The following is a 96919-nucleotide window of genomic DNA, read 5'->3' on the forward strand; positions in this document are numbered from 1 at the left end:
ACGGGTTCGTCGATCGTCCACAGGGTCTCTGACGTGACGGTGCCGTTCTCGCCGATGACCCACGCGATGATTGGACAGCCGTGACACCGTCCGTCGAGTTCCAGCGATGCCGTATCGTCGGCTCCGCTGACCTCGCTTTCCCCGAGGATGACGTCTGCGTGTCCGAGCCACCAGACGACCCGATCGAGCGCCTCCGCTCGATGGGCCACGTCGAGTTCGAGGTCGATCGTCTCGTTCCGAGCGATCTCGATGACCTCGCCGGACGGGTCCTGATCTTCGAGACGGGGGGCGGACAATCCGTCGTCTGTCACCGTAACCGTCCACGCCGCTCGCAACGAGTCTTCGGTACCGACCGCCGCAGCGACCTCGTACGTCCCCGGTGACTCGAAGGCAGTTTGCCAGTGGTCGACCCCCCGGTGGCCGTAGTACGCGCTGTGCCAGGGTCCCATCGACCGCCCCGCGTAGTCGCCGTCGATGAACCACCGCGTTCTGCCGCCATACTCCCCGAGTGTGTCGGCTTCGACCTCGAACAACACCGTCGTATCCGGCTGGACCGCCAGTTCCTGGTCCGGACTGGTCCCGGACGAATCAAGTTCCTCGATCGCGAGCACCTCGACGGTCCGTTCGGCCGAGTCACCCGCGGCTTCGAACCGGACCGTCACCTCGTCGTCGGCTTCGAGCGGTGGCGTGTGGAAACCGAAGTGGTCGATCGTCTCCGTCTCACCAGGGTCGACCGTCGTCTCGAGGGTCGATCGCTGCTCGCCGTCGACGGAACCCTCGATCGTCGGTCGCACCGACCCGGTACTGGTATTCTCAACCTCGACAGTCACGTCGATGTGACTCCCGGAGTCGACTGGTGCGTTAGTCTCGACGATTCGTATCTCGATGGCTTCGTCCTCGTCGTCCTGCGTGAGAACGCCGTCGGCCCGCGCCCGAAGTGCGTTCGTAATCGCTGCCGTGTTGCTCGCGAGCGTTGCCGCCAGATTCCCCCCGACGGCGAGATATCCTCGTCGCCGCATGCGTTGACATACCACAGCCAGCAGTCATAATACCGCTGTCACGATCGGCCTGAATAACAGGAGTCGTTGACCGTTCACGGCCGTGAAACGAATCGATCGTTGGCAGAATTTGACGCGACGGCCGCGGTTCACTACAGCGTCCGACCCGGAGGATGGATCCATTTGCTGCGTCGGAACCAAAATAGATCCGTCGGGTGCCACGATCGGAGCGGCATAGCTGTCCAGAATTCGACAACTATCGCCGGTGGTCGGGCGCTATTCAAATATTTACTACGGATAGGATAAATCTTTTATGCTCCCTGCTCATCTCACCAGATATGAAAGCGATCGCAGTCGAACCAGGGGCCGGCGAACCCACTATCGTCGAGCGGCCTCGTCCGGAACCCGCGCCCGGAGAAGCCCTCGTCCGAACGCTCCGCGTCGGCGTCGACGGGACCGACCACGAGGTTATCGCGGGCAACCACGGGGAGGTTCCCGAGGGCGAATCGAAACTGATCCTCGGCCACGAAGCCGTCGGCGTCGTCGAGGACCCGAACGGGACAGACCTCGAAGCCGGCCAGTACGTCGTGCCGACGGTCCGGCGACCGCCGAACGGGACTAACGAGTACTTCGAGCGCGGCGAACCCGACATGGCCCCCGACGGCGAGTTCATCGAACGCGGCATCGTCGGCGGCCACGGCTTCATGTCCGAGTACTTCACCAGCCCCGCCGAGTTCCTCGTGCCGATTCCGGATGACCTCGCCGCACTCGGCTTCCTCGTCGAGCCGATCAGTATCAGCGAGAAGGCGATCGAGCACGCCGTCGCCACCCGCTCGGCCTTCCAGTGGGAACCCGAGTCCGCGATCGTTCTCGGCAACGGCTCGCTCGGACTCATCACGCTCGCGATGTTCGAGGAAGTCCTCGAGATCGATCGGAACTACTGTCTGGGCCGGCGCGACCGCCCCGACCCCTCGATCGACCTCATCGAAGGCCTCGGCGCGACGTACGTCGACTCGCGGGAAACCCCGGTCCCCGAGATTCCCGACGAGTACGAAGCCCTCGACCTCGTCTACGAGGGAACCGGCTACGCCAAACACGCCGTTCAGACTGTCGACGCGCTCGCGCCCAACGGCGTTGGCGTCCTGCTCGGCGTCCCCGAACCCTGGGAGTTCGAGTTCGACGGCGGTCGACTCCACCGCGAACTGGTCCTTCACAACAAAGCCCTAGTGGGAACAGTTAACTCTCATCGTGGGCATTTCGAAGCTGCGATCGACAGTCTCGACCAGTTGCCCGAGTGGTTCACCGACGACTTCGTTACCGGCGTCTACGGTCTCGACGAGTTCGAGGCGGCGTTCGACGAGGGCGACGACGTCGTCAAGACGGCCGTCGAGTTCGCCGCGATCTGATCGCTTGCTGCCCGAACCCCGATCGGTCGTATCACGACCGTGCGTCGCTCGACGGAGGGCGACGAGATAGAAACTATTACTACCGTCCGAGTTAGTATTTCGCACATGGGAGTCGACTACACACAGCTACACGATCCGAACGCCGAGTATACGATGCGGGATCTCTCGGCGGAGACGATGCAGGTCACGCGCGAGCGCGGGGGCGGCCGTGATGTGGAGATTACGGACGTCCAGACGACGATGGTCGACGGCAACTTCCCGTGGACCCTCGTCCGCATTTATACGGACGCCGGCATCGTCGGTACCGGCGAAGCCTACTGGGGCGCGGGCGTCCCGGAACTCACCGAGCGAATGAAACCGTTTCTGCAGGGCGAGAACCCGCTCGACATCGATCGCCTCACGGAGCACCTCGTCCAGAAGATGTCCGGGGAGGGGTCGATCGGCGGCGTCACCGTCACCGCGATCGCGGGGATCGAAGTCGCACTCCACGATCTCGCGGGCAAGATCCTCGAGGTTCCCGCCTACCAGCTTCTCGGTGGGAAGTACCGCGACGAGGTTCGCGTCTACTGTGACTGCCACACCGAAGAAGAAGCGGATCCGATCGCCTGCGCCGACGAGGCCGAACGCGTCGTCGAGGACCTGGGCTACGACGCGCTGAAGTTCGACCTCGACGTGCCGAGTGGCCACGAGAAAGACCGGGCGAACCGCCACCTTCGCGAACCCGAGATCGAGCACAAAGCATCGATCGTCGAGGCCGTCACCGAAGCCGTCGGCTCGCGAGCGGACGTCGCGTTCGACTGTCACTGGACGTTCTCGGGTGGCAGCGCGAAGCGACTCGCAAAGCGTCTCGAGGAGTACGACATCTGGTGGCTCGAAGATCCCGTCCCGCCGGAGAACCACGACGTCCAGCGCGAGGTTACCCAGTCGACCACCACGCCGATCACGGCCGGCGAAAACGTCTACCGCAAACACGGCCAGCGCCGCCTCATCGAGGAGCAGGCCGTCGACATGATCGCCCCCGACATGCCGAAAGTCGGCGGGATGCGCGAGACGCACAAGATCGCGAACCTTGCGGACATGTACTACATGCCCGTCGCGATGCACAACGTCGCCTCGCCGGTCGCGACGCTCGGAAGCGTCCACGTCGGCGCTGCTATCCCGAACTCGCTGGCCGTCGAGTACCACTCCTACGAACTCGGCTGGTGGGAGGACTTAGTCGAAGAGGACGTCATCGAGGACGGTTACATCGAAGTGCCCGAAACGCCCGGCCTCGGCGTCACGCTCGACATGGACGCCGTCGAAGAACACATGGTCGAGGGCGAAACGCTCTTCGACGAAGCGTAGCTCCCCGGAACGGCTACTGCGTCTTTTTGTTCGGCGCCACGCCTCGCGGACATAGCTTCGGCGCGCATGAACAGGTCTGTTAACACTGTACATCCGCGAGTTTACCCGCCGATTCCGGTGTGAGTTTTATCACATTCGTCGGGGTGGAATCCCCCGTGACACCAGACAGACTCACTCGTCGGCGGCTGCTCCGTGTCGCGGGCGGAACCGTCGCTGCGAGTGCGACTGGGGCCGGCACTGCCGTCTCGGATTCCGACCAGTCGGACGAACTTCGAGCGATCGACACTGCATCCCTTCAGGACGACGCCTCCGTCCAGGCCGACGACGGCGGAGCATACGCCGAAACCTACCGCGAGACGATCGATAGCGTCGTGCTCGTCTCCGTCCTCGGCGAAGGAGAGTCGGGTCCGGGGGGAATCGGCTCCGGATTCGTCATCGGTGACGGCTACGTCGTGACGAACGACCACGTCGTCCTCGACGCGACGGAGGTCGAACTGCAATTTCGCGACGAGCAGTGGCGGACGGCGTCGGTCGTCGGAACGGACGTCCATAGCGATCTGGCCGTACTGGAGGTCGACGACCTACCGGAGGACGCGAACGGACTGTCCCTTCTCGCTGCGGATCCGGTCATCGGCCAGGAAGTGCTCGCCCTCGGCAACCCGCTCGGACTCGACGCCTCCATCTCTCAGGGGATCGTCAGCGGCGTCGATCGATCGCTCCCGAGTCCGACCGGGTTCTCGATTCCGGCGGCCATCCAGACCGACGCGCCGGTCAACCCCGGCAACAGCGGTGGCCCGCTCGTGACCCTCGACGGAGACGTCCTCGGCGTCGTCTTCGCCGGCGCGGGCCAGACGATCGGCTTCGCCATCTCGGCCCTGCTGGCCGAGCGAGTCGTTCCGGCGCTCATCGACGACGGCGCGTACGACCACCCCTATCTGGGCGTCGGCGTGTTCCCGGTCGGACCACAAGTCGCCGAGGCGAACGACCTGCCCGAACCCGGCGGCGTCCTCGTCACCGAAACCGTACCGGAGTCGCCGGCGGATGACGTCCTCGAGCCAGCCGAGGAGACGGAGATCGTCGACGGCGCTCCGGTCCCGATCGATGGCGACGTGATCGTCGCGATCGACGGCGAGGAAATCCCGAACCAGGACCGACTCTCGTCGGTGCTCGCACTCGAGACCTCTCCCGGCGAGACGATCGAGGTGTCGGTCGTCCGCGACGGGGACCGCGAGACGATCGAACTGACGCTCGATTCGCGCCCGGAGATCGATCTACCGTGAGCAGGGATTCGAGGGCCGTGTGAGAGTCGTCGCCCAGGCGATACTCACTCCGGCTGTTCGAACTCTTCTTCGGCGTCTTCGAGGTCCTCGATCGCATCGTCGTCGGCTCGTGGGGCGTTCTGTTTCCCGAGGTCGTCGCCGTCGTCGACCTCGTCGGCGTCGCGATCGACGCGCTCGAGTTCGTCTTCGATCTCCGCCTCTCGTTCAGCTTCGTACTCGTCGGTTCTGGTGGTATCGTCTTCGGCCATACTTCCGGGTTCGCCTTCGAGCGGTTTGGACGCCGGGCCGTCGACTGCAACGTCGATCGAATCGGTGTCGAGCGGAGTGGTTCTGGAGCACCCAACCCGTCGGCTCCGTTCGGCGGACACGAAAGACAAATAAAAGACGCTGCGTTGTGAATAGACAGATATGGACGTTCCGTACGACCTTACCTCGTACGTCAGGGTGTTGAAGATGGCGACGACACCCACGACGAACGAGTTCCTGCAGGTGTCGAAAATCGCCGGACTGGGGATTATCCTGGTCGGGATCATCGGGTTCATCATCGGCAGCATCATGCTCTTCCTGCCCGGTGGTGGGGTCTGATGGGCATTTTCGCTGTAAAGACGACGGCGAGCCAAGAGCGGACCGTCGCCGATATGATCATCAACCGCGAGGAAAACGAGATTCACGCCGCGCTCGCTCCCGATTCGCTGACCTCGTACGTGATGGTCGAAGCGGAGGGGAACGCGGTCCTCGAACGCGTGCTCGAGGACATTCCCCACGCGCGCAGCATCGTCCCCGGCGAGTCCGACATTTCGGAAGTCGAGCACTTCCTCTCGCCCAAGCCGGACGTTGAAGGGATCGCGGAAGGTGACATCGTCGAACTCATCGCCGGCCCGTTCAAAGGCGAGAAGGCACAGGTCCAGCGCATCGACGAAGGAAAAGATCAGGTGACGGTCGAACTGTACGAGGCGACAGTTCCGATTCCAGTAACGGTTCGCGGCGATCAGATCCGCGTGCTCGACAGTGACGAACGATAGTTCGTCGAACCGTGCGAACGGCGCTCCGCGCCGTGAGCAGACAGTGACGAGCACGTTAGCGCTCGTCAAGCAGTCAGCGCGACGACGCCGCGCTGAATATAGCGACGAGCGATAATCCACCACTTCGTGGTCTGCTCCCCGTCCCGTCGCCCGCGTCGGTGTCCGGTCCCGATCGAGACGGGACTCGATAGCCCGGACGGCGACGTGAGATGGGGGAGTGGTCGGCAGATTCTGCCCCGCGGGCGGCTTTCTCTTTCGGGTTTCGAGCTTACCGTTTCAGGTTTTCGGCGATCGCCTGAAGATTCGCTTCGTTCTCGATTTCTTCGAGGAGTTGCTCGCGTTTGCGAACCGCTTCGGAGCTGGCTCCGTAGGCGCGGACGTACTCGGCGCGGCTGTGTTCGGTAAACGCGTGGCGAATCGCCAGGTAGCCGTCCGGAACGATCGTCCCACAGACTTTGCACTCGCGGCGCTCGTGTTCCGTTGCCTGATGGACGACCGCCGACTCGACGTCCTCGAAGACCGACCCGCAGCCGTCGATGCCACATTGCCAGGCCATTCTTTCGGACAATGGTCGGGCCGTCCTAATGGTCTTTTCGCAGGGTAGCTGTTTCTCGAGAGACACGTACCCATCAAGGCTTCAACGATCGGGCCCAGGGGAACAGTATGGCTGCGACTAACCGTTCGGAACTGGCGTCGTTCGACGCCGATCGCGTGCGCCAGGCGGTCCAGGAGACGGTCTCCGGACCGCTGTACTCGTTTTGCGAGTACACGACCGAGTCGTTCAGGCCGCTGTACCTCCACGATCGGACGATCGCGGCCTACGAGAGCAAAGCCGAGATGCTCGATCACTTCGAGACGATCCACACGAACGTTCACATGGACTTCATGCAGATCGAACTCTTCCGGAACACGCTCTTTCCGGACGCAGAACGCGTCGAATACAACACGACGACGATGGACGTAATAAAGATTCTCCGGTTCTACGTCGGCGACGAAGGCCTCTTTCTCGCACTCGACCCGGAGGAGCCGGTCGAACCGATCGTCGACGCGATCAAAACGACCCTCGACTGGCCGCCAAATCAGAATTCATAACTCTCCACTCGCGAAACCACTACCTACTCGTGAGCGATGGAGCGGAGTTTCGAGTCGACTGTCACGTGAAGGTACTCGACGACGCGGTCGTCGAACGCGCAAGGCGAGCCGATCTCGACGCCATCGTCTACGCGCCACACTTCACCCGACTGCCGGAGATTCAACGACAGGCGGCGGCCCACTCGACCGACGATGTACTCGTCGTCCCCGCCCGAGAGGTGTTTACAGGGTCGTGGACGGATCGCAAACACGTACTCGCACTCGGGCTCGAGGAGCCGGTCCCCGATTTCATCCCGCTCGACGCCGCAATGGCCGAGTTCGATCGGCAAGGGGCGACCGTCCTCGTCCCACACCCCGAGTTCGCGACCGTGAGTCTCACCGAAGCCGATCTTCACGAGCACGCGGACGCGATCGACGCGATCGAGATTTTTAATCCGAAACACCTGCCCTCTCACAATCGCCGCGCTCGCGACCTGGCCGAGTCGCTTTCGATCCCGCCGTTTGCCTCCTCGTACGCCCACCTTCAGAGCACGATCGGAACCGCACACACCACTCTGGAGACCGACATTCGGACCGAATCCGAACTGCTCGAGGCGGTGGCCACCGACACCGATCGGCACATCGTCCACAAAACCGGCCTTCGACGGCTTCGTGCGACGGTTGGGGAACTCGCCCACCTCGGGTATGAAAACACGTGGAAAAAGGCCGATCGGCTCTTTCTCTCCGGAATCGAACCCACGCATCCGCGCCACATCGCCTACGACGGCCGGTTCGACGACGTCGCCGTCTACTGAGTCTCGACGCGAGCGAGTCGGACCGACCGTGGGCGATCGACACGAGATTAGTTCACCGTTCCCCTTCAGCCTCCGTCTGGTTTTCCAGTGCGTCTGCGATCCGCTCGAGTTGCGTGCCGACGTAGCAAAGTGCCTGTGTCTGCATGATCGCGGGATCGTCGCTCCACTCGTTGGCGATGTACGCGGCCTGTTTGCCGGCTCGGTCGAGGCTGTTGGTATCGTTGGACATGATTTGAAAGTCGTCGCCGATCGGCAAGAGGTTCGGGGGCGCCTTTCGATCGGTGGAAACCACTGGAACCCGACACTCTACCGCTCCGACTCACCGCCGCGGACGCGCGAGAGCGTCCGCTCGACGCGGTCCCAGTGACTGCCGCGCCAGAAGTGCTGTCCGCACCGGTCGCACCGCCAGACGTCGATCGACTCGGGAGCCGGCGCGTACTCGGGCGTCGAGTCGGCGTCCGACAGCGCTTCGAGCGGACCGTTACACCGGCCACAGAACGTCAGCTCGCGTGCGAGCGTGAGATCGATCCCGGCGGCGGCGAGTTCGGCAAGTTGGGCCTCGACCTCGCGTGATTCGACCAACAGCGCGTCGTCGGCCCGCCCCACGAGTTCGACGTCCCGCGTGAGCAACGTCCGCCCCTCCTCGCGGGCGGTCGCGAGCAGGTCGTCGTCGCGCTCGAGATCGCGATCGCCGGCGTAGACCGTGTCGTGGCCGCACATCCGGAGATACGCTACGAGGCCGCCACACATTACGTCGAGGAGCAGTCGCATCGATTTTGGGTTCGAGTTCGGGCGGTGATTCGGTGATTCTGGACGGGTCAGTGCAGGAACGCTCGCAGCTCCTCGAGTTCCCAGGTGTTGATCACGTCGCCCGGTTCGGCCCAGCCGCGGCGAGCGGTGTGGACGCCCCAGCGCATGTACTCGAGCGTCGACGTTCGATGGGCGTCCGTACTGATCGCGATCGGTGCGCCGGCCTCGATCGCCGCCTGGACGGCGCTACCCCAGAGATCGAGTCGTCGGGGATTGCTGTTGACCTCGAGTGCAGTCTCGGAGTCGGCGGCGGCCTCGCCAAGCGCCGTCGCGTCGAACGTGAGTCCCGCTCGCTCGTTGAGCAGTCGCCCGCTCGGGTGACCGAGCACGTCGATCGCCGGATTTTCGATCGCGCGAACGAGACGCTCCGTGGCCCGGTCTGGGTCCTGATCGAGCGCGCTGTGGGGCGAGGCGACGATCACGTCCAGTGCGTCGATCACGTCCTCGCCGAGGTCGATCTCGCCGCCGGCGTCGACGTTCGCCTCGATACCGGCGAAGACCTGGATCTCGCTCGCGGCGTCGACCTCGCGGATCGCCTCGGCCTGTTCCAGTATCTGGCCGTCCGTCAGGCCCATGTCACCGACGACGCCCGGCCCTTCGGCGTGGTCCGCGATGGCGTAGTAGTCGTACCCGAGCGCTTGGGCTGCCTCGACCATCTCCGAGATGGTGTTGGTGCCGTCGGACCAGCCGGTGTGTGTGTGCAGGTCGCCGCGGATCTCGTCGCGCGTGAGGAGTGCCGGGAGGGTCCCGGTGGCCGCGGCGTCGATCTCGCCGCGATCCTCGCGCAGTTCGGGCGGGATCACGTCGAGACCGAGCGCGTCGTACATCCCCGCCTCGGTCTCGCCGGCGACGCGGTCGCCAACGCGCTGACCCGAATCGGGATCGTCGATACCGCTCACGTCGAACGCCCCGTACTCGTTTAGTTTCATCCCGCGATCGATCGCGTAGTTGCGCAGCCTGACGTTGTGGTCCTTGCTGCCGGTAAAGTACTGCAGGGCGGAGCCGAACTCGTCGGGTGCGACCACGCGCAAGTCGACTCGAATCTCGCCGACGCGGACGCTCGCTTTCTCCGGCCCTGACTCGATTTCGCTGTCGACCGACTCCCATCCGAGGAGGGCGTCGATCACGTCGGCGGGCGAGTCGGTGCCGACGAGGACGTCGACGTCACCGATCGTCTCCCGCCAGCGCCGAATCGAGCCGGCGACCTCGCAGCGATCGACGGTATCGATCGAGTCGAGGTATGCGAGCACGTCGTCCGCGAGGGGACGCGCCTCGCCGAGCAACTGGCGCTGGCCGACCTCGCGGGCGAACTCGATGTTCTCGCGGATGTTTTCCTCGGTTTTCGGCCCGAATCCCGTGACCGCCCGTATCTCGCCGGCCTCGGCCGCGGCTTCGAGGTCGTCTAACGTCTCGATTCCCAGTTCGCGATACAGTTTGCCCGCCGTTTTCGGACCGACGCCCTCGATCCGGGTGATGTCCGCGATGTCGATCGGTAGGTCGGCTCGCAGTTCCTCGAGTTCCTCGATCGCCCCGGTTTCGACGTACTCGACGATCTTCGAGGCGATCGCGTCCCCGACGCCGTCGATCTCCTCGATCGTCTCGTGATCGCCGGCTTCGACGGCATCCGCGATCGGGGACGGGTGGGCGCGGACGTTGTCGGCGGCCCGGCGGTAGGCGCGGGGTTTGTACTCGACCCCGTCGGCCTCGAGCAGGTCAGCGAACTCCTCGAACCGACCGGCGAGTTCGGCGTTCGTCGCCATCACCGACCCCTCCGGGACGAGCCGCCATCGTCGTCTCCGAGCGCCTTCTTCAGGAACGACATCCAGCGTTTCCGGTCGGCGGCCTGCTGGGCCATTTGTTCGCGTTCGAGGTTGGTCGGGCCGAGGCTCTCGAGAGCGTTCAGGGCGCGATCGATCCCGATGATACTCCGGGCGAGGTCGTCACCCTCACCGCGGGTGATGTCGCCCTTCTCGATGCGATCGAGTCGATCGAGGCGCTCGCGTCGCAGGTTTCGTTTGGCTTGCTCGACGCGGTCGCGCTCGCCCGGCGGAACCGTCTCGCGGCGCTTGATCTCGAAGACGAACTGCTGGAGGTCGATCGCCTCGCCCTGGACGGTGATCGTCTCCGGGATATCCGCGCCGACGGTCGCACCCTCGCGCTCGACGCGCTCGAGCAGTTGCTTGCGCTCGTACGGTTGCACGGGTCGAAGTGGGTGCCGCGGCGTAAAAAAACGTCCGTCGGACGATGGGGTTACCTGGGCTCCGCTTCTGGGGGTCGGTCTCCGGTCGCAGGGCTCTCGTCACCCCCTGCCGAAAACCCCAAATCCCTTAGCTGTGCCACACCTACCCCACCACAATGGCCAAGTGCGACGTGTGTGGGAACGAAGAAAGCATGCCGTACAACTGCCGGCATTGTGGTGGCACCTACTGCTCGGAACACCGGTTGCCGGAGAACCACGGCTGCTCCGGGCTCAACAACTGGAACGACCCGAAGGGGGTCTTCGACAGCGGCTTCGACGAGTCCGTGAGCGCTGGCGGAAGCGCGTCCAGATCGAAGGGGCTGACCGACAGGCTGCCGATCGATACCGGTCCTGGCGGCCCGCTGGGGTACTTCCGCGGGAACATGACCTACACGTTCCTCGCGCTGATGTGGATCACGTTCCTGCTGCAGTGGATGGCCCTCCTGATCGGCGGCCGGCCGCTCCACAACGCCCTCTTTACGCTCTCCTCGCAGAACGTCGAGTTCGTCTGGACGTGGGTCACCTCGGTGTTCGCCCACAGCCCGATCAATATCTTCCACATCGTGTTCAACAGCATCGTGATCTTCTTTTTCGGCCCGCTCGTCGAGCGCTACGTCGGGTCGAAGAAGTTCGCGATCCTGTTCGTCGTCAGCGGGGCGCTCGCCGGACTCAGCCAGGTCGGACTGGCCCTCATCCAGGGCGTACCCTCGAACGTACTCGGTGCTAGCGGCGCTGCCCTCGCGATCATGGGTGTACTGACGATCCTGAACCCTGGTCTCAAAGTCTACCTCTACTTCATCCTCCCCGTCCCGATCTGGCTGCTGACCGCAGGGACGGCGGTCATCAGCGTCTTCTTTATCGGCACCGGGGGCGGCGGCAGCGTCGCCCACATGGCCCACCTCGTCGGCCTCGTCATCGGACTCGCCTACGGCGAGTACGTCAAGCGGACCCAGAACGTCCGGACGCCGAACCAGTTCCAACTCGGTGGGGGGCCGGGCGGTCCCGGTGGTCCCGGACGCGGCCGGTTCTGAGCCGGTGCAGACCGGTTGCCGTCCGATCCATCGTCTCCGGACCCCGACACTGATTTTCGTTCGGTTGCTACGCTCCGCCACGATGGAGCCAGTTCGCCAGGACCTCGTCCCCGATGCCGGCCTCTCGCGCGCCGAAATGGAAGCCCTACAGCGTGAAATCGCTGAAACTGCCGTCTTTTCCGACGACGCCCCGATCGATCCGGCGCACCTCTCGAATCCCCTCGCCTCGAGTGTGAGTACAGGCGAGGCACCGATCGTCGCAGGCGTCGACCAGTCGTTTCTCCAGGACGGCGACGGCGACGAGGACCGCGCGCTCTCGGCCGTCGTCGCGATGCGAGACGGCGAGGTAATCGAGCGCCTTCACGCGGTGACGCTCCTCGAGATTCCGTACATTCCCGGCCTACTGGCCTTTCGGGAGGGGGGACCGATCGTCGCCGCGCTGGAGATGCTCTCGGTCGATCCGGATCTGCTCCTGTTCGACGGCAGCGGCCGGATTCACTTCCGGGAGGCGGGCATCGCGACGCACATGGGCGTCGTGTTCGATACGCCGTCCGTCGGGGTGGCAAAGCGCCTGCTCTGTGGCCGTCCCCGATCGAGCGTAGAGAATCTTCCGGTCAGAAAGCGAGTGGCCATCGAAGCGAACGATCGCGTCGACGCGCCCGACGGAACGCTCCTCGGCTACGCCGTCCAGACCCGCCAGTACGATTCTCCCGATCGATACATCAATCCGCTGTACGTGAGTCCGGGCCACCGGGTCGGTCCCGAGACGGCGGCGGACGTCGTCCTCGCGCTCGCGTCGTCGTACAAGCTCCCGGAACCGATCAGGCGGGCGGACAGCTACGCCGCGGAGGCAAAGCGCGAATACCAACCGTAGACGTCGTTTCTGACCGCAGCCCTCGAATTGCACTCGAATTCGTACGGCCGTATTCCCAGCCGGTGAGAGCGTGTCTCAGCCGTCAGGAATGTGGGTCGTCGTTCAAGGGTGACGCTCTCCTCGATTGACCTGTAGGAGTTGAACGACGATGTCCACCAACACCCAAAACAGACTCGAAAGTCGGTACGCGGGAATCACGCTCGAAGGCTACCCACACGCCCTGTCGGCGTGGTTCGTCGTCGCCCTGCGACTGCTGCTGGGTGGAATGATCCTGTTCGCCGGCATCGGCAAACTCACCGGCGAACCGTTCGACGCCAGCGGCTTCCTGCTCCACGGGGTCGATCCGGCGAGCCCCGTTAGCGGGCTTTACGCCGCGATGGCGAGCAACGCGATGTTACTCGAAATTATCAACGTCGTCGTGCCGGCGACGCAGGTGCTGATCGGCGTGGGCCTGATCGTCGGCGGTCTGCTTCGGCTAGCCGCACTCGGCGGTGCGCTTCAGATGATGGCGTTCTACCTCGGCGGCTGGCAGGGCGATTGGCTCGCGCTGTTCGACAGCACGCTGATCTACGCCGTCCTGTTCCTGGCCCTCGCCGCGTTCGGGGCCGGGCGCATCCTCGGCGCGGATCGCTACATCGAGCAACTCGAGGTCGGCGGCCAGAACCTGATCGATCGGTTCCCGAAACTCCGCTACGTCCTCGGGTAGCCCCCGACGATTCCCCGCGTTCCCGCGTTCTCACGCCCATTCGCGTCGTCGGCGACCACCCTGACTCGAGGCGCTTTTTTCACGTCTTCTGTCGACTGGTAGCCGCGATCCTCCGTTCGATCGTCAGCCAGCCGGACGGTCCGCGCGGAGAGACAAACCGTCGATACTTAGGTACCGCCGAACGAACCGCTCGTCCATGGCCATCGCTGAGGATACTGACGAATCGAAGCCCGACGACGGGGGTCGCACCGTCGACGCCGACCGCGGCCGGGAGACGACGGCGGACGACGACCGCTACACCCGCAAGCGGTGTGTCCTGATCACCGGCTGTTCGTCCGGCATCGGCCGTGCGACCGCCGAGGCCTTTCTCGCGAAGAACTGGCGGGTCGTCGCGACGGCCCGAAACACCGACGACATCACCGACCTCGCGGATGCGGGCTGTGAAACCCTCGAACTCGACGTGACCGACCCCGACCAGGTCGCCCGCGCGGTGGAGGAGACCGTCGACATCGGCGGCGCGATCGACTGTCTGGTCAACAACGCCGGCTACGCCCAGTTGGGTCCGATCGAGGACGTCTCGACGATCGACCTCCACCGACAGTTCGACGTCAACGTCTACGGGCCACACCGGCTGACCCGCGCCGCGCTGCCGCACATGCGCGCCCAGGGAGAAGGACGGATCGTCAACATCTCCAGTGTGAACGGTCGAATCTCGCTTCCTGGCACGGGTGCGTACGCCGGCTCGAAACACGCACTCGAGGCGATGAGCGACTCGCTGCGGGCCGAAGTCGAGGAGTTCGGTATCGACGTCGTGCTCGTCGAACCCGGTCCGGTCGAAACGGAGTTCACCGATCGCCTCGACGAGGAACTCCCGGGTACCGGCCGAACGCCGGCCTACGAGACACTGTACGAAATCATCGACGACGCCAAGCTAATCGGTGGCGGGAAGGGCGGCCCGTTCGCCTCGACGGCCGAGGACGTCGCCGCGGCGATCGTCGACGCCAGCACACGTGCGGAACCGCCGGCACGGTATCCCGTCGGCCCGCTCGCCAAATACGGCGTTTACGCCCGGTTCTTGCCCGATCGCATTCGCGACGTAGGGTATAGACTCGTCCGAAAGCTCGTCTAACGGGCGGACATGTTCGAAGCAGACGATCAACACGCAACGACGCCCGCTCACGAAACCGCACTGGCCTGTCTCGAGGCCGGCATCGAGGCGTCGGTTCCCGAGCAGGTCGTTTCCGCGACGATCGATCTCGAGGGGGACCTGCTCTCCGTACGGGAGACGACCTACGACCTCTCCGACTACGATCGCCTCCTCGTCGTCGGCGGCGGGAAAGCGACTGGCGGACTCACGGCGGCGCTCGTCGATCGCCTCGGGGACCGACTCGACGGCGGCTGTATCGTGGCGACGGACGTCGAGGGCGATCCGACGGGTGACGATGCGTTTGGGCCGATCGCCGTCCGCGAGGGTGATCACCCGACGCCGACCGAGCGGAACGTCGCGGCGACGCGAGAGATACTCGAAATTGCGGCGGAAGCTGACGAGGACGCTCTCGTGCTCGCAATCGTCACCGGCGGTGCGAGCGCGCTGCTGTGTGCGCCCGCCGACGGACTCGGTCTCGACGACCTGCGGCGGACGACCGACGCGCTGTTGGCCTCCGGTGCGTCGATCGACGAAATCAACGCCGTCCGAAAACACTGTTCTGCGGTCAAGGGCGGCCAACTCGCACGGACGGCAGCCCCCGCGACCGTCGTCACCCTCGCGATCAGTGACGTGGTGGGCGACGACCCGTCCGTGATCGGGAGCGGTCCCACGGTTCCCGACGAGAGCACCTTTGGGGACGCACTCGGCGTTGTCGATCGGTACGACCTCCGGGATGTCGTTCCCGACGCGGTCGTCGATCGACTCGAACGCGGCGTCGCAGGCGAACTCGAGGAGACGCCCGACGCGTCGGTCTCGTCGGTCGTCGAATCCGAGGCCGACTGGCACGCGCTGGCAAACGGCCGGACGGCGATCGACGCCGCCCGCGAGACGGCCCGCGAACGGGGCTACGAACCGCTCGTGGTCTCTAGCAGGCTCGGTGGTGAGGCAAGCGAGGTTGGCCGTGTCCACGCCGATGTCGCAAGCGAGATGGTAGCGACGGGCGCCCCCGTCGAGCCGCCAGCCGTCGTCCTCTCGGGCGGTGAAGTGACCGTCACCGTCGACGGCGACGGGGTCGGCGGGCCGAATCAGGAACTCGCCCTCGCGGCAGCACTCGTTCTTTCTGAGAGCGAAACCGACGCCGTCCTCGCGAGCGTCGACACCGACGGAATCGACGGCCCGACCGATGCCGCTGGCGCGATCGTCGATCGAGAGACGGTCTCGACAGACGACACCGAAGCCGTTCGCCGCGCACTCGCCGACAACGATGTGTACGCCGCGCTCGACGATCGGTCGGCGCTGCTCCGGCCCGGCTATACAGGGACGAACGTGAACGACCTTCGGGTTCTCGTCGTTCCGGCTGAGAGCTGATTCTGACGAAATCGGGCACTCAAAATCGCAATCAGCCTGGTACGATTCGGCGAGGCCCGGATACCGAGTCTCGAACACCGACGATCGGTTTTCGACAATTGTTGAAACAGGGTTTTAATATCGTCGATGAAAAAGGAGGTGTCGATGACAGTCACGACAGAGGACGACGGGAAGTTCGATGTCGACGTTCGCGTGCCGTCGGCGATCGACTCGTCACAGGGAAAACTGGTTTACCTCTCGCTTCGGGTACTGGAGGGTGGGACGGCCGACGACCTACAGCGACTGACGGCATTGTCGAAACTGAGTCTCTACAGCATTCTCCGGAACTTAGTGCAGGCGGAGCTGATCGAGAAGAACGGGTCCAAGTACCGGGTTCGCGATATCTGACGGATCGCTGATTTTGCTCGGGTTCGTCCGCGGTTGGCCGCAACTGTAGGGCCGTTTTCGCCACCGATCGTTCACAGATACGTCGAGTTCTGATGGCAGCCGCCGGAACCCACAACCCGATCGACGACCAATGTCGTCCGTGCCACTCTTACAGTTCGATACGACGTTATCGCTCTCTCCCGAGGAGAAGACGACGATCGCCGAAGAGGTGACAGAACGCTACACGACGGAAATGGCGACCAGTGCCGGTCACGTCGCAGTAACGATTCGCGATCGCGAGTCGGCCGACCTGCATCTTGGACGCGCCGTTGACGGACCGCTGGTGTTCATCGACGCCGATATCCGACAGGGACGCTCGTTCGAGCGCAAGCGAGCGTTCGCACTCACGACCATGGCATACCTCGGCAGTACGTTCGACGTTCCCGACGAGAACATGAAGATCGTCTTCACCGAGCATCCGGGCAAATCGATGATGGGAGTCGATCGCGTCGGGGGCGAATGGGAGGGCGAGTGATCCGGAACCTGCCCACTCGAATCGCCCGTCGGCGTCAGGTCACAGTGCCTGTGCCAGTACATCGGATCGGAACAATCTGATCAGTACAATAAAGCACGTCCTCGAGGAAGAACGCGACGTTCGATGGCCCAGTCGTACTGGCGAACGGTCTCTCTCGTGACGCTGTGGCAGGTTTCAGCGAGTATCTGCTACTATACCGTCTTCGCCGCGACGCCGTTCTTTCGCGCCGAGTTCGGCCTCTCGCGCTTTGCGGTTGGATTCGTCATCACGACGCTCACACTCGGCTACGCGATCTTTTTGCTCCCGCTTGGTGCGCTCACCGATCGCTTCGGTGAGCGGACAACGCTGACGATCGGACTCCTTGGGCTCTCCGGAAGCGCTATACTGGTTGCCAGTGCGCCCTCCGTCGCGGTGCTCCTGGCAGCGGTGTTCGTCCTCGGAACCTTCTACGGGACGGCCATTCCGGGGACGAACAAGGCGGTCTACGATTCGATCGCTGCGGGGCGCCAGAACCTCGCGATGGGAATCAAACAGGTCGGCGTCACCGGTGGGAGTGCGATCAGCGCTCTCCTCGTCACCGGACTGGCTGGGATCTACGTCTGGCAGGCAGGGTTCGTGGTTGCAGCCGTCGTCGGCATCCTCGTCACCATCGTCTTCGCGCTGTTCTATGCGGACTCGAGTGAACCGGGAAGCGGGTCGTACCCCGATTTCCGTCAACTGGTAGGTAATCGACCCTACCGAGTACTTGTCGCAGCAGGATTCTTTCTTGGGGCGGCACTGTTTACGACGACCGGGTACACAGTGTTGTTCGTTCAAGAGGAACTCGGGACATCTGTCGTCTTCGCTGGTGTCGTCCTCGCACTCGTCCAGCTGTTTGGGAGTGTCGGAAGAATCCTCACAGGGTGGTTGAGCGACGTACTGCCCGGCGATCCGCGGCACCGTACCGGAACAATTCTGCTCGTCCAGGCACTCGCCGGAGCCACAGTGTTTGCCGTTATTCCCACGATCTCGAGCCCGCTCGCAGCAGCTGTCGCGTTCTCCGTGCTCGGGTTTTTTGTCCTCGGCAACACCGGCGTTTACTACTCCTGTATGGCGACACTGGTCGCCAGCGAAGAGATGGGCGGGGCAACTGCCGGCGGCCAACTCGCGCTGGTCGCTGGCGCACTCGTTGCCCCGCCAGCGTTTGGCTATCTTGCAGACACCGTCGGCTACGACGCCTCGTGGTGGCTGCTCGCCGCCGGTAGCGTCTTCGCTGCAGCCCTTGTCGTGGTCGTTATCCGAATCGACGGACCGATCGACGATGTCGCGATGGGCAACTAGCACGTTACCGCAGTTGCAGAGTGCATATGCATGGTGTCACCATTATGCACAGCTGGATCGAACGACAAAACATGTACAGGGTTCTCTGTCCAATCGATACGGACGAGACGCGGGCACGCGCACAGGCCGAGACGATTCTCGGATTTCCTGGGGAATCTGAGGAGATCGCTGTTGACGTGGTCCACGTCCGCGAGGACGCCCATAGAGCAGACGTCGACTGGGCGGTAGGGGGATTCGCAGACGAGTATGCCGAGGCAATGGACGAACTGCCAGCACGATCGCTTCCGGACGCCGTCGAGCAGGTAACCGACGAACTCGAAGCGGCAGGCGTCGAGCACACAGTCTACGAGGCACAAGGCGACCCGGCAGAGGCCATCCTCACGTTTGCGGCCGATCGTGGGTGCGACATGATCGTGATCGGTGCGCGGAAGCGATCGCCGGTTGGCAAAGTTCTCTTCGGGAGCGTCGCACAGGGAGTCATCCTCGACAGTAGCCGTCCGGTAACCGTTGTCTCGGGTAACTCGGCCGAGAATTGATGATATCTGAGCCAGAGACGAGTGTGACACTCCAACGGCTTGCACGTGCATGCCACACTTCATTACATCTATTTGACATTGGTCGTATAGATGGGGTCCGATCCACACGAGGAGTCCGAAACGTACTGGCATCGACTATGGACGTACGTGTGGGCGCTCAACGATCAGACGAAGGCCTACGTAACGCTTGACGCTCCGGGAATACTCGAGGATCTGGAGACGACGACCGACGAGGAGCGTCGCCTGGTGCGGCGAGTGTTCGGTGAGGGTAGCCGTCGATCGGTCCGGGGTGATGGCGGTCGTCGGTCCGATCCCAATACTGAGTCGACTACCGGGAGTGCGAGCGAGGGAAATGGTGGCGATACTGGGGGCGGTGGTAGTAGTAACGGTGAAGGCGGTGGCAGCGGTAGCAACGGTGGAATCGGCGGTGATGGCGGTGATAGCGATCCCAGAGGTGGCGACGACGATGAGTCACCGTTCGACGTCGGGGGCAAAAGCGGCTACGGCCTCCGCAATCAAATCGGCTTCTTCCTCGGGCCGCTGTTGTTCGCGCTCATCATCCTTCCCTCGCCACCGGAGGGACTGACTCCCGAGGGACAGGCCGTCGGCGCTGTCACTGCCTGGGTCGCTATCTGGTGGATGTCCGAGGCGATTCCGATTCCGGCGACGGCACTCCTCCCGATTCCGCTCTTTCCGCTCACCGGTGCGGTCCCCGTTGCGGAGACGACACCGTCCTACGCTAACCCACTGATTTTCCTGTTCATGGGCGGATTCTTTCTCGCGATGGCGATGCAACGCTGGGGACTCCACCGACGCATCGCTTTGCGGACGATCAAGGCCGTCGGCACGGAACCCTCACGGCTCATCCTCGGATTCATGGTCGCGACGGCGTTTCTCTCGATGTGGGTCTCGAATAGCGCGACGGTGATGATGATGGTCCCGATCGCGCTTGCGGTTATCTACCAGACGGCAGATCTAGTCGAAGACGCCGGCCTCCCGATCGACACGAGCGAAGGAGAGTTTTCGTTCGGCATCGCACTCATGTTGTGTATCGCCTACGGTGCGTCCGTCGGCGGTGTCGCAACGCTCATCGGCACTCCACCGAACATCCTCTTTGCGGGACAGGCAGGCGAACTCTTCGGCGAAAATATCACATTCCTGGAATGGATGTTCTACGGCGTCCCCATCTCGGTTGTCGGCCTCGCAACCGTCTACATCTGGGTTACCCGACTCTCGGTTGCCCCGCAGTTCGACGAACTCCCGATCGGTGCCGACACGATCGAGACGGAACTCACTGACCTGGGTTCGATGAGTAAACAGGAACTCCTCGTACTCGTTGTCTTCGTCGGGATGGCCGTCTCTTGGGTCGGTGCCAGCCTGGTCGACCAGGCAGGGCTCCTCCCCGTCCCCGAGGATGTCGACTCGATAGTCGCTATCACGGGCGCAATGTTCCTCTTTACGATACCGACGACCACCGAATCGGGTGATCGTACCTTCCTCCTCAACTGGACGAGAGCCGTCGAAATCCCCTGGGGTGTCATCCTTCTCTTCGGTGGTGGGCTCGCCATTGCCGCTGGCTTCGGTGAAACCGGCCTCGCCGTCTGGATCGGCGGGCAACTCGAGGCGCTGGCGGGCGTTTCGATGGTCCTCATCTTGTTGGCGGTAGTCGCGATGACCATCTTTCTCACCGAGATCACCTCGAATACTGCGACGACGGCAATGCTCATGCCGATCCTCGCCGGCGTCGCCGTCGGTATCAGCGTCCACCCCTTTGGGCTGATGATCGCCGCAGCGACTGCCGCCTCCTTTGCGTTCATGTTACCCGTCGCGACGCCGCCGAACGCGATCGTCTTCGGCAGTGGCTACATTACCATCCCACAGATGGCGCGTGTTGGATTCGGGCTCAATGTCATCGGTATCATCCTCATTACGATCGTCGCCCTGCTGTGGCTCCCGCTGGCCTGGGGAATCGATCTCACAACGCTGCCCGCGGAGTTCGTCGAGGCGTTCACGGACTGAGAGTAGTCAAACAGTATCAGTATCTATAGTCGCCATTGAAAATCAATGCACACCCGATCGCAAGACGGCTCTGCGATCGGTGTGTAAATCGTTTCAGTTGTTACTATATTGGCCGATCGATCGTCGGTTCCGATCGTCTGACCAATCACCGTAAACAGGCCGCGACGACCTCGAGCATCCCCTCGCCGCGAACTTCGTCCGCGAACAGCGGGACGCGCCGGACGTCGGTGCCACGAAAGAGGTCCTGTGCCTCGGCGAGTGCGCTTTGCTGGACGTCCCAGCGTCGCTGGCAGAACTCGCAGTCGTCGAGGTTCGGCTGGAGAAAGTCGCCGTCGACGTCGTCGGTAACGTCCGAGAGCGGTTCCATCACGCGATTGACCACGACGGTTCCGACGGGAATGTCGAACTCCCGAAGCTGCTGGCGCAGTCGCTTCGATTCGAGGACGCTCATTTCCTCGGGAACCATGACGATCCGGAAGTCGGTGCGAGCCGGATCGCGCAGCGCCGCTCGGAGCCGTTCGATCCGCTCGCGAAGCACCTGCAGGTTCTCGAGATCCGGTTCCTCGTCGGGCGTGTCCTGTCCGCCGAACATCCCTTTCATCCCCTCGACCATCCCGCCGATTCGCTGTCGGAACTGGAGCATCCGACCCATCATCGAGTCCATCATCTCGGGAAGTTGAAGCAATCGAAGCGTATGCCCCGTCGGTGCCGTATCGATCACGACGCGATCGAACCGATCGTCGTCGAGATACTCGAGCAGGAGTTGCATCGCCGCGGCCTCGTCGGCCCCGGGCATCGCGCCGCCGAACAGGGCGTCCATGGGCGAGTCGTCGCCGAGCATCTCGCCCAGTCCGCCGAGGGCTCTCTCACCCTGGGCCGCGAACGCGGCCTTTCCCTGCTCCATCGCGTGCTCGGGATCAATCTCGGCCCCGTAGAGCGGGATGTCGTCGCGAATCCGGGCCGGTTCGGCGGGAACGTCGGTCTCGAACGTATCCGACAGCGAGTGTGCCGGGTCCGTCGAGACGACGAGCGTCCGGGTCCCGCCGCGGGCGCTATCCAGGGCCGTCGCGGCCGCCATCGTCGTCTTCCCGACGCCGCCTTTCCCGCCGTAGAGGACGTACTCGGGCCCCTCCATCGGCTCGTCCGACGGTTCGACGTCGATCGTCTCGCGCTCGTCGTCGGTCGCGACGGAATCCGTCGGCGTGACTTCGATCGTCTGTGCCCCGTCCGTCTCGCCCCCGTCGGTCTGTGACTCCGCGTGCGTCTCGTCGTCCCGGTCGACCGACTCGACGTCGATTCCACTCATACGCGCCGGTTCCCCGTCCGGACACGAGTATTCGTCGGTCCGTTCCGGCCGCTGGGTGCGCTCAATCCCGCCCAGTGCCCCCGACGGACTCCCTAGAATGAGATTATATTTCCTGTGGGATTATTATACTACCTTTCCCATTAAAGTGTTTAAGAGCTAACCTTAATTAGGAAAGCGTCGTCGTCTTCAGCTAACAGGGTCGACGCCAGGCCCCGAATCCCCCATGACCCCACAACTCACCCAGCGTCTCTCGACCGAGTCGACGACCGACCCAGAACTCGCCCCGTTCCCGTACGGCTCCGATCGCGCCGGCTTTCTGCCGACGGCGACCGCCCGCGGCGTGCTCCGATCGCGCGAGGAACCCGGCGCGATCGGCGTCGCCGGTTCGACGGACTGTCCCGCGTGTGGTGGCGAGACGATCGACGGTGCGGGCCTGTTTGCGTGTACGGATTGTGAGTGGACCGGCACGCTTCGGTAGTCACGCGAGAATCGGCACCATCGCGCGTCTCGGTGCGGTTATTCTTCTTTCGGCGTGACGCCGCGGACGGCGTCGGCTACTGCCAGACAGATCGGCACGACCCACAGCGTCGCGTAGACCGCCTGCGAAAGCGGGTTCGAGAGGAGTGAGTATCGGAGTCGGTGCCGGCGATCCCGAAACGGGACCGCCGCCCACGCGGCGCGGTATGACTGCCAGCTGTAGTACGCCCAGATCACGCCGTTGAACGCGAGGATCGGGACGAGAATCGACGGAATCGACACGTCGCCGACGCCGGTGACGACGAGCAGCGTGACGAGGAGTCCAGCGGGGATTCCGACGACGTTCGTCACCGAGAGTAGTTGCGTCAGGACGGTCGCCGACCAGAAGCGAATATGCTCGAACAGCGTCCAGCCGGACGTGAGCAGGTGCCGGTACGGTCCCCGAACCCAGCGTCGCTTCTGTCGCACCCAGACATCGAATTCGACGGGACAGAGATCCAGTACGTACCGATCGATGACCCCGACCGTGTATCCACGATGGTGTGCAGCGACGCCGAGCGCCATGTATTCGGTCACCGCATCGAGTTGCCACCGATCGAGATCGTCGAGCACGCGCGCCTCGGTAAAGTAGGCCTTGCCGAGCAACTGGTACGGCCCGCTGGTGGTCTTCGCGTAGACGATGTCCGACCAGGCGGCCATCCCCATCGACTCGAGCAGCGGGAGCAGCCCCGAATCGACGTTGCGGACGGTCTGTTTCGCCTGGACGATGTCGTGCTCTTCGAGTCCGGCGACGGCGAGTTCGAAGGTGTCGAGGGGAACCTGCGTGTCGGAGTCGAAGACCGTCACGACGTCCTCAGGCTCGAACGCGAGCGTCATGAACGCGTAGGTCAGGGCGGCCGCCTTCGTCCGCGGAACGCCGACGTCCGTAAAGATCCAGTTCCCCGACGATCGGTCCGCGGCCAGCGCGTCACGATCGACTTCGACCGGGACGACGGAGAATCCCTCCTGGCGCTCGGGCGCGACCTCGCCGACGAGTTCGGGAGCCGTCACGTCCGCTCGCTCGTAGATCAGATACACCGACATACGATCGGTAGGATAGCGCTGGGCGGCGATGTTGTCGAGGGTCGCCTCCAGCGTCCCGCGCTGTTCGCGGTAGATCGGCACGAGGACGTGAATCTGCCGCTGGCAATTGGGTGGCAGTCGCGTCGTCGTGTGTTCGGCCCGCGACGACCGACTGTCGGAACCACGTTCCTGCGTGTCCGGGGTGGGCACAGCTCCACCATCAACCCGGACTCGCGGCGGTTCCGGCACAGCCGTGGCCTCCGCTTCGTCGACGACGCGCGTGAGTGTCTCTTCGTCGACGCTGGCGGTGGGTCGGCGGACGAACAGCGTCAGGAGACTGCAGTTGACGACGAAGTAACAGACCTGCGTGAATACGAACGCAGCGACGACGAGCGAAAGCGCCATACGAACGAGTGAGCCGGTCAACCCGTATCGGTATTGTGGCCGGAGTCACCGCGAGGGAAACGACGGACGGCCGGTTCGATACGGACACGACTCTGAAAGACGGCTGTTCGCGGATATTCCGCGTTAAAACCCCATACATCGAAATACGAAGTGTATGACTTCGAAATGACAAGTACCGTTGTGAACGCCTCTCGATGGTGGATTACCCGAAGTAGGTCGCCAGTCGATCGGCCGCCTCCTCGACGCGCGGGGTGACGAGCGCGAACCGGATCCAATCGCGTCGGGAGTCACCGAACGCCTCGCCGGGCATTCCGGCGACGCCGGCTTCGTCGATTAGTTGTTCGACGTTCGTGAGCGTTCCCGGATAGTCGTCGAAGCGAGCCATGACGTAGAACGCCCCTTCGGGCGTGGTGTACGCCGCGCCCGCCGCATCGAGGGCGGCGGTAAACGTCTCGACGCGATCGGCGAGCAGGGCGCGATTTCGCTCGTAGTAGTCGGGACCGGTCTCGTAAAGCGCTTCCAACACGGCGTACTGGCTGGGGCGGCTACCGGCGACGTTGACCAGCATGTGTCTGCTCTTTGCGTTTCCGACGAGTTCCGGCGGGAAGATGGCGTAGCCGACCCGGAAACCGGTGATCGCCAGTGATTTCGAGAACGCGTTGGTGACGATCCGGTGAGCCGAGTCGAACTGCAGCGCGCTCGTGAACTGCCCCGAGAGATCGTAGTGGTCGTACACCTCGTCGCTGATCAACAGAGCATCGTTCGCCTCGGCAATCGCGACCAGTTCCTCGATTGTCGACTCGGGATACACCGCGCCCGTCGGGTTGTTCGGCGTGTTGACGACGATCGCGGCCGTCTCCTCGCTCGCGGCCGCCCGGACGTCGGCCGGGTCGAGTTGGCCCGTTTCGTCGGCCGAGACGAACGTCTGCGTGCCGCCGAGCATCGTCGTCTTGCCGGGGTAGTACGGGTACACGGGGTCGGTGAGCAGTATCTCTCGGCCCCGATCGCGCTCGAGTGCGCGGGCCATCGCGAGGTAGTTTGCCTCCCCAGCCCCGTTCGTGACGACGACCTGCTCGATGTCGACCCCGCGACGGGCGGCAATCTCCCCGCGCAACTCGCGTAGCCCCTCGCTGGGTGGGTACTGGAACCGATCGGGATCGAAGTCGGCGTAGTCGCGCAATCCGTCCCGGAGCGCTTCCGGGGGTTCCCAGTCCGGATTGCCGCTCACCATGTCGATGACGTCCCGATCCGCCCGCGCCGCGTGCTGCATCACGTGAAAGAACAGCGGCGTCTCGTACTCCATGTCCGCTACTGGGCGACCCGCCACCGTCGTTCTTTCGTCACGCGTCGGCTCTGACGTTCGCCCGTCGTGTGCCAACCGTGGCGATCTCTCGCCGGGCGTCGATCCTCACCCTTACGGTTCGACGGCCCCTCTTGGAGGACATGAACGAGCAGATCGATCGAGAGCGATCGATGGCGGTCGGGGACGCCCTCCGCGACCGCGGGGAGACGCTGGCCGTCGCCGAATCCTGTACGGGCGGGCTGATCGGGGCGGCGATCACCGCCGTACCGGGGGCGAGCGACTACTTCGATTCAGCGCTCGCGACCTACGCCTACGACGCCAAGCGCCGCCACCTCGGCGTCAGCCGCGAGGCACTGGACGAACACGGGGCCGTCTCCGAACCCGTCGCGCGAGAGATGGCCCGCGGGGTCAGAGACGTTGCGGACGTGACCTGGGGCGTCTCGACGACCGGCGTCGCCGGGCCGACCGGCGGCACCGACGAGGACCCAGTTGGAACCGTCTACATCGGCGTGGCTTACGCCGGCCCGTGGGGCACCCGGACCTCCGGAGCGACTGTCTCCCGCTACGAGTTCGACGGCGATCGAGCCGCCGTCCGAGCGAAAACCGTCGATCGGGCGCTTTCGGACCTGCTCGACGCGATCGACGATCGGCCAGAGGGCGACGATGATCGGGCGGATGCGTAAGGCCCGTCGCGCTACGTCGTGACTCCGCCAACGGGTATATTCTCGACGCGACGACAGCTCGGAGAGAAAGGTATTCGGATCTCGACTGTCAGGTACGAATCAATGAACAAGGAGGGTCACGTCCTCAATGCGGTCTTGCTGAGCCTCGGGCTGGGGTATCTCCTCGAACCGGCTGGAAACCTCCAGACGTTCGAGACGATCATCGCCATTGGGGTTCCGGTCACCCTCGGAGCGATGGTTCCCGACATCGACACGGCGTTCGGGAAGCACCGAAAGACGCTGCACAACCTGCCGCTGCTGGCTGGTTTCATCGCGTTTCCGTACTTTTTTGGGAATCTCGAGTACGTCTGGATCGGCGTCCTGACCCACTACGTCCTCGACGTTGCGGGCAGCAAACGGGGAATCGCGCTGTTCTATCCGGTGTTGAAAAAGGAGTACGGGCTTCCGATCGGCGTCGCCGTCAGCAGTTCGCGCGCGATGCTCGTGACTGTCCTCGTCACCGCGGGTGAGGTCGTCCTCGTCGCGCTGGTCGTCTTCGAGGTCCCCCAGTGGGGTTTCGAGATGGGGCGAACGGCGATCGGAATATAGCCGATCGAGTCGCCTCGGCGGCCCGATCGATCGGATTCCCGCCGATCACAGTTCGTACGCCATCATCACCTCGTCGACTGCCTCGCCGTCGATCGCGTAGTGGTTCCGGCGGATCGCCTCCGTATCCCAGCCGTGCATCGTCAGGAACTCGAGTGCGCCCTCGTTGACGATCGGAACGCTGTTGTACACCTTTCGGTAGCCGTTGGCTTCGGCCCACTCGACTCCCCGCTGGAGGAGTTTGCTCCCGATTCCGTGGCCGCGGTAGTCGCCTTTGACGCCGACGGTTTGCTGGGCGGTCCCCTGGGCGTGTTCGATCTGTGGCAGGTCGAGGTGAGTCCAGCCGACGACGTCGCCGTCGACGGTCGCAACGAAAAACATTCGGGATTTGACGGTGTTGTGCCTGTTGACCGCGTCCTCGTAGAGCAACTCCTCCGCAATCGTCTCCGCGACGACGTAGGTCTCTTCGGCGGTGACGTCCCGGATCGTTTCGATGAGGCCGTCGAAGTCCGCCTGCTGGCCCGGTCGAACGGTAAAGGAAATCCCGTCGTGGTCGTAGGTTTCGACGGCACCGAACTCGAGGGCAAGTTGCAACGTCCCGCCGTCGGCTTCCAGATAGCCGTCGGCCTGCAACGCCTCCAGATGCATCTCGAACTCCGCCGTCGGCAGTTCTACCACGTCGAGAAGTTTGTGTCGCTTGACGGTCCCGTGGCGTTCTACGTACTCGTAGATCCGCCGTCTGGCCTCCGAGGAGAACGTCGGCCGCTCGATCGCTCCCATAGGGACGGTACGCGGAGTCGGCGCTTAATCCTTGGCTATTGATACCATCCGACATATCGAAGCCACGGCGATCGCGGTCCGTGCAGTCGACGGGCCGTCTCGAAAGAAAAGAACAGCCGTCCGCTACCGATTCGGTGTCCAGTCCTCACAGGCGTCCATGTCGTCCATCGCTGACTCGTGACGCGCGCAGTAGGGAACCATCCCCGACGAGGATCGGACGTACTCGAAGTGCGTGCAGTTGCCGCAGTACCGATCGGTGGGCGCTTCCGGCGACGCTGTTGCGGGCGGATCGACGATTTCCGCGTCGCGGCCATCGCCGCCGGCAGTGCGATCGAGCGGCGACGAAATGTCCTGGGTCGACGAGCCGCCGTCGCTGGTCGCCGCGCCGGCACGGGCGGGGGTCGATCTGCTGCCGGCGGCCGACTCGCTCGGCGTCGATCCGGACGCGGCTCGGGTCGCGTCTTCGTCGAACGAGAGGGCCGCGCCGTCGTCCTCGGCGGCATTCGCGTTCGTCTGCGTTTCGACGTCGCCGTCGGGCGTTCCACTGAGGAATCCGATGCCGCCGAATCCGCCCGTCGTCTCGCTTTCGTCGACCTCGACGACGGTCTGGTTGTGCCGCGTGACGTTCATTTCGAGCATCCCGCCGGGATCGTTTCGGGTCTTGAAATTGACCACGGCGGTGAACAGACACCAGATCGCGGTCACGAGTCCGAGCAGGTAGATCGCTGAGACCTGAAGCGTCAGGTCGTCGCCGTAGCCCCGCCAGTGGTCCGGATAGGCGTACCAGAAGAGGACGACGCCGAGCAGGCAGAGGCTCGAACTGATCGCGGCGGCCGCCCGGACGCGCCGACCCGCCGGCAACACGACGAAGACGCCGACGAGGGCGACCGGGACGCCGATCCCCGCCAGCACCCCCGCGGCGCGTACGGCCGCGTAGTGGCCACCGAGAACTCCCGCGAAGAGGTCGGTCGTCGCGACCAGCACGGCAACCACCGCGAGCACCGCACCGAGGCAGACGAGGGCCGTTCCCGCGTACAGCCGTCGGAGGCTCGTCACCGTCCGTTCACTCCCGTTGTAAACCTCCGTCAGGCTAGTCATGCGAGCGTATTCACGATCATACCACTAAACGGTATGTCAGACACACGTCGTCAATCAGAGAGGATAGACGGACAAAACAGCGCGGATCGACCGATCGTCCGACTCGGCAAAACGAAAGCTTGAATCGCCACCCTCGAGAACGATCGACCATGAGCGACGAGGACGACGAGGAACCGACCGTATCACTCGGAGCACACACTCCCGTGGAGGGAGCCCCACTCGCCCGCGTCACCTCGCGTCTGAGCTGGCCGAAGGAGAAAAGCGAAGTCGATCGACTCGAAGGTGAGAGCGTGATTCGGACCCCGGACGGACCCCAGGAGCTGTCTGCCGTCCTCGAGGACGTCGACGAGACGTACTTCCAGCGCCGCCAGGAGTTCGAGGGCCACGTCCGCGAGGTCATCGGCACCGGTCCGATCCCGACCGCGGACGAGTAACGATCCGTGGCGATCGATACGGACGAGACGGGGTGGCTTCGCGCGCAGTTCGATCGGCTCACGTGGTTCCAGAAGTCGCTACTGGCCGGTGGGCTGTTGACGCTGCTGTGGATGCGGTTCGTCCCGAGCGAACTGGGCGCTCGCGCAGTGGTCGACAGCGTCCTCCTCATCGGCGGCCCGCTCGTCCTCGGTCTCACACACGGCAGACACATCGGCTGGAACGTTAATCGCGTCGCGGTCCGCAACGCCGTGTTACTCTCGATGTTCGTCCTGCCGTTTTACCTGGTCGGTTCGACCCTGCCGACCATTCGCGGATTTTACCCGATGTGGGAAACCTCGGCCGCACCCGGCGAGTTTCTGCCACACGCCGTGAAGCTGTTCGTGCTCGCGCTGGCCGCCGAAACCTACTACCGCGGTTTGCTCTGTGTCGGCGTCCGAGAGATCGGGTTCAAAGCCGTGCTCATCAGCCCCGTCGTCTACATGATCCACCACTCCTCGAAGCCGCCGATCGAGTTCTTGCTCTCGGGACCGACGGACGTCCTCTTCGGGGCGGTCGACTACGAATCGAACTCCATCCTCCCGTCGGTGATCGCCCACGGCGCGGGACTCGTTTTGTTGGACTGGCTCGTGTTGCACGACCCGCTGTTCGATCCGACGGCATTTCTGACGGCCCTCGAGTGGCTCCCGGTGCCGATATAGGAACGATCGATTCGTCGTGCGAAGGGAACCGCTTCGGGCGAGGCGCCCGACGGTGGTGCTTTTGTAACTCCCCGCCGATGTATCGCGTATGAGCCTTCCCATCGACCCGGCGACGATCGATCCCGATGAGTACGGCGAGAAACAGGCGAGCCTCGAGATGGACCACGAGGAGGCGATCGAACACGTCCGCGAGGTCTGCGAGGAAGTCGGCTTCGGCATCCCCGTCGAGTTTTCGCCGTCGGAACTGTTGAACGAGAAGGTCGACGCGGACCGCGATCCCTACTACGTGCTCGGGGCCTGCAACCCCTCCGTCGCGGATCAGGCGCTCGACGAGACCATGCGCATCGGCGGCCTCTTTCCCTGCAACGTGATCGTCTGGGAGGAGGAACCGGGCCGCCAGCGGGTCTACCACGTCTCGATCATGAAGATCGCCCGCCTGCTCGGGATGGCCCCGGACAACGACGCGTGGGCCGAGATCATTGACACGACCGGCGACCTCGTCGAAGAGACGTTCGAGAAACTCGATTCCGTCGCGGACGACGCGGCGGAGTGACCGGCCGCGATCGGTCTCGAACGCGCGTTCGACGACCGCGCCCAGTCAGCGATCGCCGCTATTTTCCTCGCCCGTCCCGGCCGTTCGCGTCTCCGCGTTCGCTCCGGGCTCGCGCGCGGCGTCGACGGTCGCCGCCGCCGCTTCCTCAGCCTCGAGTTCGTCGACGTACTGCTCGGCGTCGTACCGAACGTAGCCGGTGTAGAGCATGATGAGCCCGAAGCAGATCGCCGGGACGCCGAACAACAAAAAGAGCACGGCCATCGCCGTGACCAGTTCGCCCGGGATCAGTGCAGGAACCGGGGTGAGTTCGGACAGGGACATACGTCCGTACAGTCGCCGTTCGGTAAAAGGCGTTGTCCCCCACGGACGGTTTCGGGTCGGTTACGCCGCATTCCGATCGCGGTCAGTTCGATCGCGAAAAGGCGTCCAGACTCGTCTGGAGGCCCGCGGCGAGTTCGGATTTGCGCTGGAGTCGGGCGTAGGACACCGGCAACTGCGTCGCGATTTCGGAGACCGCGTCGTGGAACGTCTCGGCCTCGCCGTAGTGACCGTCGAAGGCGTTTCGGACGCTCTCTCTGACCTGCCAGACGCCGACCGGTGCCCAGTAGTCGTCGCTGACCTCCCGGAGCACGAGACACTTGGCCTGCCGGCCGACCGATTCGAGGTGTTCGAGCACCCCGAGTCGAGCGGCGTAGTACGCGCCCGCGGTCTCCTCGACGTAGCTCGATCGACCCTCGTACCCCTCGCTGGCGCTCTGGAGCCAGACGTCATCGTTCGGATTCGGGTTCCAGATGCTGCCCGGCGCTTTCATTTCGACGAGTTCGAACTCCCAGCGGCCGGGCGCGAGGACGACCCAGTAGCGGTTGCCCATGTACTCGCTGGCCCAGACCTGCACCTCGTCGATGCTCGGTTCGGTCCTGATCCGGCCGCGTAAGAACTGCCCGATCGTGTCGTCGACGGCCGTGATCGACCACCGGGTCGGGACGAGACGACGCTGTTTGGCCTCCCCGAGCGCGCCCGCCGAGAGGATCGAGTTGATGTCGTAGACGTCGAACCCGCGCCGGTAGAGGTAGGTCATCGCCCCCTGAGCCTGCCAGTCGTCGTCCTCCAGCGTCTTCTTGACCGGTCTGGGGACGTAGGGGTTCTCCCGTAACTCTGCGTTTCGGGCGTTCGCTCTGGGACCGCGGGGCGTGGCAACGTCCGTCCCCGCATCCAGGCCGAGATCCGGCGTGCCGTCGAGACCGATTTCTAAGTCGACGGGTCGGTCAGCAATCGCCACCTCGCGCTGGACGCCGACGAAGCCGTCCCAGGCGTCGTGGACGTTCGGCGTGAGTCGGCTCGCGATCGCCGGCGAGTCGACGTTCGCGCGCTTGCTCGAGTTCAACAGGCCGGTTCGGCGTTGGAGTACGTCCTCGATCGCATAGCCCTGCTGGTACCACGCGCCGTCGGTGACGTACTCCTCGGCGGCGTCCTCGTCGCCAACGGGTGAGAGGAGTCCGATTGGAATGTCCGGGTAGTTCGATCGCCCGACGAAGATCGAGGGGGCTGTCGAGCCGACAAGGGTGTCGCCCGAGAGCGCCCGCTCGAAGTTCTGCTCGAACGCCGAGAGGTGGTCGGTGATCGCGTAGGATTTCTCCTTTGCGAGACGCCGTCGCTCGGCTTCCTCGTCGGGTTCGAGATCCTCGATGTAGTCGTCGAGGCGCATTACGTCGATCGAGGCGGGCGGCGGCAAAGTATTTTGTCTCCCGGCGTCGGTTTCGTCTGATCGACTCGCGGGTCCGGTAGCGATGGAGCAGAAATTACGATTTCGGAAATCAGGATTTCCAAATTCGATAGTTCTATCTGGATACGGACTCACAGTGTCGTATGGTCGAATTCGTTGATCGAGACGAGGAACTCGATCGACTCACTGCGTGCTACGAGTCCGACACGGCGGAGTTCGTCGTGATTTACGGGCGGCGGCGGCTCGGAAAGAGCGAGTTAGTCCGGCAGTCTATCACGGACCGAGACGACGCAATGTACTACCAGGCGATCGAGTCGACTGCGCAGAATCAACTCGAACAGTTCGTCGACGTGGGGACGACGCAGTTCCCATCGATGCGGAACGTTCGCCGTGACTGGGAGGCGCTGCTCGAAGCGCTCGGGGAGGAAGATGCGATCGTCGTCATCGACGAGTTCCCGTTTCTTATCGAGGAAGATGAGTCACTTCCGTCTCGGATTCAACGGGTATGGGACACGCAGTTACAGGAAACGGAGATGACGCTCGTGCTCGTCGGGTCATCGATTAGCGTCATGGAAGAAAAGGTGCTATCCGGGAGTGCACCACTGTACGGCCGCCGAACGGCGACGATCGACCTAAAACCACTCTCGGCCGGTGATGCAGGTCGATTCTTCCCGGCGTATGACGCCGAGACGGCGATCGTCGCGTGGGCGGTCTACGGTGGGACGCCTCACTATCTCCAGACGATCGACCCTGGGGAGTCCCTTTCGACGAACGTCCAGCAGACGATCCTCTCCGAGCGGGGACTCCTGTATTCGGAACCGGAGTTCCTGCTCCGGACGGAACTTCGACAACCAAATACGTATTTCAGCATCCTTCGAGCGCTCGCACACGGCCGCCGAACACCCAACGAGATCGCAGGGATGGCCGGAGTGGAGTCAGGATCGCTCAGTACGTACCTGCAGAAACTCCGTCGGCTCCGTCTCGTCGAGCGTCACATTCCCGTGACGGAGTCACCGACGGCGTCGAAACGCGGCCGGTATCGCATCGCTGCGCCGTTGTTCCGGTTTTGGTTCCGGTTCGTATACGGCGCTCAAGATCGGCTTCGCATGCTCGGTGAAGATGCCTACGAGGAGGTCGTCGAACCGGAGATTGCGGACCACGTAAGCCCGTTGTTCGAACGACTCTGTCAGCGTGCGCTGCCGCAATTGGTCGATCGACGGTACACCGATGTTGGTCAGTGGTGGTTCAAAGCGCACGAACTGGACGTCGTCGGGTTGAGCGAGGAGGGACTCGTGGCCGGCGAGTGTAAATTCACGTCCCGGCCGGTGAGTGAAGGCGTCCTCTCGGATCTCGAACGGACGACGACGGAGGTACGATGGGCAAACGAACCGGCAGACGCCGAACCACTGTACGTGTTGTTCAGTCGATCCGGCTACACCGACGATCTCATATCCAGAGCCGAGGCCCGTAACGACGTTCGTCTCTACAACTTGCCTGACGTGCTTTCCGCAGTGTGACTCGTCAGGTGCGTGTCGGTCCTACTCCCCCACCCCCTCCTCGACGATCGCAATCTCACTCCCACCTTTTTTCCGTTCGGGTTCGCTCCGCTCACACCTCACGCTGCTCACGGGCACAGCCCGTTCGCATGACTCGCGGGACGTGGTCCCGCGCTCACAAAAAATCTGGACCAAAAAATCCCGCTCGCTCCCGCCGTCGCTCGCGGCTCTACTCCTCGACAGCCTCCTCGACGATCGCAATCTCACTCCCACCTTTTTTCCGTTCGGGTTCGCTCCGCTCACCACCCTGCTCACGGGCGCTGCCCGTTCGCACGATTCGCGGGACGTGGTCCCGCGCCCACGCAAAAAATCTGGACCAAAAAACCCCGCTCGCTCCCGCCGTCGCTCGCGGCTCTACTCCTCGACAGCCTCCTCGACGATCGCGATCTCCTCCTCGCTCAATCCGTACAGTTCGTAGACGATTTCGTCGATGAGCGCGTCCGTCTGCTCGATCTGGGACTCCAGTTCCTCGGCGCGCTCTTTCGTCCGGACGTAACTCGCCAGTCCGTCGCGCACGTCCTCGACGGCGGGGAGGGTCAGCTTCCGGAGTCGATCGATCGGCGAGTTCGTTTTCGTCGCCGTCTCGCGGAAGTTCGCGAAGCCGCCGGCTTCGTCGACGGCCACGGGGACGAACGCCTCGATCAGGTCCGCTTCGGTCTCCGAGAGGTCCGCAATCTGCAACGCCGGCAGCGGGTCGGTCTCGGTGTACCCCCACCGATCGGTCTCGAAGGCGTCCTCGTCTTCGGGCTTGTACCGTGCGGTAAGCCGGATTTCGACGGACGTGGGGGACTGGCGATCGATCGCGACTGTGCCGATGCGGAGGTTTGCGCGATCGGCGGCGGTGTCGGTGAGGATGGAATCGGCGGCCCCGGTTGGGGGCTGGGCGAGGCCGATGTCGGCGAGGGAGTGGCCGTCCGAGTAGGAGCCGAGGTGATCTAGAACGTTCCTATTTAGTGAGTCGAGTTTTTTAATATCCTTCTCTATTTGTGTGATACTCTGGAGTAGATCATCCCGACTGTGGAATTCAGATGGAAGTGGGAAGTTTACTGCATCTTGAATTAGGATTTTTTGAAAAGTATCTTTGTTTTCGTCCAAGAACCGTTTTCTGTGGTAGAAGGTCAGCAATTTTGAGTTTAGAAGGCCGGTTAGTGCTCGTGCTTTTTTAGAAGGACATTTATCGCTATCCGGAAGAAGAACAAACCCTACTTGAGTATGGAATAGTGTCTCGTCAGAGTATGCTGCGTAAATTCCACGACCCTCTGTTGGAACGATTTGGCGAACTACGCATCGTGGTTGTGTGAAAAATCGTTTTTCGCGTGGAGCTCCTAACCAATCGCCGTATTTTATCCACTCTCCACCTTCCCACTGTAATTGATATCTGTTAATCCCCTTTCCGGTTGTGATTCGATAGTGATCATCGGTTTCCTTTGTATTCGAATGGAAAACCCTGTTTTCAATTTGTTCTTTGTTGTGTCCCTGATGTTTATCATATGGTGTCAGACCTAAGCATGACTCAAATTTTTCTTGAATAGTTTGGCTAGATTTCTCAATCTGACTAATCACCATTCGCTCTGATTCTGAAGTGAATATGTCAAATATCAAATCATCAGTGTCTTCCCACCGGTCAATGTTGCATTTATGTCTTTCCCCGGTTTTTTCACTGATTTTCTCTATTTCTGCTTCTCGAGGAAATATGATTGCATCAGTGTATTTATCGGTATTAGTAGAACTCACTTCACTTGTCAATATAGCAGTCTCCATCGTGACATTTGAGAAAACGCCATCCGGTAGTCGAACAATTGTCTTAATATTGTGTTCTTTCAAGATATGTCTCCTGAGTTTCTCATACGAACTTTGAGTGAGATAGGAGTTTGGAGTTATAAAACCAAATTTCGATTTTTCAGCTAGTAGTTGAGTCGAGCGCTCAATAAATGCAGCATAGATATTCACTCTATTATAACTAGTCTCAAAGAATTTGAATATAACCTCAGGATCTTCTAATCCTTTAATATCGACCCAAGGCGGATTCCCGATCACCGCATCGAAGCCCGCATCCTCCCGCAGTTCGCCGTCCTCGCCGAAGAAGACCTCCGGATACTCCAGTTCCCAGTGGAAAAACGACTCCCGATCGGCCATCGCCTGGGCCGTCTGGAACCAGCCTTCCTCCCGGACGGCGGCCCACTCGGCGTCGTCGTCGACCGCCCGTGCCATACGTTCGTAGGCTCCCTCGGGAACGTCCAGATCGAAGCGTTCGGCGGTGTGGACGGTGGTGAGTTCGAACAGGCGCTGGTAGAACGGATCCTCGCGGACGGCGGTATAGAGTTCCTCCATCGACTTCACGTCGTCGAGCGTCTCGTTGTCGATCTCGAGTAACGCCTGCATCCGCTCCATGACGTGTTCGAGGGTGTCCTGGCGCACGCGCGCCAGCGCCTGCTGGAGGGTCAACTGCCCGTCGCTGGAGTCGGCCTCGCTCGACAGCACCTCGGTCACGTCCGAACCGACCAGCGAGTTGCCCGCCTTGAGGTGGTGATCCAGAAACGCCAGGGGCTGGTCCGCCGCCAGCGTCTCCAGCCACATCGACAGCTTCGCGAGTTCGACCGCCATCCCGTTCAGATCGACGCCGTAGATACACTCCTTGGCGATATCGCGGCGCACCCGCTGCTCGTCGAACGCCGTCGCCTCGTCGAGTTCCCGAACCTCGGTCATCACCCGCTCTGCCAGGTACTCCGTCGCCCGCGTCAGGAAGTGCCCGCTGCCCATCGCCGGATCGAGCAGCTTCAGATCCGTCACCCGCCTGTAGAACGCCCCCAGATACTCGTGGGTGCCGGGCTCGAATCCCTGCGCCTCCAGATCGGCGGTGATCTCCTCGACCAGCGGCCCCACCGTCTCCTCGACGATGTACGTCACGACGTAATCCGGCGTGTAGTACGCCCCCGTGGCCTTTCGTTCCCCCTCGTCGTTGACCACGTACAGCCCGCCCGCATCGACCGTCTCGACCGCCTCCGCGACCGACACCTCCGTCGCCGGCTTCCAGACCTGCCCGCCGTCCGCGGCCACCGCCGCGTACGCCTCCGGCGCGATCCGGAACTGGTGTTCGAGCAACCCCTCGTAGACGCTGCCCAGGTGGCGCGTATCCAGGTCCGCGTAATCGGCCAGCACGTACCGCCCCTCGTCGTTTTCCGTCGTCGAAATCCGGTAGATCACCTCCGCGAGATACCGGTTGCTGATCGCGTTCTCCGCTAAGAACTCGTGGCGATCGGCGTCGAACAGCCCGCCGTTGTACGGCGGAATCCCGAGGGTTTCCTCGCCCTCGTCGACCAGCCGAAACAGGTCCTCCAGCCGACTCCACATCGTCGTCGAGTACTCGCTGTAGGCGTCCGCGAAGCCGTCGTCGACCTCCCCGATCTCGTCGTGAATCTCGAGTCGCAACTCGTCTAAGCTGAAGTTCTCCTCGTACTCGTCGATCGCGTCCGCCCCGTCGGGGTGAATCAGCCCCCGAGACTCGGCGTAGAGGACGAACATCAGCCGGTAGAGCAACACCAGCGACTGCTCTTTGAGTTCCCGAAGCCCCTCCTCATCGTCGGGGTCGATCGCCAGATCGTTCGTCTCGGTGAATCCGCGACCGAGCACGCGCAGGGCCGTAAAGACGTTGTCCTGAAGGTCCTCCCCGAGTTCCTGGGCGACCGTCTCGCTTTCAGACCAGACCGCATCGAGAAACGCCGTCCCACCCGACGTGCGAAACGCGGCCGGCCGGAAGAACGCGTAGAAGTACTTGAAGGCCTCCAGATCCCCGCGTTCGAGCAGTTCCGGCAGATCGACTTCGTAGTAGGTCTGGGTCTCGTAGTCGTTCGTCCCGTAGAGCCGCCACTTCCGCCCGTTCGTGAGCACGCCCCACTGAATCGACTCCGGCGTCCGCTCGAGGTAGTGTTTGATCTGGTGGGAGGCGTTCCGGTAGGGCCGCTGCTCGCTAAAGCGCGCCGTGAAGTCCGCGTCCCACTGCTTGGCCTCGACCAGCCCCACGCCCCGGTCGAACAGGTCGGTCGTGTCCTCGGTTCGCAGGTACACCTCGGCGGCGTCCCGCCGGGCGGCCGTATCCTCGAACAGGAGCACGTCGACGTAGCCCCCACCTCCCGGCAGCGTCGTCTCGACGTTCGTCCCGAAGCCGAGCACGTCGAGCACCTCGTCGATCCAGTTGTCGATCAACGGATCTTCCTTGTAGCTCTCGACCAGCCCCGACTCGTGCTCGTACAGCGCCTGCAACTCCTCCATCGCGCCCTGGGCCGCCTCGTCGCAGCTCCACTCCTCGCGGTCTTGCACCCGCTCGTCGAGATAGTAGCCCGAAAAGAGATTCGAGTTCGTATACGGCCGATCGGAGAGCGTCGCCTGACTCATGCTATCCGCTACGTGGAATTGTCAGCCTAAGAAACCACTGGTACCCACAGCCACTGGTCATCTCTGCCACTGCCAACCCGACTGCCACCACTGTTCGCGCCGCTCGCGGGCAGAAGCCACCGTGATAGGCGATCGACTTATCCGTGTCTCTTGAGAACGTACGGACACACGTGGAGGTTCTCCCGGTTGTCATCGGCATTCTCGCCCTCGGGATCGGTGCCCAGGTGCTCGCAAAGCGACTGCAGGTGCCGAGCGTCCTCTTTCTGATCGCGATCGGCGTGCTCGTCGGTCCCGAGGGGCTGAGCTTCGTGACGATCGAGACCTTCGGGGACGGTCTCTCGACGATCGTCGGGTTGAGCGTCGCCATCATCATCTTCGACGGGGCCTTTCACCTCCGCCGAAAGAAACTTGAGCGCGCACCCCAGGCGGTTCGACGACTGACGACGGTCGGCGCTGCGATCGCCTTCCTCGGGACGGCGGCCGCGGTCCGGATCTTCCTCGGCACCGAGTGGGACATCGCGTTCCTGATCGGGGCGCTGTTGATCGCGACCGGCCCGACGGTCGTCACGCCGATTCTCGACGTCGTCACGGTTCGAGATCACGTCGAGACGGCCCTCGAAGCCGAGGGGATCATCAACGACGTGACGGCGGCCGTCCTCGCGATCGTCATCTTCGAGGTGTTCGTCGTCAGCGACACGCCGGAGCTGATTCCCGTCGGGTTCGTCCAGCGGCTGACCGCCGGCATCGGAATCGGCGTCGTCATCGCGATCGTCGTCTGGTACCTGCTCGTCAAGGTGCGAGCGCCCGCGGGCGACGCCCCGCAGATCGCGCGGCTGGTGACGCTTACCGGCGCGCTCGTCTCCTTCGGTCTCGCTGAGTCGGTGTTCCCCGAAACCGGCGTCGCCGCGGCCGCGACGACCGGTCTCGTCCTCGGCAATCTCGACCTCCCTCACCGTGAGGAGATCCTCGCGTTCAACCGCGACCTCACGCTGGTCGTCCTCTCCTTCGTGTTCATCTCGCTTGCGGCCCTGATCGATTTCGGCTCGTTGCTCGGTCTCGGTCTCGGCGGTATCGCGGTCGTCGTCGCCGTCACCCTGTTCGTCCGCCCGATTCTCGTCGCCCTCTCCGCGACCGATCGCCAGTTCAGCCGGGAGGAGCGGCTGTTTCTCTCGTTCGTCGGCCCGCGGGGGATCATCCCGGCGTCGGTCGCGACGCTGTTCGCGATCGAACTCGAGACGGCAGGCCAGTTCGAGGCCGCCCAGACCCTCGCCGGCACCGTCTTTCTCGTCATCTTCCTCACGGTCGTCATTCAGGCGGGCTTTGCCCGCCAGATCGCGGAGTACTTCGAGGTTGTTCCAATGCCATCGATCATCATCGGCGGCGGCCGGGTCGGCCGGGCGCTCGCGACACGACTGGAGAAACGCGGCGAAAACGTCATCATCGTCGACGAAAACGAGCGGACGGTCGAAAGCCTTCGACAGGACGGCTACACCGCCGTCCACGGCGACGGAACGGTGCCGGATACGCTTCGCGAGGCGGGAATCGATCGGGCCAGAATCGTCGTCGCGACGACTGCGGACGACGACACCAACCTGCTGGTCTCCCAGCTCGCCCGGACGACCTTCGACGTCGAGACGGTCGTCGCGCGGGTGAACCAACCCGGAAACGTCGACGCCTTCGAGACGCTAGACGTGCGCGCGATCGACGTCGCGAGCGCGACCGCCTGGTCGCTCGACAACGAGATCGAGCGGCCGGCACTCGCCCACTGGATGACCGAACTCGGTGAGGGCCACGACGCCCAGGAGATCAGCGTCACCGCGGCGGACCTCGTCGGCTCGAAAATCGCGGACCTGGACGCCGACATTCCGGACGGCGTTATCGTCGCCGTCATCGCCCGCAACGGGGAGACGTACGTCCCGGAAGCCGACACGACGCTCGAAGAAGACGACATGGTGACGTTTCTCGGCCGCGAGGAGGCCGTCAAGGAGGCCGTTCGTCGCTTCCACCCGCACGATTGAGACGGCGAACGCAACTCCGGGTGCAGGCGGTGCTGGCGAGAGACGGAGACGAGCGGAACATTCTAGAACGTGGTTTCAGCACCCACCGTATGCTGAAAGAGACGTGATTATGGCTACGGCGCGGGTGTGTGGCTCGCAAGCAGAGCGGTCTCGCTGGTAGGTAGAGACGAACGCGGTACGGGACCCCAACGTGGCGGAATTCGGTGTCAATCCTCGTGCTCGCTCGTGACTGGGTGCGTGAAGAAGACGGTCGCACCCTGGCCGGGTTCCGAGTCGATCCAGATCTCGCCGCCGTGGCGCTCGACGATCCGCTCGCAGAGGGCGAGTCCAATCCCCGTTCCTGGGTGCTCTTCGCGTGTATGGAGCCGTTCGAATACGTCGAAGACGCGCTCGTGGTCTTCCGGATTGATGCCGATTCCCTCGTCGGTGACCGCAACCTGCCAGTATTGTCCCTCCCGTTCGGCGGACACGGACACTCGTGGCGGTTCGTCGTCGCTGTATTCGATTGCGTTCGCGAGCAGGTTCTGGAACAGTCGTCGAAGCTGATTCGCGTCGCCACGCACTGTCGGAAGCGATCCGGTCGTGATCTCGGCGTCGCTCTCCTCGATCCGAACGTGGAGGTTGCGGAGAGCATCGTCGAGCACCGCGTCCAGGTTCACCGCCTCGAAGGGTTCGCCCCTGGTTTCGACGCGTGAATACTCCAGTAGAGCGTCGATCACCCTGCGCATTCGGTCGGCCCCGTCGACTGCGTAGTCGATAAATTCCTCGGCGTCCTGGTCGAGTTCGTCCTGATATCGGTCTTCGAGCAACTGGAGGTAGCTCGAGACCATCCGCAAGGGTTCTTGCAGGTCGTGGGAGGCCGCGTAGGCGAACTGCTCGAGCCGTTCGTTCGACTCTTCGAGTCGCCGTTGGTACTCCTTGCGCTTGGTAATATCGCGCAGTATTCCCGTGAAGTATCGCTCTCCGCGATACTCGATCTCGCTAAGCGATACGGCAAGCGAACTCTCCGTGCCGTCGGCGCGAAGCCCCGGCAGTTCGATGTAGTCCCAGTCCAGGTTGCGCTCGCCCGTCTCGAGATAGCGTTCGATCCCTTCCCGGTGTTGCTCGCCGTATTCCGCGGGCATCAGCTCCGTTACTGGGCCACCGGTTAGCTCCTCGGGGGCGTACCCGAATACGCTCTCGACTGCCGGATTGATCGATCGGATCGTACTCTCCGTGTCGATCGTCACGATCACGTCGTTGACCGATTCGGTGATCGCCCGGTACTGCTCGCGAAGCTCCGTAATGTCCTCTTCGACGATCACGACGCGATCCAGTCGGCCCGTGTCATCCTCGATCGGGGCGGCGTAGACGGAGAGCCACTGTCGATTGCCATCCGGGAGTTCGACCTGTCCGATCCAGTCGTAGACTGGCTCACCGGTCTGGACGACGCGGGCGAACGGCCGCTCATCGGCCGGGACCAGGCGGCCGTCTCGGTCGTAGAACGTTCGAATCTCCTCCATTCGACCCTGGAAGTCGATATCTCCCCGAATGGATCGCGCCCGATCGTTCATCCGTTCGATGTCGCCGTCCGCGGTTAGCACCGAGATCCCCACCGGGGCGGCCGCCATGACCTCGGTGAGCAATTCGCGCTCGCGGTTGCGTTCGTCCTCGGCTTGGCGACGCGCGACCAGTCCCCCCAGTTCCGCCGCAACGGACTTGACGAGTTCGACGAGGTGCGCGTCCTTCTTGCGGCGCTCAGCGAGATAAAATTCCAGTACAACGGCCACGTCGCCATCGGCGAGCACGGGAACGCCCAGCCCGGCTTGCAACCCCGCGTCAGCGGCCAGCGTGGTCCTCGGATACTCGCGCTCCGTCACCGAAGTGACGTCTTCGAACCACACGGGTTCGCTCGAGCCGAACGCGCGCCCCGGGATCCCTTCGCCGGGTTCGAACGTGAACTCGCGGGAGGCGTCCACGAACGTCTCGAACGCGTCGTCCTGGGCGTAGGCGGACAGTCGTTCGACGACGCCGCGTTCCGTTGGAAGCCAGGCCTGGCCGACGACCCACTCCGTGTAGTGGCAAATGTCCGCGAGTGCTGCCTGCAACCCTCCTTCGAGCGTGGCCGCTTCGGCAATCGATTGGCTGACCGAGAAGTGGAGGCTCCGTTCCTCTTCGGCCCGCCGCCGATCGGTCATGTCGCGGGTGACCTTCGCGTACCCCTCGAGAGTGCCACCGTCCTCTCGGATGGCCGTAATCGTGACGTTCGCCCAGAACTGCGACCCGTCCTTCCGGACGCGCCAGCCTTCGTCCTCGACCGATCCATGCTCGTCCGCACTGGCGAGGTTTGCCTCGGGGACTCCAGCGACGCGCTCCTCCTCGGTGTAGAACGTCGAGAAGTGCTCGCCGAGGATCTCCTCGGTCCGATAGCCTTTGATGCGCTCGGCGCCAGCGTTCCAACTGACGATGTAGCCGTCGGGGTCGAGGCGGAACACGGCGTACTCTTCGATGGCCTCCACGAGCGCGCGGAACTGATCGTCCTGATTCACCAGCGTTCACTCACCGGAAGTGTGTGATTCCTCCACCCTTCCGGTAGCGAGGAGAGGTCATCGATAGCCTCGGGTGTCATTGTTTCCCACACGCTGTAAGGGCGGAAAACTCTGACGGGAGCGGAGGGCAGCGGCGGCGAATCCGTGCTCTACGTCTTGGACGCTGACCGGCGCATATTCGTAATCTTCCACGTCGGACTGTCGAGAGCACCTGCTATCCACCGAGAGTCGCCTCACGATCGAGCGACGGGCGGCGACAGCGTCACAGGGGACATCGATCGCAAAAACGGTGTCAGAGGCACGACCCAGTCGGATGCCGGGCACGTCATCGCGCTGGGCCGTATCTCCGTCTTGGCGACCCGACATAATAGACCCATCACCGCGTTTTCCAGTCCAGAAAACACCGGCTGAAAGCGATCGAGAGTCGTCGGCTTCGACCCGCCGATCGCGGGCAGTCCCAGCCGAGTGGCGAAAGACAACCGTTAAAAACGCCGGGCGGGAAGTGGGAGATATGAGTACGACGGACGACCGAAAGACGCGTTCCTGTGTCTCCTGTGGGATCAACATCGCAGGCACGAACGCGGCTGCGTTCAAGTGTCCCGACTGTGGCGCACAGATTTACCGCTGTGCCAAGTGCCGCAAGCAGAGCAACCTCTATGAGTGTCCCGACTGCGGATTCACCGGTCCGTAAGGTGTTACAATGGGAAAAGTAGCTGCCAAAATCAAGGTCATGCCGGACAGCCCCGAGATCGATCTGGACGCGCTCCAGGAACGCCTCGAAAGCGCCCTCCCCGAGGGTGCCAAGATCAACGGCGTCGAGCGCGAGGAAGTCGCGTTCGGCCTCGTCGCACTGTACCCGACCGTCATCGTCCCCGACGGGTCGGGCGGCACCGAAACCGTCGAGGAGAACTTCACCGACGTCGACGGCGTCGAAAGCGTCGGCGTCGAGAACGTCGGCCGCATCTAACGGACGCCGTTTTCGCGTCCCACTTCTCACCGCGACCGATCGATTCGAGCCACCGGCTCGCCGAGTGGCCACGGATCGTACTGTGACGACGGAATTCGTCTCTCGACCTCTTTTTCGCTGTCGGGAGAGGCCGGCTGTTCGGCGGTCACGATATCGAACGAGGCCGTTCACTCGACCGGCGACTCACGAACGACGATCACTCGGTTCCACCACTACTCTCGGCTGCGATCGGGTCGGTCGGTGTGCCGATAGCCGCCTCGACGACCGCCGCCGGTGACGCGTCGAATCCGCCACCCTGTGCCACCGTATCCGTGCCCCCGCCACCGCCGCCGAACTGGTCGATCAGTTCCTCGAGGATTGCGGCTGCCGATCGAGAGCCGGACGCACCGACGACGACCGACGGTCGCTCGCCGTCGCGGCCGCTGACGGCGACGACGACACGCGCACCGCTGTCGACCGTATCCGAGGCGACCTGCGCTCGAACTGCCTCGTTCACCGCATCGGACGGGAGGTCGCCCACGCGCGCCGCGATCCACGTTTCACCCGCTCGATCGACCGGTTCGGCCGCCGCGAGTCTGGCCTCGACGAGCGATCGCTCCCGCTCCGCGAGCCTCGCGGCGAGATCGTCGCGTTCATCGGTGAGACGATCGAGTTCGGTCGGTACGGCGTCGATCCCGGTCCCGAGGGCCCGCTTCGCGCCGTATGCCGTCCGCTTCTCGGTCGTCCGTCGTTCGATCGCGTTCGGCCCGACGGCGAGTTCGATCCGCGTCAGGCCGTCGCCGGGATTCGATCGATCGAGCACCGTCACGGGCCCGATTTCGCGCGTGTTCCGGACGTGCGTCCCGCCGCAGGCGGCGACGTCCCACGGCTCACCGGCATTCCCTCCGACGACGGTCGTGCCGATCCCGGTCTGACGGCCACCGTTCGCGTTCTCGTCTTCGCCGCCGATCGTGACGATCCGGACGCGTTCACCGTCCGCTGGGTCGTCCTCGGTCGTGTCGTTGAACTCGATTTCGTCGCGTTCGCGTGCGTCTGCGGTCGACAATTCCCGCCACGAGACGGGACGAGACTCCCAGACGATCCGGTTGACCCGCTCGTTCAGTTCGAGCAGCGTCTCGTCGTCGATGGTAGTACTGGTTTCCAGGTCGACTCGAACCGTCTCGTCGCTGATGTCGAACCCGCCGTAGCCGAGGTCGTCGAGAAGTCGCCTGCCAGCCCCGTAGAGCACGTGACTAGCGGTATGGGCTCGCATACAGTACATCCGAAACGACCAGTCGATCGAACACAGCACTCGATGGCCGGGCCTGAACGTCGGCTCCGCGGCGAGGACGTGGATCTGCTCGCCGTCGACGTACCGGACGTCCTCGACCGTAGCGTCTCCGATCGTCCCGCGATCGGCGGGTTGGCCGCCGCTCTCGCCGTAGAAGTAGCTCGTTTCGAGCCAGACCCGTCGGCCATCGATCGCGAGAACTTCCGTCTCGAACCGCGTGGTGTACGGCTCCGCTGCCGCCCGTTGCCCACTCATCGGTCGTAGTCAGCGGGCCGCCATTAAAAATCTGCTCGCCGTTCGGTCAGTCGCGTGTCGTTACTACTCGGCCGCTACTCGGCCAGTTCGACGTCGAGTCGCTCCTCTAAGGCGTCGATCAGGCCGCCGCCGACGCCCGCCTGGGTCGCCCGCCCCTGTTCGATCGCGATCAAATCCTTTTCACGCGCACCGAGTTCGTCGGCGAGTTCCGATCGCTGGAGACCGGCCTCCTGTCGTGCTTCGACGAGCGCGTCGCCGTAATCGGAGACGAGATAGGGAAGCGGGTCGTCGTCGTAGTTCGTCCCGTCTTTCTCCCAGTGTTTGGAGTCGCCGTCCCAGACTGGGTTCGCCTTCGCGACGTTCTGAGCGGCCTTTTTTCGTCGATTGGGTTCGTCCTGAGAGCCGGTGGAACCGCCGGAACTGGCGCGTCGGTCCCGGTTTCCCTGGCCGCCGCTACGGGTCTGGCTGTCGTCGTGTGGTGCACACTGGGCACAGACCTCGAGTTCGGCACCGGCGACCGTCGCCCGTCGGAGCGAGTCGCTTTCGGCTCCGCAGAGTTCGCAGTTCGTCCCGCCGCCACCGCCGGACGAACCGGTCGAGTATTTGGCCATGTTACACTTTGGCAACTGCCACATTTTAAATCACCGCTTGCCCCGCTTCCGTGTGACCTCGCCGCAGGCATCGACCCAAAGGAAAGGGCTTTTATAATCACACTGGATACGTTCGAGTGCAGAAAGAGAACGCGAGCGTGGGTAGCCAAGCCAGGCCAACGGCGCAGCGTTGAGGGCGCTGTCCCGTAGGGGTCCGCCGGTTCAAATCCGGTCCCACGCATCGCAAGCGCGGGCAAAGCCCGCGAAACGTGAGACGGCAACGCCGTCGAGCACAACGATGCAGGTGATTTCCCTTCGCGGACATCACCCACGCACAATTCCTTCCGACGCTACTTTCATTGAGCGGCTGTACCGTGTGTCCAAGGGTCCTCCTGTCGAGGTTCCCCCTCATTACACAGTCAATAGAGAACAGTCACGGACCGCAACCGAATCACGACGAAAACGAGTTACTGCTGTGCTTTTGTCTGAGATTCGGTCGCTTCGGCGGTCGGGGCGTTGCGCTTGATGCTCTCGATGCCATCGCGAGCGCCGCTTCGCGAGGCGTATCCCTCGCTGGAATCCATAAGAATGTTGCCGTTGCGGTGACGGAGTCGCCATCGCCACTCACTGCCAGCGTCTTCGTAGAGTTCGAAGGCTGCCTGGCCGATATCGAGGGTGTCGGCTTCCGGGGCGTAGTTCCGGACACGCTCGACGGCGTCGTCGGCGTTCCCCCGTGAGTCATATCCCTCGCCGCTGTCGGCGACGATCTTGTCGTTCGTGCTCCGAAGTCGCCATCGCCACTCGTTGCCGGCATCTTCGTAGACATCGACCTCGAGGGCATCGATTCGATCGCGGAGCCGAGTGACCGCACGGCTGGCATCGTGACGTCGCGTGTAGCCCTCGCCACTGTCCGCGAGAATGTTGCCGTTGCGGTGGACGAGCCGCCATCGCCACTGGCTGGCGGCATCGGAGTAGACTTCGAATCCCGCTGGATCGAACCAGAGATAGTCAGCCGGTACAACGTACTTGCGCACATTATCGAGGGCCTTTCGAGCACCACTCTTGGAGGCGTAGCCTTCGCTGGAATCTGCGATTATATTGCCGTTGTCGTGGCGAAGCCGCCATCGATACTCGCCGCCGTTGTCCTCGTACAGTTCGAAAGTTGCTTGACTCTCGAGGGCCTCGATTTCCGTCGGTACCGCTACGATGGGATCGGCTGCATCCGCCGGTTCGGATGTTTCATCCGCGTCAGGTTCGGGCTGGATTCGAAGGACACCGGCACCGAGTGCGTTTCGCCGAACGCTTTGCATTCCCTTCTGGGCGTTATGGAGACGCGTGTACCCCTCACCGGAGGATGCAATCACGTTGCCGTTTCGATGGCGGAGTCGCCAACGGTACTCGTTTCTCCGATCCTGAAACACCTCGAATCGGCCGGCACTTTGCTTGATTTCGTCGAGTTCGGCCTGAAGCGTTTCGACCTGATCTTCGAGTGCGACTGCGCGCTCGCGCTCGTCTGCGAGCTCGGCGTCTCGTTCGGTCGCCTCCTCGCGCAGTCGTTCGGCGTCAGCCTGCTGTGTCGCGTGTTCTTCGTAGATCGGATTGGTAAGTAGCGGGACGACTGTCCCCGCAAGTGCGACGATAGCGACGCCGAGACTGTAAAGGACAACGATCCCGGTCTGACCCGAGACCGTCGACCACTGATCGGGGAAGATCGAAACGAACCAGACGACCGCGGCGAAACTGAGGAGTGCACCGAGGTATCCAATAGTGGTGCCGGCGCGTCGTAGCGGAAACCTGATAACAGCACCGAGAATCATGAACGGGAGCGCGAGTGCCGCGAACGCGTACGCCATCCCGCGTGGGACCGTTGCTGCCTCCGTCATGAAAAACAGGAGTATGCCGATGATGCCAGTGAGCGTGCCGGCGGCGAACAGCCAATAGCCGTTTACTTCATCGTTCGTTCTGGGTGTCCCGATTCGCCGCTCGTATAGATTCGATAGCGATCCCGATTGATCTGGTTCTTCCATGATTATACATGTCTTCTTTTATGTTCGGATATACGTTTGGGTCGGAGACTGTCGTTCTCGGGTTCATGATCGAACGCTGTCCCACACAGCTCCCCTCACGCCGCCGTCAGAAACCCGCCAGCCGACATGGGACAGTAATCATTTTCCTATCGCAGTCAAACGATCGGACATGGAATTCGTCTCTCGAGAACGTGTCACCGTTCTTACCGCCCTCTTGAGTGTTGTCTCACTTGTAGTGGTCTTCGCCGCGGCTGGCGGTCGCGTGCCATCGTCGACGGTGCCGGCCGCACCGCAATGGGTTCTCGATCTGATTCCACATATCAACGTATTGATCAGTGTGGCCGCGATCGGGACGATCGCGTTCGGTTGGCGAGCGATTCGACGCGGCGCGGTCGAGAAACACCGCGTTGCGATGCTCGCTTCGTTTGGCCTGTTCGCGACGTTTCTCGTGCTCTACCTGTACCGACTGATCGCGACCGGCGGCCCACAGCCGTTTCCCGGCCCCGAAACGGTCTATCAGTTCGTCTACCTGCCGGTGCTCGCGATTCACATCCTGCTGGCGGTCGTCTGCATCCCGCTTGTCTACTACGCGCTGTTGCTCGCGGCTGCGCATCCGATCGAGGAACTGCGCCGGACGAGCCACGCCCGCATCGGCCGACTCGCCGCGAGCCTGTGGCTGGTCTCGTTCTCGCTGGGGATCGTCGTGTACGTGCTATTGCACGTGGTCTACTGACCTCGAGACCCAGTGACTCGAATCTGTGTTCTGGGCGTGACAGACCACCATCAATTATACTGGTGAGAGTGAATGACCGATCATGCTCCTCCAGGCAGACCCCAAATTGCCATCGATGGCCGCCTTTCTGGTCGCGATCGGTGTCTGGGTCGTTTCGGACTGGTCGATCGCCCTTCGGTACCGGTACCGGGCCGACACGGACCAGGATCGCGACTCGAAGCGTGCGATTGGACTGGCCGTCGTCGGTGGCGTCTTCGGTGCCGCGCTGGCTGCGATGGTCGCGCCGTCGGTACGGCTGCCGTTCCCGACGATCGCGTTCTGGACGGGTCTCGCGCTGATTCTCGTCGGCGTCGGGATCCGACAGTACGCCGTGTGGACGCTGGACGACGCATTTTCGCTCGTGGTCTCGGTCGACGAGAACGACGACGTTGTCGACACGGGCCCCTACCGCTGGGTTCGCCACCCCTCCTATACGGGGGCGTTGCTCTCGCTGTTCGGTCTCGGAACCGCGATCGCCAACTGGTTGAGCGTGCTCGTGCTCCTCGTCGTCGGGCTGGGCGGCTACGGCTACCGCATTCGCGTCGAAGAGCGAGCGCTCCGCGAGACGCTCGGTGAACGGTACGTCGAGTACGAACGGCAAACGCCGTACCGTCTCGTGCCCCGACTCTGGTGACGGCCTGGAGCCGACCCGGCGGCAGTCGGGCGTGAGACGAAAAAGCGGGGTCGTCGATCGAGTAAGAGAGGAGCAGCCTGATACGTCAGAAGTAGTCCGGTGAGACGGAGTCAGTCGTCCGCCCGCATCGGCTGCCCACCGAGTTCCGGCCGACTCACGTCCCGATCGGTTTCCTCGCCCTCGATGTCGTAGGGGTACGTCCCCGTCACGCAGCCCAGACAGAGGTCGATCCGGTCCTTGCCAAGCACCTCCGCGACGGCGTCGGTCGAGAGGTAGGCCAGACTGTCGGCGTCGATCGCGTCCCGAATCTCGTCGATCGTCTTGTCCGAGGCGATTAGTTCTTCCCGGGTGGCCATGTCGATCCCCATGTAACACGGGGCGACGATCTCGGGTGCCCCGATACGGACGTGGACCTCCTCGGCACCGCAGTCTTTGAGGAGTTGGACCAGTTGGGTCGAGGTCGTCCCGCGAACGATCGAGTCGTCGATGACCGTAACGGTCTTGCCCTCGATCGTAGATTTGATCGGGTTGAGTTTGAGTCGCACTGCGCGCTCGCGTTCGTCCTGGGTGGGCATGATGAACGTCCGGCCGACGTAGCGGTTTTTCATCAGCCCTTCCGCGAACTCGACGCCGGCGTCGTCTGCGTCTCGCGGTTCGCCGTCGGCAGTAGTTTCACTCGCCGCGTCGGCGTAGCCGGAGGCAAAGGCCCGTCCCGAGTCGGGAACCGGCATGACAACGTCGGTTTCGACGCCGCTTTCCTCCCAGAGTTTGCGGCCGAGGTTTCGGCGGGCCTCGTAGACGAGCGTCTCGTCGATGACGCTGTCCGGGCGGGCGAAGTAGACGTGTTCGAAGAAACAGTGAGCCGTGTTGTCGTTGTCGATCAACTGGTAGGAATCGAATCCCGCGCCGTCGTCTTTGAGGACGACGAGCTCGCCCGGCCGAACGTCGCGGACGAGTTCGCCGTCGAGCGTGTCGATCGCCGCGGATTCGGACGCGAGGATGTAGCCGTCGTCGAGTTCACCGATACAGAGGGGGCGATTCCCCTGCGGGTCGCGGACGCCGAGGATGGTGTCGTCGTGGCTGATCGTCAGCGAATAGGAGCCGTGGATTCGCTGCATAGTGTGTTTGACGGCCCGGACGAGGTCTTCCTCGAGCAGGTTTCGCGCGAGGTCGTGAGCGATGACCTCCGTGTCGCCGTCACTGGTGAAGGCGTGACCCGCTGCTGCGAGTTCGTCCCGAATCTCGTCGGCGTTGACGAGGTTGCCGTTGTGGGAGAGCCCGAGGGACCCGCTCTTGAACGAGACGGAAAACGGCTGTGCACAGCAGGAGTCGACGGATCCGGCGGTCGGATACCGGACGTGGCCGATTCCTGCTGGCCCGTTCAACACGTCGAGGTCGCCTTCGTCGAAGACGTCGCCCACGAGCCCCATCTCGACGTGGCTGTGTTGCTGGAAGCCGTCGTGGGTGACGATGCCCGCGGATTCCTGGCCGCGGTGCTGGAGTGCATAGAGCGCGTAGTACAACGGTCGTGCCGCGTCTCGACCGTTCAGTGAGACGCCGACGACGCCGCACTTCTCGGTCATTCCTGTTCGCCGGGGAGTCTCGCCCCGCCCATCAGTCATGGTCGACCGTAGGGTACCGAGTCGATAAAAATCCCCGTGTTTGTGCCTCTCCGGCTGTCCGTCTCCCCGAATGATATGCACAAATATGCATACCCCTGCCCCGTCACTCGCTTCGATTGCGCCAGCCCGATCGATGCGTACTGTCGCGTTGGGTTTGATCCGACCACCAGCCCGATCGATGCGTGCTGTGGCGTCAAGATGGTGCTGTGGCGTCGAGTTCGAGCCGGACAGCCCTCACCCGTCCAGTGCGACGAGGTCGTCAACGTCGGGGAGGGTTGCCTCGGCGTCCGTAATCTGGGTCATCCGCTGGCTGTGCTTTTCGGCAGCGTAGCTCACCAGTTCGGCGTCATCGACGCCGAGTTCCTGGTCTTCGCCGGCGACACTCACGATCTGCTGGGTAAGCACGGCGAGTTCGCCCACGGTTTCGGTAACCAGGGCGGGGTCGACGCCCTCGTCCTCGATCAGCCCTTTGAGCTTCCACATTCCGAATCCGACGTGGCGGCCCTCGTCGCTCCGGATGCTCGAGAATCCCTCGACGAGTCCCGGCAGTCGCGGAAGCCCCTCGTACTGGCCGCTGAAGTTCGACTGGACGCCGTAGTAGCCCGTCTGGGCGAGAATCCCCTCGATCGTCATGTGATAGTGACAGTACGCGAGCGCGCGATTTTCGGGCGTATCTTCGGTAAGCAGTCGGCCCATTGCCGTCTCGTTGCGCTCGAACAGCTCCTCGTAGGCGTCGTTGAACCACCGATCTTCCCTCGGCGACGATCGATCGAGGCCGCGTCGCTCCTCTTCGGGGGTGATGACGGTCTGCCAGTAGCGATCGAAGAAGTCGGCGTGTTTGGCTTCCTCGTACAGCTGGGTCGTGAGAAACAGTTGGTCTGCGACGTCTTCGAGTACGACAGAAAGCGGCGAGAGGTCTTCGGTCACCGCCTCCTCGCCGGCACCGAACAGCGCGAGCGTCTCGCACAGTCCGGTAAAGGCGGCCGGCGGAACGCCGGCGATCGCCTCCCGATCGGGCTCGAGATCGATCTCGTGGGGATCCCAGTGGCGCTCGACCGCGTTGCGGTAGTACCGAAACGATCGCCGGTCGCGATCGAGAGCCGAACGTGTGGCGGCTGGTGGCATGTCATCGCCTTTGGAGGCCGGCGAAAAGAGCGTACCGACCGAATCCGTTGGGGCAAATGGCAGAGCGTTCAAGACGATCGCGGCGAACCAATCAGGTATGCGACTCGAGGAGTACTGGGGGGTCGGTCCGAAGACGCGAGCACGGCTGGTCGAGCAACTGGGCCGGGAGCGAGCGATCGCGGCTATCGAGAGCGGCGACGTCCGCGCTCTCTCGGATGCTGGGCTCGCTCGCGGCCGGGCTACCCGCATCCTGCGCCGGGCGACCGGCGGCGACGGGATGGATATTCTGGCGACGAGCGACGCCCGATCGGTCTACAAGGAACTGCTCGATCTGGCCGTCGCTCACGCCGTCAGCGAGCGGGCGGCCGATCGAATTCGAGTGCTCACTCCGCTTGCTAGTCGGGAGGCGATGACCGAGCGCCTCGACGACGTGATGGACGCGCGAGACGCGTGGGCGGCCCTCGACGCCCCCGATCGCGAGGCCGTCCTCGCGGCCTACGAGCGCTACGACGAGCGCGACGGCAGCGAACTCGCGGCCGTGGACGCCGCCCTCGCGCTGCTCGACGCCGAGGTCGACTCCGGCCCGTTCGCGACGATCGCAGACCTCGACAGGGATCGCCTCGCAGACGCCGCCGAAGCGCTCGCCGCACTCGACGGCGATCGCGGGCGAGTACGCGAGGGAGCCGACGAGGAACTCGATCGGCTTCGGACGGCGCTCGGAACGGTCGAGGACATGGACGCGAACGCGCTCGAATTGATCGAGGAGCTTCGTGACGAGGGCGTCCGTAACGTCGACGGCTTTCGAGACGCCTTCGAGGACCATCTGCTGGGCGAAGCCGAGGTGACGATCGATCGGGTGCGGGCGGCGATGCCGACCGACGCGGCCGACGCGACGGATTTCGTCGGCGGGACGCTACGAACGCTGCGATCGGATCTGACCGCCGCGATCGACGAGCGCGAGGAGACCGTCGCGAGCGAGTTCGAGGAGACCCTGGCCGACGCCCGCGACGCCGTCGACCAGGCCGTCGGTGCCGTCGACGACATCGCCCTCCACCTCTCGCTCGCCCGGTTTGCGATCGCCTACGACTGTACCCGGCCGGCGTTCGTCGACGGCGACGACGCGGCGGTGTCGGTCGTCGACGCGCGCAACCTCGCGCTTTCCGCCCGCGACGACGAGTCCGTCCAGGAGATCACCTACGGCCTCGGAGATCACGGCGTCACGTCGGTTCCAGGGAGCATCGAAGCCCCGCCGGGTAAGGAGCGCGTCGCGGTCCTGACCGGGGCCAACAGCGGCGGGAAGACGACGCTGCTCGAGACGCTGGCTCAGGTCGTCCTGCTCGCGACGATGGGACTCCCGGTTCCCGCGGCGCGCGCCGAGGTGACGCCCGTCGACTCGCTCGTCTTCCACCGCCGACACGCGAGTTTCAACGCCGGCGTCCTCGAGTCGACGCTGCGATCGATCGTGCCGCCGCTGTCGACGGGCGGGCGCACGCTGATGCTCGTCGACGAGTTCGAGGCGATCACGGAACCGGGAAGCGCAGCCGACCTGCTCCACGGGCTGGTTCGCCTCTCGGTCGATCGCGACGCCCTGGGCGTGTTCGTCACCCACCTCGCGGACGATCTGGAGCCGCTGCCGCCGGAGGCACGGGTCGACGGCATCTTCGCGGAGGGACTGAACCCGGATCTGGAACTCCTCGTCGACTACCAGCCGCGTTTTGACACTGTCGGTCGATCGACGCCGGAGTTCATCGTCTCGCGGCTGGTCGCGAACGCGACCGATCGAAGCGAGCGCGCGGGCTTCGAGACTCTCGCGGAGGCGGTCGGCAACGAGGTCGTCCAGCGGACGCTGGCCGACGCCCGCTGGAACGAATGAGGGCGGTCGACCGGGAACCGAGTGGCCGATATCGGATTATCGGTCGTCCTCGTCGAGCCAGTGATCCGGACGAACGTCGTCGCGTTGGTCGTCAGCCTCGCGGCCGGCTCCGTCGATCGATCCGCCGTAGCTGTAGACCGTCCCACCCCGTTCTTCACAGATCCGGGCCTCGAGATACGAGAGGGCCGCCCGTCGGGAGAGGCCGCCCATCTCGATGACGTCCCCGAGAACCGTTTTGGTCGCCCGGAACCAGGCCCGGAGTTCGCAGTCAGCCGTGCCGGGCTGGACCTCGACGATCGCACCCCGGCCGCCGTCGCGGCCGTCGCCCCACTCGAGCCAGCAGACGCGGTAGGCTGTCACCGCGTACCCGTCTTCGGGTGCGACGACGTACAGCGCCTCGTGGACGCAGGGGTCGAGGTACTGTCCGAGGATGCGATCGCGGGCGATCGCGGTGGTCAACACCTCGGCGGCGACCGCGCCGTCGGCCAGCGGCGACTGTCGATCGATCGCCGTGACGAGCGCGAGTCGATCGCCGCCCCAGTGGCTGTACCGCAGGTCGTAGAGGTGATCGGGTCGCCGGTAGGCGACGAGCGCTCTATGGCCCATCGTTCCTCCGGCCGCGTGGTCGGCGCTCGTTTCCGCGGCAGAGGCGTCGATCGCGCCCCGTTACGGCCCGAACGGTCGGTCGGCACATTGGGCGTGCTGGCCGCGGCCCCCTATTTGAACCTCCGGCCGAGGGGCGCGGATGGCCGCGGGCACAACGAGGATACGTCCGCGTTGCGTACAGTGTCAGTACTACCGATGAGTACGGGATACGATGCGATCGTCTTCGACAACGACGGCGTCCTGACGACGCCGACCGATCGCGAGGTGTTACTCCAGGCAATATCGTCGGCGTTCGAGACCGTCGGCGTTACGAATCCGCCCGACGACCACGTCGAGACCCTGCTCGGGCCGAAGGTGGACTCGCTTCGCCGGATCGCGGGCGAACACGGCGTCGAACCCGCCGACCTCTGGACCGCCCGCGAGCGCGCGGCGATCGCGGCCCAGCACGATGAACTGCGCGCCGGTCGGAAGCGCGCGTACGACGACGTGGCGTCCGTCGCCACGATCGAGACGACGACGGCGATCGTCAGCAACAACCAACACGAGACGATCCGGAACGTCCTCGACCACGTCGACCTCGAGGTGGACGTCTGGTACGGCCGCGAGCCGACGATCGCGGGGATCGAGCGCAAGAAGCCGACGCCGTACTATCTGGAGCTGGCACTCGACGAACTGAACGCGACGGAGCCGCTGTACGTGGGAGATACCTGGGTCGACGTCGCCGCGGCCGACGCGGCCGGCATCGACTCGGCGTATCTCTGGCGCGATCACGCGAGGGGGTACGAGGAGTGGACGACCGCGACGCCCGAACACGAGGTCGAGTCGCTGTCCGCGATCGCTGACCTCGTCTCTCGGTAGGGTTTCAGCCTCGTTTTCTCCGAGCAACCCAGAAATTGGCCGGTACTCCTCAGGCCAGTACGCGTCTCTCGGCACGGATCTTGAGGGCCTCGTTCATCGCCCTGAACCCGCGTTCGATATCGTCCCGATCGAACAGGACGGGAACGAGCGCCCCCCGGACGGTTTCGCGCTGGAGTAGTCGGGTCCGTTCGCCACCGTCGGTGTCGTACTCCGAGTACGACCCCCCGGCGTTGGTCGACCCAGCGCCGCCGATCGGTTCGAGGTGGAACTCGTGGTAGCCGTCGAAGACGAGCGGGACGCCCAGTCGCCCCAGCCAGACAAGACGGCGGTCCTCCTCGACGGCGATCACTTCGGGTTTGAACGTGAATCCCCGCGAGTTCGGCGGGTCGATTCGGACCCGGAGTCGTTCTCCCACCCGTGGGACGCCCTCGATCGATCGGATAAACGGGTTCCACTCGGGATAGCGATCGAACTCGAGGAGGACATCCCAGACGACCGCGGGCGGGGCGTCGATCTCCGCGAAGACTTCTACCTGGTTCATGGTAGCATGGTACATCCCGAACGGAAATGGCTGTATCGGTGGTTCGGGACGGCGTTCGAGTTGAGGCGTCGGGTACGCGACCGACCGACGAGTCGCCACCAAAACCCCCTTTATCGTCCGTCCCCGAAAGGCGACCATGACAGGCACCGGTCCACGTTCTGGGGAGACCCGCGGCCTCTCCCGTCGGACGTTCGTCCGAGCGGCCGTCGCGATCGGCGGCGCGAGCGCGCTGTCGGCGTGTCTGGGTCGCGAAGACGACGAGTTGCCACAGGCCGACCTCGCTCCGGGGGATCGTCCCGATCGCCAGCACGCCTGGAACGACGTGTTAGGGACCGACGACCACGGGAACGTCCACCCGCCGGAACACCACCTCCTGCTTGGCCTCGAGTACGTCGGCGACGGTCCCTCGGCGGACGAACGCGACCGGATCGAGAACGCCCTCGCGAGCGTCGAACGCGCCTACGAGTTCGGCAATCAGGGGCTCGTCCTCACCGTCGGCTACGGTCCGACCTACTTCGATCGGTTCGACGAGGAACTCTCCGGCTCTATCGCCCTCCCGGATCCGGAAGCGCTGTCCTCGTTCGAGGACCCCGAACTCGACGCCTTCGACGCGCTGGTCCATCTCGCGAGCGATCACGGTCACGTCGTTTTGAGCGCCGAGGAAGCGCTGACCGGCGAACTCGACGAGATCAACGGCATCGATGTCGAGGAGACGTTCGACGGGGTCTTCGGGGTGGCCGATCGTCGAACGGGATTCATCGGCGCGGGACTGCCAGCGGAGAATCAGGAGGGCGTCCGCGGGATTCCGGACACCCAACCCGTCCCGGAGGACGCGCCGCTGTTCATGGGATTCAAAACAGGATTCGAGCGAAATCAACCCAGTGAGGACCGCGTGACGATTCAGGAGGGTCCCTTCGAGGGCGGGACGACGACCCACCTCTCGAAGATCGACCTCCACCTCCAGCAGTGGTACGAACAGGACAGCCGCGACCAGCGCGTCGCCAAGATGTTCTGCCCGGCCCACGCGTCGGAAGACCGCGTCGAGGGAGTCGGTGAGAACCTCGGAAACGCAAGCGGTGTCGAGGCGTGTATCGACGATACCGAGGACGACGCGCGACGCAGCGGCATCGTCGGCCACGCCCAGAAATCGGGGCGCGCTCGCGAGGACGGCGATCCGATCATCCTCCGACGGGACTTCAACTCGACCGACGACGAGCAGGCGGCTCTTCACTTCCTGGCCCACCAGCGATCGATCGACGACTTCGTCGCGACCCGCGAGGCGATGACCGGCAGCGACCTCACCGACGGCGCGATCGGGTCCCGGACGAACAACGGCATCCTCCAGTACATGTCGGTCCGCAGACGGGCAAACTACCTGGTTCCGCCGCGCCGTCACCGCGCCCTTCCAGAGCCGAACCCGGAGTGATCGACGCCGGGGTGTCGCGATCGGTATCGGCGTACTCAGGCGGTACTGGTACGTCTGACGACCGATCGGCCGGAACCCGCTGGCCCGAACTATTTCCGTCGTGTCGGTGTGGCGTCGGTATGGCCAGAATCGCGATCACCGGCGCGACCGGGCGGGTCGGCAGACGGGCGATCGAGGCGTTTCCCGACGACGAGTTGACGCTCTTTTCACACAGTGAATCCGAGGATCTGGACACGACACCGATCGACGTTGCCGATCGAGACGAGGTCGTCGGCGCGCTGGATAGCGAAGACGTTCTGATCCATCTCGCGGCAAACCCGGACCCGCGAGCCGAGTGGGACGCGGTCTCGGGACCGAACGTCGAGGGCGTCTACAACGCCTTCGCGGCCGCGGAGAAACACGGTATCGAACGCGTCGTCTTCTCGAGTTCGAACCACGCCGTGAACATGGGTAACGCCGTCTCACCGGTTCGCCCCGAGTCGACGATCGGGTCGCCGTCGATCGTCCGCCCCGACGATGCTCCCGACCCGGACACCTACTACGGCGTGACGAAAGTCTTCGGCGAGGCGATGGGTTCGTACTACGCGAAGCGGGCGGGAATGGACGTGGTCAACCTGCGAATCGGGTGGCTGCTCAGTCGCGAGGAACTCCGCGAGGAAATCGCAAACCGCGACGCGTCGGGGGAGCGCTACGCCCGCGCGATGTGGCTAAGCCCGGAAGACTGCCAGCGCGTAATTCGTGCTGCGACGAAGGCATCGCTCAGTTCGACGCCAACGGTTGCCCACGGCATCTCTCGGAACTCGGAGCGATTCCTCTCGCTATCCGAGACGATGCTCGAACTCGGCTACCGGCCACAGGACGACGCAACCGAGGTGATCGACGGCGAGGGGACCGGCCGAGACAGCATCTCGATGACCTGAGTCATCACTTTCGAGACCGAAAGACCGAATATCGGAACGGCTCTATCTCCGCGCATGTCAACCAAGGTGTCCGAGTCGACGGGATACACCGGGAACATCCAGATGTCAGCGTTTGGCTACATCATGGCCGCGGTTCTCGTCATCGTGATGCTCCCGCTGCTCCCCGTCTTTGTGGTTGCGTGGCTCATCTGGCGCGTCTTCCGATCGGACGAAGACGTTGAGACGAGTTTCAGGACCTGGCGCGAGAACGCAAAGCGCCCGCCGAGCGGGTCGTAAGCACGAGTCGTTCGCAAACGCGACCGATTCGGTTGTCGCCGGAAGCGGTGACCGGTTCTCCCCTCATACGGATTCGTGTCATCAATTACCGTCGGTCGGTCAAGACGATCGCCGATCGGCGGTACCTACGGACACCAATCCGTATCAGTCGTCGGCACGCGCCGTGTCGAGCGCGGCCGGCGGACTGCCTGGGAGTGCATCCCGATCGTGGGGGGCCTCGAAGTCGAGGTCCGGTCCGCGGGCGATGATCCGGTGGGGGGTAACGTCGGGATGGGTCGTATAGTAGTGCTCTTTGATGTGGTCCATGTTTACCGTCTCCGCGACGCCGTGGTCACGGGTCGGTTCGCTCTCCGGTCGCTCGTTCGGCGTCTTCCCCCCATTGTCGACGACGCTCGTCTGGTAGAGATCGCGGAGATACGGCCAGAGGTTCTCGTACTCCCGGATATACTGGACGTTACACATGAAGTGGGTGTGATAGACGTTGTCGAAGCGGACGAGCGTCGTGAACATCGCGATATCCGCTTCGGTCAGTCGATCGCCCGCCAGATAGCGCTGATCCGCGAGCACGTCGTCCCAGCGATCGAGCGCCGAAAAGAGGTCGTCGATCGCCTCGTCGTAGGGCTCCTGGGCAGTTGCAAACCCGGCCCGGTAGACGCCGTTGTTGATCGGTTCGTAGATCTCCTCGATGATTCGATCGACCTCCTCCTGGTAGCCGTCCGGGTAGAGGTCGACGCCGGTGGAACTGACGCCGTCGAACTCCGTGTCGAGCATCCGCATGATCTCCTTGGACTCGTTGTTGACGACCGTCTCCGTCTCTGTGTCCCAGAGGACCGGGACGGTGACGCGACAGGTGGCGTCGGGGTCCGCCTCGACGTAGAGTTCTCGGAGGTAATCCGCGTCGCGGATGCGATCGCGGGTACAGCCAGCCTTCTCGGGAGTGAACTGCCAACCGTCTTCGTCGCGGTAGGGGTCAACGATCGACACCGAAATCGCGTCCTCGAGTCCCTTCAGCGCACGCGTGATGAGGGTGCGGTGGGCCCACGGGCAGGCGTAAGAGACGTAGAGGTGGTACCGCCCCGCTTCGGGCTGGAACTCGGCGTCCGGATCGTCACGAATCCAGTTCCGGAACGTGGTCTCCTGGCGATTGAACGCCCCCTCTTCGGTGTTCGATTCGTAGGCGTCGGTTCGCCACTCGCCGTCGACGAGCATGTTCATGTCCAGACGTAGGGGTCGGAGAGAAAAGTGTGCTCGCTAACACTCGTGTTACCAGCGAGGCCGAGATCGGTCACGGCATCCACCCTCCCAGGGTAGGTCACAGCAGTCCCCCTTCCAGATGGCCGCTCGCAGATTGCGTCGGTATCTGTAGAGAGGAACAACAAAAAAGAACGCAGTGTAAATCGCCCCGGGTCTCAGGTGTCGTTTCAACGCTGTGGTGAGCGCATCTCGATCGTGGGACACGACCGCTGTCTCACGCGCTGGCCAGCGGTGAGCGACGTCTCATCCCGTGACTCGAACGATTCCGCAGGGCCGTTTGCCACGTCCACGTTAGAAACGGTGATAGGGAGTCCCACGCTGCGGTAGAACGACTCGCCACGTTGGACGTGGAAGTGGAGGTGGGGTTCCGTCGAATTTCCAGAGTGGCCGCATTGCCCCACCTGTTGCCCGCTGACGACACGATCGCCCTCGTTGACCGAGACACTGCCCTCTCGCAGGTGAGCCAGAACGCTGTACTCTTCGGTGGAGTGTTGGATGAGGACGTAGTTGCCGCGTATGTCTCGCTGTCTGAGATCGAGCCATCCACCGGTTCGGGGCGCATCACGATGTCCGTCGCTGGCTGCGACGACGATGCCGTCGGCTGGTGCGAGAATCGGTTCCTCCCAGCAGTAGTAGTCCGATCGATCGGACCCGTCACCCGAGTGGGTTCTTCCCTCGGTGTCTGTCTTGACGAGATCGTACGCGTACCGTTGAGGCAGGATACTCCACGAGTGGGATAACTCTTTTTCGTGGCTCCCATTCACGACGGTCCATTCCCCGTCGACGGGCAGTCGATAGGGTGTCTCCTGTTCGTACGAATCCGGATCGGGAAGATCGAATCGATATCGAAGATAGATTGCTCCGTGACCGACCAGCTGTTGAACCGACTGGAGTTGGACGGACGGGTTCACCTGCAATGCGAGCATCGAGAGAACGAATCGGACTGAAGACCACCGGTCTCCGGTCTGAATCCACGACGATGGCGAGGTACCGGATGGAAAGAACATCGTCACGAAGGGCCAAAAGCCGAAGAAGAAAAAGACGGCGAACACGCGGAGTTGGGAGAGGTCCCCGACGAAAAAACCGGGGATCGAGAGAAGACCCAGAAACAAGAGGTTCGTCAGGTCGGGAATCCGTCTCGCGTGATCCGGATCGGTCCCTGATTCGGAGGGGGGCTGCCCGTCGTTCGACGAAGCGTCAGCGATAGAGAGTAGGACCATATCGATCGAAAGACCAGCATCGAATAAGAGACTTTGGCGAAGTAACCTTCTATTCAACATCTGACAGATAGGCTCTCCCAGATGACGTTTGCGAACCATCTGTTGGAAATGCCAAACGCGAGCACGACAGGTGACGATCTGTATGCAGACGACGATGGGCCGAGATACACGGCGTCTCGATGAAAGATGCGGTTCCGAGGGGAAACCGATTCACTTCGAGTACGTCCCCACGGGTTCACGAGAGACAGCGGCCCGTTTCCGCGACCTCACTCCGGAGTAGATCCAACTCGAGCCCGAAGTGTCGTTTCAGTCTCTGATACGGTCGCATACATCACGTCATCGTCGAACGAGATCGCCAATCGAACGTCTCCATCAGCAGTTGAAGTGGGGTCGTACTCGAAGTAGTCCAGTTCCCACAGAAACGCCTCACGAACCGAGAGACCGTGATCGTGATAGAACGCCTCGACAGCCGGATGAACGAGCAAGCAAAACCACACCGGCCCGACCACGGTGCCGGTACAGGTTTCACACCGTGCTCGAAATCTCGGCATCGCTGTCTCGTCAGCCCCGGCAGGATCAATTCGTGACCTGACAGGACCGTAACACTGTGAGCAGACGCCCTGTAACGTCAGGTCGATCGCGTGAATGATGAGACTCGTCGCAAGACGACCTAGGTCACTGACGCCCGCATTCACGGCTGCGTTCGGTGGTAGTGACCAACTCAGTAACGGGTGTCCCTCCTCGCATTCGACCTCGATACGTCCGTCCTCATAGGTGCCGACGACGGCCGCACCGCAGAGACTACAGGAACTGTCGAGTGGCGTCGGTCCGAGCCGTTCGTGGTCGATATACCGTCCTGCGAGGATCGCCGCCACCATTTCACCGCCGGCGTCCGTGAGGAGATATCCCTGGTCTCCTTTTTCGATGAAATGCCCGCGTAACTTGTTCAGATGATAACGAAACCGACCAGCGTCGTCGACGCCCGCACGTTTGCGGAGTTCCGAGAACCGACAGATCGACTCATCAGTCTCGCGAACATATTCGGCAAACGCTCGAAGGATCGCGATTCGTGTCGGATCGGCCACGGCTGCGAACGCCGCGTCCGAATCCCCGACGAAGTCAGCCTCTGGATCGGGCATGAGTTGGAACTCTCTTCTCCTCATATCAATGTACCTCCCGATCTATCCCCGCATCGCCGGCGCTTTCCTTCCTCGACAACCGAGAGAGGTATCGAACGGTGTAGCAGCGTCTAAACCGGTTTCTACACTCGATCGATCAGCAGACGATCCGAAATTCGTTCCGAGTCTGTGATGGGACGGTTCAAGCCAGAATGTAGCCGACCGAAAACAACACGCCGTTGTACACGGCATGGGCAGCGATCGGCACGACGAGGTTGTTCGTTCGCTCGTAAATGAGTCCCATGATCACTCCGACGCCGATAATGAGGAGAACCCATCCAGTAACTGCACCGAGTGACCCCGCGTAATTCCCGAAGTGGAGAGAGCCAAACAGTGTGCTGGCCAGCAGAATTGCGGTCGGTGCGCTGAACGTGTCTCGAAGCCTGCTTTGAATGACGCCGCGAAACAGATACTCTTCTGCGGGAGCAACGAGGACGGTGGAGAGCAGTATCAATCCAACCGCGTTCAGCAGATTCACCGGAACAGCGTCTCCGAGCACTGCCTGCGGCGAAAGGCCGGCCCAGGTGAGCACTGCACCGGCACCGGTCGCGAACGCGAGTGCGCCGACGGTACCGACACCGGCGTATTTCAAGTCTCGACGTGACGGCGGAGCAATTGGAACGAAGAACCCGTAACGCCGGACGTACGCGTACCCCGTGAGGAGGAAACCCAGTTGTCCTGTACCGACCAGCAAAACGAAGACAGCGGTGTTTTCGACGCTGAGACCGGCGATAAACATCGTCAGTACGACGATCGAACCAAAAATGGTTGACAAAAGCAGCGCGGCTACTGTGAGCCCGACGCTCGCGCCTACCGTTCGGATTCGATCCGTTCTCGAACCCCGTGTTGCTTGTACAGCCATACACTCTGGAAAACAGGTGGAAATAAATACTGATGGAGAACGGAGTTTCTGTAATATATTTAATACAACGGCTGTGTTCGAGGCTTCCGTCTCGAACGGCACGGTGAAGTGTACGTCAACGAGATATCGCTTCCAGCTGAACGAGGCTGAGAAACCGAGTCCAGAACGACTGGGCTCCCGACTCAGTACGCTTCTTCGAGCACGCCGACGATCGCCTCACGGGTCGGATCGAGTCCCCCTGGCGCGTTCGCCATAAACGAATCCGCGAGGATCGCGTCCGCAACAGCGGGGAATTCTGCGGGTTCGGGACCGTCGACGTCCCGGAGCCGCGTGGGGAGTCCGAGCGCGTCGCGAACCGTCGCAACGGCCTCGACGATCGCCCCTGCCCGATCGTCCGCCCTATCGACGCCGAGTGCGTCCGCAAGGAGGTCTCGACGGCCGTCGACCTCCTCGAACAGGTATCGTAATACGTGAGGGGCGACGACGCCGTGGGCAGCGCCCTGCTGGACATCGTACGATCGCGTCAGGCCGTGACCGAAGGCGTGGATAATCGATAGCGTCGTTTCCCCGGGTCGGGCGATACCGTACTGGACGAGCACCGTCCCTTCGAGGACCGGTTCGAGCACGGCCGCTGTCGGCCCCTCGTTGCCGAGTTGCTGCAGCCCGTCACACAGGAGTTCGAGCCCGCGAACCGCCGTCGCGTCCGTTATCGGCGTCGCGTTGTGCGCATACAGCGTCTCGATTCCCTTGTCGAACCCGTTCATCGCTGAGGCCGCGAGAATCGGTTTCGGCGTGGTCGCGACGAGCGACGGGTCGTAGACGATCACGCTGGGCATCAGTCGCGGATCGCCCACCCCGCCGCCGGTTTCACGGTCGACGAGTCCGGACTCTGGCGAGGCCGTCAGGCCGGCCCCCGTCGAGAGGTCGGCCCCGGCCAGCGTCGTCGGAATCGCGACGATCGGCGTCAGCGGCTCCGCGGGAACGGTCACCGTTCTGCGTTCTTCGAACTCCCTCCCGACGGTCTCGGGCGATCGATCGTCGGCGGCGAGCACACTCATGACCTTCGCCACGTCGAGGCTGCTCCCGCCGCCGAGGGCGACGAGCACGTCCGCCTCGTGGTCCCTCATCGCATCGCGGCCGTCGAAGGCCGTCCGGAGGCGCTTTTCGGGCGTCGTCTCCGCGAAGATGCCCGTGAGTCGATCACCAAGGCCCCTCCTGACGGGGTCGATCACGTCGGGGGTGGTCCCGACCGTCGACCCGCAGACGACCAGCGCCCGACCGAACCCCTGCCGCTCGAGTTCGTCCGCGAGGTCGTCGACGGCACCGGAGCCAAAGCGGAGCACGCCGGGGTCGTACTCGAAGCGAAACCCGTCGGTTCGGCTCACGCTACGAGTCACCCCCACTCCGCGAAACGCTGGGGCCGTCGAACGCCGGCAACCGGGTCTCGATCTGCTCGCGTTCGTCCTCGAGCCACGCCGGTAGCGCGAGCGTCGAGCCGAGTTCCTCGACATCCTCGTCGACGGTAAAGCCCGGCCCCGTGGTCGCCACCTCGAAGAGCACGCCGCCGGGCTCTCGCGAGTAGATCGAGTGGAAGTATTTTCGATCGACGACCTCCGTTACGGTACGGCCGTGGTCCTCGAACGCGGCGCGCCACGCCTCCTGTTCCTCGACATCTTCGGCCTCGAACGCGACGTGATGGACGGTGCCGACGCCCATCCGCCCGCGTCCCGCGTCGGTCTCGACCAGATCGACGATCGATCCGGGACCACCTGCCGGCGTCCGGAACCGGCGTCGATCACCCTCCTCGCCGTCGATCTTCTCGCCGACGCCCTCGAGTTCGTAGCCGAGCACGTCGGTCAGTACGCCGGCTGTCGGCTCGAAGGTGCTGACGGCGAGCGTGACGCCGTGAAAGCCTCGAAGCTGGTGGTCGGCAGGAACCGGACTCTCCGCCCACTGGACGGCGTCGCTCTCGGCGGCGTCCTCGCTTGCGATGAGTTCGAGGCCGATCCCATCCGGATCCGCAAAGCCGAGCACCGGCTCGCCAAAGCGTTCGGACCGATCGACCTCGATTCCTCGTGATTCGAGCCGGTCCACCCAGTAGTCAACCGACTCCGGCGGAATCAGGTACGCCGTGTCCCGCGTCTGGCCCGCTCCGAACTGGCCCGATCGACCGCGTTCGGTCCACGGGAAAAAGGTGATGTTCGTCCCCGGCGTCCCCCGTTCGTCCCCGAAGTAGAAGTGGTAGGTCCCGGTATCGTCGTGGTTGACCGTCTTCTTGACGAAGCGCAGACCGAGCGTGTCGGCGTAGAAGTCTGCGTTCGTCTGCGGATCGCCCGCGATCGCCGTGACGTGGTGCAGGCCGGGTGTCGTGGGTGCCATGCCAGTACGTCGGACGCCAAGAGGGGTATCCTTTCCCTGACGCCAGTGTTACCGGGCGTGTCGGTTCGATCGCCCGAGACGAAGCGGGCTTCGATCGGACGCTGCGGACGATCTCATCCGATCGCGCTCCACACCCAGTATCCCGCGCCGACCGCGACGAGGAGCAGGCCTTCGGCGCGGGTCAGTCGACGTCCGGTCGCGAGCACGATCGTCGCGATCGCGGTGACGAACGCGAGCCAGCCCAACCCCGGGAGTACCGCGGGGTCGAGTTCCAGCGGTCGGACGACGGCGGCGAGTCCGAGTACGCCGAGCAGGTTGAACACGTTCGAGCCGACGACGTTGCCGGCGGCGATGGCGACGTTCCCGCGACGCGTGGCGACGATCGACGTGACCAGTTCCGGCAGCGACGTCCCGGCGGCGACGATCGTCACGCCGACGACCCACTCCGAGACGCCGACGGCCAGCGCGAGGCCCGTGGCCCCGTCGACGAGGAGTCGGCCGCCGACGACGACGAGCACGAGACCCACCAGCAACCGACCGGCATCGAACCCGCGGTTGGACGAGGGTTGACGCCCGCTCGTTGCCGAGTCAGTGGTCTCGCCGGCCGGCTCGGGGGGTTCGGGAGTACCGCTCGGCTCGGGGATTTCGGAGTTCGATTCGGAGCCGCCAGTCGAAGCCGGTCGGGTAGCCGCGACCCAGAGCCAGCCAAAGTAGGCCGCGAGTAACGCGACGAGAATCGCACCCTCGAGCCGCGAGACGAACCGGTTCGCGAGGGCGGCGCTTCCGATCGCCGTCGCGACGGCCATCGCGACCACGTCTCGCCGGAGCAGCGCCAGTCTGATCCGAAACGGCCGAATAACGGCGACGAGACCGAGGACGATCGCGAGGTTGAACACGTTCGAGCCGACGACGTTTCCCGCTGCCACATCTGCTCGACCGTCGAGTGCCGCCCCCACGGAGACGACGAGTTCCGGCGCGGACGTGCCGAAGGCGATGACCGTGAGACCGATGATGAGCGTCGAAATCCCGATCGATCGGGCCAGTTTGGCGGCTCCGGCCACGAACCAGCGGGCACCGATCCACAGCGTGGGAACTCCCACGAGCAACAGGATCGCATTCGTGACGAGTCCCATTCGATATGTCGAGTTCGGGAACCCGAGTGAAAAACCTGGGCAGTCGCGCCCACCCAGTCCCGACGGCTCCGGAATTAGGTGAAAACGGCCAGTATTTACGGTACCGCAGTCCCCACTTCCGGTATGGCAGACGACGGGGACCGGCACCGACAGAGTCGGCTCTTTACCGACGACGACGGCGAATTCGACGCCGAGCGATCGCGAGACGAGTCGCTCCCGGTCGAAGACGGGGAAGTCATCGACACCGACGACCTCGCGGACCACCAGCAGTACGTCGAGGGGAGGGGCATTTACGACGAGCGCAACCGGGTCAACGATCTCACAGGGAGAGAGTGGAAGTACGCGACGAAATCCGTGATCGCAGAGGGCTACCCACCCGCAGTCCAGCACGACCTCCGGAGCGAACACGGCGGCCAGAAACCGCCGCGGCTCTGTGCCGACCTCATCGGCCGGTTCAGCAAAGCTGGCGACACCGTCCTCGACCCGTTCGCGGGCGTCGGCGGAACGCTCCTCGGCGCGAGTTTCTGCGAACACGAGGGAACCGGACTCCGCGAGGCGATCGGGTTCGAGCAAAACGATCGCTGGATATCGATCTACGAGACGGTACTCGACCGGGAAAACGAGGACCGACGCGCTCGTGGCGACCCGCCACTGGCCGCCCAGGACCTCCGCCACGGCGACTGCGCCAACCTGATCGAGGACGTCCCCGACGACTCGATCGATCTACTCCTGACCGACGTTCCCTACTGGCACATGGACGAACTCGAGCAGACGCGAAACGAACGGCGAACCAGGGAGAGCAAACTCGGTTCGTTCGACGGCGACGATACCAGCGAGCATCCCGACAGCGGCGACGAGGGATCGACAGCGGCCGACTCGAACTCGGGGACCGAACGCCCCTCCGAGACGGCAGGCGATCGAACGAAAGCCGACTGGCTCGCGGACATGGCCGCGAAGTTCGATCGATTTACCGACGCAGTCGCCCCCGACGGCCACGTCGTCGTCTTTATTGGCGACATGTACCGCGATCAGTCCTACGAGTTCCTCTCGGCCGACCTCGCGCGAGCGATCGAAGCGACCGCGCCGCTTTCCCTCGCCGCGACGCTGATCTGGTACGACCCGACGAAGGACCTCCACGTCTACGGCTATCCGTTCTCGTTCGTTCCCTCGATGGTTCACCAGAACGTGCTGGTGTTTCGACTCGACGATGCGAGTCGCTGAGGCGAGTGAACAGGCTCCGAACATCCCGTCTGACCGCCGTCAGTCGATCGTCTGACGGGGTTTTACCTTCCCGGACGACCACTCCGACAGTAGGCGCGTCGTGTGGCTCCCCATCACCCCATCCGCGCGCCTATCCCCAAACCAGTCCCGTCCATTCGCGCCCGGGTTCAATCCTCGAACCGCCCGAAAGAGCGGTCCCGGGCAGGCGTGGGACGGGACGGTGCCCCCTCACCCGAGCGGCGCGATGGCTCGTTAGTTCTCATACTCGCGATCGGAAACCGGTCCGAGCGGCGGCGTTGGAAACGGACTCGGTTCCGTCGAATCGCCTCGACGGGTCCATACGGTCCGTTACGCCTCGTAACCGATGATCGCTCGAACGAGAAACAGACCATGTCGATATCCTCACCCGCGGATACGAATGGTCTGGTGAATGCAGGGGATCACCGACTGGCAAAACGGATCACCAACAGTAGATTGGACAGGAGGACAAAAAGTCTAAAAAGAAAGTGCTCTCAAAATCACACTTAATGTATTTTGAAACTGAAGCGTATATCGATGAATACGTCATCAATGGAGAAAACAGTGGAATCTTCGCCGGAGATGACACCCGTATCACGTACACTCCGGAGGATCCGGATGCGGGGCCCCCGGTGTCTATCTCGACGGACGAGGTCACCACCATTACGTTCAGACGGGACACAACGCTTCAGCACAACAACATACTCGGATGGTTCTTTGCTGCCATAACTCTCTTACTGATCATTGTCACCTACGTGGGATTCTTCGCTGGCCAGGGCACGGATCCCGATCTGAACGCCATCACCATCTTCATGTGCTTCCTGGTCCTGGGCGGGGTCTCTACCACGTACAACTACTTCAACGGTGAAGACTACGACATCATCGTCACCTACGTTAGAACCGATGACGGCGAGTCCCACGTCTTCACCGGACGACTGAAAAACACGGAATTCGTCGAAGCGTGCGGTGAGCTCATCGAGTCAAACCTCGAGACAAGAAACCAGAACAAGAAACTCAAAACAGAACTCAGTGACAGACGATGCTACTAACACTCGGCCCCTTCCGACGGCTGTACTACTGTAGGAGGTACGCGGCCTGTCGGCAGCACGGTCGCTGATACCAAACACTACTTACGAATCTCAACAGGGTCGGGAAGCGATCGTCGGGGAAACGGGACACCGAACCGTATCAGGCAGTCGCCGGGAGCAACGCCGATCGAACGCGATCGGCCTGGTCGGTTTCGACGATAATCGCCACCTCGTCGCCGGCTTCGAGTTCCGTTCCGGGAAGCGGAATCGTCAGCGGTTCGCGCTCGCGACCGTGGGCGTAGATACGCGCTGCCTCGGGCAGATCGACTTCGGAGATGCGTTTTCCGACGGCGGGCGATCCCTCTCGAATCTCCAGGACGGTCAACTGGAGGTTCTCCGCGAGGTCGCTAACGACGTTGAAGTCGCCGCCGAGCATGGCGGTTTTGGCACCGGCGGCTCCGAGCCGTTCCGGGTAAATGATCTCGTCGACGTCCGCGGCGTACTTTTTGTAGATGTCCTCGCGGTAGTCCTCGTCGATCCGGAGCACCGTCCGACAGCCGTGATGGGTGCCGACCATACACGCCGCGAAGTTGACGTTCAAATCTGGCGTGAACGCGCCGATCGCGTCGGATCGCTCGATTCCTGCCTCGACGAGCGTCGCTTCGTCGGCCCCGTCTCCCTGAACCGTCTCGAAGCCGGCCTTCTCGGCGCGCTCGATCCGATCGCGGTCGTTGTCGACGACGACGACGTCGTGGCCTTCCTCGACGAGAATGCGCGCCGTTCGCGACCCGACTCGTCCGTACCCCACGATGACAAACCTCATGGTACCGAGATACACGCTCCGGGGTCAAATACGTTCGCTCGATCGCGGTGGCCAGGTGGCGTCGACGGTGACTGTGGGGTGGTGCCGACTGCGAGTGACAGTAATCGCGATCGAGTCGAGCGCCCCGACCGTGTGAATGCACAAACATGAATACAAATGCGACGACCACGGACGGGAACATTTAACTAATCGGTATGGGTATGCCCGAACGTCCAATATGGGGGCTTCCGACACAATCGCGGACTACTTCGAGTTCGACGAGTACGGAACCGATTTCAGAACGGAAACGCTCGCGGGGCTGACGACGTTCCTCGCTATGGCCTACATCATCGTTGTCAATCCGGCGATCCTGAGCGGCGCGATCCTCTGGAACCACGAGACGGGTGAGTTCCAGGGCGAAGCCGTGATCGACGGGACGACCTACGGGGCCGTCGAGATCACCCAGATGCTCGCCGTGGTCACCATCCTCGCCTCGATCGCCGCAATTCTCGTGATGGCCCTGTACGCGAACCGACCGTTCGGACTGGCTCCGGGGATGGGGCTGAACGCCTTCTTTACGTTCACGGTCGTCGTGATTCTCGGCGTCCCGTGGCAACTCGCACTCGCCGCGGTCTTCGTCGAGGGACTCATCTTCATCGCACTGACCGCCGTCGGCGCGCGACGGTACATCATCGAACTGTTCCCCGAACCGGTCAAGTTCGCCGTCGGTGCCGGGATCGGCGTCTTCCTGCTCTTTCTTGGCTTACAGGAGATGCAGATCGTCGTTCCCTACGACGCGACCCTGATCACGCTCGGGAACGTCCTCCAGAGCCCAGTCGCCGCGCTCTCGCTCGCCGGATTACTGCTGACGCTGTTGCTGTACGCCCGCGGCGTTCGTGGCTCGATCGTCATCGGGATCGTGACGACGGCGGTCGCCGGATGGCTCTTGACCCTCGCCGGCGTTGTCGCGCCGGACGTGCTCACGCCGGAGGGATCGTACGATCAGATGACCAACGACGGCCTGGTCTCGATGCTCACCTCGGTCCAGTACGACTTCACGCCGCTGTTCTGGGGCTTCGTCGAAGGCCTCGGCATGATCACCGACGATCCGCTGGTCTTCGTGCTGGTCGTCTTCACCTTCTTCTTCGTGGACTTCTTCGATACCGCCGGGACGCTCATCGGCGTCTCCCAGATCGCCGGTTTCCTCGACAGCGAAGGTGACCTTCCCGACGTCGAGAAGCCGCTGATGGCCGACGCAGTCGGAACGACCGTCGGTGCGATGATCGGCACGTCCACCGTGACGACCTACATCGAATCCTCGACGGGCGTCGAAGAGGGCGGCCGAACCGGCTTTACCGCGTTGATCGTCGGCGTGTTGTTCTTCCTCGCCTTGCTCGTCGTCCCGCTGATGTCTGCGATTCCGCAGTACGCGACGTACCTCGCACTCGTCGTCGTCGGGATCATCATGCTTCGCGGGGTCGCTGACATCGACTGGCAAGACCCCGCGTGGGCGATCGCCGCCGGGATGACGATTACCATCATGCCGCTGACGACCTCGATCGCCAACGGGCTCGCTGCCGGGATCATCAGCTACCCGCTGGTCAAAGCCGCGGTGGGCGAACAGCGCGACGTCTCGCTCGGCCAGTGGGCGCTTGCGATTGCGTTCGTCGCCTACTTTGTTATCTACTTCTCGGTCCAGGCCGGCATCGTGACGTTCTAATCGGTCACGGGCGGGTTCGATCGGTCACGGCGCGGGGTAACCGGTGACCGTGCAACGCTCGTCCGCGATTCCGGCAACCTGGCGGGCGATCGGTGATCTCTTAGGGGTCAACTTACAACGGGCAGTTATGGCAAACATTACGTTCTACGAACTGCCCGGCTGTCCGTTCTGTGCGAAGGTCCGGACGAAACTCGAAGAACTCGAACTGGAGTACGACACGATCGAAGTGCCGCGTTCACACGCCGAACGGACGGAAGTCGAGCGGGTCAGCGGACAGACCGGGGTCCCGGTCATTAGCGACGAGTCCCAGGACATCGAGGGGATGGCCGAGAGCGACGACATCGTAGCGTATCTAGAAGAGACCTACGCCTGACCGTCGATCCTGGCGACCGTCCGGATCGGGGTGGAGTTGTCCCTCTCCTCCCACTTCCCCTCTCCAGTAACCACATCTGATTACGTTCCAGCAGTATGGGAATAGGAAGTAGTTATATACTCGGCAACGAACAGACTATTCTATATGACGCTCGCTGGCGATCAGGGGGAACGCGATCGGTCTCGGCGGCGCGTTCTCGCGTCCGCGGGTAGTCTCGTCGCGACCGGCGTTGCGGGTTGTGTCGGCGCTGATTCGACCGCGGTGGACGTGCTTTCGGCCGGCAGTCTCGCACGGACGATCGAGGATCACGTCGGTCCGGCGTTCGAAAACGAAACCGACCGACGGGTCCACGGGGAGTACTACGGAACCAACGCGGTCATGCGGATGATCGACGACCGGACAAAACACCCCGACGTCGTCGTCAGCGCCGATGCGACGCTGCTTCGCGATCGTCTCTACGGGACGTTTACCGACTGGGACGTCGAGTTCGCGGCCAACAGCGTCGGACTCGGATACAACCCGGAGACGACGTTCGGTCGTCGAATCGCGGACGGGGAGCCGTGGTACGAGGTCGCAGTGGACGCCGACGCAGGCGCGCTCTCGATCAGCGATCCGAACCTCGACCCGCTGGGGTACCGGGCCGTTCAGGCGTTCGAACTCGCAGAGAAGACACACGGTCTCGACGGGTTTCGCGATCGGATGCTGGACCTCGTCTACGAGGAGCCCGAGGAGCCACAGCTCATGGCGGGCGTCGAAAGCGGATCTCGGGCCGCTGCGGTCGTCTATCGTAACATGGCAGTCGATCACGACCTGCCGTTTCTTGAGTTTCCCGAGGAATACAGTTTCGGCGCGCCCGACCGGGCCGACTGGTACGCGACGGTCGAGTTCACGACGGACGAAGAGGGGTACACCGCCGAAGGACGGCCGGTGCTGTACAACGCGACGGTCCTTTCCGGGGCCGACGACCCGGACGCCGGCCACCAGTTCGTCCAGTTTCTCGTCGACAATTCCGACCTGCTGGTCGATGCCGGACTGACGGTCGGTGACCACCTGCCACGACCGCACGGAACCCCACCGGAGGCGATCGACGTATGACTCCCGGAGACCGCCGACCTCGGCGCTCGGGAAGCGATCGACCTCGGAGCCCCAGAGGCGATCGGTCTCCAAGCCCCAGAGGCGATCGACACACGACCCACACGCGATGGCTCAGCGATCGGATCCGGGGACCGAGCGGAACGCCGGGACTGCTCGTTCCGGCCGTTCTCGGCGGCGTTTTGCTCGTCTACTTCGCGATTCCGTTCCTCGCGTTCGTCGCCCGTACCGGCGTTGGCAACGTCGTCGCCGGACTCTCGACGCCGGCCTCCCAGCTTGCGATTCGGAACTCGCTCGTGACCGCTCCCGTCTCGACGGCGATCGCAACGGTCTTCGGCGTCCCGCTGGCGTACGTCCTCGCACGCACGTCGTTCGTCGGCAAGCGCCTCGTCGAAGCGCTGGTCATCCTGCCGCTGATCGTCCCGCCGGTGGTCGGCGGCGCGATGTTGTTGACGGCCGTGGGCCGGTTCACACCGATCGGTGCCGGGGCCGCTGCCGTCGGCATCTCGCTGACCGACAGCCTGATCGGCGTCGTGCTCGCCCAGACGTTCGTCGCCGCGCCGTTCGTGGTCATCACTGCACGGGCGGGGTTCGCCGCGGTCGACGAGCGGTTAGAACAGGCGTCGCGATCGCTCGGGTACGGCCCCCTCGCGACGTTCTGGAACGTCTCGCTGCCGCTTGCCCGCGGGGCGATCGTCGCGGGAATCGTGTTGACCTTCGCGCGGGCGATCGGGGAGTTCGGTGCGACGATGATGGTCGCCTACAACCCGCGGACGATGCCGACCAGAATCTGGGTCGACTTCATCGCCGGCGGCATCGACGCGATCGTCCCCCTTGCCCTCGCACTCCTCGGAATCACGCTTCTCGTTCTCGCCGCAGTTCAGTGGTTCGGACGGGTACCGACGGTGATCGATCGATGATCCTCGAACTCGACGGCGTCTCGAAGCGGTACGGCAGCGAACTGGCCGTCGACGACGTCTCCTTCGGACTCGCTTCTGGCGACGTAGTCGGCCTGCTGGGACCGAGTGGCTGTGGCAAGACGACGATCGTGCAGGCGATCGCCGGCCACGTTCGACCGACGACTGGTCGGGTACGGCTTCGCGGCGAGGACGTGACCGAGGCCCCGCCGGAGACGCGTCGCGTCGGCGTCGTCTTCCAGGAATCGACGCTGTTTCCCCACATGACCGTCGGTGAAAACGTCGCCTACGGGCTCGCTGCACAGGATGTGGGTCCTGAAAAGCGAGTGGCGATCGTCGAGGAGTACCTCGACCTGGTTGCCCTCGCTGATCGGCGTGACGCGTTCCCCTCCGCGTTAAGCGGCGGCCAGCGACGCCGGGTCGAACTGGCGCGAGCGCTCGCCCCCGAACCGGACCTGCTGGTGCTCGACGAACCGCTGTCGGCGCTCGATCGCGGCCTGGCACAGCGACTCCGGGACGAAATCGCCCGCATCCAGCGCGAAACGGGGGTTACGACGCTGTTCGTCACGCACGATCAGGAGGCGGCGATGGCGCTCGCGGACCGCCTCGTCGTGCTGGCCGACGGCCGCGTCTCCGCCGTCGGGGACCCCCGATCGCTCTACGAATCGCCGCCGAACCCGTTCGTAGCCTCGTTTCTCGGTCGCTCCAACACGTTCACGGCGACGCTGGTCGCGCGCGACCCGCCGACGCTCTCGATCGACGATCGCGAACTGACGGTCGAGGAGTCACCGGCGGTTCGAACCGACGGGGCCTCGGGGACCTATTCAGAGGACAGTTCGGACGATCGGTCGACCAGCGTCCGGGCCGCCGCCGTTCCGTCCGGGTCACCGGTTACCTGTCACGTTCGACCGGACGAGATCTCGCTTCAAGCCCTCCACGGTGACGAGACGGCACCGGCGCAGTCGCTGCCGGGAACGGTCGTCCGCGTCGCGGACGTGGGTCGCCGGTACGACGTGACCGTTCGGATCGAGACCGGCGACGAACTCGTGGTTTCTCAGTCGGGGTCCCCGCCGCCGATCGAAACGCCGGTCGCGATCGAACTCCCCGGGGACGGGGTGACGGTGTTCGATACTGACGGAAACTCGCCAGCGAACAGCTGACGGTTTCATCGATCCCCATCAAAACAGTCCCAGCAGCCACCGAGTTGCACTCTCGGTGCCGGTTTCCGCGTCCGCGATCAGGCCGCTTCTTCCCGCTCCGCTCGCTCCCGGATGACGTCCCGGAGTTCGTCCGCGTTCCGAAACTTCTCGAGTTCCTCGCGTTCGACGAGCGCGGTGCCGTCGATCGAGTCCTGTTTCGCTCGGTCGACGACGTAGACCGATCGGGTTCGGGTGACACGACCGATCGAACTCATGATGCGGGCGCGTTTTTCGGCGGCTTTCGTGAATTTGGAGTGGCCGGTGAGGACGACGTCGCTGTCGTCTTCGTCCTCGCTGACGGCTTTAAATGGCGATCGAACTGTCGGGTGGACCTGGTAGCCGGCCCGCGTGAGCACGGCGACGACGCCTTCGTCGTCCGGGTCGGCCTCCGGATCGTCCGGGGTCGACTCCGGATCGTGGACGTCTTCAGCACCATCGAGGACGTCGACGGGACTCGTCAGTTCCGAGTCGAACATCTCTTCGAGCGCCATCGCGACCTCAACGGAGGCGTTCATCCCGTCTTCGTACTTGGAAACGGTGCGCCGGGAGACGCCGAGTTCGCTCGCGAGGCGACCAAGACTCCAGTCGCGGTCTTCGCGTTCGTCGGCAAGCAAGTCGCCGTCGATGTTGACGTACAGGCCGCCGGGTGCGGCATAAATCAGCGGCGGCACGCCCTCGATGAACAGGTTGTAAGCGGTGTCGGGGCTGAAGACCGGCACGCCGTGACGGAAGTAGATCACGTCGGGTTTGAGGTCTTCGTCGCGGCTGCGAAGGCCGATCACCAGCGGCGTCGCGTGGAGGTAGTTGCCCAGCCGACGCATCTCGTGGCCGGTCGCCTCGTTGAACGCGTCGATGTTGCCGAGGATCTTGACGAGTAACAGGTCGTCGCCGCGTCTGGCTGCGATATCGAAGCTCTTCGGTCGGATCGCACACCGGTCACTGACCACGAATCCCGCGTCCTCTAACATCGCGGTCACGTTTCCGACCAGTGCCGAGCGGGACATACAGGGATGTAAGCCAGTCCTCGGATAAGAAGGTTTCCCCGCTGTTGCCGGGACGCCGGCATGCGATTCCCGATCGTCACGGGAGTACACTTAAGTAATAGTGTACGATTGTTCATCCCGAATTACGCACTCCGGCGGCGTCCCGAAAGGCGTTACTCCGCACAACTGCAAGCGGAGACGATGACCGTCGTCGGAATCGACGATACGGACTCCCGGGAGCGAGGGATGTGTACGACGTACGTTGCCAGACGGATCGCGGAGCGACTGCGCCGCGAAGCCGGCGGAACTGGAAAGTGTGAGGAGGCCGACGGCGAGTCAGCGTCGCGACTCCTGCTGGTCCGGCTCAATCCCGCCGTCGAGTACAAAACTCGGGGGAACGCCGCGCTGGCGATCCATACCGACTGCGAGCCGGACCTGGCGTTCGAGGTCGCCCGCGATCGACTCGCGGCCCTCGCTGAGACGGCCGACGAACGCACTAATCCGGGGCTCGTCGTCGCCGCGGGCGGGCCCGAGGACGTACCCGACGACGTTCGCGAGTTTACGCGGCAGGCGATCCGGGATCACCTCACGCGCGCCAAAGCCATGGAGATCGTCGATCGCCACGGCTATCGATCGTGGGGGGCCGGCAACGGCCGCGGCCGAATCGGTGCGCTTGCGGCCGTCGGCAGCTGGGCCGCCCTCGAGTCGTGGACCTGGGAGTACATCTCCTACCGCGAGCCGGATCGGTGGGGAACCGATCGCGCGGTCGATCGTGAGAGCGTCTTCGCCGCGGCGGAGTGGGGGTATCCCGCGGTCTGGGACACCGTCGATCGCGGCGAGGGCGAGACGGTCTGTGTGCCACACACGCCGGGACCGATCCTCCACGGAATTCGCGGCGACGACCCCGACACCGTCCGGGCGGTCGCCGATCGAATCGAAAGCGAACCCGTCTACGAGAGTCAGCTGTTCGTCACGAATCAGGGGACCGATATTCACGTACGGGAGGGATCGATCGAGTCGGCCGTGAACGATCGCGCCTATCGCATCGACGGGCGAGTGGCGTCGCCCCCTGAAACACGACGCGGGGGCCACGTTTTCGTTGGGCTCGAACACGACGGGAGTGGCGAGGTCGATGCCGACTCGGAAAACGGACCGCTCCGGTTCGAATGTACTGCTTTCGAGCCGACGAAGCGGTTCCGTGATCGGGTCCGGTCGCTTCGCGTCGGCGATCGACTCACCGTCTGTGGCGAACTCTCGCGGGGAACGCTCAAACTGGAGAAGTTCGCCGTTCGAGAGCTGGTGACGACCGATCGTGTGACGCCGACCTGTCCCGACTGCGAGCGCCGGATGAAAAGCGCCGGACGAAATCAGGGCTATCGGTGTCGAGACTGTGGAACGAGTGCGGACGGGAAAGCGGAAATCGAGATCGATCGGAACCTCGAAGCCGGCTGGTACGAGGTGCCACCGTGTGCCCGACGGCACATCGCGAAACCCCTCGTTCGCGGCGGGTTCGACGCACCGACGCATCCGGAGCGGTAGCGTCGATCCCGGACGGGAAGCGACCGGATCGGTCCACCGCGGATCAATTGTCGACGACCCATTCCCCGTTTCGGGCACGATAACCGTCGAACTCGCCCTGTTCGATCTCGCGTTCGATCTCGTCGCGGGTGTCTCCGCCGAGGCGGACGAGATGACAGAGCGGGTGACCCGGAACCGCAACCGGGTTTTCGAGGACGCCGACGATCAGGCCGGTAAACGGCGCGGTCACGGTCTTGGATTCGGTCTTGAAGTGGTTCGTGATCGTACAGATCGGCTCGTCCTCGTAGACGAGGGGGTACGGTCCCCACTCCATTTCGACGAGACCGCCGGTCGGTGCCCGGAGCCAGCGTTTCTCGCTGTCGGCGGTCGTCGTCTGGTACCACCCGGGCCAGTGGACCGGTTCGTCCGGCAAGACGCCGTACTCCGCGAGGACGCTCTCGACGCCCTGGAGCGCCTTCTGGATGAGCGCCGGCTGGAACCGGTGGGCGCGTCCCATCTCGACGGTGATCGTCGGAATGCCGTCCGCCGTGGCCGCCGATCGCAACGAGCCGCCGTCGCCACCGCCGTAGAGGACGACGTTCGCGCCGAATGCCCGCGCCAACCGCTCGACCTCGGGGTTCGTCAGATCGGCACGGACGTGATAGATCGTCGTCCGGTTTCGCGTCGACGTGTGCAGATCGATCCCGAGATCGCAGTTTGCGATGAACCGGCTGTAGATTCGGTGAGCCATCTGCTGGGCCGTATTCCCCGTCTCTCGGCCCGGAAACTCCCGGTTCATGTCCTGATCGTAGATCGGAATGTACCGCTGTTGGGCCTGGTAGGCCGGCACGTTACAGACGTGCAGACAGACGATCGTTCCGTGGAGATCGGCCGGCCGATAGGTGTCGGCAACCTCCTGGACGACTTTGACGCCGTTCAGTTCGTCGCCGTGGATGGCAGCCGTCAGAAAGACCGTCGGCCCGCCGTGTTCGCCGTTGACGATCGTCACCGGGATCTCGACGGGGTCGCCCATGTAGGTCTCGCCGACTTCGTATCGAATGTGTCGCGTCTCTCCGGGGTCGACCGCCGCGTCGTACCGGAACGGTCGTGGCTCCGGCCTGTCGATCGTCATGCCACCCAGGTTCGTCTCAATTCATATAACACTGCTGTACGGCCCGTCGCGAATCGACCGTGCTACTGGAGGTCTGATAGCCTCTATGACCGTCCCTGATCGACTGTAGCGGTGGGCTTCGGTCGGTTCGCTTCCCGTCGGTTACCTTCGCCTAATCGGCCCCGATGGCTCACATCGGAACGCGCTCGAACGGCTGACTCGCCCCGAGTTGTTTCCGGAGTTCCATCAGTCGCCCGAGATCCTGCCGGGAGACGGTTCCGATCGGGTCGCCGTCCTCGACGATCGCGACCAGCGGGCCGCCCCCCATCGCGACGAGAACGTCGAAGGCTGGCGTTTCGGGCGTCACGGTAGGGACATCGGGAATCATGATTTCGCGGACAGTCGTCGTTTCGTGAGCGTCACGAGGGACCCGTTTCAACGCCGAGAGGGTCACGTAGCCGACGACTTCGTCGTTCGCATCGTCGACCACGACGTACTCAGTTCGCCGATCGCGGACGAGTCGATCGGTGAACGTGGCGATCGAATCGTCGACGGCGACGGACCTGACGCCCGTCTCCATCACGTCGCTCGCGGTGACGCCGGTGAGCAGTTCGTCGAGCATCGTCGTGCGGGATTCGGTCGTCGCCGTCCCGTAGACGAACAAGGCGATGAGGATCAACACGGGGTTCCACGAGAGCACGCCGAAGATCGCGAAAAAGAGGGCGAACAGCGTGCCGACGCGGGCGGCGGTTCGCGTCGCGCTGGCGTAGCTTCGCCGGCGAGCGAGCAGCGCCCGCAGGATGCGCCCGCCGTCCATCGGAAACGCGGGGAGCATGTTGAAGACCGCGAGGGTGACGTTGATGACGGCCAGCCAGCCGACGACGAAGACGACGATCGGCAGGCCGGCGGGAAGGACCTGCAGGAAGACGAAAAAGGCCCCGGCGAGCAACACGCTCGTGATGGGACCGGCGATCGCGATCCAGAACTCGCGGTTCCACTCGCGGGGCATCGATTCGAGCGCGGCCAGGCCGCCGAAGATCCACAGCGTGATCGATCGGGTGCCGATGTCGTACCGGCGGGCCGCGTAGGCGTGACCGAGTTCGTGGACGGCGACGCTAAAAAACAGCCCGACTGCGGCCGCGATCCCGATCAGCCACGGGGTCGCGCCCTCCGCGAGAGCCGCTTCGTCGATCGAGACCGGTGTGAGTCCCTCGACGATCGACGTGTAGACTTCGATCTGACCGGTTCCGGCGATCAGCCAGACGAGAATCGGCATGAAAACCAGCAGCGAGATGTTGAGCTGTATCGGTATTCCCCAGACACTTCCAATTCGGTAATTTCGCATTCGTATCAGAACGGAGGAATTGCACTCACTTGAGGATTCGCACCGATCGAGTCCCGCGGCGATCGTGATCCGGATCGCACGCTCAGTGACTGGAATAATGTAAGACAGCTGATAGACGGAACGTCGACTGGCAGACCGAAAAGCGGCTACCGGACCGGAGGCTCGCCGACGGGCGCGGATCGGGTCGCCGCGTCGCATGGAAAGGGTTTTTCGATGCGAACGGTTGGGGCTAGGTACATGGGGCTCGAGGAGGAGATCGAGGAGATCGAAGAAGAGATCGCCAGCACGCCCTACAACAAGTCGACGGAGGCCCACATCGGTCGGTTGAAGTCGAAACTCGCCGAGAAAAAAGAGAAGCTCCAGAACCAGTCCTCGGCGGGCGGTGGCACCGGTTACGACGTCGAAAAGACTGGCGACGCGACCGTCGCACTCGTCGGGTTCCCGAGCGTCGGCAAGTCTTCGCTGCTGAACTCGCTGACCAACGCCGAGAGCGAGACCGGCTCCTACGAGTTCACGACGCTCGACGTCAATCCCGGCATGTGTAAACACCGCGGCGCGAACATGCAACTGCTCGACGTGCCGGGTCTCATCAAGGGGGCAGCTACCGGCAAAGGCGACGGCAAGCAGGTTCTCTCGGTCGTCCGAAACGCCGACCTCATTCTGTTCGTGCTCTCGGTGTTCGAGATCGAGCAGTACGATCGGCTCCAGGACGAACTCTACTACATCAACATTCGCGTCGACAAGGAGCCGCCGCGAGTGACCGTCCGCCCGAAAATCAAAGACGGGATCAAAATCACCTCGAGCGCCGACCAGGACCTGGACGAAGAGACGATCAAACAGGTCATCCGCGAACACGGCTACGTCAACGCCGATGTCAACCTGGGGGAGACCGTCGACATCGATCGGCTCATCGACGGGCTGATGGACAACCGCGAGTACATCCCGTCGATCACCTGCGTGAACAAGGTCGATCTGATCAACCCCGAGTACAAGGCCGAGGTCGACGAGCAACTTCGCGAGCGCGGTCTCGACCCCGAGGAGGTGACGTTCATCAGCGCCGAAGAGGAAAAGGGCCTCGAGACGCTCAAAGACCGCCTCTGGGAGAACCTGAATCTCATCCGAGTCTACATGGACAAACCCGGCCGCGGCGTCGACTACGAGGAACCGCTAATGCTCGAACAGGGATCGACGATCGAGGAAGCAGTCGACAAACTCGGCGGCGAGATGCAAGAGCGATTCCGCTTTGCGCGTGTCTCGGGACCGAGTGCAACCCACGACAAACAGCAGGTCGGTGACCAGCACGTGCTCGAAGACGAAGACGTCCTGAAACTTATTTTGCGCCGGTAGATCGACACGGCGGGCCGCCACCGTGTCGTCACAATGCCAGCAACTTCGGTCAACTCGACGAGTTCGATATCGGACAGTTCGTACCTCGTGATACTCTCTGACAGCCACACAGACCGTTATACGTCTGCTCATGGAGGTATCAGACATGTCCGAGTTCGGGGCACTATCGTTGCTGCCGCCGCTTTTGGCGATCGGATTGGCGATCGTCACTCGCCGGCCGATTCTCTCGCTGTTTCTCGGCGTCTGGTCGGGTGGTATCATCGTCTCAGGGAGCCTCGGGATCGCACAGACCTTCGACTGGATCGTCGGCGCGATCGTCGCGGATGACGGATTCCACGCCCAGATTCTGGTATTTACGCTCTTTCTCGGCTCCGGCGTCGCGCTCATTTGGCGACTCGGCGGGGCGATCGCCGTCCGCAACTGGGCGGTGAATCGCCTCGAGAGCCAGCGGACGACGGGCGCGACGGCCTGGATACTCGGCATCGTCCTCTTTTTCGACGACTACGCGAACACCGCGATCGTCGGCTCGACGATGCGGGAGATCTCCGATCGGTTTCGGATTTCCCGCGAGAAGCTCTCGTATATCGTCGACTCGACGGCAGCCCCCGTCGCGACGGTCGGCATCTCGAGCTGGGTCGCCTTTCAGCTCTCGATGGTCGACGAGGGATTCGCCGCGATCGAGGAGAGCCACGGGGCGGACGCGCCGAGCGTCTTCACGACCTACCTCCAGTCGATTCCCTACAACGCCTACGCGCTGCTCGCGATCGTGATGGTCGGCATCGTCGTCCTCAGCCGGCGGGATTACGGCGAGATGCTCGATGCCGAGCATCGCTCTCTGAAAACGGGCAAGGTCAACCGTGACGGTGCCGTCCCGCTTCAGGAGGTCGAGGCGGATCTCGGCGACCCCATCATGGAGCGGCCGATGCTCCGGACATTTTTCGTCCCGATCGTCGTCCTGATCGTCGTCACCGTCGCCGGGGCGTTCTGGACCGGCTATCAGGCCGCCGAACTCGCCGGTCCCGGCGAGGTGCTGGGTCTGACCCTTGCCGAGTTCGCCGAGAACGTCGCGGGCGAGGCCGACTGGGCCGCGGCGCTGGTCTGGGGATCGTTCGCGATGATCTTGACCGCGATCGCGATCGGTCTCGCATACGGTCTCTTCGATCTCGGTGCCAGCGTCGAGACGGTACTCGACGGCTTCTCGCTCATGCTGACCGCGGTGACCATCCTCGTCCTCGCGTGGTCGATCAGCGCCGTCGCGTCCGATATGGGCACCGGGGAGTACGTCGCCGGCGTCGCGGAGGGAGTGCTCTCGCCGGCACTGTTCCCGATCGTCGTCCTCGCGACCGCGGCGTTCATCTCGTTTACGATGGGGTCGTCGTGGGCGACGATGGGGATTCTCACGCCGATCGCGCTCCCTATCGCCTTCGAACTCACCGGCGATTTCGGCCTCGCGCCGGTCGTCGTCGGCGCGGTCTTTTCCGGTGCGATCTTTGGCGACCACACGTCGCCCATCTCCGATACGACCGTTCTCTCGTCGACGTTCACCGGAGCCGACCTGATCGATCACGTGCGCACGCAGGCGTACTACGCCGTCACCGTGGTCCTCGTCGTCCTCGGGTGTTACCTCGCCTACGGCTACCTCGGGGTACCGCCCGCCGTCTTCCTCCCGCTGGGCGTCCTCGCGCTCGTCGGCCTCGTTTACGGGCTCTCCACGCTGGATGCCGACAGGAAAGGAGTCGATCCGATCGCCGCCCGCGTCGAGGGTGAGCGGATCGGTCGGCGGGGCGATCGCGGCGCGGAGACCCCCGCCGACGGGAGCGAGTAGACCGCCGAGTTCACCACGTTTTTGGCCGCCGCCAGCGTTGGGTGGCGTATGGACGGAACGCTCGACCACGTCATGCTTCGCGTCGCAAATCTGGAGGAGTCACTCGAGTGGTACCAGACCCACCTCGCGTACGAGGAGAAAGACCGCTACGAGGGCGATGGCTTTACGATCGTTTACCTCGGTCCCGAGGAGATGCACGAGGACGGTGCCATGCTCGAACTGACCCACAACGAGGGCGAGGACGACCTCGAAATGGGCGACGCCTGGGGCCACATCGCCGTCCGAGTTCCCGAGGGCGAACTCGAAGCGTACTACGACCAGTTGATGGACGAAGGCGTCGCGGACTACCGCGATCCGGAAAGCTGCGGCGGGCGGTACGCCTTCGTCAAAGACCCCGACGGCCACGAGATCGAGATCGTCCAGCGCGACCAGGGCGCGCTCTGGTCGATCGACCACACCATGATCCGCGTCGAGGACGCCGACGAAGCGATCGGCTTCTGGACCCGCAAGTTCGAGTACGAGCACACGGGTCGCTGGGAATCCGACACCTTCGCGAACTACTTCCTCAAGCCCGAAGGCGCAGCCCCCGAGGAGATGGCGATCGAACTCACCTACAACTACGACGGCCGCAGCTACGAGATGGGCGACGCCTGGGGCCACCTCTGTGTCCGCGTCGACAACCTCTCTGAGGACTGGGACCAGCTCATGGTCCGCGAGGCCGACGACTACCGCGATCCGGAGAGCAACGACAATATGTACGCCTTCACGAGAGATCAGGACGGCCACGAGGTCGAACTGCTCGAGCGCGACCCCGACGCGGAGTCGCTGTTCCCGTTCTGAGCGCCCCTCGATTCTGAGCGCCCCTCGAACTCGTTTTTTTGCGGCGGTGGTACGAGGAGCGAGGAATTCCGGCCAACAGGACTATCACCGCACGTCGACCATCGTCACTGGATGACAGTTCCGACGACAACGCTCCCGAGTGGCGACGAACTGCCCGTCCTTGGCTACGGCACGTGGAACGTCGACGGCGACGACCTGACCGCGTCCTTGCGGGCCGCACTCGACGCGGGGTACATTCACATCGACACCGCCGAAGGGTACATGAACGAAGCCGAGATCGGCGACGTTCTCGCCGAGTACGATCGCGAGGACCTGTTTCTCACCTCCAAGGTGCTCCCGAAGAATCTCGGCTACGAGTCGGTCCGCTCGGCGTGTGAGGCGTCACTCGAGCGGTTGGGAATCGACTATCTCGATCTCTACCTGATTCACTGGCCGAATCCGGCGATCTCGCTGCGGGAGACGCTGCAAGCGATGGCGACGCTCCACGACGAGGGGCTGGTGCGAAACATCGGCGTCTCGAACTTCAGCGCTTACCAGCTCAGTGCGGCCCACCACGTCTCTGAGGTCCCGATCGCCGTTAACCAGATCGAGTTCCACCCCTGGTTCCAGCGACCCGACCTCCTCGAGTACTGCCGCGAGACGGAGACGGTCATCGAGGCCGCGGCCCCGCTGGCCAGAACAGAGATATTCGACGACGAGGTCGTCCGGGACCTCGCCGCGGAGTACGACAGATCCCCCGCTCAGATCGTCCTCCGGTGGGCGATCGAGCACGACGTAGTTCCACTCCCGAAGTCCTCGAGTCCGGACCACGTCCGGGACAACGTCGACGTGTTCGACTGGGAACTGTCCGAGGCCGATCGGGAGCGTCTCGACGACCGCGACCGCAACGCCCCGGTGTACGACACGCCCGCTCGTGACTGGAGCGGTGATGTCTACGGAATTTCGCAGTAATCGTCGGATCGATCCTCACATCCTCCCGAAACGCCGCGGCTACAGTCCTGAATCAACGAGGGCGGCGACATCGTCGACGCGTGCGCCGTACGGCTTTCCCGTTTTCTCAGGGAATACGATTTGGCTGGACCGATATCCCACCGGACGGAACCAAGAGATAGCGAGGGGTTTACTCGAGTGACGACGCTCCCGCTGAGCCGTCGCGGGAGTATCGATCGACCACCCAGACGATCACTGCTACACATCCCGACACGAGCGCCGGCCAGCGATCGCTGCTGAGGTAGAGCCCGCCCGCTGGAGGTCGGTACTCGGTGACCGGCCAGAAGACGGCGTACGTGGTGCCCGTCGGCGTGAGGAGGAGGAGATCGAGGACGTGGTGAGAGGCGACGCCGATCGCGAACAGAGCGATCGCCGGTTTCCGATGACCAGGGGCGAGCAGGAGTGAGCCGAGACAGATCACGAGTACGCTGCCGCCGAGCGTGTGTAGCGGTCCCCAGGAAAACGGAACGCCCAGCGTCGACGCGACGACGCCGTCCGGAACGAGCAACTGGATCTTCACGAAGTCAGGGGTGAGTGCGCCGATCGTGACCAGCGTGACGTGGGCCGGTCGCATCCAGGCGTACCGAACGGAGAGCAGCGTCCCGACGATGTAGCCGACCAGGACGTGCGTGAGCACGTCAGCCACGCCGCTCGCCTCCGTCTGCAGGAGATTGGCGATCCGGCCTCGGGGAACCACCGAACGCGTCCCGGAACCCGAGCGGGCGCTGCCTGGGGGCGAACGCGAGCGTGGCCCGATCGAAGCGCCAACCTCGAACGAATCGCCCGGTCACCCAGAGCCCGCCGAGCAACGAGACGGCGTACATATACCGCGACTCCGCAGGCTCGCGGACCGTGGTCCGGTCGACGACGAGCGTGTTCTCGTCTTCGAGCGTCCCGAACACGGTTACGTGATCGCCACGCTCGAGTGGGCCGTCGGCGTTCTGGATGTTCTCGTCGGCGCTCACGAGAGTGAACCGTCCGTAGCCGCTGGCCCGCGTCGCGATCACGAGCGGCTCGACGTCGACGATCTGCCCGCCGAGGACGACCTGCTCGCCGACGTACGCCTCGCGATCCGACGGCACGTCGGTCTCGTCCGGGTAGTCGCGCTCGAGGGGCCCGCCGGGCGACGCGCCGGCCCAGACCAGACAGCTAGCCAGAAGGCCGACGAGGAGTACCCCGGCGAAAACGCGGCCGAACTGGCCGGATGGCGGTTGCATCGGTACGCCTCGTGAGGGTAGGGGTCGCAAGTGTCTTGTGTTCCTGCGATCGCCGGCGGTCGCCCCGTAATAGCGTGTCACGCTGTCGATCGATCGGCGCGCCCTTCCCGTACCGGGTGGGGAACGTGAGGTCGCAAGTGATTCCGCACTCGACTCGATCGGTAGTGTGAGGCGACTGTCCGTCTCCCGATCGGACAGTTCCGGACGGTACATATCGGGTCGTCTCGTCGCTGCTCGCCAGCGAAAGGACGACACGTATACGTACCTTCGCGGCCGTGATTGACAGGTCCATCAATGCGCTGGCGGTACCGAACGACCGTTCTCGTCCTCTGTCTGCTCGCCTTCTTCGTCACCTACTTTGCCCGCATGGCGATCAGCCCGGTGATCCCGTTCATCGCGGCCGACTTCGACGTCTCGAACACGCAAATCGGACTCGCCCTGTCGGGGATGTGGCTCGCGTACGGCCTGGCGCAGTTCCCGAGCGGCGTTCTCAGCGATCGGTTCGGGGAGAAGCCGGTCGTGCTCGTCGCCGTCGGCGGAACGACGATCGCGAGCCTGTTGCTCGCGTTCGCGCCGGTGTTCCCCGCGTTCGTCGTCGTCGCCGTGGTGCTCGGGCTGGTCGCCGGACTCCACTACGCCGTCGCGACGACGCTCCTGTCGCGGACGTACGACGACATCGGACGCGCGGTGGGTATCCATTCGATGGGCGCCCCGCTCGCCGGACTGGTGGCTCCCGTCGCGGCGGCCTGGGTCGGCACCCGGTACGGCTGGCGGCCAGCGGTCGCGCTCGCAATCGGCGTCGGTATTCCCATTTTCGCGGCGTTCGCCTGGTGGGTGCGGCCGACCGAGCCGCGACGGCCCGCCCAGCCGATGCGCGAGCGGTTCGAACCCGGTGCCTTGCTCGAACTCGTCTCGCGGCCGGCCGTCGCCTTTACGCTCGCGATCGCGATGCTCGGCACGTTCATCGTCCAGGGGCTGCTCACGTTCTTCCCGACGTTTCTGATCGAGTACCACCGGTACTCGGCAACGATCGCAGGCTCGGCCTTCTCCGCGTTCTTCATCGTCCGAACCGTCGGGCAGTTCCTGCTCGGCGATCTCTCCGATCGGTACGGCCGGGACCTCGCGATCGGCGCTGCGATGCTCGCGGGGGCACTCGGGCTGGTCGCGCTGGTGGCCGGATCGGGTCTCCTGGCGATCAGTGTCGGCGTACTGTTGGCAGGTCTCGGCTCGAGTTTCTTCTCGGCGCTCGATCCGCGATTTCTCGATCAGCTGGGCGACGTCGAACGGGGTGCCGGCTTCGGGCTCGTCCGCACGGTTTACACGATGGTCGGCGCAGCCGGGTCGGTCGGCGTCGGCCTGTTGGCCGACCTGTTCGGCTGGGGGGCGGCGTTTCTCGTTCTCGCCGGCCTGTACGCGATCACGTTCCTCGCACTCGTCGCGAACTGGACGTTCGACCTCGAGTATTGAGTCGGATCGCTCTCGGGAGAACGCGAGCGAGCAACGAGAATGATGTTCCGAGTCGATCGATAACCGATCCGTTACAGCTCGTTTTCGGCAACGTCTTCGTTCCAGGTCGCTGAGACGGTGACCCGACCGTCACTGATATCGTGTGTCACTTCGTCGGCGGACGAGCCGAGGGTGTCCTCGATCTCTGCCTCGGTGTCGTCGCTCAACTCGTCGAAGATCGCTGCGAACTCGCCGGTCGAACTCGTCTCGCTTTCGAGCGTCAGCGAGGAGACGACGCCGATCGCGTCGTCGAGTTCTTCGAGATCGTCGATATCCTCATCGCCGTCGAGATCGTCGAGGGCGTCCTCGCCGCCGAGGTCGTTACCGGCGTCGTCCGCGTCGTCGACCGTCTCGTCGAGGTCGCCGTAGCCGCCGAAGGCGACGTGGCCGTGGCCGGCCGTCTCCAGGAGCCACCGCAGATCGTCGTTCTCGTCGATCGCCCGCCCGCTGCCGCCGTAAGCCTCGATCGGGCCGGTCAGGGCGTCGACCGCCCCGGTGTCCTCGCTGTCGTAGGTCACGATGACCGCGTCGTCGCCGACGGCGATCGCGTTCCCCTGGCCCGCGCCCATGCTGATCTCGAAGCCGTCGTCCTCGTCGCCGGCGTCCTCCTGCGCTACCGGTTCGTAGATGGCAAACTCGTCCGCCTCGTCGGTTCGTTCGTACTCGGCCTGCATGGCCCACTCGTCTTCCGGCGGCTCCGTGAGGATCCCCTCGATCTCCTCGACATCGACGTCGCCGGCCAGTACGAACGCCTCGTCGACGATGAGGACCTCGTCGATCGCGGTCTCGAACTCGGACTCCTCGCCAGTATCGCCCGAAAACAGCCCCGAAAGGCCGGTTCCGATGAGACCGAATCCGCCGGCGAGGGCGACGATCATCACGCTCGCGAAGGGAATGCCGAGCATCGGGTCCTCGTAGTCGGTGGGGTCATCGTCACCGCTTTCAGGTTCCCCTTCCATCTCGGGACCCACGTCGTCGAACTCCTCGAGTGCGGTCCAGTCGACGTACGCGACGAAGGTCCCCTCCGTGTCCGCGTCCCAGGGAATCCAGTTGGCGTAGGCGGGCGGCGCGCTGCCGTCGCCACCGTCGCCGTCGTCGCTACCGAGTCCGGCCGAGTCGAGACAGCCCGCGAGAGAGCCGAGCGAGACCGTCGCACCCGCACCGGCGAGTTCGAGCAGTTGTCGGCGGTTTACGTCCATGAGTTCCCTGTTTGAAAACTCAGCCGTATAGTAATATCGGTCGGTGTTGGTCCCCGACTGGTTCGATCGCCGCCCGCATCTCGCGCCCGCTCAGGGCAGCCGATCGACCACGCCGAAGCGACGTTCGAGTCGGTCCCAAACGACGATCGTCGAGGGCAACAACAGGATCGACGTGAGGTAAGCGTAGAAGACCCCGAGTGCGAGCAGGATACCGAACTCCATGATCAGGGGGATCAACGCCAGGTAGAGCACGCCGAGTCCGGAGACGGTCGTCAGCATGCTCCCCGTGAGCGCGCCGCCTGTTCCGCGAACCGTCACGAGCAGCGCCTCGTGGACGTCCGCTCCGCCCTCGAACTCGTCGACGAACCGGTGCATGAAGTGGACCGTGTAGTCGACCCCGAGACCGATCGAGACGGCGAGAATCGGCGCGTTGATCGGCGTCAGCGCGATGTCGAGCCACCGCATCGTTCCCGCGAGCAACCCGACGGTCACGACGACCGGAACGAGGTTGATCAGTCCGTAGATCGCTCTCCCTTCGAGCCACCGGTACGTGACCATGAGAAACGCGGCCGTCAGTGCGAATGCGGCGAACAGACTGGTGATAGCCGAGTCGGTGATCTGATCGATCACGATGCTCTGGACGACCAGTTGCCCCGTCGGCGCGGCATTCATCGACATCTCGTCGGCAACCTGCTGTGCGGCCGCGGTCGCGTCCGTCTGGTCGGCGTCGACGTCGACCTCGTAGACGATCCGCGTCGCGGACCGATCGCTCGTGATCGATCCCAGGGCCGCGTCCCGCGAATCAGTCTCGAGCAACTCCGCGTAGACTCGATCGACGTCGCTGTCGGGCACGCCGTCGCCGTTCGTGTCGGCCTGTTCGACCGTCCGTGCGAACTCGGGGTTGCGTTCGGCTTCGTCCTCGATCACTCGCAAAATGTCCGTACTCTCGGCCCGACGGTCCGAGGCGACGAAAGCCGCCGGCGGGTCCGTCGTCGCGCGATCGATCTCCCGCAGCGAGCGGTCCTCCCTGACCGCTCGATCGTCGACGTACACCGTCACGGTGCCGACGAAGCCCTGGCCGAAGTCCTCCTCGAGGTAGTCGAGGACGGTCATGAACGTGTACTCGCTTCCGGTGAAGGGTTCGGGAAGTCGCTGGTACTGCTCGACGCGATCCTGATCGGGGAAGAAAATTTCCTGTGAGAACTCCGTCTCGACGCCGGAGCCGTACGCGCCCGCCCCGGCACCCAGGACGAGACTCGAGACGAGGATGAGCACCGGAATCGATCTGGCAATCTGCGTTCCAATCGGCAACACGCGGCCCAGAATCGAGTTCTCGCCGCCCAGCGGCTTCGCGCCGAATGTCGGAATGCGCCGTCCCTCCCGGAACCGATCAAGCCCGACCTTTCCGGCTGGGAGGAAGATGCCGAAAATGAGGAACGTAAAGACGATCCCCGCGGCCGCGACGAGTCCGAAATCGCGCGTGCTGTCGATCGCGCTCGTGAGGTTCGCGAGGAAGCTGAAGACGGTCGTCAGCGTGACGATAATGAACGCAGCCGTCAGCTGCCCCGTCGTGATCCCCATCGCCTCCTCGATTGCCGCACCCGCCGCCCGCTCCTCGCGATACCGGTTGATGATGTGAATTCCGAAGTCGATACCGACCGCGAGCAACAGCGGCAACACCGTCACCATCGACTCCGAGAACGGAATCCGCGCGTAGCCCATGAACCCGAACGTCCAGACGAACGTCACCACGAGCGCCGCGAGCCCGAGCGCGAGATCGATCGGGTCCCGATAGGCGATCACGAGGAACAACAGGATCAGCCCGATCGTCGCGGGGAAGATCACCGTCGCGGTGTCGGTCAGCAGATCGAACACTTCCTGTTCGATCACCGCGTCGGCAAAGAGGACGACGTTCTCGTCCCTGTCGAAACCGTCGATCTCGTCGGCCATCGCCCCCGCCTCGAGCTGGAGGTCGGCGTAGTCGCTCGTGTCCGCGTTCGCCGGCGTGTCGAACGTCATCGCGAGCAGGGCCACGTTCGCACGCGCCGACTCCCGCGTGAAGTCCTGGCTCACCGAGAGACCGACCGACTCGTCGGCCGCCGCGATCGCCCGATCGAGTTGGCGTTGGGAGGCCCGATCGATCACGCGATACTGCTGTTCGGGCGTCCTCGCCGCGGGATCGATCTGCTGGGCGATCAGCGACGCCGGACTCGTCGAGGAGACGACGCGGAGACCGTCCGCGTTCTCGACGGCGTCCTGATACTCGAGCATCCTGAGCAAGTTGGGTTTCGAGAGGACGTTTCGATCGTCCTCGATGAACAGCTGGGCGGTCGTTCCGCCCGTCTCCCGCTGTGCCCGATCGAAGTTGTCTTCCATCTCCTCCTGGGCGTCGACCGCGTCGAGATCCTCGGTGAACTGATCCTGGCCGGCCGCTTGCTCGGTCTCGATGAGAAACCCGCCCGCAAAGAGGACGGTAACGACGAGAAAGATCGCCACGACGGTCCACGGCCGGGTCCTGATCCAGGGATTGATGCGTCTGGTTAGCGGATCGTCGCCGTGGGTCGGGTCCTCGGCCGTGCGATCGCTGCCGGAACGGCCTGCACGGCCGGACTCGTCGGCACGTCCGGACGTGCCGGGCGACCACTCGCCGTCGCTCCGACCGCCGTCGTCGCTCTCTCCGCCACCGCCGCTCCGGCCGTCGTCGCCACTCCTTGCGCCCTCGTCGGCGTCCTCACCGAACAGTCGTCGGGGATCGAACCGTCGCATCGGTTACTCGCGGCGCAGCCAGACCCCGATCCCGACCGCGGCGAGCGAGAGCACGACCAGCGCGGGGACGACCATCGAGAACGGGCCGCCGCCGTCGTCGGTCGCTGGCTCGACCGTGATGGGATGCTGGTAGGTATCCGAGAGTTTCCGGTCGCCGCGTTCGGTTCGGTACTCGAAGTCGAGTTCGACGGGGTGGATCTCGGTCGCGGCGTCCTGGCCGGCCGAGATCTCGAAGGCGATCGTCGTGGACTCGCCGGGACCGAGTTCGGGGACGAACGCCTCGTCGTTCGAGGCGTCGAGCGGGCTGTCGGTGTAGAGGCGCGCGTCGATGTTCGACAGCGTCTCCGCGCGCTGGTTCGTGATCGTGAGAGCGATCTGGCTCGACTCGCCCTGGACGATCGACGCGCCGTCGTCGGTGATCGAAAACTCGTCCTGGCGCTCGTCGATGACGACGCGCTTCGAGATCGGACCGTCGGTCAGCGTGGCTCGATCGCCGCCGGTGTACTCGACGCTGAACTGGAGCTGTCGCGGGCCGGGGTCGGCCTGGCCGCTGACGTCGATCGGGTACCGGAAGTCGGTTTTCTCGCCCGGCTTCAGTTCGGGGAGCGCAAAGCGGGTGTCCTCGACGAACAGCGAATCCGACTGCGGCTGGACGATCAGGACGGCGTCGTCGACCGCCCGCGGCCCGTCGTTTACGAGCGTCCCGGTTACCTGTCCGTCGTACCCCACCGAGAGGGTGTCCGCGAGGTCGTCGATCGAGAACGACTGCTCGGCCGCCGGCGCGAGCGACGCGGTCGCGCTCGATGCCGAGCGTTCGATGCCCGAGCCGTCCCGGTACGTGAACGCGACGTCGATCGGTTTCGCGCCGTCGCTGACCGACTGCTCGATCGCCGCGTCGACGGTCATCGTGGTCGACTCGCCGGGTGCGAGGTCTCCGAGTATCTCCTCGGCAGCGCCGCCGTCGATCGTGATCCCGGTGCCGCCGGAGACGGTCGCCCGCGTCTCGTTTGCGATCTGGGTGCCGGTGTTTTCGATCGCCAGCGTGGCGTCGCCGCTGGCTCCGGGTTCGACGTCCGTGGTGACGTCGGTCACGTCGAAGCGGGGTTCGTCAGGGACGACGACGGTGACCGTGTGGCGCTCGCTTCTCGTGAGTCGCTGGGAGACGCCGGCGCGTTCGGACACCTGACTCGTGTAGGCGTAGCGGACGCGGACGGTCACGTCGTACTCGCCGGGTTCGAGACCGTCGGGAACGTCGATCCGCTGTGAGACGCTCCTGATTTCGCCGTCCGCGATCGGCCCGATCGGCGTCTCGCCCGACTTCGCCTCGAACGGGGCCTCGTCTTCGAGTTCGACGGTGACCGCGCGGGCGGTCAGCACCTCCTGGCCGGTGCCGGCGCGCCGTTCGGCGTCGTTCTGAAGCTGGAGGTCGAGGGCGGTCTCGCTGCCCGGCTGGACCTCGTCGTCGGGCAGGTAGACCTCGATATTCGGTTCGCCGCGTTCGAGGGTGTTCCCGAGCGCCGGGGCGGCGAGCGCCGCGAGGACGACCAGCGAGATTGCGGCGAGGAGAGCGAGACCGATCGGGCGGCGTCTCACCGTCGACCACCTGCAGTACCGCAGCGGTTCCTGCCGCCGTCGCGTCGAGGGGCACCGTCGCTGGCCGTGGAGGGCCGAGTGCGCGGACCGTCGTCGTTCATTGATTGAAACCAGTAGCAGGCGAATATAATCCTTGTGATTGAACGTTCATTCACACCGCTTATGTCCTGCGGGCGTGTGCATTGAGTCGATGTCCACGGTGTCTCCCCAGCGACTCGCCGCCCCCTATCACGATCGCGGACGGAATCTGCGTCCCGATCGATCGTCGTCGGCCACTCTCGCGGGCCGATCGAGCGCCTGTCCCTCGACGCCACGAATCGACCCGGTGGCCGGATGAGCCTCGACGTCTTCGACTCCCCGGCGGATACCCGCGAGGAGATTCTCGCGGCGACCTACCGCGCGTTGACGACCCACGGCTACGCCGACCTGACGATCAAGACGATCGGCGCGGAGTTCGAAAAGAGCACGTCCCTGGTCTACCGCCACTACGACGGCAAGGACGACCTCGTGCTCGACTGCCTCGAGTTCATGCTCGATCGGTTCGAAGCCGAGATCACCGACGACGGGATTGCAGACCCCGAGGCGGCGCTCGCGGAGTTTCTCGAGGGCGCACTCGCCGTCGAGACCGACGACGAGTACCGGCGGTTCGTCCGGACGCTGGTCGAACTTCGCGCGCAGGCGAGTCACGATCCCGGGTACCGCGCCCACTTCACCCGGAGCGATCGCGTCTTTCAGGAACGTCTAACCGCGATCGTCCGCGCCGGCGTTTCGGACGGCATCTTTCGGGAGTGTGACCCCGAATCGATCGGGGCGACGCTGTTTACGATGATCTCGGGGGTGTTGTACCGGCGATCGACGAGCGACGAGGCGGCCTGGCTGGTGGACGCTCGGGAGGAGATCGACGCGTTTCTCGATGCGCGCGTGTATCGAGACTAATGTCTCTCAATTCTGGCTACTGCCCTATCAAACCGTTCGCGAGGTGACTGAGCCTTCGTCTCAGTTGCTGTGAGTTGGCTTCGGATATCGGCTACCTGTTCTGGGTCGCCACTGAGAAGGATGCCGTGATTCAAGATGGTCTCCGCCAGTTCCGGTGACGTTGTCCGGATGTCGACAAGATCGATATCGTCCGTCTCCAGCGCCTCGCTGAGATCGGCGCTCAATCCGAAGAAGGCCTCATTGTAGGCTGGATCGTTCGGACGAACAGTATCGAACGCAACTGCGATGTCGATGTCACTCCGGGAGTGGACATCCCCGCGTGCGTGAGAACCGAAGAGAATGGCCAGCTGTACCGAATGCTCCTGCAACACCTCTCGAAGCGTCTCGAGGGGGAGGGAGGTATCGATTGCTGCGTCCTCACAGGTTCTCATTAGCCAATACTATGCTCTCGTGCCACATAAACACTCAGCACCCCAGTGTCTCGATCGCGTTTGTTCTGCCTCTATTTCACTCGATATTCGTTCCCACAGCGCGCACTGCATCACAAAGTTCGCGGTCGAATGTGATCGGTCAGTCTGTTGGTCCATCACTGCGCGTGACTCGATCCGGGGGTAATCCGACGCTACTGCGACCCCACTGTTGGTCACGAGTGATTACATTCGTTCATCCGATGTCGATAGTCGATCGATCGTGTGAGTTCGTCGATTGGAGAATAAGTGGGGGTATGGGCGATCACCTCGCCGCCGTCGTGCGGTAATACTCAATTGCGTACTCTAAGAAAATCAACCTGTGAGACAGAAAGCTTATTACAGGCTTGGATAATGTCCCTACTACCCCTACCCGGTGCGGGCAGACCATCTCGATCGCAGTTTCGGTGGTTGGCTCGCTCTCCAGGAGAATCGCGCGCTAATTAACACGAAACACAACAATACAACAATAAATGACAAGCGAACCTAACTATCGCGAAAAGGGTCGTGCAGTGATCCTGGCCGCGCTTATGGTGCTGTCTGTTGTCGCCATGTCCGTATCGTTTGCGGGCGCAGCGGCGGCGAACAGCCACCCCGTTCAAATCGACGATGTCACTAACGACGATGACACGATCATCTTCGAAGAAGGTGACGCCCCAGTAGACCAGGACGTAACAATTGATCTCAGTCAAGCAGTTCCCGGTGGAAACACAGGGAACCTTACGGTTGACCTCTCAGAGAGTTATGACGCCGGTGTAAACGTCACTGGTGTCGACACCTCTGGTGCAACCGGCGTTGACGCACCTGAGTTTGAAGCAGGCGACGAATCGTTCAACCTGACTGTTGATGATACTGCGAGCCAGACGTTCACAATTGCGCTGACGCTGGACACCGAAGACGCTGAGACCACCCGAGCAGTCACGCACGAAGTGACTGACGAGGAAGACATCTCTGCATCTGATGACTACCGGCTCATCGAGCGCGGTACCTTTGATGTCACTGAAACGGCAGACATGTCCGGTGACGAAGAGGCTGCTTTCGCCGGTGAAGTCGGAACCTTCGAGGCCCTCGACGAAAAGGTCGTTCGGATCTACTCCGACTCTGATCACGAAAACCGCGTTGCCCGTTTCAACACTGCCCCTGGTAGTGCAGCAAATTATAACACGGGCAATCTCGCACCCGGTGAGTACTACGTCACGTTCGGTACTACCTCGAACGCTGACTCTGACCGTGTCTTCCTCGAACTCTTGGATCTCGAGCTCGAGGCTGACGCACCAGAAGAGGCCTTCGGTGACCTCGACGTCGACGTCAGCGCAACCAGTGATGCGTACGGTGACACGGTCAACGCAACGCTCCTCGACGAAGAGGGCGACGAAGTCGACGATGTTGACTCTGTTACGGGTGAACTCGACGGCAACGGTGAAGTCGAACTGACCTTCGCTGCTGACGACATCGACGCAGGCACGTACACCGTCGAAGTCGAACACGAGGATACGGGCATTACCGCAACGACTGACGAAGTCGTTGTCTCCGATGCTCCTGACGAAGACATCGAATTCGATCAGTCGGCCTTCGAAGAGAAACTCGGTAACAACGCTCACATCACCGTCAACATCGAGAACTACGACAACCCTGCCTACGTCCAGATCGGTGACGAGGAAGAGTCCGGCTACGAAGTCCTCCTCAAAATCGAGGACAACAGTGACAGCGACAACGTCACGATCGTGATGGACACCTCCGAAGCAGGTAACGAAGCGGACGCAAACACCGCATACAGCACGCTCGACGATGACGACGACCTGGAAGTCATCAACGACTCTGCTGCTACTGTCGAGCCACCGCTCGCAGCGATCGACTACGAACTGAGTGTCTTCACCGAACTTGATGGCAACGTCGCCAACACGGATACCGAGCAGGACACCGCACTGCTCGTGCTCGAAGACCGTGACGCCATCACTGAGGACGCACTCGCAACCTGGACAATCCCAGCAGATGACGCAGATGGTCTCGCCGTCGACGACCTCGAGTCTGTCGAAGACGTTCAGGACGCGACGACGCTGACCCAGACCAGCCAGATCGCAGAAGGTGACGGTCTCGTCGCAAGCCTCGAAGCCTCCAGCGTCTACGCGCTCATCAGTGCTGGTGACAACGAGACTGACCTGAACAACTCCAACATCGTCATCGAAGCGACTGAAGCACAAGCACAAGCGAACCGGCAGGCTAAAACCTGGTCGACCGACCACAATGACGACGATGCGGACGGACCGCTCAACGTTACCGTCATCACCGCCGAGCAGGATGACGGACTCGTGACGATCCTCGTCGACAACGCCGAGGACCTCCCGGTTGACAAAGAACTCGAACTCTCGCTCACGCTGACCGACGACAGCCCGTTCGTTGAGGAAGACGCGGACGAAACCGCTGAAACCTCCTTCGGAATCGAAGAGCGAACGATCGAGTGGGACGACAGCGCTGCAGAAGTCCCGGCCGTTGATGGCGCTACGGTGAAGGGTCACTCCAACGCCGCACCCGGTACGGAGATCTCCACCCGCGCTCGCTCGTCCGGTAACTTCGTGACGACCGCCACCGCAACTGTCATGGAAGACGACAACGGTGACCGGTACTTCGA

General features: G+C 63.5%; 90 protein-coding genes and 1 tRNA gene (1 of these 91 only partly in view). 51 read left to right on the top strand and 40 right to left on the bottom strand.

All coding sequences use genetic code 11. The annotated features are described in order from the left end of the window. Positions 1-1019, bottom strand: the start of a protein-coding gene (locus AC6I6L_RS16610) for a CARDB domain-containing protein (RefSeq protein WP_497918885.1). It extends 3124 nt beyond the left edge of the window; 1019 of the gene's 4143 nt are visible here — the first part of the coding sequence; it begins with the start codon at positions 1017-1019; its stop codon lies off the left edge, out of view. Positions 1020-1336: 317 nt separating this feature from the next. Here AC6I6L_RS16610 and AC6I6L_RS16615 point away from each other — a divergent pair, with 317 nt between their 5' ends. The 3 genes from AC6I6L_RS16615 to AC6I6L_RS16625 all read left to right on the top strand — a co-directional run bounded on the left by AC6I6L_RS16615 (position 1337) and on the right by AC6I6L_RS16625 (position 5028). Then, positions 1337-2404: a glucose 1-dehydrogenase gene (locus tag AC6I6L_RS16615; protein WP_497918886.1), complete on the top strand. Its 1068-nt coding sequence runs from the start codon at positions 1337-1339 to the stop codon at positions 2402-2404. Between the two features lie 105 nt (positions 2405-2509). Next, complete coding sequence (locus AC6I6L_RS16620) at positions 2510-3748, top strand: mandelate racemase/muconate lactonizing enzyme family protein (protein WP_497918887.1); 1239 nt, start codon at positions 2510-2512, stop codon at positions 3746-3748. Between the two features lie 155 nt (positions 3749-3903). Then, positions 3904-5028, top strand: a complete 1125-nt coding sequence (locus AC6I6L_RS16625; protein WP_497918888.1) for a S1C family serine protease — start codon at positions 3904-3906, stop codon at positions 5026-5028. Between the two features lie 44 nt (positions 5029-5072). Here the strand turns inward: AC6I6L_RS16625 and AC6I6L_RS16630 are convergent, their stop codons facing one another. Continuing rightward, positions 5073-5276: a hypothetical protein gene (locus AC6I6L_RS16630; protein WP_497918889.1), complete on the bottom strand. Its 204-nt coding sequence runs from the start codon at positions 5274-5276 to the stop codon at positions 5073-5075. Positions 5277-5436: 160 nt separating this feature from the next. Between AC6I6L_RS16630 and AC6I6L_RS16635 the strand changes: the two genes are divergently transcribed. Both AC6I6L_RS16635 and AC6I6L_RS16640 read left to right on the top strand, forming a co-directional pair. Beyond that, positions 5437-5613 carry a protein translocase SEC61 complex subunit gamma gene (locus AC6I6L_RS16635; protein ID WP_497918890.1) on the top strand — a complete coding sequence of 59 codons (177 nt, stop codon included), beginning with the start codon at positions 5437-5439 and terminating at the stop codon, positions 5611-5613. Then, positions 5613-6050, top strand: a complete 438-nt coding sequence (locus tag AC6I6L_RS16640) for a transcription elongation factor Spt5 (protein WP_497918891.1) — start codon at positions 5613-5615, stop codon at positions 6048-6050. The genes AC6I6L_RS16635 and AC6I6L_RS16640 overlap by 1 nt, the downstream gene beginning before the upstream one ends. A gap of 268 nt (positions 6051-6318) precedes the next feature. Here AC6I6L_RS16640 and AC6I6L_RS16645 read toward each other — a convergent pair whose 3' ends face one another. After that, positions 6319-6606: a DUF7565 family protein gene (locus AC6I6L_RS16645; protein ID WP_497918892.1), complete on the bottom strand. Its 288-nt coding sequence runs from the start codon at positions 6604-6606 to the stop codon at positions 6319-6321. 107 nt (positions 6607-6713) lie between these two features. Between AC6I6L_RS16645 and AC6I6L_RS16650 the strand changes: the two genes are divergently transcribed. Then, positions 6714-7142 carry a hypothetical protein gene (locus AC6I6L_RS16650; RefSeq protein WP_497918893.1) on the top strand — a complete coding sequence of 143 codons (429 nt, stop codon included), beginning with the start codon at positions 6714-6716 and terminating at the stop codon, positions 7140-7142. 29 nt (positions 7143-7171) lie between these two features. Then, positions 7172-7936: a PHP-associated domain-containing protein gene (locus AC6I6L_RS16655; protein ID WP_497918894.1), complete on the top strand. Its 765-nt coding sequence runs from the start codon at positions 7172-7174 to the stop codon at positions 7934-7936. Between the two features lie 52 nt (positions 7937-7988). Here AC6I6L_RS16655 and AC6I6L_RS16660 read toward each other — a convergent pair whose 3' ends face one another. From AC6I6L_RS16660 to AC6I6L_RS16675, 4 genes are all read right to left on the bottom strand, one after another. Beyond that, a complete protein-coding gene (locus AC6I6L_RS16660; RefSeq protein WP_497918895.1) occupies positions 7989-8165 on the bottom strand; it encodes a hypothetical protein in 177 nt (58 codons plus the stop codon). Positions 8166-8242: 77 nt separating this feature from the next. Beyond that, positions 8243-8707: a Mut7-C RNAse domain-containing protein gene (locus tag AC6I6L_RS16665; protein ID WP_497918896.1), complete on the bottom strand. Its 465-nt coding sequence runs from the start codon at positions 8705-8707 to the stop codon at positions 8243-8245. Positions 8708-8754: 47 nt separating this feature from the next. Beyond that, positions 8755-10506: a DNA polymerase/3'-5' exonuclease PolX gene (gene polX / locus AC6I6L_RS16670; protein WP_497918897.1), complete on the bottom strand. Its 1752-nt coding sequence runs from the start codon at positions 10504-10506 to the stop codon at positions 8755-8757. Further along, on the bottom strand, positions 10506-10946 hold the full coding sequence (locus tag AC6I6L_RS16675) for a DUF5788 family protein (protein WP_497918898.1): 441 nt from the start codon (positions 10944-10946) through the stop codon (positions 10506-10508). The genes polX and AC6I6L_RS16675 overlap by 1 nt, the downstream gene beginning before the upstream one ends. A 155-nt stretch (positions 10947-11101) precedes the next feature. Here AC6I6L_RS16675 and AC6I6L_RS16680 point away from each other — a divergent pair, with 155 nt between their 5' ends. The 10 genes from AC6I6L_RS16680 to AC6I6L_RS16725 all read left to right on the top strand — a co-directional run bounded on the left by AC6I6L_RS16680 (position 11102) and on the right by AC6I6L_RS16725 (position 20887). Beyond that, positions 11102-12016: a rhomboid family intramembrane serine protease gene (locus AC6I6L_RS16680; protein WP_497918899.1), complete on the top strand. Its 915-nt coding sequence runs from the start codon at positions 11102-11104 to the stop codon at positions 12014-12016. Between the two features lie 82 nt (positions 12017-12098). After that, on the top strand, positions 12099-12890 hold the full coding sequence (locus AC6I6L_RS16685; protein WP_497918900.1) for an endonuclease V: 792 nt from the start codon (positions 12099-12101) through the stop codon (positions 12888-12890). Between the two features lie 148 nt (positions 12891-13038). Next, complete coding sequence (locus tag AC6I6L_RS16690) at positions 13039-13596, top strand: DoxX family protein (RefSeq protein ID WP_497918901.1); 558 nt, start codon at positions 13039-13041, stop codon at positions 13594-13596. Positions 13597-13792: 196 nt separating this feature from the next. Then, positions 13793-14725, top strand: a complete 933-nt coding sequence (locus tag AC6I6L_RS16695) for an SDR family oxidoreductase (RefSeq protein ID WP_497918902.1) — start codon at positions 13793-13795, stop codon at positions 14723-14725. 9 nt (positions 14726-14734) lie between these two features. Further along, on the top strand, positions 14735-16111 hold the full coding sequence (locus AC6I6L_RS16700) for a glycerate kinase type-2 family protein (protein ID WP_497918903.1): 1377 nt from the start codon (positions 14735-14737) through the stop codon (positions 16109-16111). Between the two features lie 144 nt (positions 16112-16255). Then, complete coding sequence (locus AC6I6L_RS16705) at positions 16256-16498, top strand: MarR family transcriptional regulator (RefSeq protein WP_497918904.1); 243 nt, start codon at positions 16256-16258, stop codon at positions 16496-16498. Between the two features lie 139 nt (positions 16499-16637). Further along, the gene (locus AC6I6L_RS16710; protein WP_497918905.1) at positions 16638-17012 is read left to right on the top strand and encodes a tautomerase family protein; all 375 of its coding nucleotides are present in this window, start codon (positions 16638-16640) and stop codon (positions 17010-17012) included. A gap of 123 nt (positions 17013-17135) precedes the next feature. Beyond that, positions 17136-18332, top strand: coding sequence for an MFS transporter (locus AC6I6L_RS16715; protein WP_497918906.1), 1197 nt, complete (start codon positions 17136-17138; stop codon positions 18330-18332). Between the two features lie 71 nt (positions 18333-18403). Further along, entirely contained in the window at positions 18404-18868 is a 465-nt protein-coding gene (locus AC6I6L_RS16720; RefSeq protein ID WP_497918907.1) for a universal stress protein, read from the top strand. A gap of 90 nt (positions 18869-18958) precedes the next feature. Continuing rightward, positions 18959-20887, top strand: coding sequence for an SLC13 family permease (locus AC6I6L_RS16725; protein ID WP_497918908.1), 1929 nt, complete (start codon positions 18959-18961; stop codon positions 20885-20887). 145 nt (positions 20888-21032) lie between these two features. Here the strand turns inward: AC6I6L_RS16725 and AC6I6L_RS16730 are convergent, their stop codons facing one another. Continuing rightward, a complete protein-coding gene (locus tag AC6I6L_RS16730; RefSeq protein WP_497918909.1) occupies positions 21033-22193 on the bottom strand; it encodes an ArsA family ATPase in 1161 nt (386 codons plus the stop codon). A 223-nt stretch (positions 22194-22416) separates the two neighbouring features. Between AC6I6L_RS16730 and AC6I6L_RS16735 the strand changes: the two genes are divergently transcribed. Beyond that, entirely contained in the window at positions 22417-22671 is a 255-nt protein-coding gene (locus AC6I6L_RS16735) for a hypothetical protein (RefSeq protein ID WP_497918910.1), read from the top strand. 38 nt (positions 22672-22709) lie between these two features. Here AC6I6L_RS16735 and AC6I6L_RS16740 read toward each other — a convergent pair whose 3' ends face one another. Both AC6I6L_RS16740 and AC6I6L_RS16745 read right to left on the bottom strand, forming a co-directional pair. Beyond that, positions 22710-24137 carry a glycosyltransferase family 2 protein gene (locus AC6I6L_RS16740; RefSeq protein ID WP_497918911.1) on the bottom strand — a complete coding sequence of 476 codons (1428 nt, stop codon included), beginning with the start codon at positions 24135-24137 and terminating at the stop codon, positions 22710-22712. A 202-nt stretch (positions 24138-24339) separates the two neighbouring features. Further along, the gene (locus tag AC6I6L_RS16745; protein ID WP_497918912.1) at positions 24340-25440 is read right to left on the bottom strand and encodes a pyridoxal phosphate-dependent aminotransferase; all 1101 of its coding nucleotides are present in this window, start codon (positions 25438-25440) and stop codon (positions 24340-24342) included. A gap of 140 nt (positions 25441-25580) precedes the next feature. On the opposite strand from AC6I6L_RS16745, the gene AC6I6L_RS16750 reads away from it, so the two are divergent. Beyond that, complete coding sequence (locus AC6I6L_RS16750; protein WP_497918913.1) at positions 25581-26123, top strand: CinA family protein; 543 nt, start codon at positions 25581-25583, stop codon at positions 26121-26123. Positions 26124-26225: 102 nt separating this feature from the next. Beyond that, positions 26226-26711, top strand: a complete 486-nt coding sequence (locus tag AC6I6L_RS16755) for a metal-dependent hydrolase (protein ID WP_497918914.1) — start codon at positions 26226-26228, stop codon at positions 26709-26711. Positions 26712-26756: 45 nt separating this feature from the next. Here the strand turns inward: AC6I6L_RS16755 and AC6I6L_RS16760 are convergent, their stop codons facing one another. Further along, entirely contained in the window at positions 26757-27488 is a 732-nt protein-coding gene (locus AC6I6L_RS16760; protein ID WP_497918915.1) for a GNAT family N-acetyltransferase, read from the bottom strand. Between the two features lie 123 nt (positions 27489-27611). Beyond that, positions 27612-28586, bottom strand: coding sequence for a cell division protein CdpA domain-containing protein (locus AC6I6L_RS16765; protein ID WP_497918916.1), 975 nt, complete (start codon positions 28584-28586; stop codon positions 27612-27614). 149 nt (positions 28587-28735) lie between these two features. On the opposite strand from AC6I6L_RS16765, the gene AC6I6L_RS16770 reads away from it, so the two are divergent. The 3 genes from AC6I6L_RS16770 to AC6I6L_RS16780 all read left to right on the top strand — a co-directional run bounded on the left by AC6I6L_RS16770 (position 28736) and on the right by AC6I6L_RS16780 (position 30272). Continuing rightward, on the top strand, positions 28736-29020 hold the full coding sequence (locus AC6I6L_RS16770) for a DUF5789 family protein (RefSeq protein WP_497918917.1): 285 nt from the start codon (positions 28736-28738) through the stop codon (positions 29018-29020). A 6-nt stretch (positions 29021-29026) separates the two neighbouring features. After that, positions 29027-29719, top strand: coding sequence for a CPBP family glutamic-type intramembrane protease (locus AC6I6L_RS16775; RefSeq protein ID WP_497918918.1), 693 nt, complete (start codon positions 29027-29029; stop codon positions 29717-29719). A gap of 88 nt (positions 29720-29807) precedes the next feature. After that, the gene (locus AC6I6L_RS16780; RefSeq protein WP_497918919.1) at positions 29808-30272 is read left to right on the top strand and encodes a DUF302 domain-containing protein; all 465 of its coding nucleotides are present in this window, start codon (positions 29808-29810) and stop codon (positions 30270-30272) included. 45 nt (positions 30273-30317) lie between these two features. On the opposite strand, the gene AC6I6L_RS16785 is transcribed toward AC6I6L_RS16780, so the two are convergent. Further along, positions 30318-30593: a hypothetical protein gene (locus AC6I6L_RS16785; RefSeq protein WP_497918920.1), complete on the bottom strand. Its 276-nt coding sequence runs from the start codon at positions 30591-30593 to the stop codon at positions 30318-30320. Between the two features lie 82 nt (positions 30594-30675). Further along, entirely contained in the window at positions 30676-31977 is a 1302-nt protein-coding gene (gene nreA / locus AC6I6L_RS16790; RefSeq protein ID WP_497918921.1) for a DNA repair protein NreA, read from the bottom strand. A gap of 161 nt (positions 31978-32138) precedes the next feature. On the opposite strand from nreA, the gene AC6I6L_RS16795 reads away from it, so the two are divergent. After that, complete coding sequence (locus AC6I6L_RS16795; protein ID WP_497918922.1) at positions 32139-33512, top strand: ATP-binding protein; 1374 nt, start codon at positions 32139-32141, stop codon at positions 33510-33512. 393 nt (positions 33513-33905) lie between these two features. Here the strand turns inward: AC6I6L_RS16795 and AC6I6L_RS16800 are convergent, their stop codons facing one another. Continuing rightward, complete coding sequence (locus tag AC6I6L_RS16800; RefSeq protein WP_497918923.1) at positions 33906-37943, bottom strand: Eco57I restriction-modification methylase domain-containing protein; 4038 nt, start codon at positions 37941-37943, stop codon at positions 33906-33908. Between the two features lie 170 nt (positions 37944-38113). On the opposite strand from AC6I6L_RS16800, the gene AC6I6L_RS16805 reads away from it, so the two are divergent. Then, the gene (locus AC6I6L_RS16805; protein ID WP_497918924.1) at positions 38114-39961 is read left to right on the top strand and encodes a cation:proton antiporter domain-containing protein; all 1848 of its coding nucleotides are present in this window, start codon (positions 38114-38116) and stop codon (positions 39959-39961) included. 206 nt (positions 39962-40167) lie between these two features. On the opposite strand, the gene AC6I6L_RS16810 is transcribed toward AC6I6L_RS16805, so the two are convergent. Next, positions 40168-42489 carry a PAS domain S-box protein gene (locus tag AC6I6L_RS16810; protein WP_497918925.1) on the bottom strand — a complete coding sequence of 774 codons (2322 nt, stop codon included), beginning with the start codon at positions 42487-42489 and terminating at the stop codon, positions 40168-40170. Positions 42490-43000: 511 nt separating this feature from the next. On the opposite strand from AC6I6L_RS16810, the gene AC6I6L_RS16815 reads away from it, so the two are divergent. After that, on the top strand, positions 43001-43180 hold the full coding sequence (locus tag AC6I6L_RS16815; protein ID WP_497918926.1) for an HVO_2753 family zinc finger protein: 180 nt from the start codon (positions 43001-43003) through the stop codon (positions 43178-43180). Positions 43181-43189: 9 nt separating this feature from the next. Beyond that, a complete protein-coding gene (locus AC6I6L_RS16820) occupies positions 43190-43456 on the top strand; it encodes an elongation factor 1-beta (protein WP_497918927.1) in 267 nt (88 codons plus the stop codon). 196 nt (positions 43457-43652) lie between these two features. Here AC6I6L_RS16820 and AC6I6L_RS16825 read toward each other — a convergent pair whose 3' ends face one another. Together AC6I6L_RS16825 and AC6I6L_RS16830 are read right to left on the bottom strand one after the other, a co-directional pair. Continuing rightward, positions 43653-44981, bottom strand: coding sequence for an alanyl-tRNA editing protein (locus AC6I6L_RS16825; RefSeq protein ID WP_497918928.1), 1329 nt, complete (start codon positions 44979-44981; stop codon positions 43653-43655). Positions 44982-45055: 74 nt separating this feature from the next. After that, positions 45056-45592 carry a helix-turn-helix domain-containing protein gene (locus AC6I6L_RS16830; protein ID WP_497918929.1) on the bottom strand — a complete coding sequence of 179 codons (537 nt, stop codon included), beginning with the start codon at positions 45590-45592 and terminating at the stop codon, positions 45056-45058. 135 nt (positions 45593-45727) lie between these two features. Between AC6I6L_RS16830 and AC6I6L_RS16835 the strand changes: the two genes are divergently transcribed. Further along, a tRNA-Leu gene (locus AC6I6L_RS16835) sits at positions 45728-45812 on the top strand. A 226-nt stretch (positions 45813-46038) separates the two neighbouring features. Here AC6I6L_RS16835 and AC6I6L_RS16840 read toward each other — a convergent pair. Next, complete coding sequence (locus AC6I6L_RS16840) at positions 46039-47598, bottom strand: DUF1508 domain-containing protein (protein ID WP_497918930.1); 1560 nt, start codon at positions 47596-47598, stop codon at positions 46039-46041. Between the two features lie 169 nt (positions 47599-47767). Here AC6I6L_RS16840 and AC6I6L_RS16845 point away from each other — a divergent pair, with 169 nt between their 5' ends. Together AC6I6L_RS16845 and AC6I6L_RS16850 are read left to right on the top strand one after the other, a co-directional pair. Next, positions 47768-48331 carry a DUF420 domain-containing protein gene (locus tag AC6I6L_RS16845; protein WP_497918931.1) on the top strand — a complete coding sequence of 188 codons (564 nt, stop codon included), beginning with the start codon at positions 47768-47770 and terminating at the stop codon, positions 48329-48331. A gap of 82 nt (positions 48332-48413) precedes the next feature. Next, complete coding sequence (locus tag AC6I6L_RS16850) at positions 48414-49004, top strand: methyltransferase family protein (RefSeq protein WP_497918932.1); 591 nt, start codon at positions 48414-48416, stop codon at positions 49002-49004. A gap of 110 nt (positions 49005-49114) precedes the next feature. Here the strand turns inward: AC6I6L_RS16850 and purF are convergent, their stop codons facing one another. After that, complete coding sequence (purF, locus tag AC6I6L_RS16855; RefSeq protein WP_497918985.1) at positions 49115-50587, bottom strand: amidophosphoribosyltransferase; 1473 nt, start codon at positions 50585-50587, stop codon at positions 49115-49117. Positions 50588-50860: 273 nt separating this feature from the next. Then, positions 50861-51751, bottom strand: a complete 891-nt coding sequence (locus AC6I6L_RS16860) for a ribonucleotide-diphosphate reductase subunit beta (RefSeq protein WP_497918933.1) — start codon at positions 51749-51751, stop codon at positions 50861-50863. A 97-nt stretch (positions 51752-51848) separates the two neighbouring features. Here AC6I6L_RS16860 and AC6I6L_RS16865 point away from each other — a divergent pair, with 97 nt between their 5' ends. Further along, on the top strand, positions 51849-53624 hold the full coding sequence (locus AC6I6L_RS16865) for a MutS-related protein (RefSeq protein ID WP_497918934.1): 1776 nt from the start codon (positions 51849-51851) through the stop codon (positions 53622-53624). A 36-nt stretch (positions 53625-53660) separates the two neighbouring features. On the opposite strand, the gene AC6I6L_RS16870 is transcribed toward AC6I6L_RS16865, so the two are convergent. Beyond that, positions 53661-54230 (bottom strand): DUF6735 family protein, encoded by a 570-nt coding sequence (locus AC6I6L_RS16870; protein WP_497918935.1) that lies wholly within the window; start codon positions 54228-54230, stop codon positions 53661-53663. 195 nt (positions 54231-54425) lie between these two features. Between AC6I6L_RS16870 and AC6I6L_RS16875 the strand changes: the two genes are divergently transcribed. Further along, positions 54426-55088 carry an HAD family hydrolase gene (locus tag AC6I6L_RS16875; RefSeq protein WP_497918936.1) on the top strand — a complete coding sequence of 221 codons (663 nt, stop codon included), beginning with the start codon at positions 54426-54428 and terminating at the stop codon, positions 55086-55088. 49 nt (positions 55089-55137) lie between these two features. On the opposite strand, the gene AC6I6L_RS16880 is transcribed toward AC6I6L_RS16875, so the two are convergent. Then, entirely contained in the window at positions 55138-55629 is a 492-nt protein-coding gene (locus AC6I6L_RS16880) for an SRPBCC family protein (RefSeq protein WP_497918937.1), read from the bottom strand. Between the two features lie 136 nt (positions 55630-55765). Here AC6I6L_RS16880 and AC6I6L_RS16885 point away from each other — a divergent pair, with 136 nt between their 5' ends. The 3 genes from AC6I6L_RS16885 (at position 55766) to AC6I6L_RS16895 (ending at position 58251) form a co-directional block, all read left to right on the top strand. Beyond that, entirely contained in the window at positions 55766-57055 is a 1290-nt protein-coding gene (locus tag AC6I6L_RS16885) for a DUF7405 family protein (RefSeq protein WP_497918938.1), read from the top strand. A 119-nt stretch (positions 57056-57174) separates the two neighbouring features. Beyond that, positions 57175-57975, top strand: coding sequence for an NAD-dependent epimerase/dehydratase family protein (locus AC6I6L_RS16890; RefSeq protein WP_497918939.1), 801 nt, complete (start codon positions 57175-57177; stop codon positions 57973-57975). Positions 57976-58029: 54 nt separating this feature from the next. After that, positions 58030-58251, top strand: coding sequence for a DUF7535 family protein (locus tag AC6I6L_RS16895; RefSeq protein WP_497918940.1), 222 nt, complete (start codon positions 58030-58032; stop codon positions 58249-58251). A gap of 144 nt (positions 58252-58395) precedes the next feature. Here AC6I6L_RS16895 and AC6I6L_RS16900 read toward each other — a convergent pair whose 3' ends face one another. The 7 genes from AC6I6L_RS16900 to AC6I6L_RS16930 all read right to left on the bottom strand — a co-directional run bounded on the left by AC6I6L_RS16900 (position 58396) and on the right by AC6I6L_RS16930 (position 66277). Next, a complete protein-coding gene (locus tag AC6I6L_RS16900) occupies positions 58396-59466 on the bottom strand; it encodes a glutathione S-transferase family protein (protein ID WP_497918941.1) in 1071 nt (356 codons plus the stop codon). 206 nt (positions 59467-59672) lie between these two features. Further along, positions 59673-60725: a M23 family metallopeptidase gene (locus tag AC6I6L_RS16905; RefSeq protein ID WP_497918942.1), complete on the bottom strand. Its 1053-nt coding sequence runs from the start codon at positions 60723-60725 to the stop codon at positions 59673-59675. Positions 60726-60991: 266 nt separating this feature from the next. Next, positions 60992-61864, bottom strand: a complete 873-nt coding sequence (locus AC6I6L_RS16910; RefSeq protein WP_497918943.1) for a winged helix-turn-helix domain-containing protein — start codon at positions 61862-61864, stop codon at positions 60992-60994. A gap of 181 nt (positions 61865-62045) precedes the next feature. Beyond that, positions 62046-62495, bottom strand: a complete 450-nt coding sequence (locus AC6I6L_RS16915; protein WP_497918944.1) for a CPBP family intramembrane glutamic endopeptidase — start codon at positions 62493-62495, stop codon at positions 62046-62048. A 452-nt stretch (positions 62496-62947) separates the two neighbouring features. Continuing rightward, a complete protein-coding gene (locus AC6I6L_RS16920) occupies positions 62948-64150 on the bottom strand; it encodes an iron-containing alcohol dehydrogenase family protein (RefSeq protein WP_497918945.1) in 1203 nt (400 codons plus the stop codon). Position 64151: 1 nt separating this feature from the next. Further along, positions 64152-65144, bottom strand: coding sequence for a ring-cleaving dioxygenase (locus AC6I6L_RS16925; RefSeq protein ID WP_497918946.1), 993 nt, complete (start codon positions 65142-65144; stop codon positions 64152-64154). A gap of 113 nt (positions 65145-65257) precedes the next feature. Beyond that, a complete protein-coding gene (locus AC6I6L_RS16930) occupies positions 65258-66277 on the bottom strand; it encodes a calcium/sodium antiporter (RefSeq protein WP_497918947.1) in 1020 nt (339 codons plus the stop codon). A 123-nt stretch (positions 66278-66400) separates the two neighbouring features. On the opposite strand from AC6I6L_RS16930, the gene AC6I6L_RS16935 reads away from it, so the two are divergent. Together AC6I6L_RS16935 and AC6I6L_RS16940 are read left to right on the top strand one after the other, a co-directional pair. Continuing rightward, the gene (locus AC6I6L_RS16935; RefSeq protein WP_497918948.1) at positions 66401-67498 is read left to right on the top strand and encodes a DNA methyltransferase; all 1098 of its coding nucleotides are present in this window, start codon (positions 66401-66403) and stop codon (positions 67496-67498) included. Between the two features lie 527 nt (positions 67499-68025). Beyond that, a complete protein-coding gene (locus tag AC6I6L_RS16940) occupies positions 68026-68565 on the top strand; it encodes a hypothetical protein (RefSeq protein WP_497918949.1) in 540 nt (179 codons plus the stop codon). 139 nt (positions 68566-68704) lie between these two features. On the opposite strand, the gene AC6I6L_RS16945 is transcribed toward AC6I6L_RS16940, so the two are convergent. Then, positions 68705-69367, bottom strand: a complete 663-nt coding sequence (locus AC6I6L_RS16945; protein ID WP_497918950.1) for a potassium channel family protein — start codon at positions 69365-69367, stop codon at positions 68705-68707. Positions 69368-69584: 217 nt separating this feature from the next. Between AC6I6L_RS16945 and AC6I6L_RS16950 the strand changes: the two genes are divergently transcribed. The 5 genes from AC6I6L_RS16950 to AC6I6L_RS16970 all read left to right on the top strand — a co-directional run bounded on the left by AC6I6L_RS16950 (position 69585) and on the right by AC6I6L_RS16970 (position 74608). Next, the gene (locus tag AC6I6L_RS16950; RefSeq protein WP_497918951.1) at positions 69585-71066 is read left to right on the top strand and encodes an NCS2 family permease; all 1482 of its coding nucleotides are present in this window, start codon (positions 69585-69587) and stop codon (positions 71064-71066) included. Between the two features lie 127 nt (positions 71067-71193). Continuing rightward, positions 71194-71439: a glutathione S-transferase N-terminal domain-containing protein gene (locus AC6I6L_RS16955; RefSeq protein WP_497918952.1), complete on the top strand. Its 246-nt coding sequence runs from the start codon at positions 71194-71196 to the stop codon at positions 71437-71439. 144 nt (positions 71440-71583) lie between these two features. Further along, on the top strand, positions 71584-72534 hold the full coding sequence (locus tag AC6I6L_RS16960) for an extracellular solute-binding protein (RefSeq protein ID WP_497918953.1): 951 nt from the start codon (positions 71584-71586) through the stop codon (positions 72532-72534). Then, positions 72531-73451 carry an ABC transporter permease gene (locus AC6I6L_RS16965; protein WP_497918954.1) on the top strand — a complete coding sequence of 307 codons (921 nt, stop codon included), beginning with the start codon at positions 72531-72533 and terminating at the stop codon, positions 73449-73451. The genes AC6I6L_RS16960 and AC6I6L_RS16965 overlap by 4 nt, the downstream gene beginning before the upstream one ends. Continuing rightward, entirely contained in the window at positions 73448-74608 is a 1161-nt protein-coding gene (locus AC6I6L_RS16970) for an ABC transporter ATP-binding protein (protein ID WP_497918955.1), read from the top strand. Before AC6I6L_RS16965 ends, AC6I6L_RS16970 begins: the two co-directional genes overlap by 4 nt. 77 nt (positions 74609-74685) lie before the next feature. Here the strand turns inward: AC6I6L_RS16970 and AC6I6L_RS16975 are convergent, their stop codons facing one another. Further along, complete coding sequence (locus tag AC6I6L_RS16975; protein WP_497918956.1) at positions 74686-75651, bottom strand: transcriptional regulator; 966 nt, start codon at positions 75649-75651, stop codon at positions 74686-74688. A 180-nt stretch (positions 75652-75831) separates the two neighbouring features. Between AC6I6L_RS16975 and AC6I6L_RS16980 the strand changes: the two genes are divergently transcribed. Continuing rightward, complete coding sequence (locus tag AC6I6L_RS16980) at positions 75832-77169, top strand: TiaS agmantine-binding domain-containing protein (RefSeq protein ID WP_497918957.1); 1338 nt, start codon at positions 75832-75834, stop codon at positions 77167-77169. 43 nt (positions 77170-77212) lie between these two features. Here the strand turns inward: AC6I6L_RS16980 and AC6I6L_RS16985 are convergent, their stop codons facing one another. Further along, the gene (locus tag AC6I6L_RS16985) at positions 77213-78280 is read right to left on the bottom strand and encodes a succinylglutamate desuccinylase/aspartoacylase family protein (protein ID WP_497918958.1); all 1068 of its coding nucleotides are present in this window, start codon (positions 78278-78280) and stop codon (positions 77213-77215) included. 169 nt (positions 78281-78449) lie between these two features. Continuing rightward, complete coding sequence (locus tag AC6I6L_RS16990; protein ID WP_497918959.1) at positions 78450-79604, bottom strand: site-2 protease family protein; 1155 nt, start codon at positions 79602-79604, stop codon at positions 78450-78452. Between the two features lie 237 nt (positions 79605-79841). On the opposite strand from AC6I6L_RS16990, the gene AC6I6L_RS16995 reads away from it, so the two are divergent. From AC6I6L_RS16995 to AC6I6L_RS17010, 4 genes are all read left to right on the top strand, one after another. Next, positions 79842-80951, top strand: coding sequence for an OBG GTPase family GTP-binding protein (locus AC6I6L_RS16995; RefSeq protein WP_497918961.1), 1110 nt, complete (start codon positions 79842-79844; stop codon positions 80949-80951). 145 nt (positions 80952-81096) lie between these two features. Next, complete coding sequence (locus tag AC6I6L_RS17000; protein WP_497918962.1) at positions 81097-82776, top strand: Na+/H+ antiporter NhaC family protein; 1680 nt, start codon at positions 81097-81099, stop codon at positions 82774-82776. A 48-nt stretch (positions 82777-82824) separates the two neighbouring features. Beyond that, positions 82825-83616, top strand: a complete 792-nt coding sequence (locus AC6I6L_RS17005; protein WP_497918963.1) for a VOC family protein — start codon at positions 82825-82827, stop codon at positions 83614-83616. Between the two features lie 111 nt (positions 83617-83727). After that, complete coding sequence (locus AC6I6L_RS17010) at positions 83728-84567, top strand: aldo/keto reductase (RefSeq protein ID WP_497918964.1); 840 nt, start codon at positions 83728-83730, stop codon at positions 84565-84567. Between the two features lie 169 nt (positions 84568-84736). Here the strand turns inward: AC6I6L_RS17010 and AC6I6L_RS17015 are convergent, their stop codons facing one another. Further along, positions 84737-85252: a metal-dependent hydrolase gene (locus tag AC6I6L_RS17015; RefSeq protein ID WP_497918965.1), complete on the bottom strand. Its 516-nt coding sequence runs from the start codon at positions 85250-85252 to the stop codon at positions 84737-84739. Then, on the bottom strand, positions 85245-85823 hold the full coding sequence (locus AC6I6L_RS17020; RefSeq protein ID WP_497918966.1) for an OB-like fold-containing membrane protein: 579 nt from the start codon (positions 85821-85823) through the stop codon (positions 85245-85247). The genes AC6I6L_RS17015 and AC6I6L_RS17020 overlap by 8 nt, the downstream gene beginning before the upstream one ends. A gap of 294 nt (positions 85824-86117) precedes the next feature. Here AC6I6L_RS17020 and AC6I6L_RS17025 point away from each other — a divergent pair, with 294 nt between their 5' ends. After that, on the top strand, positions 86118-87290 hold the full coding sequence (locus AC6I6L_RS17025; RefSeq protein WP_497918967.1) for an MFS transporter: 1173 nt from the start codon (positions 86118-86120) through the stop codon (positions 87288-87290). Positions 87291-87361: 71 nt separating this feature from the next. On the opposite strand, the gene AC6I6L_RS17030 is transcribed toward AC6I6L_RS17025, so the two are convergent. The 3 genes from AC6I6L_RS17030 to AC6I6L_RS17040 all read right to left on the bottom strand — a co-directional run bounded on the left by AC6I6L_RS17030 (position 87362) and on the right by AC6I6L_RS17040 (position 92887). Then, positions 87362-88528 carry a hypothetical protein gene (locus AC6I6L_RS17030; protein ID WP_497918968.1) on the bottom strand — a complete coding sequence of 389 codons (1167 nt, stop codon included), beginning with the start codon at positions 88526-88528 and terminating at the stop codon, positions 87362-87364. Between the two features lie 90 nt (positions 88529-88618). Continuing rightward, on the bottom strand, positions 88619-91294 hold the full coding sequence (locus AC6I6L_RS17035; RefSeq protein WP_497918969.1) for an efflux RND transporter permease subunit: 2676 nt from the start codon (positions 91292-91294) through the stop codon (positions 88619-88621). Positions 91295-91297: 3 nt separating this feature from the next. Next, positions 91298-92887 carry a COG1361 S-layer family protein gene (locus tag AC6I6L_RS17040; RefSeq protein ID WP_497918970.1) on the bottom strand — a complete coding sequence of 530 codons (1590 nt, stop codon included), beginning with the start codon at positions 92885-92887 and terminating at the stop codon, positions 91298-91300. A gap of 190 nt (positions 92888-93077) precedes the next feature. Between AC6I6L_RS17040 and AC6I6L_RS17045 the strand changes: the two genes are divergently transcribed. Together AC6I6L_RS17045 and AC6I6L_RS17050 are read left to right on the top strand one after the other, a co-directional pair. Continuing rightward, positions 93078-93224 carry a hypothetical protein gene (locus tag AC6I6L_RS17045; protein WP_497918971.1) on the top strand — a complete coding sequence of 49 codons (147 nt, stop codon included), beginning with the start codon at positions 93078-93080 and terminating at the stop codon, positions 93222-93224. Next, complete coding sequence (locus tag AC6I6L_RS17050) at positions 93221-93823, top strand: TetR/AcrR family transcriptional regulator (protein ID WP_497918972.1); 603 nt, start codon at positions 93221-93223, stop codon at positions 93821-93823. The genes AC6I6L_RS17045 and AC6I6L_RS17050 overlap by 4 nt, the downstream gene beginning before the upstream one ends. Here AC6I6L_RS17050 and mntA read toward each other — a convergent pair. Beyond that, positions 93820-94254: a type VII toxin-antitoxin system MntA family adenylyltransferase antitoxin gene (mntA, locus tag AC6I6L_RS17055; RefSeq protein ID WP_497918973.1), complete on the bottom strand. Its 435-nt coding sequence runs from the start codon at positions 94252-94254 to the stop codon at positions 93820-93822. The genes AC6I6L_RS17050 and mntA overlap by 4 nt on opposite strands. Positions 94255-94763: 509 nt before the next feature. Here mntA and AC6I6L_RS17060 point away from each other — a divergent pair. Then, a partial coding sequence (locus AC6I6L_RS17060; RefSeq protein WP_497918974.1) for a DUF7827 domain-containing protein occupies positions 94764-96919 on the top strand: 2156 nt, incomplete at its 3' end.

It is taken from the genome of Halosolutus sp. DAT137 (genome assembly GCF_059736405.1).

Bases quoted from the DNA above. Each gene is read 5' to 3' on its own strand.
- AC6I6L_RS16785 (WP_497918920.1), bottom strand. From the start codon at position 30,593: ATGTCCCTGTCCGAACTCACCCCGGTTCCTGCACTGATCCCGGGCGAA.
- AC6I6L_RS16860 (WP_497918933.1), bottom strand. From the start codon at position 51,751: ATGCCACCAGCCGCCACACGTTCGGCTCTCGATCGCGACCGGCGATCG.
- AC6I6L_RS16850 (WP_497918932.1), top strand. From the start codon at position 48,414: ATGCTCCTCCAGGCAGACCCCAAATTGCCATCGATGGCCGCCTTTCTG.
- AC6I6L_RS16820 (WP_497918927.1), top strand. From the start codon at position 43,190: ATGGGAAAAGTAGCTGCCAAAATCAAGGTCATGCCGGACAGCCCCGAG.
- AC6I6L_RS16720 (WP_497918907.1), top strand. From the start codon at position 18,404: ATGTACAGGGTTCTCTGTCCAATCGATACGGACGAGACGCGGGCACGC.
- AC6I6L_RS16680 (WP_497918899.1), top strand. From the start codon at position 11,102: ATGGCCAAGTGCGACGTGTGTGGGAACGAAGAAAGCATGCCGTACAAC.
- AC6I6L_RS16735 (WP_497918910.1), top strand. From the start codon at position 22,417: ATGACCCCACAACTCACCCAGCGTCTCTCGACCGAGTCGACGACCGAC.
- AC6I6L_RS16965 (WP_497918954.1), top strand. From the start codon at position 72,531: ATGACTCCCGGAGACCGCCGACCTCGGCGCTCGGGAAGCGATCGACCT.
- AC6I6L_RS16740 (WP_497918911.1), bottom strand. From the start codon at position 24,137: ATGGCGCTTTCGCTCGTCGTCGCTGCGTTCGTATTCACGCAGGTCTGT.
- AC6I6L_RS16615 (WP_497918886.1), top strand. From the start codon at position 1,337: ATGAAAGCGATCGCAGTCGAACCAGGGGCCGGCGAACCCACTATCGTC.
- AC6I6L_RS17045 (WP_497918971.1), top strand. From the start codon at position 93,078: ATGTCCACGGTGTCTCCCCAGCGACTCGCCGCCCCCTATCACGATCGC.
- AC6I6L_RS16865 (WP_497918934.1), top strand. From the start codon at position 51,849: ATGCGACTCGAGGAGTACTGGGGGGTCGGTCCGAAGACGCGAGCACGG.
- AC6I6L_RS16770 (WP_497918917.1), top strand. From the start codon at position 28,736: ATGAGCGACGAGGACGACGAGGAACCGACCGTATCACTCGGAGCACAC.
- AC6I6L_RS16730 (WP_497918909.1), bottom strand. From the start codon at position 22,193: ATGAGTGGAATCGACGTCGAGTCGGTCGACCGGGACGACGAGACGCAC.
- AC6I6L_RS16800 (WP_497918923.1), bottom strand. From the start codon at position 37,943: ATGAGTCAGGCGACGCTCTCCGATCGGCCGTATACGAACTCGAATCTC.
- AC6I6L_RS16975 (WP_497918956.1), bottom strand. From the start codon at position 75,651: ATGTCCCGCTCGGCACTGGTCGGAAACGTGACCGCGATGTTAGAGGAC.
- AC6I6L_RS16970 (WP_497918955.1), top strand. From the start codon at position 73,448: ATGATCCTCGAACTCGACGGCGTCTCGAAGCGGTACGGCAGCGAACTG.
- AC6I6L_RS16755 (WP_497918914.1), top strand. From the start codon at position 26,226: ATGAACAAGGAGGGTCACGTCCTCAATGCGGTCTTGCTGAGCCTCGGG.
- AC6I6L_RS17025 (WP_497918967.1), top strand. From the start codon at position 86,118: ATGCGCTGGCGGTACCGAACGACCGTTCTCGTCCTCTGTCTGCTCGCC.
- AC6I6L_RS16940 (WP_497918949.1), top strand. From the start codon at position 68,026: ATGTATTTTGAAACTGAAGCGTATATCGATGAATACGTCATCAATGGA.
- polX (WP_497918897.1), bottom strand. From the start codon at position 10,506: ATGGCGACGAACGCCGAACTCGCCGGTCGGTTCGAGGAGTTCGCTGAC.
- AC6I6L_RS17035 (WP_497918969.1), bottom strand. From the start codon at position 91,294: ATGCGACGGTTCGATCCCCGACGACTGTTCGGTGAGGACGCCGACGAG.
- AC6I6L_RS16630 (WP_497918889.1), bottom strand. From the start codon at position 5,276: ATGGCCGAAGACGATACCACCAGAACCGACGAGTACGAAGCTGAACGA.
- AC6I6L_RS16760 (WP_497918915.1), bottom strand. From the start codon at position 27,488: ATGGGAGCGATCGAGCGGCCGACGTTCTCCTCGGAGGCCAGACGGCGG.
- AC6I6L_RS16880 (WP_497918937.1), bottom strand. From the start codon at position 55,629: ATGAACCAGGTAGAAGTCTTCGCGGAGATCGACGCCCCGCCCGCGGTC.
- AC6I6L_RS16665 (WP_497918896.1), bottom strand. From the start codon at position 8,707: ATGCGACTGCTCCTCGACGTAATGTGTGGCGGCCTCGTAGCGTATCTC.
- AC6I6L_RS16840 (WP_497918930.1), bottom strand. From the start codon at position 47,598: ATGGAAGAACCAGATCAATCGGGATCGCTATCGAATCTATACGAGCGG.
- AC6I6L_RS16795 (WP_497918922.1), top strand. From the start codon at position 32,139: ATGGTCGAATTCGTTGATCGAGACGAGGAACTCGATCGACTCACTGCG.
- AC6I6L_RS16705 (WP_497918904.1), top strand. From the start codon at position 16,256: ATGACAGTCACGACAGAGGACGACGGGAAGTTCGATGTCGACGTTCGC.
- AC6I6L_RS16925 (WP_497918946.1), bottom strand. From the start codon at position 65,144: ATGGCACCCACGACACCCGGCCTGCACCACGTCACGGCGATCGCGGGC.
- AC6I6L_RS16695 (WP_497918902.1), top strand. From the start codon at position 13,793: ATGGCCATCGCTGAGGATACTGACGAATCGAAGCCCGACGACGGGGGT.
- AC6I6L_RS16715 (WP_497918906.1), top strand. From the start codon at position 17,136: ATGGCCCAGTCGTACTGGCGAACGGTCTCTCTCGTGACGCTGTGGCAG.
- AC6I6L_RS16870 (WP_497918935.1), bottom strand. From the start codon at position 54,230: ATGGGCCATAGAGCGCTCGTCGCCTACCGGCGACCCGATCACCTCTAC.
- AC6I6L_RS17020 (WP_497918966.1), bottom strand. From the start codon at position 85,823: ATGCAACCGCCATCCGGCCAGTTCGGCCGCGTTTTCGCCGGGGTACTC.
- AC6I6L_RS16890 (WP_497918939.1), top strand. From the start codon at position 57,175: ATGGCCAGAATCGCGATCACCGGCGCGACCGGGCGGGTCGGCAGACGG.
- AC6I6L_RS17005 (WP_497918963.1), top strand. From the start codon at position 82,825: ATGGACGGAACGCTCGACCACGTCATGCTTCGCGTCGCAAATCTGGAG.
- AC6I6L_RS16825 (WP_497918928.1), bottom strand. From the start codon at position 44,981: ATGAGTGGGCAACGGGCGGCAGCGGAGCCGTACACCACGCGGTTCGAG.
- AC6I6L_RS16990 (WP_497918959.1), bottom strand. From the start codon at position 79,604: ATGCGAAATTACCGAATTGGAAGTGTCTGGGGAATACCGATACAGCTC.
- AC6I6L_RS16885 (WP_497918938.1), top strand. From the start codon at position 55,766: ATGACAGGCACCGGTCCACGTTCTGGGGAGACCCGCGGCCTCTCCCGT.
- AC6I6L_RS16690 (WP_497918901.1), top strand. From the start codon at position 13,039: ATGTCCACCAACACCCAAAACAGACTCGAAAGTCGGTACGCGGGAATC.
- AC6I6L_RS17010 (WP_497918964.1), top strand. From the start codon at position 83,728: ATGACAGTTCCGACGACAACGCTCCCGAGTGGCGACGAACTGCCCGTC.
- AC6I6L_RS16955 (WP_497918952.1), top strand. From the start codon at position 71,194: ATGGCAAACATTACGTTCTACGAACTGCCCGGCTGTCCGTTCTGTGCG.
- AC6I6L_RS16995 (WP_497918961.1), top strand. From the start codon at position 79,842: ATGGGGCTCGAGGAGGAGATCGAGGAGATCGAAGAAGAGATCGCCAGC.
- AC6I6L_RS16960 (WP_497918953.1), top strand. From the start codon at position 71,584: ATGACGCTCGCTGGCGATCAGGGGGAACGCGATCGGTCTCGGCGGCGC.
- AC6I6L_RS16645 (WP_497918892.1), bottom strand. From the start codon at position 6,606: ATGGCCTGGCAATGTGGCATCGACGGCTGCGGGTCGGTCTTCGAGGAC.
- AC6I6L_RS16950 (WP_497918951.1), top strand. From the start codon at position 69,585: ATGGGGGCTTCCGACACAATCGCGGACTACTTCGAGTTCGACGAGTAC.
- AC6I6L_RS16765 (WP_497918916.1), bottom strand. From the start codon at position 28,586: ATGACTAGCCTGACGGAGGTTTACAACGGGAGTGAACGGACGGTGACG.
- AC6I6L_RS16830 (WP_497918929.1), bottom strand. From the start codon at position 45,592: ATGGCCAAATACTCGACCGGTTCGTCCGGCGGTGGCGGCGGGACGAAC.
- AC6I6L_RS16905 (WP_497918942.1), bottom strand. From the start codon at position 60,725: ATGGTCCTACTCTCTATCGCTGACGCTTCGTCGAACGACGGGCAGCCC.
- AC6I6L_RS16910 (WP_497918943.1), bottom strand. From the start codon at position 61,864: ATGCCCGATCCAGAGGCTGACTTCGTCGGGGATTCGGACGCGGCGTTC.
- AC6I6L_RS16660 (WP_497918895.1), bottom strand. From the start codon at position 8,165: ATGTCCAACGATACCAACAGCCTCGACCGAGCCGGCAAACAGGCCGCG.
- AC6I6L_RS16750 (WP_497918913.1), top strand. From the start codon at position 25,581: ATGAACGAGCAGATCGATCGAGAGCGATCGATGGCGGTCGGGGACGCC.
- nreA (WP_497918921.1), bottom strand. From the start codon at position 31,977: ATGCGCCTCGACGACTACATCGAGGATCTCGAACCCGACGAGGAAGCC.
- AC6I6L_RS16875 (WP_497918936.1), top strand. From the start codon at position 54,426: ATGAGTACGGGATACGATGCGATCGTCTTCGACAACGACGGCGTCCTG.
- AC6I6L_RS16985 (WP_497918958.1), bottom strand. From the start codon at position 78,280: ATGACGATCGACAGGCCGGAGCCACGACCGTTCCGGTACGACGCGGCG.
- AC6I6L_RS16845 (WP_497918931.1), top strand. From the start codon at position 47,768: ATGGAATTCGTCTCTCGAGAACGTGTCACCGTTCTTACCGCCCTCTTG.
- AC6I6L_RS16725 (WP_497918908.1), top strand. From the start codon at position 18,959: ATGGGGTCCGATCCACACGAGGAGTCCGAAACGTACTGGCATCGACTA.
- AC6I6L_RS16980 (WP_497918957.1), top strand. From the start codon at position 75,832: ATGACCGTCGTCGGAATCGACGATACGGACTCCCGGGAGCGAGGGATG.
- AC6I6L_RS16650 (WP_497918893.1), top strand. From the start codon at position 6,714: ATGGCTGCGACTAACCGTTCGGAACTGGCGTCGTTCGACGCCGATCGC.
- AC6I6L_RS16815 (WP_497918926.1), top strand. From the start codon at position 43,001: ATGAGTACGACGGACGACCGAAAGACGCGTTCCTGTGTCTCCTGTGGG.
- AC6I6L_RS16635 (WP_497918890.1), top strand. From the start codon at position 5,437: ATGGACGTTCCGTACGACCTTACCTCGTACGTCAGGGTGTTGAAGATG.
- AC6I6L_RS17050 (WP_497918972.1), top strand. From the start codon at position 93,221: ATGAGCCTCGACGTCTTCGACTCCCCGGCGGATACCCGCGAGGAGATT.
- AC6I6L_RS16620 (WP_497918887.1), top strand. From the start codon at position 2,510: ATGGGAGTCGACTACACACAGCTACACGATCCGAACGCCGAGTATACG.
- AC6I6L_RS16745 (WP_497918912.1), bottom strand. From the start codon at position 25,440: ATGGAGTACGAGACGCCGCTGTTCTTTCACGTGATGCAGCACGCGGCG.
- AC6I6L_RS16895 (WP_497918940.1), top strand. From the start codon at position 58,030: ATGTCAACCAAGGTGTCCGAGTCGACGGGATACACCGGGAACATCCAG.
- AC6I6L_RS16935 (WP_497918948.1), top strand. From the start codon at position 66,401: ATGGCAGACGACGGGGACCGGCACCGACAGAGTCGGCTCTTTACCGAC.
- AC6I6L_RS16780 (WP_497918919.1), top strand. From the start codon at position 29,808: ATGAGCCTTCCCATCGACCCGGCGACGATCGATCCCGATGAGTACGGC.
- AC6I6L_RS16945 (WP_497918950.1), bottom strand. From the start codon at position 69,367: ATGAGGTTTGTCATCGTGGGGTACGGACGAGTCGGGTCGCGAACGGCG.
- AC6I6L_RS16685 (WP_497918900.1), top strand. From the start codon at position 12,099: ATGGAGCCAGTTCGCCAGGACCTCGTCCCCGATGCCGGCCTCTCGCGC.
- mntA (WP_497918973.1), bottom strand. From the start codon at position 94,254: ATGAGAACCTGTGAGGACGCAGCAATCGATACCTCCCTCCCCCTCGAG.
- AC6I6L_RS16640 (WP_497918891.1), top strand. From the start codon at position 5,613: ATGGGCATTTTCGCTGTAAAGACGACGGCGAGCCAAGAGCGGACCGTC.
- AC6I6L_RS16930 (WP_497918947.1), bottom strand. From the start codon at position 66,277: ATGGGACTCGTCACGAATGCGATCCTGTTGCTCGTGGGAGTTCCCACG.
- AC6I6L_RS16700 (WP_497918903.1), top strand. From the start codon at position 14,735: ATGTTCGAAGCAGACGATCAACACGCAACGACGCCCGCTCACGAAACC.
- AC6I6L_RS17000 (WP_497918962.1), top strand. From the start codon at position 81,097: ATGTCCGAGTTCGGGGCACTATCGTTGCTGCCGCCGCTTTTGGCGATC.
- AC6I6L_RS16900 (WP_497918941.1), bottom strand. From the start codon at position 59,466: ATGAACATGCTCGTCGACGGCGAGTGGCGAACCGACGCCTACGAATCG.
- purF (WP_497918985.1), bottom strand. From the start codon at position 50,587: ATGACCGAGAAGTGCGGCGTCGTCGGCGTCTCACTGAACGGTCGAGAC.
- AC6I6L_RS17030 (WP_497918968.1), bottom strand. From the start codon at position 88,528: ATGGACGTAAACCGCCGACAACTGCTCGAACTCGCCGGTGCGGGTGCG.